At 37.5% G+C, this 82766-nt stretch carries 65 protein-coding genes, 1 pseudogene and 1 riboswitch (1 of these 67 only partly in view); of the genes and pseudogenes, 31 read left to right on the forward strand and 35 right to left on the reverse strand.

The window, feature by feature from the left end:
- The 3 genes and pseudogenes from EGI26_RS08030 to EGI26_RS08040 all read left to right on the forward strand — a co-directional run.
- Nucleotides 1-266, forward strand: the 3' end of a protein-coding gene (locus EGI26_RS08030; RefSeq protein WP_255048448.1) for a 50S ribosomal protein L25. The gene continues 304 nt to the left of window position 1, outside the view; the window shows 266 of its 570 coding nt (coding positions 305-570); its start codon lies off the left edge, out of view; the stop codon is at nt 264-266.
- A gap of 204 nt (nt 267-470) precedes the next feature.
- A complete protein-coding gene (locus tag EGI26_RS08035) occupies nt 471-686 on the forward strand; it encodes a hypothetical protein (protein ID WP_255077614.1) in 216 nt (71 codons plus the stop codon).
- A 52-nt stretch (nt 687-738) separates the two neighbouring features.
- Nucleotides 739-939 (forward strand): annotated as a pseudogene (locus tag EGI26_RS08040) (Txe/YoeB family addiction module toxin); the annotation flags it as partial.
- A 21-nt stretch (nt 940-960) separates the two neighbouring features.
- On the opposite strand, the gene EGI26_RS08045 reads toward EGI26_RS08040, so the two are convergent.
- Nucleotides 961-1656 (reverse strand): NAD-dependent deacylase, encoded by a 696-nt coding sequence (locus EGI26_RS08045; protein WP_255077615.1) that lies wholly within the window; start codon nt 1654-1656, stop codon nt 961-963.
- Between the two features lie 229 nt (nt 1657-1885).
- Nucleotides 1886-4357, reverse strand: a complete 2472-nt coding sequence (topA, locus tag EGI26_RS08050; RefSeq protein WP_255077616.1) for a type I DNA topoisomerase — start codon at nt 4355-4357, stop codon at nt 1886-1888.
- A 454-nt stretch (nt 4358-4811) separates the two neighbouring features.
- Between topA and EGI26_RS08055 the strand changes: the two genes are divergently transcribed.
- Together EGI26_RS08055 and EGI26_RS08060 are read left to right on the forward strand one after the other, a co-directional pair.
- Nucleotides 4812-7082, forward strand: coding sequence for an aconitate hydratase (locus tag EGI26_RS08055; RefSeq protein WP_255077617.1), 2271 nt, complete (start codon nt 4812-4814; stop codon nt 7080-7082).
- A 221-nt stretch (nt 7083-7303) separates the two neighbouring features.
- Nucleotides 7304-7591, forward strand: a complete 288-nt coding sequence (locus EGI26_RS08060) for a zinc ribbon domain-containing protein (protein ID WP_255077618.1) — start codon at nt 7304-7306, stop codon at nt 7589-7591.
- Nucleotides 7592-7846: 255 nt separating this feature from the next.
- Here the strand turns inward: EGI26_RS08060 and EGI26_RS08065 are convergent, their stop codons facing one another.
- Complete coding sequence (locus tag EGI26_RS08065; protein WP_255077619.1) at nt 7847-8047, reverse strand: hypothetical protein; 201 nt, start codon at nt 8045-8047, stop codon at nt 7847-7849.
- 126 nt (nt 8048-8173) lie between these two features.
- Between EGI26_RS08065 and EGI26_RS08070 the strand changes: the two genes are divergently transcribed.
- Nucleotides 8174-9274, forward strand: a complete 1101-nt coding sequence (locus tag EGI26_RS08070) for a VIT1/CCC1 transporter family protein (RefSeq protein WP_255077620.1) — start codon at nt 8174-8176, stop codon at nt 9272-9274.
- 233 nt (nt 9275-9507) lie between these two features.
- The gene (locus EGI26_RS08075; RefSeq protein WP_255077621.1) at nt 9508-9873 is read left to right on the forward strand and encodes a DUF2200 domain-containing protein; all 366 of its coding nucleotides are present in this window, start codon (nt 9508-9510) and stop codon (nt 9871-9873) included.
- Nucleotides 9874-9953: 80 nt separating this feature from the next.
- Here the strand turns inward: EGI26_RS08075 and EGI26_RS08080 are convergent, their stop codons facing one another.
- Nucleotides 9954-13070: a glycosyl hydrolase gene (locus EGI26_RS08080; RefSeq protein WP_255077622.1), complete on the reverse strand. Its 3117-nt coding sequence runs from the start codon at nt 13068-13070 to the stop codon at nt 9954-9956.
- A 296-nt stretch (nt 13071-13366) separates the two neighbouring features.
- On the opposite strand from EGI26_RS08080, the gene EGI26_RS08085 reads away from it, so the two are divergent.
- Genes EGI26_RS08085 through EGI26_RS08095 form a run of 3 tightly spaced genes read left to right on the forward strand, consistent with a single transcriptional unit; the run spans nt 13367 to nt 15340 of the window.
- Entirely contained in the window at nt 13367-13828 is a 462-nt protein-coding gene (locus tag EGI26_RS08085; protein ID WP_255077623.1) for a nuclear transport factor 2 family protein, read from the forward strand.
- A 59-nt stretch (nt 13829-13887) separates the two neighbouring features.
- Nucleotides 13888-14739 (forward strand): penicillin-binding transpeptidase domain-containing protein, encoded by an 852-nt coding sequence (locus EGI26_RS08090; protein ID WP_409035359.1) that lies wholly within the window; start codon nt 13888-13890, stop codon nt 14737-14739.
- 10 nt (nt 14740-14749) lie between these two features.
- Entirely contained in the window at nt 14750-15340 is a 591-nt protein-coding gene (locus tag EGI26_RS08095; RefSeq protein ID WP_255077625.1) for an HD family hydrolase, read from the forward strand.
- Nucleotides 15341-15426: 86 nt separating this feature from the next.
- On the opposite strand, the gene EGI26_RS08100 is transcribed toward EGI26_RS08095, so the two are convergent.
- Entirely contained in the window at nt 15427-15879 is a 453-nt protein-coding gene (locus EGI26_RS08100) for a Fur family transcriptional regulator (RefSeq protein ID WP_255077626.1), read from the reverse strand.
- Nucleotides 15876-16988: a PepSY domain-containing protein gene (locus EGI26_RS08105; RefSeq protein ID WP_255077627.1), complete on the reverse strand. Its 1113-nt coding sequence runs from the start codon at nt 16986-16988 to the stop codon at nt 15876-15878. Before EGI26_RS08105 ends, EGI26_RS08100 begins: the two co-directional genes overlap by 4 nt.
- A gap of 39 nt (nt 16989-17027) precedes the next feature.
- Here EGI26_RS08105 and EGI26_RS08110 point away from each other — a divergent pair, with 39 nt between their 5' ends.
- Together EGI26_RS08110 and EGI26_RS08115 are read left to right on the forward strand one after the other, a co-directional pair.
- On the forward strand, nt 17028-17261 hold the full coding sequence (locus EGI26_RS08110) for a hypothetical protein (RefSeq protein WP_255077628.1): 234 nt from the start codon (nt 17028-17030) through the stop codon (nt 17259-17261).
- Nucleotides 17255-17623: a type II toxin-antitoxin system VapC family toxin gene (locus tag EGI26_RS08115; RefSeq protein ID WP_255077629.1), complete on the forward strand. Its 369-nt coding sequence runs from the start codon at nt 17255-17257 to the stop codon at nt 17621-17623. The genes EGI26_RS08110 and EGI26_RS08115 overlap by 7 nt, the downstream gene beginning before the upstream one ends.
- Before the next feature lie 64 nt (nt 17624-17687).
- Here the strand turns inward: EGI26_RS08115 and EGI26_RS08120 are convergent, their stop codons facing one another.
- The 5 genes from EGI26_RS08120 to EGI26_RS08140 all read right to left on the reverse strand — a co-directional run bounded on the left by EGI26_RS08120 (nt 17688) and on the right by EGI26_RS08140 (nt 26235).
- Nucleotides 17688-20024 (reverse strand): TonB-dependent receptor, encoded by a 2337-nt coding sequence (locus tag EGI26_RS08120; protein ID WP_255077630.1) that lies wholly within the window; start codon nt 20022-20024, stop codon nt 17688-17690.
- Nucleotides 20025-20114: 90 nt separating this feature from the next.
- Entirely contained in the window at nt 20115-22553 is a 2439-nt protein-coding gene (locus EGI26_RS08125) for a TonB-dependent receptor domain-containing protein (RefSeq protein ID WP_255077631.1), read from the reverse strand.
- A complete protein-coding gene (locus EGI26_RS08130; RefSeq protein ID WP_255077632.1) occupies nt 22531-23877 on the reverse strand; it encodes an HTTM domain-containing protein in 1347 nt (448 codons plus the stop codon). The genes EGI26_RS08125 and EGI26_RS08130 overlap by 23 nt, the downstream gene beginning before the upstream one ends.
- The gene (locus EGI26_RS08135) at nt 23864-24991 is read right to left on the reverse strand and encodes an imelysin family protein (RefSeq protein ID WP_255077633.1); all 1128 of its coding nucleotides are present in this window, start codon (nt 24989-24991) and stop codon (nt 23864-23866) included. The genes EGI26_RS08130 and EGI26_RS08135 overlap by 14 nt, the downstream gene beginning before the upstream one ends.
- 71 nt (nt 24992-25062) lie before the next feature.
- A complete protein-coding gene (locus tag EGI26_RS08140) occupies nt 25063-26235 on the reverse strand; it encodes a DUF4856 domain-containing protein (RefSeq protein ID WP_255077634.1) in 1173 nt (390 codons plus the stop codon).
- Between the two features lie 348 nt (nt 26236-26583).
- Here EGI26_RS08140 and EGI26_RS08145 point away from each other — a divergent pair, with 348 nt between their 5' ends.
- The 5 genes from EGI26_RS08145 (at nt 26584) to EGI26_RS08165 (ending at nt 32299) form a co-directional block, all read left to right on the forward strand.
- Entirely contained in the window at nt 26584-26910 is a 327-nt protein-coding gene (locus tag EGI26_RS08145; RefSeq protein WP_255035100.1) for a single-stranded DNA-binding protein, read from the forward strand.
- 46 nt (nt 26911-26956) lie between these two features.
- Entirely contained in the window at nt 26957-27301 is a 345-nt protein-coding gene (locus EGI26_RS08150; RefSeq protein ID WP_255035099.1) for a single-stranded DNA-binding protein, read from the forward strand.
- Between the two features lie 121 nt (nt 27302-27422).
- Nucleotides 27423-29855 carry a TonB-dependent receptor gene (locus EGI26_RS08155; RefSeq protein WP_255077635.1) on the forward strand — a complete coding sequence of 811 codons (2433 nt, stop codon included), beginning with the start codon at nt 27423-27425 and terminating at the stop codon, nt 29853-29855.
- 5 nt (nt 29856-29860) lie between these two features.
- Nucleotides 29861-30898 carry a DUF4249 domain-containing protein gene (locus tag EGI26_RS08160; protein ID WP_255077636.1) on the forward strand — a complete coding sequence of 346 codons (1038 nt, stop codon included), beginning with the start codon at nt 29861-29863 and terminating at the stop codon, nt 30896-30898.
- A gap of 30 nt (nt 30899-30928) precedes the next feature.
- Entirely contained in the window at nt 30929-32299 is a 1371-nt protein-coding gene (locus EGI26_RS08165; protein WP_255077637.1) for an aminopeptidase P family protein, read from the forward strand.
- Nucleotides 32300-32490: 191 nt separating this feature from the next.
- On the opposite strand, the gene EGI26_RS08170 is transcribed toward EGI26_RS08165, so the two are convergent.
- The 15 genes from EGI26_RS08170 to rlmN all read right to left on the reverse strand — a co-directional run bounded on the left by EGI26_RS08170 (nt 32491) and on the right by rlmN (nt 50289).
- Nucleotides 32491-32922, reverse strand: a complete 432-nt coding sequence (locus tag EGI26_RS08170) for a hypothetical protein (protein ID WP_409035360.1) — start codon at nt 32920-32922, stop codon at nt 32491-32493.
- Between the two features lie 507 nt (nt 32923-33429).
- Nucleotides 33430-34302: an aldo/keto reductase family oxidoreductase gene (locus tag EGI26_RS08175; protein ID WP_255077639.1), complete on the reverse strand. Its 873-nt coding sequence runs from the start codon at nt 34300-34302 to the stop codon at nt 33430-33432.
- A 259-nt stretch (nt 34303-34561) separates the two neighbouring features.
- Nucleotides 34562-35077 (reverse strand): NADH-quinone oxidoreductase subunit B, encoded by a 516-nt coding sequence (locus EGI26_RS08180; protein ID WP_303626730.1) that lies wholly within the window; start codon nt 35075-35077, stop codon nt 34562-34564.
- Complete coding sequence (locus EGI26_RS08185; protein WP_255077640.1) at nt 35074-35538, reverse strand: NADH-quinone oxidoreductase subunit A; 465 nt, start codon at nt 35536-35538, stop codon at nt 35074-35076. Before EGI26_RS08185 ends, EGI26_RS08180 begins: the two co-directional genes overlap by 4 nt.
- Before the next feature lie 58 nt (nt 35539-35596).
- Nucleotides 35597-37075: a xylulokinase gene (locus EGI26_RS08190; RefSeq protein WP_255077641.1), complete on the reverse strand. Its 1479-nt coding sequence runs from the start codon at nt 37073-37075 to the stop codon at nt 35597-35599.
- A 188-nt stretch (nt 37076-37263) separates the two neighbouring features.
- Nucleotides 37264-38406 (reverse strand): amidohydrolase family protein, encoded by a 1143-nt coding sequence (locus tag EGI26_RS08195; protein ID WP_255077642.1) that lies wholly within the window; start codon nt 38404-38406, stop codon nt 37264-37266.
- A gap of 140 nt (nt 38407-38546) precedes the next feature.
- Nucleotides 38547-38990 (reverse strand): hypothetical protein, encoded by a 444-nt coding sequence (locus tag EGI26_RS08200; RefSeq protein ID WP_255077643.1) that lies wholly within the window; start codon nt 38988-38990, stop codon nt 38547-38549.
- 202 nt (nt 38991-39192) lie between these two features.
- The gene (locus EGI26_RS08205; protein ID WP_255077644.1) at nt 39193-40044 is read right to left on the reverse strand and encodes a hypothetical protein; all 852 of its coding nucleotides are present in this window, start codon (nt 40042-40044) and stop codon (nt 39193-39195) included.
- 242 nt (nt 40045-40286) lie between these two features.
- Entirely contained in the window at nt 40287-41288 is a 1002-nt protein-coding gene (locus EGI26_RS08210) for a hypothetical protein (RefSeq protein ID WP_255077645.1), read from the reverse strand.
- 264 nt (nt 41289-41552) lie between these two features.
- A complete protein-coding gene (locus EGI26_RS08215) occupies nt 41553-42605 on the reverse strand; it encodes a 2-oxoacid:ferredoxin oxidoreductase subunit beta (RefSeq protein WP_255077646.1) in 1053 nt (350 codons plus the stop codon).
- Nucleotides 42606-42610: 5 nt separating this feature from the next.
- Nucleotides 42611-44413 (reverse strand): 2-oxoacid:acceptor oxidoreductase subunit alpha, encoded by a 1803-nt coding sequence (locus tag EGI26_RS08220; protein ID WP_255077647.1) that lies wholly within the window; start codon nt 44411-44413, stop codon nt 42611-42613.
- Between the two features lie 9 nt (nt 44414-44422).
- Nucleotides 44423-46201, reverse strand: coding sequence for an FAD-dependent oxidoreductase (locus EGI26_RS08225; protein WP_255077648.1), 1779 nt, complete (start codon nt 46199-46201; stop codon nt 44423-44425).
- A gap of 279 nt (nt 46202-46480) precedes the next feature.
- Nucleotides 46481-47563: an arginyl-tRNA--protein arginylyltransferase gene (locus EGI26_RS08230; protein WP_255077649.1), complete on the reverse strand. Its 1083-nt coding sequence runs from the start codon at nt 47561-47563 to the stop codon at nt 46481-46483.
- Nucleotides 47564-47729: 166 nt separating this feature from the next.
- Entirely contained in the window at nt 47730-49148 is a 1419-nt protein-coding gene (locus EGI26_RS08235) for an inorganic phosphate transporter (RefSeq protein WP_255077650.1), read from the reverse strand.
- 106 nt (nt 49149-49254) lie between these two features.
- Nucleotides 49255-50289, reverse strand: coding sequence for a 23S rRNA (adenine(2503)-C(2))-methyltransferase RlmN (gene rlmN, locus EGI26_RS08240; RefSeq protein WP_255077651.1), 1035 nt, complete (start codon nt 50287-50289; stop codon nt 49255-49257).
- Nucleotides 50290-50508: 219 nt separating this feature from the next.
- Here rlmN and EGI26_RS08245 point away from each other — a divergent pair, with 219 nt between their 5' ends.
- Nucleotides 50509-51786 carry an aspartyl protease family protein gene (locus EGI26_RS08245; RefSeq protein ID WP_255077652.1) on the forward strand — a complete coding sequence of 426 codons (1278 nt, stop codon included), beginning with the start codon at nt 50509-50511 and terminating at the stop codon, nt 51784-51786.
- A gap of 1 nt (nt 51787) precedes the next feature.
- Here the strand turns inward: EGI26_RS08245 and EGI26_RS08250 are convergent, their stop codons facing one another.
- Together EGI26_RS08250 and EGI26_RS08255 are read right to left on the reverse strand one after the other, a co-directional pair.
- The gene (locus EGI26_RS08250; RefSeq protein ID WP_255077653.1) at nt 51788-52555 is read right to left on the reverse strand and encodes a DUF3575 domain-containing protein; all 768 of its coding nucleotides are present in this window, start codon (nt 52553-52555) and stop codon (nt 51788-51790) included.
- Nucleotides 52555-53580: a low specificity L-threonine aldolase gene (locus EGI26_RS08255; RefSeq protein ID WP_255077654.1), complete on the reverse strand. Its 1026-nt coding sequence runs from the start codon at nt 53578-53580 to the stop codon at nt 52555-52557. The genes EGI26_RS08250 and EGI26_RS08255 overlap by 1 nt, the downstream gene beginning before the upstream one ends.
- A gap of 205 nt (nt 53581-53785) precedes the next feature.
- On the opposite strand from EGI26_RS08255, the gene EGI26_RS08260 reads away from it, so the two are divergent.
- The 4 genes from EGI26_RS08260 (at nt 53786) to EGI26_RS08275 (ending at nt 58486) form a co-directional block, all read left to right on the forward strand.
- Complete coding sequence (locus EGI26_RS08260) at nt 53786-54247, forward strand: (2Fe-2S)-binding protein (protein ID WP_255077655.1); 462 nt, start codon at nt 53786-53788, stop codon at nt 54245-54247.
- Between the two features lie 2 nt (nt 54248-54249).
- Nucleotides 54250-56394 carry a molybdopterin cofactor-binding domain-containing protein gene (locus EGI26_RS08265; protein ID WP_255077656.1) on the forward strand — a complete coding sequence of 715 codons (2145 nt, stop codon included), beginning with the start codon at nt 54250-54252 and terminating at the stop codon, nt 56392-56394.
- Nucleotides 56395-56484: 90 nt separating this feature from the next.
- Nucleotides 56485-57384 carry a DUF4145 domain-containing protein gene (locus tag EGI26_RS08270; protein WP_255077657.1) on the forward strand — a complete coding sequence of 300 codons (900 nt, stop codon included), beginning with the start codon at nt 56485-56487 and terminating at the stop codon, nt 57382-57384.
- A gap of 622 nt (nt 57385-58006) precedes the next feature.
- A complete protein-coding gene (locus EGI26_RS08275; RefSeq protein ID WP_255077658.1) occupies nt 58007-58486 on the forward strand; it encodes a hypothetical protein in 480 nt (159 codons plus the stop codon).
- Between the two features lie 3 nt (nt 58487-58489).
- Here EGI26_RS08275 and EGI26_RS08280 read toward each other — a convergent pair whose 3' ends face one another.
- Nucleotides 58490-59224, reverse strand: coding sequence for a DUF1080 domain-containing protein (locus EGI26_RS08280; RefSeq protein ID WP_255077659.1), 735 nt, complete (start codon nt 59222-59224; stop codon nt 58490-58492).
- Nucleotides 59225-59322: 98 nt separating this feature from the next.
- Nucleotides 59323-60657 carry a hypothetical protein gene (locus tag EGI26_RS08285; RefSeq protein ID WP_255077660.1) on the reverse strand — a complete coding sequence of 445 codons (1335 nt, stop codon included), beginning with the start codon at nt 60655-60657 and terminating at the stop codon, nt 59323-59325.
- A gap of 451 nt (nt 60658-61108) precedes the next feature.
- Here EGI26_RS08285 and EGI26_RS08290 point away from each other — a divergent pair, with 451 nt between their 5' ends.
- From EGI26_RS08290 to nth, 7 genes are all read left to right on the forward strand, one after another.
- Nucleotides 61109-62320 (forward strand): saccharopine dehydrogenase family protein, encoded by a 1212-nt coding sequence (locus tag EGI26_RS08290; RefSeq protein WP_255077661.1) that lies wholly within the window; start codon nt 61109-61111, stop codon nt 62318-62320.
- Nucleotides 62321-62384: 64 nt separating this feature from the next.
- Nucleotides 62385-62588, forward strand: a riboswitch (cobalamin riboswitch).
- Nucleotides 62589-62652: 64 nt separating this feature from the next.
- Nucleotides 62653-64614, forward strand: coding sequence for a TonB-dependent siderophore receptor (locus EGI26_RS08295; RefSeq protein ID WP_255077662.1), 1962 nt, complete (start codon nt 62653-62655; stop codon nt 64612-64614).
- Nucleotides 64615-64705: 91 nt separating this feature from the next.
- Nucleotides 64706-65842, forward strand: coding sequence for a carboxynorspermidine decarboxylase (gene nspC / locus EGI26_RS08300; protein ID WP_255077663.1), 1137 nt, complete (start codon nt 64706-64708; stop codon nt 65840-65842).
- A gap of 99 nt (nt 65843-65941) precedes the next feature.
- Nucleotides 65942-66514 (forward strand): zeta toxin family protein, encoded by a 573-nt coding sequence (locus tag EGI26_RS08305; RefSeq protein WP_255077664.1) that lies wholly within the window; start codon nt 65942-65944, stop codon nt 66512-66514.
- Nucleotides 66507-66683 (forward strand): hypothetical protein, encoded by a 177-nt coding sequence (locus EGI26_RS08310; RefSeq protein WP_255077665.1) that lies wholly within the window; start codon nt 66507-66509, stop codon nt 66681-66683. Before EGI26_RS08305 ends, EGI26_RS08310 begins: the two co-directional genes overlap by 8 nt.
- On the forward strand, nt 66683-67786 hold the full coding sequence (locus tag EGI26_RS08315; RefSeq protein WP_255077666.1) for a VWA domain-containing protein: 1104 nt from the start codon (nt 66683-66685) through the stop codon (nt 67784-67786). Before EGI26_RS08310 ends, EGI26_RS08315 begins: the two co-directional genes overlap by 1 nt.
- 92 nt (nt 67787-67878) lie before the next feature.
- The gene (gene nth / locus EGI26_RS08320; protein WP_255077667.1) at nt 67879-68565 is read left to right on the forward strand and encodes an endonuclease III; all 687 of its coding nucleotides are present in this window, start codon (nt 67879-67881) and stop codon (nt 68563-68565) included.
- A gap of 395 nt (nt 68566-68960) precedes the next feature.
- Here the strand turns inward: nth and EGI26_RS08325 are convergent, their stop codons facing one another.
- A complete protein-coding gene (locus EGI26_RS08325; protein WP_255077668.1) occupies nt 68961-70154 on the reverse strand; it encodes a M20 family metallopeptidase in 1194 nt (397 codons plus the stop codon).
- Between the two features lie 147 nt (nt 70155-70301).
- On the opposite strand from EGI26_RS08325, the gene gndA reads away from it, so the two are divergent.
- Entirely contained in the window at nt 70302-72185 is a 1884-nt protein-coding gene (gene gndA, locus EGI26_RS08330) for an NADP-dependent phosphogluconate dehydrogenase (RefSeq protein WP_255077669.1), read from the forward strand.
- 42 nt (nt 72186-72227) lie between these two features.
- Complete coding sequence (locus tag EGI26_RS08335) at nt 72228-72758, forward strand: DUF255 domain-containing protein (RefSeq protein WP_255077670.1); 531 nt, start codon at nt 72228-72230, stop codon at nt 72756-72758.
- 615 nt (nt 72759-73373) lie between these two features.
- Here EGI26_RS08335 and hslU read toward each other — a convergent pair.
- From hslU to EGI26_RS08355, 4 genes are all read right to left on the reverse strand, one after another.
- Nucleotides 73374-74750, reverse strand: coding sequence for an ATP-dependent protease ATPase subunit HslU (hslU, locus tag EGI26_RS08340; RefSeq protein WP_303626731.1), 1377 nt, complete (start codon nt 74748-74750; stop codon nt 73374-73376).
- Nucleotides 74751-74996: 246 nt separating this feature from the next.
- The gene (locus tag EGI26_RS08345) at nt 74997-76982 is read right to left on the reverse strand and encodes a T9SS type A sorting domain-containing protein (protein WP_255077671.1); all 1986 of its coding nucleotides are present in this window, start codon (nt 76980-76982) and stop codon (nt 74997-74999) included.
- Nucleotides 76983-77145: 163 nt separating this feature from the next.
- The gene (locus EGI26_RS08350; protein WP_255077672.1) at nt 77146-80079 is read right to left on the reverse strand and encodes a DUF11 domain-containing protein; all 2934 of its coding nucleotides are present in this window, start codon (nt 80077-80079) and stop codon (nt 77146-77148) included.
- A 29-nt stretch (nt 80080-80108) separates the two neighbouring features.
- A partial coding sequence (locus tag EGI26_RS08355) for a hypothetical protein (protein ID WP_255077673.1) occupies nt 80109-82766 on the reverse strand: 2658 nt, incomplete at its 5' end.

Genomic DNA, 82766 nt, shown 5'->3' on the forward strand with positions numbered 1-82766 from the left:
ACATTCCGATCAAATTGACTGGAACTGCAATTGGTGCTAAGCAAGGAGGTAAATTGGTTCAAACATTGAGAAAACTCCGTGTTAAAGGACCAGCTAAAGCTATTCCAAATTTTGTAAACTTAGACGTTACAGACCTTGGACTAGGAAAAGCTATCAAAGTTAAATCTATTAATCTTCCAGAATTAACTATTCTTGATTCTGAAGCTAACCCAGTAGCAAGTGTGACTATTCCACGTGCATTGAGAGGTACTTTGCAAGCATCTTAAGTAATTTATTGCTTAGAAATATAGAAAGAGCTCCATTTTGGGGCTCTTTTTTTGTGTAAACGAAAGTCGAAATACCATTTTTATTAAGTATTTTTGACGAGGTTATTTAAAACTTGTAAAAAACATAAACTAAACGCAAGTACCTTAAAGTTAAGTTTTGTTCTATTTTTTTTCAAAAAAAAACACTTTTTTAAAAAAAAACTTATGAGATACCTCTTAGATATAGATATTGCAGAAAATAAACAGTCTTTTGCAGAGGAATTTTTCAAAACGATTTCATTTGTAAAAAATGTCAGAAAAGTGGCAAGGAACGAAATTACGAATCCTACCATTTTGCAAAGTATTGAAGACTATGAAAATGGGAAAAATATACCAACCCCGTTAAGTCTTGCCGAATTAAAAGAAATGATAAATGCGTGATCTTTTATTTATGCCCAAAGCTTGGCAAGATTTAGGATGATGGCTTAAAAACGACATAAAAAATGTTAAAAAAATCTACACCCTTTTAGAGAATTGTTGTAAAAATCCTTTCGAAGGACTTGGACAACCTGAACCTTTAAACGCGAATTATTCGGGATATTGGTCTCGGAGAATTAATCTCGAACATCGAAAATTCTATAAAGTCGAAGATAAACAAATTGTTGTTCACTCTCTTTATGGACATTATCAATAAATACTATTTTTTTGAAAATTTTTATCCCATTCCTAACAACCTCTCTTTCAATTCCTCCAAGCCATCAACAGCAGTTTTCTGAATAAATTCTACATTTTTTGTGCTGAAAGAATAGTTGGGTAAAGATGGATCTACCACGTACTTATGAACTTGGTCACCGACATATCCTACTAAACCGGCGGCTGGATAAACTTGTAAACTTGTACCAACAACGATAAATATTTCAGCATTGAGGCAAATATCAGCAGCGTTTTCTATCATCGGCACCATTTCACCAAACCAAACAATATGTGGTCTCAGTTGAGCTCCATCTTGGGCAGTTTCACCCAATGCTATTGGCTTATCTCCTATTTCATAAACCAAGTCTTCATTTTTTACGCTTCTGACTTTTGAAAGCTCGCCGTGCAAATGCAAAACATTAGTTGAACCCGCTTTTTCGTGTAAACCATCTACATTTTGTGTAATAATTTGAACATCAAAGTATTGTTCCAGTTTTGCCAAAATTTCATGTCCTCTGTTGGGTTTCGCTTCGGCCGCCTGTTTCCTCCTTTCGTTATAAAAATCAAGAACAATTTGTGGATTTCTTGCCCAACCTTCAGGTGTTGCCACATCTTCAATTCGGTAATTCTCCCATAATCCGTTTGTGTCTCTGAAGGTTTTCAAGCCACTTTCGGCACTCATACCCGCTCCAGTAAGGACTACTAATTTCTTTCTCATAATTGTTTTGAGTTGTATATTTTTACACCGAGTTGCACGGAGTTTTCTTCTTTTATTCACTTTGTATTTTTGAGTTTCACAAGGTTTTTCGCTCCGCTCATTATGGATACAGAAATTAACTATTCTTGAAATTTAACACCATAAAATTAGAAATTTGATTCAAAATATTTATAAAAAAGGCATAAAAAAAGCACTGAATTTCAGTGCTTTATTTTTTTCTACTTGTCTCTTAGGCTTCGGCCAGTTTCAAGCAATCTTCGAGTGTAAGTTCCTCAGGAACAGTACCTTTTGGTATTTTTACATTTCGTTTTCCTACTTGAATATATGGACCGTATCTGCCATTCAATACTTTTACTTTATCGTTTTCAGGATATTCTCTGATGATTTTTTTGGCTGCAGCTTCTTTTTGTTCGGCAATGATTTCAGCCACACGTTTATCGTCTATCGTTAACGGATCTTCAGTTTTACCAATGTTATAATAAACCGCACCGTGTTTAATATATGGGCCAAAACGACCTTTATTTATAACCACAGCCTGCCCTTCATATTCTGCCATATCACGAGGCAGAGAGTTGTCTGAACCGCTCAATCGAGCCTCAATTATTTCGATTGCACGCTCTTTTGTTACCGACAATGGATCTTCACTTTTTTCAAGATTTATATATTTACCGTTGTACAAAACATACGGACCATAGCGGCCTTCGTTCACCACAATCGCATTTCCTTCATACAAACCAAGCTCCAAAGGCAATTTAGGACCTTGTAAGATAGCCAAGGCTTCTTCAAAAGTCATACTTGATATCATTGTACCTTTTTTGATAGAGACGAAAGCAGGCTTGTCTTCGTCCGTAGCCTCACCAACTTGAAGATATGGCCCAAATTTACCGATTTTCGCAAATACTTTTTTCCCTGAATCCGGATCCACTCCAAGTTCGTAAGAACCTGCAGCTTTGGCACCGTTTTCACCTGTGGCTTCTTCTATTTTGGTATGAAAATCATTATAGAAATTTGCAATCATTTTTTGCCAAGGCACTTTTCCTTCGGCCACTTCGTCAAACTCGTTCTCTACTTTGGCAGTGAATTTATAATTTAATACATCCTCGAAATTCTCTACTAAATAGTCGTTAACAATTATTCCTAAGTTAGTTGGAAACAATTTCGATTTCTCTGTGCCATAATTTTCAGAACCAACAGTACTATTTATTTCTCCATCCTTCAACAAAAACTCTTTGAAATCTCTCTGAAAACCGGGTCTATCTTCCTTCACTACATATTCTCTACGAATAACGGTAGAAATAGTTGGTGCATAAGTAGAAGGACGACCGATGCCCAATTCCTCTAACTTCTTCACCAAACTCGCCTCTGTATATCTGGCTGGTGGTCTTGTAAATCGCTCTGTGGCTTTCATGTGTATTAAACCAAGACTTTGACCTACCGAAAGCGGCGGTAACATATCTTTATTCTCTTCGTCCTCGTCATCAGAAGATTCTAAATATACTTTTAAGAATCCCTCAAATTTTATAACTTCACCCGAAGCAGTTAATTCTTCAGGTCTAGTAGAAATCGAAATCTTCGCAATGGTTCTTTCTATAATCGCCTCAGACATTTGTGAAGCAATCGCTCTTTTCCAAATCAGATCATAAAGCCTTTTCTCGTTTCTCTCAGCTCCCGCCTCGGCCACTCCAAAGTCAGTAGGTCTTATGGCCTCGTGAGCTTCCTGAGCAGATTTATCTTTGGTTTTAAATACTCTCGGCTTCGAAAATTTCTCTCCATAGGCATTGATTATCTGATTCTTGGCATTTTCCATGGCTTCTCCAGAAAGACTTGTGGAGTCTGTTCTCATGTAGGAAATCTTACCCGATTCATATAATTTTTGAGCCAAAGTCATGGTTTGCAAAACCGAAAAACCTAATTTTCTTGATGCTTCCTGCTGTAATGTTGAAGTCGTAAAAGGAGCCGCCGGACTTTTAGTGGTTGGCTTAACCTCTAATCCTGCAATAGCATAAACGGCTGGTAAACAATCTTGTAAAAACTTCTCTGCATCCGCTTCTTTCTCAAAATTCTTGCTCAATTCAGCCGAAAGAAATTTGTTTTTTTCTACTAAAAAATGAGCAACGACTTTGAAAGATGATTTCGAATCAAAAGTCTCAATTTCTCGCTCTCTTTCTACAACTATTCTTACTGTTACTGATTGTACACGACCCGCTGACAAGTTCTTTCTATCTCCTGCCCTTATTTTTTTCCAAAGCACAGGTGAAAGCTGAAATCCTACCAATCTATCTAATATACGTCGGGCTTGCTGAGCATTTACCAAATCAATATCTATAATTCTTGGTATTTCTATTGCCTTATTTATGGCATTTTTAGTAATTTCTCTAAAAACAATCCTTTTGGTGTTGTCGTCGAGACCCAAGGCTTCCTTTAAATGCCATGAAATGGCCTCTCCTTCGCGGTCATCATCGGTCGCTAGCCACACTTCTTTGCCAGCGGCCAGTTTTTTGAGTTCGTTTACTACTTTTATTTTGTCAGCCGAGATCTGATAAGTTGGCTCAAATTCTTTGTCAACGTCTACACCGAGTTCTTTTTCGGGCAAGTCTCTGATATGACCAAAACTCGATTTTACAATAAAATCACTACCCAAATAACCTTCAATGGTTTTGGCTTTAGCTGGGGACTCAACAATTACGAGGTTTTTAGACATATATAGAATTTGTAATGAAATTCGGACTTTGGATAGCAAAATAAGTACAATTAAGCCATTAAAAGAAAAGTTTTTTCTAAAATCAAATTACTCATCAGACATTTTACCCTTCAAAACATTCAAAAAAAGCATATTTCTACCAAAAAAGGTTAGGAAAAAATCAGTATCCTGAAAATCGTTATATTCTTGAAATATTACCATTTGTTGAATATTCCAAAAAAATGAATTAGAAAAAAAACCATAGCAACTCTTAACTTTTCCTATTTTTGAAAAATAAATTTATCCAAATATCCACATGAAAATAGACACAATCATCTAACTACAAAATACTTATGAAAAATAACACAAATCAGAATTCCTCCAAATCAAAAAAAATAAAAAAAATCCTATTTCGATTTAGAAATCAATTTGTATTTTTGACAAATTAAAATTCAATTTTAACATTTATATTCTGATGAAAGTATTTGATTTGGACATGATAAAAGCGGCATACGCTCGCATGCCTGAAAGAGTAGAAGCTGCCAAAAAGTTATTGGGTAGACCATTGACTTTAGCCGAGAAAATTTTGTATTCACACTTGTGGGACAAACTTGGTAACAAACCTTTTGTAAGAGGTACTGATTATGTAGACTTCGCTCCAGACCGTGTGGCTATGCAAGATGCAACAGCTCAAATGGCTCTTTTGCAATTTATGCAGGCTCAAAGAGATAAAGTAGCTGTGCCTTCTACTGTACACTGCGACCACTTGATTCAAGCCAAAGTAGGTGCTTCGGAAGATTTGAAAATAGCCAACGAATCAAATAAAGAGGTTTATGACTTCCTTTCATCTGTTTCAAACAAATACGGTTTAGGATTCTGGAAACCAGGTGCGGGTATTATTCACCAAGTGGTTTTGGAAAACTACGCATTTCCTGGTGGAATGATGATCGGAACCGACTCACACACACCAAATGCAGGTGGATTGGGAATGATTGCCATCGGAGTAGGTGGAGCTGATGCTTGCGACGTAATGGCGGGCTTGGCTTGGGAACTTAAAATGCCAAAATTAATCGGTGTTAAATTGACAGGTTCGTTGAAAGGATGGGCTTCTGCAAAAGATGTAATTCTTGAAGTAGCTGGTAGATTAACCGTAAAAGGTGGAACTGGTGCTATCGTAGAATACTTTGGAACTGGTGCGGACAAACTTTCAGCTACTGGAAAAGGAACCATCTGTAACATGGGTGCTGAGATTGGTGCCACCACTTCAGTATTTGGATTTGACAAAAAAATAGCAAAATATCTTACGGCAACTGGCCGTAGAAACGTAGCCATAGCTGCGGGAAGAATCAAAGAATATTTAAGACCTGACCAAGAGTGTATCGACAATCCTGAGGCTTACTACGACCAAGTGATAGAAATCAACTTGTCGAAATTAGAGCCAAGAATCAATGGTCCTTTCACGCCAGATTTGGCTTGGCCACTTTCTAAATTTGCTGCTGCTGTGAAGAAAAACAACTGGCCAGCAAAATTGGACGTAGGTTTGATAGGTTCATGTACAAACTCTTCTTACGAAGATATGACAAGAGCGGCATCCATAGCCAACCAAGCTTCTGAAAAACATATCAAAGCGAAAGCAGAATATACCATTACTCCAGGTTCTGAATTGGTAAGATTCACTGCCGAAAGAGATGGTTTATTGGCCACTTTTGGTAAAATTGGTGGCGTGGTATTGGCCAACGCTTGCGGACCTTGTATTGGTCAGTGGGCACGTCATGGTGCTGAGAAAGGTGAAAGAAACTCTATCATCACTTCGTTCAACCGTAACTTTGCAAAAAGAGCTGATGGTAACCCAAATACACACGCATTTGTGGCTTCGCCAGAAATCGTGACTGCCTTGGCAATTGCGGGTGACTTGACTTTCAATCCTCAGAAAGATACCTTAACAAACGAAAAAGGCGAGCAAGTAAGATTGGATCCACCTTTGGGCATCGAGTTGCCGCCATTGGGCTTTGATGTTTTGGATGCAGGATATCAAAAACCAGCAAGAAGCGGTAAAAACGTTAAAGTAAAAGTTAGCCCGAAATCTGACAGACTTCAATTGTTGGCTCCGTTTGCCAAATGGGAAGGAACAGACATCAAAGGCTTGAAACTTTTGATAAAAGCAAAAGGAAAATGTACTACTGACCATATCTCTATGGCGGGTCCTTGGTTGAAGTTCCGTGGACACTTAGACAATATCTCTAACAACTTGTTGATAGGTGCTGTAAACTTTGCTAACGAAGCTACCAATAAAGTTAAGAATCAATTGACAGGTGAATATGGAGAGGTTCCTGCAGTACAAAGGGCCTACAAAGCCGCTGGTGTTGGCTCAATAGTAGTGGGTGACGAAAACTATGGTGAGGGTTCTTCAAGAGAGCATGCGGCCATGGAGCCACGTCATTTGGGTGTAAGAGCCATTCTTGTGAAGTCATTTGCACGTATTCACGAGACCAACCTTAAGAAGCAAGGTATGTTGGGCTTGACTTTTGCCAATCCTTCGGATTATGACAAAATAAAAGAAGACGACAGTTTAGATATCTTAGGATTGACGACATTTGCTCCTGGAAAACCATTGACAGTGGTAGCTAACCACGCTGATGGTTCAAAAGACGAAATTGTTGTTAATCATACTTATAACGATGCTCAAATCGGCTGGTTCAAAGCTGGTGCGGCATTAAACATCATTGCAGAGCAAGCTGGAAAGTAATATTTCTTGGTTTGTTTTTATAGAGAATCCCTGGCTGTGAGGCTGGGGATTTTTTTGTGCATTTTATAATTAAAATTCATTATAAATAAATTTTAAATTGTATTTTAGACCTTTAAGATTAACTTGCAATCATTAAATTATAGATTCGATTTATAAGTAGGTTTATCCTATAAAAACTAACCAACCCAAATTTTGAAAGTCATAAAAAAATAGAGCTTATTATGTTTATAATTATTTGGATTTGCTTAGGAATTGTAGGGGCTATGATTTCCAGTGGAAAGGGTAATAGTGGTTGTTTTGGCTTTATTTTAGGCATTGTTTTGGGTCCAATTGGCTTACTTATTGCCTTCTTTTCATCTGATAATCAAAATGCTAAAAATATTAGAAATGGTGACACAAAGAAATGCCCCTATTGTGCCGAGTTTGTTAAACCAGCTGCTCTTATTTGTAAGCATTGCGGTAGAGATTTGAATAAATCTAATTTTAACATTGATGATTTCAGGAAGTAAATAAGAAAATATTTTACTATATCGAATTTTCCTTTTCCTGTGCGAATTTTCACTTCGAAATAACCTTTATGTTAATTCCTGGTTAATTTGACAATAAAAATAATTAGTCGACCCTCTAATAAAATTCATTCTTTTGAACAAAACTTGATTTAGGGCGTACTTAAATCAACATTTTTCAGGCTTTCAGTCGCCTCTTTGAGCTTTGCAGCGGCAAATTCCTCAACATTTTTATATTTTATAATTTCTTCATTTTTATCAAAATGTTAATTTAACTTTTCTAATAAAATCGTTAGCTTTTTGATGTTTTTCTTCCAAAGCATTAACTGATGCAGTATTTTGTTTGGGAAACTTTTCAGCTTTGGGCTTTATTGGTTTTTGGTTGGCATTTTTCATCTCCATTTTATTGTAAAATTGTAATATACTCCATTGAATCTGTATTGATTTATCTCCTTTCAAAGTACATTATAAATTTGATAAACTTGTTTTAATTAAACAAAAAATGAAGTCAATTTCATTTCACTTTTTTGTCGTTTGATTAGCAAATAAGAGTTAAATTTAACCTAAATATCAACAATCAAGAATATGCCCACCCTAAAAAACATCCAAATAGAAGTAGATGCCAGTTATTTATATGATGTCTTGGCTCAGCATGAAGAAGACCCGAATGTAGCGAAGGTTTTTAAGGAAATGAGCAAGATAGAGCACTCTCATGCAGTGGCTTTTATGGAGAAAAACGGCATGGATACTTCTGTTTTTCCGAAACCGTCAGGAAGAGCTAAATTCTTGAATTTTATAGGAAAAGTCTTTGGGTACGATTACATTCTAGGAGTTTTGTTAGATACTGAAAAATCGATTGCCAATTCAGTAAAGAATGCCCGTAAACAATACAATTCTGCCGAGTCAATATCGGATACTGCTCATGTTTCTATTTTGAAAAATGTTCTTCAGGGTAACAAAGATATTTCTGGACCAAGTTTGGCGAGGTTTGAAAAACAACACCGTTCCGTTGGAGGAAATGCATTGCGTGCGGCTGTTTTGGGTGGAAACGACGGCTTGGTTTCTAATTTTAGCTTGGTGATGGGTATTGCAGGTGCCACCAACGGCCAAAAGGAAGTATTGCTAACTGGATTGGCGGGACTTTTGGCAGGGGCGTTGTCTATGGCTCTTGGAGAATGGATTTCGGTGAAAAGTTCACAAGAATTGTACGAAAACCAAATGGATTTGGAGATGGATGAACTCGAGACCAATCCTGCTGGAGAGGAACGTGAATTGGCTTTGATTTTTCAAACCAAGGGTGTTTCAGAAGAACAAGCCAAACAAATGGCTAAGGAAACCATGCTTGACAAAGAAAAAGCCCATGCCATATTGATAAAAGAAGAACTGGGTATAAATGGTGATGATTTACAAGGCTCAGCCATGGAAGCCGCCATATCTTCGTTTGTGATGTTTGCAATCGGGGCTATTTTACCAGTTAGTCCATTTTTCTTTTTGGGTGGAATGCAAGCAGTACTTTTGAGTGCAGCTTTTAGTGCAATTGGCTTATTTTTTATTGGCGGTGTAATTACCTTATTTACAGGCAAAAGTGTTTGGTATTCTGGATTTCGACAAGTGATATTTGGACTTTTAGCAGCCGCTATTACTTTTGGTATTGGGAAGTTGATTGGAGTTTCTATTGCTGGATGAGATTGATTTAGTGAAAATTCTACAGGATACCGCTTTTATCGGGAAAGATAGACCTTGGCGTGTGTTTAAAGTTTCTCTAGAACGTAAATATATTTACATTAAACCAATAAAATCTAAGCAAAATAACCCATCAAAAATATTTCTAATAAACTCTGTTTGTCTAGGTAACGTTTTTGTTTTAAATTTATCATAAGCTTATTGTTTAATTCAAAATAAAACCTAAAATAAAATATATGAACGTCTCCGACACGCACAATAAACGAATGGCCAGCATGACGTTTGGCTCTGTTTATCCACATTATGTGACAAAAGTCGTCAGAAAAGGTAAAACAGTGGAAGAATTGCACCAAGTTATCACTTGGTTGACAGGATTTGATGATGCTAAAATCCAAGAATTAATTGAGGCAAAAGTTACTTTTGAAACTTTCTTTGCTGAGGCCAATTTACACCCAAATGCAAGCTTGATAACTGGTCTAATTTGCGGCTATCGCATTGAGGAAATTGAAAATCCACTGATGCAAAAAGTGAGATATTTAGATAAATTGGTGGATGAATTGGCAAATGGCCGCAAAATGGAAAAGATATTGAGGAATCCGTGAAATCTGATATTACCTTTACTTTAGCAAAAAAATACTAAAGTAAAGGATTTACAGCAGTTCTCCAGAAAAGAAATGAACCTTTATTTCCCCCAAACTACCACCTTACTATAAGGCTGAAAAATAACAGGCCCAACTAAGCCATATTCTTGTATAATTCCTCGGTCGGCAACTGGTTTGCTAAGTGTAAACAGTCTGTTGTTCAATGTAGTAGAAACCCTTACCTCAATTTTATTTTCGCCTGCTTTCAAAGTGCTTCCCAAATCAGCTTTGGCACTTATTTGGTCTATTGGCACCATTTGGTCATTTATTTTTAGCGTAAAAGCATCCACAACTTGTCCGAGGCAGAGAGTCGCTCCATTGCTTGCACTATTCCAATTGCTTGGTAGGTTTAGTATATAGGTGTAAGTACCCACGCCCGAAACATTTTTCAATTCTTCGATGTCTGGCCAAGCTTTTAATGCATTCAAATTAAGATTGATAACCGCCTTTGAAGTTTCTGCTCCTGCTGCTCCCGTTGTGCCGTATTTGTTTTGTGGTTGCCAATCTTCAACTTTCAAATTCCACGCCGCTTGGGTGAGGTCTATTTTTTCTGATGGAGTTGCAATGGTGGTTTTTATAGTTTGTCCGTTGCTTAATTTCGTGGTGAAATTACCTGCTTTTGAAGTAATGATATTTAATGCTCCATTGGCTGATTTACTCACGCCTTCGGCATCGGTTGTTGTTACAAAAACGTCGGTTGAACCAAAACCCAATTGAGCAGGATTTTTAGTAATTCCTACTAAGATTGATTCATCAACCGCCAAATTGATAGCAATTGTAACATGCTTTCCGTCAGTTGTATATTGAGCTATTGGCGTTATTTCACCCGATGAGGCATTCAATAAAAATGGTTGACCTGAGCCTTCTAACGTGACTTTTGTATTTAGTGGTGAGCCTATTTTTGTACCATAATTCAAGCCTTTTACTCTGATAGTTTTTGGTTCTTCAAAAACATTGCCTGGGGTAGTGGTTAGTCCTTTGTATCTTTCCTCGGGAGCATTTGGCATTGCTGGTATTTGGTCGTCACCCTGATTATAGAGAAAATAATAATCCGTTTGGGTCTTTTTATCATGACGTCGCATGGTCATCAAATTCGATGGCTTTTCAGGATTTGATGCTGGCAAAATACCCAAAGATTTCAATAATTTTGGCACTTCGGCCTCTGTATTTGCTTTATGAACAGTTTTTTGAAGCAATAAATCTGCTAAAATTGCTTGCAATTTTGCATCTTCCGAAGGCGTATTGCCAGGGGTATTTGCAGGTAATTGCCCAACGATAATTACAGGAAGTCCTTTTTTTGCAAAATCTAAAATCTTTTGAGCAGTTGCTACGGGCAAAGTATTTTTTGCAGGATTAAAATTGGCAGCCGATTGTATAAATCCATTCAGTATAAATGCCTTATATGCAGGGCCATCTTCATAAAGACGATTGTTTGAGACCGAAACTTGAGGTAAATTCAAAAGTGTTGGGTTGAGGTAGTCCCAAGTGAAGCCTTCTTCTTGAAGTGTGAGGTCGTTCCAAAATCTAATATTGCCTTTTCCTGCCACAAAAGGAGCAGGGAACGAATAATTTTGCATATAAACGGCTATATCTATTTTGGCCGTACCTTGTTTCAAAACTTGTTCGTTTCTGGCCATCCAAGTATTGATATTTTTGGCTTCCGTAAACCAAATCGGGTTTCTTGGCCCCCACGAATTGGCAAAGTTTCCTTCGGCAAAAGTATTGTACCCTGGCCAAACCGATTTTGGATTTGATGAATAGGGATAAACGTGATACACGCCTTTGGTTTGTCCGCTGGCAAAGTTTTTATTCATTCTGACAATAATATCTTGAAAAGTCTGAACGTAGTTGAGTGAACGTGCCGCCGCCAATTCATTTGAATACCAAGTATTTCCACTGATATGGTTGGCTGATGCCATTGGGCGATAAACATCTATTTGGTCGCCAGAAGCCAAAGTTTCGTGTTCTGGGCGGTCGAGGTGATAAGTTACGTCCAACTGGTCGGGCGTATTTACGGTTGGTACATCTTCGGGTTGAAGTCGCAATGCCAAATTGTATTTATTTGCCCAAGTCGTAAACGGTTTGATGCGGTATTCCACAAACATATCGGTTCTGACTTTGTTATAGTCGGCACGAACTCTGGTGTCAGTTTTGCTGCTATATGTGTAATAATGCTCAATATCCAAACCTGCACCTTGGCGACCCCAAACTCGGTCGATGCCTGCATCAATCAAAGCTGGCAAATGCTCAATCAAATCATAGCCTGTTTTTGACTTAAATTCTTGGGTCATATTGCTACTCCAAACATCGCTTGGAGCTCCAAAGCCATCAATTGAGTGAGAATCCACAAAAATATCACCTCCGCCATTCTGTTTCAGAAGATTTTTGATGCTTTCCGTCCAATAAGATTCGTAGCCCGCAATCAGCAAGTCTGTTCCTTCCAAACTAAAAACTTCGGGTTGAGGGTCAACGGTTTGCATTCTAAACGTAATCAAAACCCAAGTGTCATTTCCTGCTGGGGCTGCCCAATTTAAGTGACCCTTAGTTGAACCACCGAAAAATCCAGCAGTATTTGTTTGGGAAATTTTATCAGTCAAAACTATGGCCGACGAATGGTCAATCGTCATTAGCTTTGAGCCTTTTTCGGGCGATTTCGTCACTTTATATGCCTGTACCGAAAGAATCGTGCCTTTTCCTTGCAGGGTATCGTTGAAAACTTTTCCACCCACAAGAAGCGTATCGGTAGCCGAAAGCGTTTTTCTTACATAATCATGTTTTGCCGAAAAGTTGCCAGGAATTGGAGCTCCCGTTTTATATTTCAGACTCACTTTCATGCCTATTTCGTTAGCTTTTTTCAAAACCGCCTCAATCTGGTTGAGTGTTGGCTCGCCACCTTGACCGATTTCTACGCCAGCTATTCCTGCCGCTTTTAGTTCTGTTAATTCTTTTTCCAATTCGGTTATTTCGGCCGTTTCTGGCGGAAAATTCCATCTTACCCAAGGAAAATCTGCCGAAGAAGGATTGGCAAATGAGCCAACAGAAAGTGGCGTAACTGGATTGAAGCGTTCGTGGTTCTTCTGTTCAGTAATTTTTTTACTACAACCGAAAATCAAGATTTGAACAAGAATCAGGGAATAGGGAAGTAATTTTTTAGCCATGACATTTTGTATTATTTCTATAAAAATTATTCAATAATATAGACTGTCGAATGGATAATAACAAATATTAGACGAATGGCTCAAAAAATTAGACAGAAACATATATTGTTGTCATTTTAATGAAAATATAGCCTACTAAATCAATGTTTTATTAAAAAAATTGGCATATAAATCAATGCTTTTGTAAATTGAAAGACACTTTTCTTAAAAAAACCATCTACAATCTAATTATTTAAAACAAATTAAGCGATTTTCTTACTAAACCTTTCTGAAACATAACCAAGATAAAAAGCAATATGAAAACGTTTTGGATATTATTATGCGTAACAATTACTTTATTAGGTTGCAACAAGCAAAAATCGACGGATTTGAAATCCTCTAATAATCAAAAAATAATAGATCAATATTTTGAACATTTCAACAAACATGAATGGTCGAAAATGGCAAACATGTATTCTAATACTGCTGAATTTAAAGACCCATCTTTAGATCAAAGTATCGCAAGGCAAACCAGACAGCAGATTGTTACTAAATACTCTAAACTCCATCAAGTGTTTGTAGATATTCATGATGAGATAATACAAAGCTATTCAACTGATGACGGACGTTTCATCGTGGAGTTCCTTTCAACTGGCACTGTTCCTGATGGCTCTAAATTTGGATTACCAATCTGTACCATTTTTACAACCGATAATAGACTCATTACCAATGGTTTTATTTATTATGATAATTTTAAGGAAGCAGTTAATGAAAAATAAACAAAAGGACTTTTCTAAAAGTAAATTTATTCTTGAACTTATTTATTGCTAACCTCCAGATGAGCTTAAAATATTTAAATATATTGTTTTTTTCGATAGTTTTTTTAATATCTTGTATTTTTCATAAAAAGATGGGAAATCACAAGACAGGCTCTGAGGCCAGAAATTTTGTACTGAAACCAGAATTTCAAAAATACTTTGAAGCTTGCAGAGTGGGTGGCTCTATTGTAGTCTACGATAACCTTAAAAACCAATTTATTGTATCTGACACTATTGAAATTCAGAAAGAGACCTTACCAGCTTCTACTTTTAAAATCATAAATTTACTTGTGGCTTTAGAAACTAAGGTGATTTCTAGCGAGAATGACATAATAGAATGGCAAGGAAGCACTGACACTGTAAAATATGGCTATAGGCCTGAAATTTATCACGATATGACTGTGAAAGAAGCTTTTGAAGTTTCGGCTGGATGGGTATTTGTAGAATTGGCAAAAAAGATAGGTAAGGATCAATACAAAAAGTTTTTAGATGAGTGTAATTATGGAAATGGTAATCTTTCACAGGGCGACGCCGATTTTTGGAACTTTGGACATTTTGGAATTTCCCCTATGAATCAAGTTGAATTCCTGAAAAAACTTTATGATGGAAATTTACCTTTCTCAAATACAAACATGGATATTGCAAAAAGGGTGATGATAACCAATGAATATGATATAAGGGCAAAAACTGGTTGGACTAGAGACGGTGGAATAAATACTGGTTGGTGGGTGGGATATGTAGAAAATTCAAAAGGAGTCTATTTTTTCGCGACCCGTCTATTACAAGACAGAAAAAACAATACGCCTACTTTTGGAAGTTGTAGAAAAGAAATCACAAAATCTATCTTTAAAGATTTAGAGATAATAAAATAGGTATAACTTGATGGACAAATTATTAAGACAAATAAGCTTCATAAAAGAAATAGATAAGCTGAAATACATTCAACGCAAAACCAAATTATTCAACAGTGACAGGCATGAAAATGATGCGGAGCACAGTTGGCATTTGGCGATGATGGCCATAGTTTTGGCCGAACATTCGGACAAACCTATAGATATCCTAAAGGTTGTAAAGATGGTTTTAATTCATGATATCGTTGAAATTGATGCTGGGGACACATTTATTTACGATACGACCAAGAGTCATTCAAACACCGAAGAAGAACTTTTGGCTGCCAAACGAATATTTGGGCTTTTGCCAGCGGAACAAGCAGAGGAGTTCATAGCCATCTGGGAAGAATTTGAGGAAGGAAATACCGATGAAGCCAAATTTGCCAAATCGATGGATAGATTAGAGCCTTTGTTGCAGAATACTTCAAATAATGGCGGCACCTGGGCGGAGTTCAATGTCAGTTATGAAAAAGTTTATGAAAAGAAAAAGGCCATAAAAAATGGCTCGATGTCCATTTGGAATTATGCAGAAAACCTCCTAAATGAAAGTGTGGAGAAAGGAATTCTCGCCAAAGAAAGTTAAAGCATGAATCTCTCAAGATATTGAAAGACAGGCTGATACAGAAGTCTCATTTAACTGCAAAAAATAACAAATCCGAGATTCAGAATCTACTTTTGACATTCATTTCTGTGGCACTTGGCATAGAATGTCAGGGAGTGTTCTTTGATTTCCAAACCACTGAATTCTTCTTGTGTATTTTGAATGTTTTGTAGACGTGGGTCACAAAACTCAAAGACTTTGTTGCAATCAATACAAATCAAATGGCTGTGCTGTTTTCGGCCAAAAGCTTTTTCATATCTTGCTGCGTGTTTGAGACCAAATTGATGTTTGGTCACTAAGCCAATTTCGACAAGCAACTCGAGCGTATTATACACTGTGGCTTTACTGATGTTAAATTTATGAATTATGATATCATTGTAGAGTTCCTCAATTTCTACATGGTCTTCACGCTGATAAATTTCCGCCAAAATCTTGTAGCGTTCTTGGGTTTTTCTTAATCCTTTTTCCTCAATTTTTTTATCGAGAATCCTTTGGGCTTTTATAAGAACTTCGTCATTCATAATTTATTCTTTTTTTGTTTACCCCACCAAATCATAAAACCCGTAACCGGCAAACTCGCCGCTACCAATGAAAGCAGAAACGCCAATATCTTTCCTGCAAATCCTAATATTCCACCTGTGTGAATATCGTAAGTCATTCTGATGAGTTTGTCGGCGGTGTCCGCATCTTTAAGCCTTCCATAAATAGTAGCCGCAGGAATTTCTTTCAAAGTATACTGGTCGAAATATCTGTAATCGGTACTCCAAAAAACGCCTTCTTTTGTATTTACATTTGCTCCAATGGCCGACGAATCAGACTCTATGGTATGTACTTCTAGTGAAACTGCATCAGGGTGTTCTTTTTTCATTTTTTCCCAAACCAAATCTGTGGCTGGCTTTTTAAAATTTGTCGCAATCGCTCTCTGTGAAACTGGTTCAGTGAACAAAAGCTTTTTTTCTCCGCCAGCGGCTTTGTAAATTAGGTATGTAAACCATTGAATTCCGAAGAATATGCCTGTTATTGCAATAATGAGCAACAAAAACGAACTATAAAATCCTAAAATATTGTGAAGATCGTAGTTTTTGCGTTTCCATTTGGTGATATCTTTCCATCGAAACCAAAAGCGTTGGCGAGCGGCAGATTTGTTTTTTGGCCACCACAACACTATACCCGAAATGAGCATAAAAACAAACAGTAAAGTGGCATAAGAGGTAACTGGCTGGCCTATTTCTGGCGGCAACCATAGATAAAAGTGACCATCCAATATCCAATGGAAAAAGCCATTTTCCATATTCACTATCTCCAAAACCTTGGCTGTGTAGGGGTTCATGTAGATGATATAATAGTGTTCGGGCTCAAAACTGTAAAATATCGCTTCTACACTCCGGCCTTGTGCGGGATAATTGATGGCATGAAGGTGTGCCTCGGGTAAAACGCTCCGTGCCTGTTTCTCAAAAACAGAAGGAGGCAAAATGGGTTTGTTTTCAATCTCAGAAAACCTAAATGGCTGAGTGGCGTCCTGAATTTCTTGCTGAAATGCGTAAATGCAGCCTGTTATGCTAATTATAAACACCACCAGCCCAGTGGATAAACCGAGCCAGAGGTGAATTTTTTGGATAATTTTCTTCATTATTTTTTTTATATTTGTAAAAAATAAAATGCTGATAGAATGAGTGTTTATAAAGAAATATTTTTTCCAACAGAAGAAAACCATACTATTGATTTACCCAAAAATATGTTTGGTAAAGAAGTAGAGGTGATTTTTACTGTGAGAGACTCAATAACCAGCTTACCAAAGTCCAAAAAACAGAATCTAGAGAAACTTTTTGAACAATTTGGCAAAGGCAAAGATTTTCCTTCTCTAAATGAGATTCGAGAAAAAAATTGGTCTCGAAAATGGTGATTTTTGATACCAACATTCTGATTGAAATTTATAGAGGAAATGAATCTATCAAAAAAGATATTTATATCCATAATTTCGAGAATATTTACATCAGCGATATTACAGCCGCTGAATTTTTGATTGGAGCTAGAGACAAGAAAGAGCTTGCTTTAATAAAAAAGGTCTTAAACTTTTACACTTCTATTCCGATTAATACTTCTATTTCTAACTTATCTGTTGAGCTTTGTGAAAAATTTACCCTTAGCCATAAACCTTCTATCCCAGATTTACTAATTGCCTCCACTTCGATTCATTACAATATTCCTTTATATACATTAAATAAGAAAGACTTCGTTTATTTGCCGAATCTGACCTTGATATAAACACCTCCAGCCCAACCAAGCCAGAGGTGAATTTTTTGGATAATTTTCTTGAAAGTCTCTGAAATCAAAATTTATAGTTGATGCTCAAACGATAGTTTCTTTGGGCTTCGGTCTGGTAATAATAGAACTTGCTCCACGAATAATAAGCTCCCGAAAAGACATCCGCATTGAATAAGTTGTTGACATTTAAAGCCACGCCAAATTTTCCAAACTGATAAGATGTAGCGGCATCAAATCTTGTGTAGGATGGCATACTTGGGTCTATGGATTTGTCATATTCGGCGTACCAAGCCGAGCGTCCACCTGCATGCGAAGCACCCAAAGAAAAGCCCAAGCCTTCAACTTTTCCTGTAGGTACTCTGTAGCTCAACCAGGCATTGGCTATACTTTTGTCCGTTCCGGGTATTTGTGTATTTACTTGTTTTCCGTCAGTATCCTTTGTTACTTTCCCATCGGTATAGGCATAGTTTAGTGTAACATCTAGCCCACTAAACAATTGTCCTTTTACGTCAAATTCTATCCCTGAAGTTTGCGTTTGCCCCAACTGAATAGAGAAAAACTGATGGTTTGGGTCGCCCGTTAGAACATTATTTTTGGTGATTTGATATACGGAAGCCGAAGCCGTCCAACGGCCATTGAGCCATTCCCTTTTTACCCCAAGTTCTTTGTTTGTTCCAGTAATTGGGTCAAATTCTTTGCCTTCAAAAGTAGCACCAGCCTGTGGTATAAAAGAGTCATCCACAACAGCATAAACACTCGTGTTTTTATTCACAGAGTAACTAAGCCCTACTCTTGGTGTAAATTTGCCAGCATCTACCGAGCCTGACCACGGATCTTCGTCCCCCGTAGTGGTATATCTTCCTGCCAATGTTAGTCTTAATTTGTCATTCATAAGCCTGATTTCGTCTTGAGCATATAAAGCTGTATAAACATTATTGTAATGAACACCTCTCTGTTTTACGTCCAAAGTTCTGTTATAAACTGGATAAGCTGCAGCAGGAACCTGACCATAAATTGGACTTGTAACAATAAAAGGAGATGCTCCAACAATGGCCCCTGCCTGATTCCAATCGTGATAAAAGTCTTTGTCGCCCATATCCACACCAGCCAATAGCCTGTGTTTGATTTTTCCTGTAGTCGCATCGCCATTCACAAAAAACTGTCCCACTCGTATTTGCCCCAAAATATCCCAAACAGACTCAGCTCTTTTTAAAGTGTCTCCACTAATTGCACTGGGCCAAAGACTGCTGCCCAACTGATTAAACTGTAAATAGGCCAACTGACCCGTAAATTTCCAGTTGTCGTTGATGCTGTGAGAAAGCGTGGCAATAAACGAGTGATCATTGATTTTGGTTGGGGTCATGTTCGACTCCAAAGTAGAAAAGCCTTTTGATAATGTGCCCAAGCCATCTGAGGTATATGCATAAGCCGAACCCAACGGCGACATGTTTACATATTGATAAGTGTATTCAGTGGTTAATGAAGTTCTTGGGTTAATCTGGAATTTCAGGACTGGAGCGACAGAAATGCGATTATTAAACTCGAATTTGCGGTGCGTTCCTTTCGTTTGTCCCATCAGGTTTAATCTATATTGGATTTTTCCATCTTTGCTCAACAATCCATCAAAATCTAAAGTATTCCTGTAGGTGCCGAAACTACCGATAGTCATTCCAACTTCCGACTTTGTGATACCCGTTGGTTTTTTGGTCACAACGTTATAAAAACCGCTAGGTTCGCCACTGGCCAACATAAAACCAGCTGGTCCTTTTACGAATTCTATACGCTCCACCATGCTCATGTCTTCGTTTAATGGCCCCCAAGTTTCGGTCACGTTCATGCCGTTTCTGAAAGCCGCAATTCTTGAGCCACGCATTACTATTCTGGCGTAGTTTTCCCAATGCTCTGAGCGAGTAGCACCGCTCACATTGCGAATTACGCCCTCTTGCATATCAAAAATCTGCTGATCTTGTAAAATTTGACGGGTAATTACTTGGATATTTTGTGGTATTTCAAGAAGTGGCGTTTTCAACCGCAATGAAATAGAAGGATAATCTGTCACATATTTGCTCGGATTGGCTATAACCAATACTTCTTGTAACTGATTGGCGTCTTCTTGTAAAGTAAAATTCAAAGTGGCGGTTTCACTATCTTTCAATTCTACTTTTTGAGTTTGCGATTTTAGACCAACAAAACTTACAAAAACTGTATAAGAACCCGACTTGAGGTTAGTTAAAGAGAAATTGCCCTCAGCATCGGCAATAGTTCCTTTGGTAGTTCCTTTCAATATGACATTTACAAACTCGGCGGGTTTACCATCTGATGTGGATACCTTGCCTTTAATGAGAGACGTTTGGGCCAATACCGAGTGCCCTAGAAATAGGAATAGTACTATTTTTTTCATTATATTTATTTAGACTAATTTTAAATAATACGCAAAAGTATATTTCGAATTAATCAAAACCAAATATTATTTAGAATCTTTTTAAATAAGCTATATCTTAACTGAAAGCGTCAAGAAGAATCCTCGACCATCGGATGGCAAAATACCTGGGCCTGGGTAGCCCGTGGCACGTCGAGTAAAGTAGATGTTGTTCGTGAGGTTGTTTATATTCCCTTCTATTTTGTATTTTTTTATTTCGTAAGAAATACTGTAATCCATCACATGATAAGCTGGTATTAAGCCAACTACAGCCGATACACCGCCATCAATAGCATTGGTGGCCTCTGTAAACTGGTTAGAGAGATAGGAGTATTGGAAGGAGGTTTTTAGGTTTTTATAGCTTAGTCTGGCACCGCTTTTAAGGTTAATAGCTGGCACAAATTCCACTTGGTTTCCTGCTATTCCGGCTATTTGACTTGCTTTGTAGTTGGAGTGTATCAATGCCAAATTAACAAATAACACTCCGCTCAGGTTTTTACTCTCTGGATTCGCCAATTTTAGAAAATCTGCCTCAGCGTAAGATTCTAAGCCCATTATCACTGCTTGACCAATGTTACTTCTTCGACGCAAAACCCGGTTGCTGGCGTCATAAAACTGTACTTCGCCAATACGATTGTTATAGTTGAGATAAAAAGCACTGATATCAAAATTATACAAACTGGTTTCATAGGTTCGAAGTCCCAAATCAACAGAATAACCACGCTCATCTTTCATGTTGGGGTCTATCACCGACGATGGATTTGCAATCCGCATATCACTAAAGGTAATAGATCGGTAGTTTTGTGAAATGTTACCATAAGCTTCCAAATGTGGTGTCGGTTTGAAACTCAAACCAACACCTACCAAAACAAAGTCTCGGGTATTGGTGCGTTTTTCGTTAGTTCGGCTCGATGAAATAATATTTCCGGCCAAATCAAACAAAATATTGCCATAAAAACCATCGGCATTGGTGTGAATGTACTCGTATCTAATTCCTGGCGTTATTGAAAATTTGTCGCTTAAATAAAAAATATTTTCTACAAAAAGAGAGACGTTATTGTTCGGGAATTTATAATCATTAGCTATTCCTTCTTGCATATTAACAAACTCAAAATCAGCACTTTTACCTTTGCTTCCTAAACCCTGAACACTGTGATTGAAACCATTATAATAGCGTGAACCGGCTAAAAATACCGAAAGTTTTTCTTTTATAAAATAGCGTTTGAGATAACGGGCCTCCGCTCCCCAGTTCAGAAAATCACCTTTTATAAGATCTCGTTCCGAATTGTCATCTATGCTGGCCACGCGGTTGGGTCTAAATCCCAAAGAGTATCGATAAGCCGAAAGTCCAAAAAGCCTTAAATTAAATTCGTTTGCGGCATTAAATTTATGGTCGAAATGCACCGCCCAAAGATTCCAGTTTACTTTAAACCAGTTGCGTTCGCGGTTGGTTTGCCTAGGGTCAGTGGCAAACATTTGGTCTGTTAATCCACCAGGCTGTTGTGCCAAATAGTTGCTGTGGGTGAAATCAAGGCCAATACTTGTATTTTCGGAGAAATTATAATCCACATCAGCATAGTAATTATAGCTATTCAAACCTGAATTTGCTCTCCAACCATCGGCTCTTTTATATTGAAAAAAAGTATAGTAACTGAATTGGACGGCATTCCGCTTTTTTATGGTACCACTCGCACTTGTAAACCCATTATAAAATCCATAAGAACCCACACTTTGGCGTGCTAAAAGTTCTATTTTCTTATCTAAAACTGGTTTTTTCAAGACAAAATTTATCAAACCACCAAACTGTGTGCCGTATTGCAAAGACGCCGCACCTCGCACTATCTGTATTTTGCCAACGGCCTCAATAGGTGGTGTATAATAGCTCTCGGGATAGCCCAATGCATCGGCACTGATGTCATAGCCATTTTGCCTCACATTGAAATTTGAGGTGCGGTTGGGGTCCAATCCCCTACCTCCAATACTGAGCTGCAAACCAGCCCCATCATTCTCCCAAATGTTAAGCCCGGCTACACGAGAAAAGACTTGACGGGCATTGTTGGTGGCTAGATTTGCCACCAGTTGCTCTGGCAATATCACTTCAGACTTTTTTCCTTCATATATGCCCATGCTCTCCACTGCACGCATGCGTGTAAAACCAAAATCGGTCTTTTTCTGCACTACTACTACCTCCTCTAGAGTTTTACTTAGACTATCCAACACGATTTCAATCTCTACGTTGGCATCGATAATTGTAATGTCGGTTTTAAAACTGGCTAAACCGGCAGACAACGTCTGCAGTGAATAGTTGCCTTTGGAAAGCTCTTTAAACTCAAAAAAACCTTCTTTATTCGTGGTTGTGCTTGGTTTACCGTCGTTAAGAATAATCCTACAATCAGCAATGGGCATACTGCTGTTTCCCAATTTTACAATTCCACTTAGCCGAAATTGACCAAAAGCCTGGCAGGTAAAAATACAAAGTAATACAATCTTAAAAACCTTTGATGTTGTCATTGAATGGTGTTATCCATTGTTTGTAAAAAAACGATTCTTTTTGTTTGGCCAAATCAACAGTTGGACTGACCAAAGGCTTGCCCAATCTTCCATTGAGAGATACATACGAATCAACATATACCTGTGGCTCATTAAAACCATTTTTTGCATAATATTTTTCTAAAATATGGGCGTATTGCAAAATCATGTCAGCTTGGGTACTCATCATTTTTTCCTGTAAAGTGGTCAGGAAATGGTTGTTGTTTACCACCATTTGTTTTCCATCGCTGTCTTTTATAGTAAACTGCGTATAGCCCGTTTTTTCCATCAACATCACCCTCCATGAAAACCGATAGCCTTCTTCTGTCCAAAACAATTCACAGGGATACAATAGATAACGAAATGGAACGAGCAATTGAAATGCAAAAAACACCATAAAAATCCATTTACGGTATCTAGGAATAGAATAAATATCTTTTGAGGTCAATAAATCAGGTGAAAAATGCAAAAATTTGGAGATGGTTTGAAGGACTTTTTGATGGAATTCGGCAGAGAAAAATATCAAAGCCGCTACAATCATGATGTGTGGAAACATACCGATCGGAAACAAAATGGCTGTAAGAATATGAAACACAATGACAGCAAAATATGCAAAAGGTCTGGTTTTGTTTTGCCAAAGAAAAAATGGAATACTCAAATCATACAGACAACCAAACCAACTAAACACAAACGGAATCCAGTCGTAATTGAACAAAAAGCCGATAAAAGGCATATCATTGTGTGCTGGAAGCCATATTTTCAAGGGTTGGGCGTGTATCAACCAATCGCTATTTATTTTGGCCAAGCCTGCAAAAATATAGACTATGGCCATCATTAGTTTCAACACGTCCACATTCCACTGCGGTACAAATCCTTTTTTTAAGGTACCCTTTCTGAAAGCATCCACTGAAAAACAAACCTGGGCAGGAAGAAAAATTAGCAAAAAACAAACCAAGCTAATAAAATAGTAATGGTTGAGGTAAGTGGTTTTGTCTATGAGTTCGATATATGTAAAACTCAAAAACAAACAAACCGCAGCAAAGCGATAAAACAAGCCAATAGCCACCAATAAGGCGGCCAATCCACAAATAATAAATAAAATATAGGTGTAAGAGCCCAATGGTTTTATAAACTCAAAACCATAATAGTTAAAAAAATATTTCGGAGTTACGTACAAGTCCGTGATCCATCCTTTTTGCCAAAACCGCACAATACTTGCCAAAAGCATAAAACCAAATCCTATCCTGAATACAGCCAATGGAGCTGCTGGACTAAGTTTGTTAAAGTACTTTTCAGTCGCCGTCATTGTCGGTGTAGGTAATCGTGATGCTCATGGCTGAGGTCATGTCTACTTTAAGCATCCTGACAGCCTTTTGCATTTCATTGTAAACGGCCATCATGGCTTGGTTGTTGGTTTTTACCTCTTCAAATAAGTTAGGTTTCAAAATGTCAATTTGGGCAGAAGCCAAACCAAACTGTGTATTCAGCAATTCCGACAAAGATTTTCCGGTGGCACTATCCATGGCTTTGAGGGCATTTAAGTAGGTTTTCAAAGACGGCCCTTCTGTTCCAGTTTTGGTAGATTTTCCATTAAAAAAATCTATGTAGGCTTGGTGTGCGGTGGTAGCCAGCGTTTTTGAAATATCTTTTTTGTAAAAAGCCTCCACTTTATCGGGTGAAACCACGCCATTTAGCATTGCTCCCGATGGTATTCCGAATTTTCCTGAGCGAATAAATCGCTCATAATGCAACACAAATCCATTGACCATCAGCGAGGTAGAAGAGCCAATGTCAAGCCCGGTTTTGGATATAAAAGTTTCTCTATAAGTGGTGTTCCATTCATCGCTTACTTTGGTGAGCAAGCTGTTCATTCTGACAACCAAACGCTTAATATAAGCCAGTCTTTTGTTTCCTTCTGAGACGTTTTGATAATAGGTCAGTATTTCTGTATCACTGTTCCCAACACCATTCAGTAGGAAGTCTAAAGCAGGAAATCCTTGCATAGCATAGCTCGATGGCGTTTCTAAGTTCGAACTAACATCTAATATGTTGTCAGAAATGCCTTTGGTATTGGCAGGGTAAATATTATAAAAATTACGTATGGTTTGTTTCTCAGCTGGACCAAAATCGAACAGTTCTACTTTTTGCCATTCAACGTAAGCATTTACCCAAGCAGCCCTAAAATTACTAAGCGAGGTTGCAGATGGTTGGTTAACAAATGATTCTGAGGCAGATTGCATAAGGTCAAACTTAACCTTAAAGTTAGCGTATGCTGGTATAATGATTTCGTCTGCCAAATGAGTCAACACCAATTTTCTGTCTTTCCCTGTATCTATTGGATCAATTTCATCGGTGGGTTCAGAACCACTTCCGCAGGACAAAAAACAAAATGTAAAAATTAAGAATAAAAACCTATTCATCTTTATTTGTTAAAAAAAATCGATGAATGGACAAGAATCCATTCATCAAACTATATTAATCGAACACAAAATTAAAGTTTAAATTTGGCAGTGATGGCTTCAGCTGCAGGATTAATTTTGTCATTGGTTAAATCCCAAAAGCCGTTACTTGAAGCCACCAAGCTGTTCAAAATATCATCTGAAAACTTCGCATCTACACTGTGGATGTTGGCATATCTAAGCGAATAAATAAATCCAAGTCCTTCACCAATTGCATGGGCTCTAGCTGCATCGGTAGTTCCGGTTTTCCATTTTCCTAAATAACCTACCGCAGCAGCAGCCAATGCTCTTTCGATTTCTGTTCTGATAAAAGTGGCTTGCGTTTTAAGTTCTGCCATATCGTTATTCACGATGGCCACTCTGCCTTTCAAAAAAGCCGTATGAAATTTGGCATAGCTAGCTTTGTTGTATTCCCAGATATACGAGCCAAGGAAAGTTTCAGATGTTCCTCTAACTGCATCCGTCGAACCAGCCAAATAGACTGGATTTAATGTCAACAATCCGTAGGCTTCGTCCCAGTTGTGCTCTAAAGCTGAGTATTTTTTGCCCGCTACCAAGCTTTTGTTGTCTGCCGAAAGTCCTTTATCTAACAATACGTTACAGATATAATCCATTTGCAAAGCCCCAATCAAAGATTTTTGGATGATTTGTGCCGTTTCTATTCCTTTGGCATCTACTACATAGGTTCCAAGTTTTCCTGCAACTCCTTTAGTAGCTGTTACACCTACTGACTTGCTCACTGTGGCCATTTCGCCAAACAAAGCTTCCACTCTTACACGAGCAATTTCGGCTTCAGCAGTTGCTTTCGACGAAGCCGTAAGATTACGTAGCTGCACACCAGAAGAATTCAAATCTGAACCAACAATTTTAGGCGAAGTAATATCGGTGAATGGATTCCCAGTGTTTGAATACATGTTTTTCATCAAAGTGGCATCCAAAGTCTTATTTTCTCTTACTGCAGCACCCAAATAATAATTGAGAGCTTGGTACATTTTGTAACGATCGTTACCCGATTTAAGATCAACTGTTGTGTCGCCAGCAGCATCAACAAATAGTTTTTTGTATGGAGTGGTAGCTGTAATGCTTGCGTAATCAATTTTGGCTCTCAAATCTGGCACGGTCTCCTCTATTTTTTCACATGAAGTAAATCCAAGAACAGCTACAAGAGCGAAAACAAACTGGAATTTTGAAATGTTTTTACACATGATAGAACAAGAATTAGTTTTAATTTTATTTAGACTTCTTATAAATAACGTTACAAAAGTATACTTAGATTAGAATCATTCCAAATAAAAATCAGATTTATTTAGATTAATTTTAAATAGTATTGTTTTTACTGAAAATTAAGAATATATATCAAAATACAAATCTAAATAAAATAAAAACACAACTACCTTATTTAAAATGCAATAACCAACAACAAACGTTTATATCCGAATACAAACGACTAAGAACCGAATCATTTTCTGCGGCTGCCCCAACTTTGCAACATCAAATCGAAACAAACACAAATGAGGTTTCGAGTAATGTTAAACTTTTAAACAAAACAAAAAATGAACTCAGTAAAATTAATCGGAAATGTAGGTGCAGAAGTGAACGTAATGAAATTTGAAACAGGCAAAAAAGCGAGCTTCAGCCTGGCGACCACAGACAGTTACAAAGACAAAAACAATCAAGAAGTAAAAAGTACGGCGTGGCACAATGTAATAGCTTGGGGGAAAATCGCCGATGTATGCGAAGCTTTGATTTCGAAAGGAAAATCAGTAAGTGTGGAAGGGAAATTAGTTTACAGAAACTATACCAACAGCCAAAACCAAAAGGTGTATGTTACAGAAATTCAGGCATTCAAGGTAGAAGAGTACGTTTACGAAAAAAAGTAATTTCAACGACCAAATTATCACATTATCAAATTAAAACACTAGTAAAATGAACACAGTAAAATTAATCGGAAACGTAGGTAACAATCCCAATATCAGAACATTTGAAAGGAGCAAATTGGCGAGTTTTAGTTTAGCTACCAAAGAAACTTTTGAAAACCAAAACCAAGAAGAAATCACCAATACCCAATGGCACAACATAGTGGCTTGGGGCAAAGTTGCTGAGCAATGCGAGGAATTAATAGCCAAAGGAAAATTCATCAGTATCGAAGGCAAACTACAAACCCGCAATTATTTAAATAAAGAAAACCGTAAAGTGTACATCACTGAGGTACTCGCTACCAAAGTGGAAGAAGTGGCGACTAAATCCAAAACAAAGACATTCTTTCTATAATCCAACGCTTCAGCAAATTTGGGAGTCTACTTGGTAGATTTCCAAATTTCTATTTTATGACCAAGCCAATATTTGGGTGAAATCTATCGTTTTTAGAAGAACTATAAACTGTAATTTCTGAATGCTCAAATCTATACAAATTTGTGCTTTTCTTACACTTTCATTTTTTGGAGTCCAAGCTCAGCAAATGGTCACGATAAGTGGTTTTGTAAAAGAAAAAAGTACCAAAGAACTGCTAATTGGCGTAAATGTTTATATTCCAAACACCAATATTGGCGTTTCAACCAACACTTACGGCTATTATTCTTTGTCTGTTCTGGCAAAAGACTCTCTTACTTTAGTCTATTCTATGGTAGGTTTTCAAAAGAAAATTTTGCGATTGCCTTTTACAAAAAATCAAAAACTTGACATAGAACTTGAAGATGAGAATTTTCTAGAAGAAGTAGTTATCAGCTCAAAAACAGAGCAAAATAAACAAAGCAATTCGCCGAACATGTCTAAAATTGATTTGCCAGTGGATCAAATCAAAAATCTCCCGACTTTGATGGGCGAAAAAGACGTTCTGAAAATTATTCAGTTGCTACCAGGAGTTCAAAAAGCTTCAGAGGGACAATCTGGAATATATGTCAGAGGTGGTGGCCCAGATCAAAACTTGATAATCCTTGACGACGCAGTGGTTTACAATGCTAGTCATTTATTTGGTTTTTTCTCAACTTTCAATGGTGACGCCCTCAAAAGCGTTGAACTAACTAAAGGTGGTTTTCCAGCACGATACGGCGGAAGACTATCGTCAGTTATAGATTTGACTATGAAAGATGGGAACAAAGAAAAGTTTTCGGGCGAAGGTGGTATTGGTCTAATTTCATCACGGCTTTTGCTTGAAGGCCCTTTGAAATTCAATAAAAATAAACCCACGAAAGGTTCTTTCCTGGTTTCTGGAAGAAGAACTTATGTGGATTTTGTGATGCGTCCTTTCATAAAAGCTCAAAATGAAGAGTCGGAAGGCAAGCAAACCTCTGGATATTATTTTTATGATTTAAACGTAAAACTCAACTACGAAATCAATTCTAAAAACAAGATATTTTTGAGCTCGTATCAAGGCGACGACGTTTTTTATAACAAATATTCTTCCCCAACAGACAATTCTGACGCAGGCTTAAACTGGGGAAACATAACCACCACACTACGCTGGAATCATGTTTTTGGACAAAAAACCTTTGGAAATGCTTCTTTAATTTACAGCAACTACGGATTTAACATTTTCACAAAAGAAACAAGAGTTAATTCATTAGAAGCCAACAACTTCACACTAAACTATAACTCTGGGATTGAAGACTACAGTTTAAAATACGACATCGATTACTTTCAAAAACCCAACCTCAGTTTTAGATTTGGAGTGATGGCCACCCATCATACTTTTACACCTGAGGCCTTAATTTTACAAAATGCCTCCAGCGAGGTAAATTTAAGTAACGATAAATCCTACAAAGTTTGGGAAAATGCCATTTACACCGAAAGTGTTTGGTCGCCTATACCAAAAATAAAAGTAAACGCCGGTTTGAGGCTAAGTCAATATTTGATAACAAACGCTCCACAACACAGATTAGAGCCTAGAATTTCGGCGGCGTACAAAGTAAAAGATGATTTGGCCATAAAAGCCTCTTATGCCAACATGAACCAATATTTGCATTTACTCACCAACACCGGGCTAGGCTTACCAACTGATTTGTGGGTACCGGCTACCGAAAAAGTTGCTCCGCAAAGTTCATCTCAAATTGCTGCCGGAGCCGTAAAAGATATCGATCAAAACAAAGGAATCTCAATAAGTCTGGAAGGATATTATAAGAAAATGAGCAATATCATCAGCTATAAAGAGGGTGCGAGTTTTCTATCAATAAACTCCAATACCAGTGTAGAAGACAATGGCTGGGAAAACAAAGTGACCTCTGGTCAAGGTGAATCTTATGGTTTGGAGTTTTTGTTACAGAAAAAAGTCGGGAAGTTCTCAGGTTGGGTGGGTTACACTTGGTCTAAAACACTTTGGACATTTGAAGAACTGAACTTCGGAAAGTCATTTTATCCGAAATACGACCGAAGACACGATCTTTCTTTGGTGGGAATTTATAAACTGAAGCCAAAAATCACACTTTCTGGTATTTGGGTTTATGGAACTGGAAACGCCCTCACCATCCCGATAGCTGAATACCGAGCGTATTCGAGCAACTATGTAAGAGGAGATAATCTGGATAATCCGATTGGCTGGAGGAATTTCACCGTTCAAGAATATGGCGAAAGAAATAGTTTTAGAGCTGAGCCTTATCACAGATTGGATTTGGGCATACAGTTTCACAAAAAGAAAAAACGTTTTGAACGAACGTGGGATGTGAGCATTTACAACGCTTACAATAGGAAAAATCCGTTTTTCTATACTGCCTCGAACGACCAAACATTTTTTGGAGGTGCTACAGGTAGCAATACAAACAATACTTTGACCTTAAAAAGATATTCCTTATTTCCAATTTTACCGTCTGTAACCTACAACTTTAAATTCTAAAAATTATGAAAAAGAAATTCAATATATTTATAATCAGCTTATTATCAGTATTTTTCTTTTCTTGCGAAACGATTATTGATGATATTCCATTAAGTAGATTTCCTGATTTACAAGAAAAACTTGTCATGACGAGTTTTCTTTGTCCACAAGACACCATGATATACGTGAGTTTGGGGAAATCAATTCCACTTTTCGGCTCTGGGAAAATAGACACCACAAAAGTTTTGATTTACACTGGCGATTCGGCGAATTTTGTGAGGGTAAATAATTATGTTTCAGATGCCATTGTTTCCATCAGTGACGGATTAAAAGGCAGTATTTTGAAATTTAATCCAAAGCATAAATTTTATGAAATATCCAGAAGAGATTTTAGGTTAGAATCGGGTAAAACTTATACCATAAAGGCTAAAAGCGGTAGACTAGAAGTAGAGGCTTCTACAAAAATACCCACCGAGAGGGTTAGAATTAATAATTTACAAATTCGACCATTTATGCAAATAACCAGTTCGTTTTTTGAGAAAGACACCAACATCGGATATCAACTTCAATTTGACTGGCTTGATATAGCTGGAGAAACCAATTATTACAAGGTTTTTGGTGAAATGACCTACAGACAATTAGAACCTTTAATAAGAAATGTGGGAAATAAAGAGGAAGTCACGATTGTAGAAAAAACAAAATACGCCTATTTTCGCTGGCCAAATGAACAAAGTTCGGCTGTCAGATCATATTACACAGACCAAAATGGAGATGGTAATCAGTTTAAAATTGTAGCCGTCAATTTTTTCGAAAATCAGAGTATATTTAGAACAAAGTCAGGCACTTACAAATCAGAAACTGTTCCAGATTCTGACAAAATAATCAGAGTTCAACTTTCCAACATCAGCAAGGAGTTTTATGATTATCAAAAATCTCTATCTGAGCATAACCGCACAGATGACAACCCTTTTGCCGAACCGATTCAAGTGTACACGAACGTAAAAAATGGATTTGGATGTGTGGCAGGATACAATAGAACTGAGACAGTGGTAGGGACAAAATAAATTTACTATTTTTGAAGAAAAAATCATCAAATGAAACTCTTCTCAGCAGAAACCTATAAAAACCGTAGAAACAATCTAAAAAAAAACATTGTCAAAGGCAAAATTTTGTTTCTTGGAAACAACGAAGCCCCAATGAACTATACCGACAACACCTTTAGATTTCGTCAGGATAGTTCTTTCCTGTATTATTTCGGAATAAATCTGCCTGGACTTTCTGCTCTAATAGACATCGATAATGACCAAGAAATCATTTTCGGGCATGAGTTTTCTATGGATGATATTATTTGGATTGGCCCTCATGAAAGTTTAGCGAGTTTAGCTCAAAAAGTTGGCGTAGAAAAAACGATTTCACCCGCTGAAATCGACAAATATATTAATAAAAACGCACTTCATTTTTTACCACAATATAGATTTGATAATCAGATATTTATTGCTGAATTATTAAATCAAAAGACAAATGAACTAAAGCCATCTTTAGAACTTATAAAGGCAGTTGTTTCTCAGCGATCTATCAAAACCCATGAAGAAATTGTTGAGATGACCAAATCAGTGAACGTTACGAGAGAGATGCATGTAACTGCTATGAAAGCCACTGCAGCCGGAAAAATGGAATATGAAGTAGTTGGCAAAATCTTAGAAACCATGCATGCTCACAATGCTGAGTTGTCTTATCCAGTCATATTTTCAGTAAATGGGCAAACTTTGCATAATCATTATCACGGAAACAAAATGCAAGCTGGGCAGTTGGCCATCAACGATTCGGGATGCGAAACCGAAATGGGTTATGCTGGAGATATAACCAGAACAATACCCGTTTCAGGTAAATTCTCACAAAAACAAAAGGACATTTATGAAACTGTGCTTGAAATGGAAGTTTCATCCATAGAAAGTCTAAAACCTGGCCTGATGTACAAAGATGTTCATCTTTCAGCCAATAAAATTCTGCTTACCAACTTAAAAACACTTGGACTGGTAACTGGAAATATAGAGGATATGTTGGAAGAAGGCGTTGGTGGACTATTTATGCCACATGGATTAGGCCACATGATAGGGCTCGACGTGCATGACATGGAAGCTTTGGGTGAAAATTATGTTGGTTACAGAAATGGCCTCGACCGAAGCACGCAATTAGGATTAAAATCTCTACGAATGGCCAAAGAATTAGAAGCTGGACATGTAATTACGGTAGAGCCAGGTTGTTATTTTATACCTGAGCTTATTAGTAGATACAAAACAGAAGGAAAATTCAAAGAGTTTGTAAACTATTCAAAAGTAGAGGAATACCTTGATTTCGGTGGAATCAGAATTGAAGATAATGTATTTATTACCGAAACTGGACATCAAATATTGGGAGAAGCAATTCCTAAGACAAGAGAAGAAGTAGAGGAAATAATGAGGTAGCGGTCAGACGATAATTGGCTCCATACCCGACCAGCGGTCAGACGGTAGTCGGACCTGTTAATACATTTCGGTGAGATAAATGTCCATATCGCACCAAATCAATAAAAAACCGTACTTGGGCTATAAGTCTTAAACGCTTAGATGAAGTGTACTTCAGGTCCGACTTTCGTCTGACCGTACTCCGACAATTGCTATTCCTTCAAGCACAAAATATCATCATACCCATTCCCAATATCTTTCAAATCCTCCAAAGTCAGTTGAAAAACGTCTTTACATAAGCCAAAATCGCAGAGTTTACCATTTCTTTTTCCGACCAAATCCAGAAAAGAACTATATTCCCAATCATCCAAGTTCGAAACCAGTTTCGCCTCCAAGGGATTAGACAAAACATACTTTATGACATTCTTTGGATAATTCGGATCACCATTATTAACCAAGCTAAACTTGGTTTTCTGTCTAAAAAGTGAACCACTCCTATTATATTTAATATTAACTTCTTTAGCAAATTCACTTAATAAAAGCCTGAAGCTATTGGTTATTTTTATCAAATCTATATTTCCAACTTTAATATTCTCAAGGCTTCGGTCGGTAGTTTGTATCAAAATATGAAAATGATTCGGCATCAGGCAATACGTCAATAGATCACAATTTGGTTTTACCAAAACATTGATTTTTTGTAAAAATCGAAGATAGTCGTTTCTTTCAAAAAATATTCTCTGACGATTATTTCCCTGATTATAAACATGATAAATGGATTTATTGTAAAAGTGCATGTTGGTTATTTATTGTAACCAAAAATAATAAATATCTATTAAAATACAAGAGTGAAAGGGTTGAATTTGTGGAAGTTTCAAATTTATAGTTCGAAAAGCGGTCAGACGATAATCAGACCTGCAAATTGAATCTAATTGAAATATTAAAAAGGCAGAGGCCAGTAAAATATTAACACTAAATGTAAATCTATTTCAAAACCTTGGTACTCCGGTTTGTCTTTCGTATTACCGTAGACCTTAAATTACCAATATTAAGTATTATCAGGTCCGACTAGCGTCTGACCGCTAACATTAGGTCCGACTGGTGTCTGACCACAACTGGCACGACTAAATTTACAGCCAATAATTACTCAAAAATCATGGCACTGGAGTTCCAGCACTTTCTGACCAAAGTGCGAACCAATCTTGCAATTCCATTTCGACCTGACAAGCTTTGGTTAAATTGGCAATTCTAGAAGGATCTGCTGTGCCACATACAGGTAAAATGCCAGCAGGATGTTTCAGTATCCATGCCAAAAGAATGATATCAACAGAAACTTCGTATTTCAATGCTAGTGATTCTGCCATCTTTTTCACTCGCGAAGACTGCTCATTATCTTTTTTAAAAACACTTCCCAAAGGCGACCAACACATAGGTTGAATACCACGGGTTTGCATATGATTTAAACTTCCATCTAACATGGCCTCGAAATGAGTAATAGAAAACTCAATCTGATTATAAGCAATTTTAGTTTTTGTCTCGATTAAATCAGACTGAAGCGGCGTAAAATTGGAAACACCGAAATCAATAATTTTACCATCTTGTTTTAGTTTGTCAATTGCCTTGGCTATCTCACCGGCATTCATCAATGGACTTGGGCGATGCAACAATAGAAGATCTAGATACTCAGTTTGTAGATTTTTCAACGATTGTTCTACCGACCAAATAATGTAGGATGCCGAATATTCATAGTGCTTAACTGTGTTTTTCCTAGTTTCAGAAAGCATTTGAATACCACACTTAGAAATCAACTGAATCTTATCTCTATCAATTTTACTTTCAGCAAAGGCTTTTCCAAAACCAGCTTCAGTGGTGTAGTCTCCATAAATATCGGCATGGTCAAAAGTTGTGATGTCGTTTTCTAAACAAGATTGCATCAATTCAATCATTTGTTTGGTATCACAATTTTTTCCCCAAACACCCCAGGTCATGGTACCTGCTATAATTTTAGAAAATGATTTTGTTTTCATTTAATTTCTAATATTTTGATAATTAGGCTTTTGCTTACTTTATTACAAAAAAAATGGCAAGAATAGAAGAATTTTGAATATTTGGAAACTCCGTTTCTTCTTACTTTTTTGATTTTTTAAGGTTTGGTTTATAGAAATACTAGAGTTAAAATAAACTTCTTTTCAGGTCCGACTATCGTCTGACCACAGTCTGGTAGAAATACAAAAGCTGTTGTAATCTCCTCTTCAGGTCCGACTATCGTCTGACCGCCTTGCCGCTCTATGAGTCCGAACTGACATCAGAAAACTTTTGACCTTTGATTTTTTCTTGCAGCTTTATCAATCCTCCCAAAAGGGCTTCTGGCCTTGGTGGGCAGCCCGGAACATAAACATCCACTGGAATTATTCTATCAACACCTTTGACTACATGATAACCGTGTTCCCAATAAGGGCCTCCACAATTGGAGCAGCTACCCATTGAAATCACATATTTAGGGTCGGGCATTTGTTCGTAAAGGCGTTTGATTCTATCCGCCATTTTGAAGGTTACTGTACCGGAAATGATAATCAAATCTGACTGTCTAGGAGAGTTTCTTGGAAAAATACCGAAACGTTCGAGGTCGTAATTAGAAGCGTACGTGGCCATCATTTCAATAGCACAACAGGCCAAACCAAAGCCCAAAGGCCAAAGAGAATTAGCTCTTGCCCAATTGGTTAATTCATCTACTGAGGTTAAAATAACTTCTCCCTCTCCTGATTTTAATCTATCCGCAGCCTCCAATGAATCAAAATTCATGAGTATTTCTCGTTAATATTTTTATAAAGATTTCCGGGTACTGGCGATTTGAATTCATTGTCTTTTTGAGCAGGTTTTATCCAGTCCAAGTGTCCTTTTTTCCAAGCGTACAATAAGCCTAGAGCCAAAATGAACACGAAAATAAACATCTCACCCCCTGCATAAATAGCCCAGACCCCGTTGGTTTCTGCAAAGAGCTGACGATCACCAAAAACAGTTGCCCAAGGAAAAAGTAGCACCAATTCAACATCGAAAAGAATGAAAATCAAGGCCACAATATAAAACCTGAGGTTGAAGGAAACATGTGCCGTACCCTCGGTTTCTTCTCCAGACTCATATACGGCATTTTTCTCAGGGTTTGGCCTTGATGGTCTAAGAAGTCTTGCAATTCCCAAAACCAATAACACCAACAAAATACCTGAGACAAAAAACAAGAGTACAAATCCGAATTGACTAACCATTTTTATTTATCCAAATTAAGCTTGTGATTCTCTAACACTTCAAATGACTTATTAGTTTTTACACCTTCAATTTGCTGAACCAATTGCCGTAAGCATTTGAATACTCTTCTTTTTGAGCCACATTAGGCTCAATTACCTTCAAAAGTGTAAGCCCAGCCATGGCTTCGGCAATGTTGGCAAAAACTCCTGCTCCTACTCCACTTCCTAATGCAGCTCCTTTTGCACCGTGTGTGTCGTACATTTCCACAGGAACTTGGGTCACGTTCACCATAGTTTCTGTAAAGACCTCACTCAAAAACATATTGGCATGTCCGGCTCTAATTACACTTGGAACAACACCCAAGTCTTTCATCAAATCAAAGCCATATTTCATAGAGAAAACAATACCCTCCTGCCCAGCCCTGAACAAATGAGCTTGAGAATGAATATTAAAATCTAAGCCCAACACTTCGCCACCGTAAAGTTGGTTTTGAAGCATTCGCTCCGAACCATTTCCAAAAGGCATCATCACCAATCCATCTGAACCAATCGCAATTTTCGAAGCTTTGTTGTTCATTTCTTGGTATCCGATTCCGCCTCCAATATTATCTTTCATCCAGCGATTCAGAATACCCGTACCGTTGATGCACAACAATATACCGATTCTGTTTTGAGCATCCATACCGTGGTTCACGTGAGCAAAAGAGTTTATTCTTGATTTTGGATCAAAGGCTACTTGGTCACTCACGGCATAAACCACACCTGAGGTTCCAGCTGTTGCCGCTATTTCCCCAGGGTTTACTACATTCAACGAAAGTGCATTATTAGGCTGATCTCCAGCTTTATAGGCAATCGGTATTCCAGTCTTTATTCCTAAACTTTGGGCTATTTCTGAAGAAACCTCACCATGATTTGAAAAAACAGGTTTGATAGTCGGAATTATAGACGAAGAAAAACCGAAAGCTTTCAAAACATCCTCAGAAACTTTATTTTCTTGAAAATCCCAGAAAATACCTTCTGACAAACCTGAATTTGTAGCAGTTATTTCTCCTGTCATTTTCATGGCAATGAAATCGCCAGGAAGCATAATTTTATCACATTTTTCGTAAACTTCTGGTTCGTTTTCTTTAACCCAAGCCAATTTAGCGGCCGTAAAATTACCAGGTGAGTTTAACAAATGACTTAGTGCTTTGGCTTGACCTATGGTCTTGAAGGCACTATCTCCTTGACCCACCGCCCGACTATCACACCAAATTATCGACGGACGCAAAACCTTTTGGTCTTTATCGACCATTACCAAGCCATGCATTTGGTAAGAAATACCGATAGAAACTATCTCTTGAGCATCAAACAAACCCGATGCCACCACTCTTTTGATGGCTTCTTGGGTATTTTCCCACCACATTTCGGGGTCTTGCTCTGCCCAACCTTTTTGTGGTGACGATATTTCAGCTTCCACATCAGGATATTGTGCCGAAGCTATTTCCTTTTTTGAATTAGCGTCTACAATTGACGCTTTTATTGAAGATGTACCTAAGTCTATTCCGAGTAAAAACATTTTATTGATTTGCGATTGATTCGATTTTAGATTAAATCGATTATATGATTTACGATTTACTTTATATATATTTTTATGTCTAAACTTTTCCCATTCCCTTAGCGAGATGTGACTAAGCGGAGCAGAAGTAAGCTGCATTCACTGAGCGGCGGTCACTGAGCGAAGTCGAAGTGAGCCGAAGCGAAGTGCTACTCCGGAAACCCACTTTTATCTAACCTTGGAATGATTTTCAAGGCATTTTTGTAATACACTTTTTTCAAAACATCATCAGACAAGCCTATGCCGTACATTGGCCAGAATGCATGATATTTTTTGTGATATTGAAAATACTCATCTTCGGTTTCCAGAACTCTGAAGTATGTTGCATACTCTGAAGGTACCCAAGAGTCTTTTCCGAACAAAATTCTATCCTGCCATTTTGTAAAAAACTTATTCGAAGTTCTCGGCTGTCGGCCAAGCTCGGCAATTACCGCACCGATTTCCACATACATATTTGGCATGGCAGTCAAAAGGCTATCCAGTTTTCCTAAATTATTGGGAAACCAGCCCATGTGAGCACTGATAAACTTTGTGCCTTTGTGTTTTCTGATAATGTTATGTTGCTGAGCTATAATTTCCTCAAAACCAAAATCCCCCTTGGTTACATCTTTCTTACGTCCAGGGTGCGTTTTAAGCTCCAACCAACGTTCGTTAAACTGGTTCAAAGGCTCCCAAAAAGAAGCAGGATCTGCAGAGTGAATGATAACAGGAATTCCTAATTCGCCTGCTTTTGCCCAAACCGCATCAATTCTTGGGTCGTCTACTCTCACCAAAGAACCATCCGTGTTTTTTACGCTAAAACCCAAATTCTTGTAGACTTTCAAACCTACTGCACCTCTAAGTTTAACATCTTCCTCCAATATTTTCGCTGCTTTTTCTGACCAACCTGTCTCGTTGATTGAATCAAAATCGACATTCGTAAAAACTGCAAACCTTCCAGGGTACAGTTTGCTATTGGTCACATTGTCACTTAAAGTTTTGGTAGCCTTATCAGCATCTTTTGTCCAGCCTCTTCCACTCAAATTGACCAAAATACGCATATTCAATTTGTCCATTTCGGGTATCAACTTGTCCACATTATCACGTGTTTCGCCCATGGCATATTGGTGATTGTGCACGTCTATGAAAGGATATTTCGACCTCGTTTTTGGATTTTTATCGACCACAAGAGTACTTTTAGGATCGTACTCTTCGAAAGTTACGGCTCCTTTGTTGTCTCCTATAGTTATTTGCTGCGAAAACGAACTTAAAGAAATGATAAGACCGATAAATAGCAAGGCTGCTTTCTTCATATTTAGGCTTGAATTTTCGGTAAAGATAAGGATAAAATACTAAACTGATAGACTGATAAAAGCAGAATTTGGTAATTCTGACACATTTTAAATTCTAAACCGAGATGGAAGCTCAAGTGCCGCGTTTCGAAATTATTGAATTAAGAAAACCCGTTACTAAATAGATAAACCACATAAATGATAAGGCCTATCCAAGCCACCAAAATCAAAATACCCAAAGACCCCAAAATTATACCCAAACGAGCCCATTTTTTGTTTTTTACTCTACGGACGCTCAACACACCCATTATCAATGCTGCGAAAGAAATTGCAGCACCAATTAACACTGCAAACGTACCAAGACTCGCTATACCCAAAACCAGCATAGTTCCTAAACCCACAATACCCAATATCCCTGAAGTTTTCGCTATCTTTTGGTGATTTGGAAGCTTTTCTTTGATTACCGAATCTTTTTTAACCACCTGATTATGAACATGAATTTGCAGAGAATCAAAGATAAATTCGCTTGATTTGGTTGTTTCTGTGTTGGCGAAAGTGACTAATGGAAATAATAAGATGTAGAGAAGAAAAAATGTGGATTTCATTTTTGGACTTTGTTTGGTTGTAAAGATTTGAAGATAAAATTTATGAGAAAATAGAGGTATCAGTAATTAAAATTCAAAGTTTTTGAAATCAGTGGTCAATTATGGTAGAACCAAGGTAGAGCAAGTTATATATAAATTCTAGGGAAATCCAGTAAAAATTTTGTTCAGTCATTACGTACCAAATATGAGGAATATCTTGATATTAAAGTGGTGGTAAAATTTTATAAATAATATAAAATTTGTCATCAAAAGTAGAATATTTGTGCCACGTTTTGTTTGAAATTAAATGGCATTCAATCTGGTAACCTATAGAAACGAAAGATTCATCAATCCGTAGAACCATTTTTTTATTTTGACAGGACATATTAGGCCCATACCAACTGACACTATATTCAGATTCATCGAATGTCGGGTCAACCTCAATTTCTATTGTTAATGTGTCACCTGGATACAAATAAAACTCCGGCTTTTCATGAAGAAAAATTCCATTATCTTGTGAAGTATTAAAATGAAAGACGTTTCCAAACGAATCAATCGCCTTGATAATTTTTGGCACATTAAACTCTTGTTCTTTTTGTATCATTCGATAATATGATTTTAGTGAATCTATAACATCATTTGTATAACAAACTACTTGTTCACTCATTCTTACACTAATAGGATTCGCATGATACAAACAGTTTCTAGGATATACCAGACGTTCTAGAAAGGTTTTAGTTACTTCTCTACCATTTGGAAATGCTAACTTAAATGGTTCTTTAAAAAAACTATTATAAAGGTCCGGATTACAAATAATATCAATTTGATGCTCCAATAAACTGGCGTCAATTAAACGAGGAAATCTTTCTGGTTCCTTATTCTTCCTTTCCTGTATTTTACCTCTGATGTTATTATTAATGATATTTCTGCCATTTAAAGTCGCACTTAAATAATCATCTCCAAAGTCTGTTGAAAGAGTATCATGGATTAATCTTCTCAGCCAAAACTCTAACGATTCTAGTGCTTGTTTACATATTATCCTTCTTTCGTCCTCCGTCAAAATATAGTGATTCATTATTTATGATAAGATTTTCGCTATAGAGTATATTTTTGGTCTAGACTTGCTCAAAATGTAGTGGTTCAATATTGACCCTGAACTAACTTGCATTTCAATCAAATTCTAATCTCTGATAAAAAAGTTCAGTTGAATTCGAACTAAATTTCAGGAAAATCGAAAATTTCTTGAACACTAAATATACTATCGTGTTAACCTTTTAGATCAAGAGAATAAACTATTTTTTACAAGGCAATAGTTTCCTATTTTCTAAAACTTAGTTTTTCCAGAATTTTTGTAAGCTTGTTAACGAAATTTTCAAATCCCAAATTTTCTAATTTTGCCCTTTCGATTTCAACGGTAGTATCTTCTTTCTTTAATATATTATTTCTCTCAGTTTTAAGAAGCTCGAGTACAATACCTTGCATAAATGTCTTTTCTCCCACCTCTTCATCGTCTGCCGCAATCCCTAAGGCAAAAAGTTTAATATCAAGGTTAGTTTTTTCATTATTCCAAAACTTTATCTCATCCTGATTTCTTCGATATAAATTCAAAAAATAAAAAGAAAAAACTTCGATTAATAGAGTAATTGAAACTCTTGGCAGCAATTCTGTAAGGTTTGATAGTGACTTTGGTAAACTTAAAATTAAAAAAAGAATAGCAACAAAAGTTGTAATTAATCCCACAAATAAATTAAGCCAAGAAAGACTTTTTTGGCGATTTATTTCATTGTCAATTCTGTTAGCAGTACTTTCATAAAATGAGGCTACCGTATTTATATCAGTCCCTTTTAAAACACCTGATTGCTTTCCAGTAAATATCTCAATTATATTTTTAAACGATTCGAATTTTTCTCTAATGAGAACTTCAGCTTCATCAAACTTTTGTTTTTGAAGTATTTTTTCCAGTTCATTATCGATTGATAGGGTAATATTTTTTAGAATTGAATCATAATAATCTTTTTTTATTTTAGAAATTAACTTAGTTTCATTCTCTGAATTATTGTCAGGCAAAAAATAGCCAATGAAAGTCATAACGATGACAATACAAAAAACACTTAATATCCAATATTTTACGTTTGGAATATATTTCGCAATTAATGGATCTACTTTTTCTTCCCCAATATCAAAATAGATTTCCACAAGATGAATAACCACAAAAACCAAGAATGCGTAAAAACCGACAGTAATAAGATACTTCAAAAAAATCAACACAACTTTCTCAATTATTTTCGAAACTTCTTTCGGTATTAAATTACTAGACATAATTTGGATTAATTGAAATTAAACTTTATAAACATATTGAAAGCTTGTGCCTTAAGAACAAATAAAATGATTTTTAACTTAAAAACACATAAAAATACAAGGTAAAGCTTTGTTCCCGAAATTTTCAAAAATATAACATTGATAGTCGATAGCAAGCTAATTTCAAAGATACTCAATTTAAAAATACCAAATAAATAAAAAAAAGACCCCAACAAACCAAAAATCTGTCAGAGTCTTCCGAAAATTATTAATCCAGAAAAAACCTTACCTCAATCCCGCATTTATCTTTTCCAGAACCTCACTACCAGGGCACAATTCCTTTTCTGTAAGAGAATTAAGCGGTTTGTTTACTGTTCCTATCAGGTCGTTTAGTTCTACGCTTTCGGTGTCAAGATACAGCAATCCTGTAAGTATTTCGTCTTTTTGGCGGGCTACTTGAAGGGCGTTGATGATAGACAGCTTGTCTTGTGGGTCGAAGCCTTGGTGTAGTTTATTGAGTTTGATAAACGTACCATCATGCATTTCTACCATTTTTACACTAATCTCGTCATACTCAGTCGTGATTTCTTCCTTTACTGGCACAAAATCCAAAGATGAAAGGGCCTCATTGTGCTCACGCACGTAATCATACGACTTCGTAGAGCCAGGATTGTTGTTGAAAGTCACGCAAGGCGAAACAACATTAATCAGCGAAAAACCCGAATGTGAAAGAGCCGCTTTTATCAATGGTATCAACTGATTTTTATCCCCACTGAAACTCTGAGCCACAAAGGTTGCACCCAATTCTATGGCTATGGCACACATATCTATCCCTTCAAAATTGTTGACACTACCCGCTTTTGATACCGAACCGTGGTCAGCAGTGGCCGAGTCCTGTCCTTTGGTGAGGCCATAACAGCCATTGTTCATCACAATATAGGTCATGTTCAAGTTTCTCCGAATCACGTGTGCAAACTGACCAAAGCCTATTGAAGCACTGTCGCCGTCGCCAGAAACGCCCAGATAAACCAAGTCTCTGTTGGCCAAATTGGCCCCTGTAGCCACAGAAGGCATACGTCCATGCACAGAGTTGAATCCATGCGAATTGTTCAGAAAGTAAGCAGGCGTTTTGGAAGAACAACCAATGCCAGACAGCTTGGCCACACGGTGCGGCTCTATAGAAAGCTCAAAACAAGCGTCTACTATGGCAGCCGATATAGAATCATGTCCACAGCCTGCACAAAGTGTAGAAAGTGAACCCTCGTATTCTTTTCTTGAATATCCCAAAGCGTTTTTTGGAGCTCTTGGGTGTTCGAATTTTGGTTTTATATATGACATAAAAATTAAATACTTTGTAGGTTTAATGCACTGATGGGCTGAATAATCAAATCGGCGGTGATAGGCGTTCCGTCAAAATTCAAAACTCTGATCAACTTCTTAGGATTCACCTCCAACTCATTGATGAGCAAGGTTCTCATTTGAGCATCGCGGTTTTGCTCAACCACAAAAACCTGCTTGTGGGCATCGATAAAGTCTTCTACCTCTTTGCAAAAAGGAAAAGCTTTCAAACGCATGGCGTCAATTTTCAACCCGTCAGCTCTCATAATATCCAAAGCCTCCTCAGCTGCATATCTCGAAGTTCCAAAGAATATCACCCCGATTTCTGACTCATTGTTTTCTTGATAAAATTCTGGTCCAGGAACCAAAGTTTTGGCAGTTTCGAGTTTCTTCTTCAACCTATTCATGATACGCACGTAGGTGTCAGAATCCTCTGAGTAAGCTGCTTTTTCGTCGTGCGACGAGCCTCTGGTGAAATACGCCCCTTTGGTAGGGTGTGTACCCGGTAAAGTTCTATATGGAATTCCATCGCCGTCCACATCTTTGTATCTTCCCCAATCTTGAGCCGCTTCCAATTCTTCGGCGTTCAATACTTTTCCTCGGTTATACTTACGGCTGTCGTCCCATTTGAATGGCGGACACATGTGTTCGTTCATTCCCAAGTCCAAATCTGTCATAAACAAGACTGGAGTTTGTAATTGCTCTGCCAAATCAAAGGCATCGGCCATCATTTCGAAACACTCCGTAGGTGTTGAAGGAATCAACAAAACGTGTTTGGTATCTCCATGAGAAGCATAAGCCGCCATCAACAAATCAGACTGTTGCGTACGTGTAGGCATACCCGTAGAAGGACCTGAACGCTGAACATCAGCCAACACCACCGGAATTTCAGAATAATACGCCAAACCCAAAAATTCATTCATCAAGGATAAACCGGGACCCGAAGTTGCCGTAAATGCTCTTGCACCGTTCCAGTTGGCACCAATGGCCATTCCTATTGCTGAAAGTTCGTCTTCAGATTGTACCACCGAGAAGTTGTTCTTACCTGTCTCTGGGTCTTTACGCAGCTTGTTGGCGTATTTCTCAAATGAACTCACCAAAGAAGTAGAAGGCGTAATAGGATACCAAGAAACCACGGATGCACCGCCATAAACGGCACCCAATCCGGCAGCGGCATTGCCATCTATCAAAATCCAATCTTTCACCAAATCTCTTCTTTCTACTCTGAAATCAAGCGGATATTCAAAGTTTTCTGCAATATAATCGCCACCGAGATTCAAGGCCTTTACGTTTGGAATGACCAATTTTTCTTTGCCTTTAAATTGCTCAGAAAGCAGTTTTTCTATTTCATCAAAACTGATATCCAATAGTTTAGCCAAAGCTCCCACATAAACAATGTTCTTAAACAATTGTTTCTGACGAGGATCTGAGAATTCTTTATTACAAATATCCATCAGCGGAATTCCGATGAAGTTGATATCGTCTCTTAAAAATTCTTCATAAAGCTTTTTGGTGCTATCGTACACAAAATATCCACCCGGTCTTACGGAAGCAATGTCTTTCTTCAAGCTCTGCGGATTGACACTTACCATAAGGTCAATGCCATTTTTTCTTCCTAAATATCCTTTTTCGCTAACTCTAACTTCATACCATGTAGGTAAACCTTGAATATTCGACGGAAATATATTTTTAGCCGACACAGGCACGCCCATTCTGAAAATAGACTTGGCAAAAAGCGAGTTGGCACTTGCCGAACCAGTACCGTTTACGTTGGCAAATCTTACTACAAAATCATTTATACTACTCATATTCCTATATTAACAACCTGCTTTAGCAGTTTTATACATAAATTTTTGCATGTCCCAAGCCGAAGTTGGGCAACGCTCAGCACACAAGCCGCAGTGAAGACAAACGTCCTCGTCTTTTACCATTACTTTGCCTGTCTTGAGGCTGTCTGACACCAAAATATCCTGCTCCTGATTAAGTGCTGGAATGAGCAATTTGGCCCTCAAATCTCCTTCGTTTTCTTCGTTGAAAGTAAAGTTGATACACTGTGTTGGGCAAACATCCATACAGGCATCGCACTCAATACATTTGTCTTCCATGAAAACGGTTTGCACGTCGCAGTTGAGACAACGCTCAGCTTCTTTAAAAGCCGAAGTCAAATCAAAGCCCAGCTCCACCTCTTTCTTTCTATCGGCCAAAGTTATCTTTTTGTCCTCCTGAGGCACCACAAATCTTAAATCGGCCGAAACACCATTGTCATAACTCCATTCGTGAATACCCATTTTGGTACTGATTAGCGTTACATCTGGAGCTGGTCTGTCGTTGATATCTTGTCCTTGACAGTATTTATCTATAGAAATAGCTGCCTGATGGCCTTGTGCGACTGCAGTTATAACGTTTTTAGGTCCAAGAGCTGCGTCTCCTCCAAAGAAAACACCCGCACGGGTAGAAGCAAAAGTAGTTTCGTCTACCACTGGCATTTCCCACTCGTTAAACTCTACGCCAAGATCTTTCTCTATCCATTCAAAACGGTTTTCTTGACCTATGGCTATAATTACATCGTCAGCTTCAATAAATACATCAGGCTCGCCAGTTGGCACCAATTTACGCTTTCCTTTGTCGTCGTATTGAGCCTCCACTTTCTCAAAAAACATTCCTTTCAATTTGCCATTTTCTGAAACAAAGCTTTTAGGAACATGATTTTCTAAAATCGGAATATCTTCATGAATGGCATCTTCTTTTTCCCATGGAGAAGCCTTCATTTCTTTGAAAGGGCTTCTAACCAACACTTTTACCTCTTCACCACCCAATCTGCGAGAAGTACGGCAGCAATCCATGGCGGTATTTCCTCCACCCAAAACGATAACTTTTTTACCAATCTTGTTCGTATGCTCAAATGCCACATTTGCCAACCACTGAATACCGATGTGGATATTCTCCTTGGCATCCCATCTTCCTGGAAGGTTTGGCAAATCCTTACCTTTTGGAGCTCCAGTAGCTACAAAAACTGCGTCATAGCCGCCATTAATAATATCCTTAAGGCTGGTCACGTATTGATTAAAATGCTTGACGATGTCCATGTCGAGAATGACATTCACTTCCTGATCCAATACAGAATTCGGCAAACGGAAAGAAGGGATTTGGCTTCTCATCATGCCACCACCTTTGGTTTGATCGTCATACATGTGTATTTCGTAACCCAGTGGAGCCAAATCTCTGGCAACAGTCAAACCTGCTGGCCCAGCACCAATGATGGCAATTTTTTTACCATTCTTTACCTTGGGTATTTCTGGTAAATACTGCGAGATGTCGTCTTTAAAATCAGCCGCAACTCTTTTCAATCTGCAAATGGCCACTGGCTCCTCTTCTACTCTTCCTCTTCTACAAGCGGGTTCGCATGGTCGGTCGCAGGTTCTGCCCAAAACTCCCGGAAATACATTAGACTCCCAATTGACCATGTAGGCCTCCGTGTATTTGCCAGCAGCAATAAGTCTGATGTAATGAGGAACTGGTGTGTGAGCAGGGCAAGCGTACTGACAATCAACTACTTTGTGAAAATACTCCGAATCTTTGATATTTGTGGGCTTCATATGCCTCTTGTATATAATATTATTTCTATAATTTATTTGAAAATTCAAATATTGCCAAATATAAATTGTTAGTATTTCTTAGAAAAGAAAAAGACTTCATAATAATTGGGTAAAAAGCAAAAAAACAGTTATTTAGATTGGTTATAAATAGAAAATGCCGTTTTTAATACTAAATTTTGGATAAATAGTATTTTTTTGAATCGTAGCAAAAAGACGAAAAATCAATATTAAAAAGAAGGAAAAATGATTTGTCAATCTGCCGAAAGAAACCAAGGAAACTCAAAGACCAACCAATTGAAGGAATTTTTGGGCAAAAATTTGTGCGTCTGTTTCTTGAATAATGATGGAGTCAAGTTTTAGCAAAAACTTGGCATAATGCCCTGGTTCTTCGACAATATTCGACTGAAATGGTTTATTGCAAACCACGAACTGGTAACAACCGTTGAAAATATTGTAAATTATAACGGCCTCCTGCTGTCTTGAATTGGGAAAACAGTACAAAAACATAGGTACATCGAGTAAGTCGTACTCGGTATAACCGTTCACCAAACAAATATCGAAGAAATTATAAATCAGAAGATCTGTTTTGAGATGGACGCTACTTAATAGTTCTTGCATTTGTATGAGCTTAGATTTTATTAAAATCAAAGGCTGATTATGATTGGCAAAACTCTGAATACTGAGCCATTGTTTTTTGCCGAAATCAAGAAAACTTGTCGAAGATTTGGCCATTTCGAGCTTGTAGTCGAATAGTTTGTAGCCCGGCACAAAATAACCAGGATAAAAATACTCCAACCCTAAATTCTTCAGAAACAAGATTTTATGCAAAAAAATATATTTACCTAGGCTGTATTTTTTATAATTAGGATCAAAAACACTCACAATTCCCTGAGCAGAATTTTCTCCCAAATCAAACACCCCGCAACCTATAAGTGTACTATCGTCATAAATTTCGAGATGTCTAGAATCGAAAATATCAAAGAGCGAGTTGCCCGTAAGAAGATTTTGAAGCGATGGAGCAATAGAAAAAGACAAACTTTGGCGATATCGATAAAAAAGGTCTTCTTTTTCATAGGTGATTTGGCCAGATGAAACCTGCACTGTAAACCTTTCGTTCTGCTTTAAAAGCCTTTTTTGTGAAGCACTGGGCTCAAAGTCTTTCAGATTTACCCTCAACCAAAGTGCGTTATACTGGTCACTACCAAAAACCAGAAAATTGGTAGTAAACATACTCTGGCTCATTCTAAACCAGCCCGCTTCTAAGAAATGATCGAGTTGTTTTGGAGAAATGTATTCTAAATTACGGATATCGGCCATTTTCCAATTTCCGACAGGCACATCATTGTTTTCCTGGTATTTCAATGCTTACAAACTCAAATTTTGTGAAAAGATGCTAAGCTGTTTTCAATTTACAAAGACAATTGCCTCAAAAATATTTAAAAAGTATAAATCTTTTGTCAAAACGCAAATATTGGACATAAAAAAAGTGGCTCAGAGGAACCACTTTCAATATGAATATAAAATATCGTTATGAAACAAAGAATCTAAACAATAGAAATAAACCAGCCGACAACATCATAGAAACTGGCAAAGTAAGTACCCAAGCAATTGCGATGTTTTTGATAGTTCCGGCTTGTAAGTTTTTGATACCTTTAGAGGCCACCATAGAGCCCGCGATACCTGATGATAAGGTGTGTGTAGTACTCACAGGCAATTTAAATCCTGAGGCCAAACCAATCGTTACCGCGGCAACAAGTTCAGCAGAAGCACCTTGAGCATAGGTCAAATGTGATTTACCAATTTTTTCTCCTACAGTAACTACTATTCTTTTCCAGCCTATCATGGTTCCTAAGCCCAAAGACAACGAAATAAGCATGATAACCCAAAACGGTGCAAAATCAGTAGCTCTACGTATACCTTTTTCTTCCTTGGTGGCAAGTTTTGTAAGAGATTCTCTATCTTCAGTGCTCATACTTACACTTTCGTCGCTCAAAAGCTTCTTAGCATTACTCGCTACTTTAAGAATGGCACCACGTAAATGAAGTTTTGAAGACGTATCCGCAGAAGTCTGATTTACAACTGGATTCAAAAAAGTAATATTTGATTTGATATCATTTATGTGTTTCATTTCAGAAACTCCCAAACCTACTGTATCTATTTTGTTAACTATGGCCTCGATTTTTACTAAATCCGGCTGGATGTCTTTCAATTTTTTGGCACTGGTTATAGCAAAATATGAAGGTAAAACACCAATCAATATCAACATCATCAAACCTATTCCTTTCTGACCGTCATTTTTTCCATGAAAAAAACTAACCAAACCGCAAGTAGTAATCAACGTGCCTCTGATCCAATTTGGTGGTGCTTGATTTTTCTTAGGTTCTGAAAATATTTGATCTCTTACGTTTTTACTCACTGTTCTCCTAAGAATAAACATCAGAAAAATAGCCATGGCAAAACCAAAAAGTGGTGCCATTAATAAGCCTGTAAAAATATCTTTTACCTTGTCCCAATTGATAGCTGCAGCACCGGTCTGATTTTCGGGAAGTAAGGCATAACCTAAACCCACGCCCATGATAGCTCCTATAAGTGTATGAGAACTAGATGAAGGCAGACCGAAATACCACGTTCCAAAATTCCAGATAATTGCACTGAAAAGCATGGCCATTACCATTGCAAGTGAATGGTAGACATCTTGGTCAATTAGTAATTCTACTGGAAGTAAATTTACAATACTCATACCAACACCTACTCCACCGGTTATAACCCCGATAAAATTCAAGATTCCTGAGTAAACAACTGCCTGAGTTGGTTTGAGCGAGTTGGTGTAAATTACGGTTGCTACTGCGTTGGCCGTATCATGAAAACCGTTGATAAATTCGAATACACAAGCTGCAAATAGGGCAAAAAATAGAAGAAAAAAAACGTCATTTTCTAGACCAAACATAATAATTAGATTTTAGTTTTAGATTCTGATTCACATTGGTGGCACAAATGTCAGAATTAATTTTGACCTAACATAAAAGTTATCCACATCCTATGTTACCAAATTGTTAATTTTCTTTGATAGCCAACTGACCACAAGCCGCATCGATGTCTTTTCCTCTACTTCTACGGATGTTTACGGTTACGCCATTGTTTTCTAAATATTTGGCAAATTTCTCTATGGCATCGGCCTCTGCATTTCTAAAATCCGCCTCGTTAATTGGATTATATTCTATGATATTTACCTTAGAAGGCACCCTTTTACAGAATTTTAGCAAATCTTTGGCATCATCTAACGTATCATTAAAACCATTGAAAACTATATATTCAAAGGTAATCTTGTTTCCTGTTTTTTTATAAAAATAAGTCAAAGCCTCTGTTAAATTCTTTATGCTATTCGACTCATTGATAGGCATGATAGTATTGCGTTTTTCATCATTCGCGGCATGGAGCGACAGAGCAAGGTTGAATTTCACACCATCGTCTCCTAGTTTTTTAATCATTTTGGCTATACCAGCGGTAGAAACAGTGATACGCTTCGGCGACCAATTTAAACCTTCAGGCGAAGTTATTTTTTCTACCGACTCCAAAACTGCTTGGTAGTTTAGCAGCGGCTCACCCATACCCATATACACAATATTGGTCAAAGGTTGATTAAATCTTTCTTCTGCTTGGTTTTTTATTAAAATGACCTGGTCATAAATCTCAGCTGCATCGAGATTTCGCTCTCGTTTCATGTACCCGGTAGCACAAAATTTACAAGTCAGAGAGCAACCTACCTGTGAAGAAATACAAGCCGTCATGCGGGTATCGGTCGGAATCAAAACTCCTTCTACAAGATGTTTGTCAAAAAGTCTGAAACCAGACTTTATGGTACCATCGTCAGAATACTGTGATTTATAAACAGTTACAGGGTTTATTTCAAATTCGTTTGATAAGGCTTCACGAAGAGTTTTCGAAAGATTACTCATAGCCTGAATCTCAGTGACAGATTTTTGCCAGATCCATTCCATTATTTGTTTAGCTCTAAATGCCGGCTCACCTTTTTCTTTGAGCCAATCTTTGAGTTGTTCCAAACCGAGCTTTCTTAAATCTTGTTTCATATTCTTTTTAATTTACCGCTAGGTCGCAAGGACGCTAAATTTATATTGTCTGGTTGCGTGATTAAAGCCAAAGCTTTAAGTTTTACTTTATTTTTTTACAAAAATCCACATTTATCGGCCTTTTCTCAACAATATTCCGATAAGATTTGGATAATGATAAACTTTTAGCTTAATCCTTTTGTTTTTCTAATATTATATGGTATTTTTCAAATAAAAAAAATGAAAAATAGAATCCCAGTTCTGTTACTTTTTTTTCTTTTCTTTTCTGGGATTTTCAATCAAGTTGAGGCTCAGAAAAAAAAAGAATTAGAGAAATTTGGATTTTATTTTAAAGGTAAGAGGCAAAAAACTGCAAAAATAAAGTTTGAACTCTATTCCAATCTCATTGTTGTAAAAGTCAAAATCAACAAATCGGACACCCTAAATTTCATCCTTGATACTGGCGTGAGTTCGCTTATAATAACGGACCCAAGCATGGCTAAAAAACTCAATTTGGACTTCAGCAGACAAGTACGCATCAATGGTGCCGGTGAAAAAGATTTCATAAACGCCAATGTCTCAATCGGTCACACAATTGACCTTGGATTTGTAAAAGCTGAACGGCAAAACTTGGTGGTTCTGGAAGAGGATATTTTGAAGCTTTCAGAATACATGGGCATACCTATTCATGGTATTTTTGGACATGACTTGTTTGATAGATTTGTGGTAACCATTGACTTTGGGTCGAGGGAATTATATCTTAGAAATCACGATAAATTTAAACCCAAAAAGTCCATGGGCGAGCAATATCCATTGGTAGTGACGCAATCAAAACCTTATATAGAAGCCATAGAAATGGCTCAAAATGATGACAACGATTTCACAAAACTTCGCTTGGTAATTGATACCGGAGCAGGCCATGCATTGTTATTGAACACCCAAGACAATTCACCTATTCACTTGCCTGATAAAGTCATTAGGGCCAATTTGGGTAGAGGCCTCAACGGAAATATTGATGGTCATATCGGTAGAATCGAGAAATTCAGAATTGGCAAATACGAATTCAATGATGTTCTGGCTTCATTTCCTGATAGCCTTTCGTTTAGTCTTAAATTTAATGAAAATTTTGATGGTAGACAAGGCAGTATTGGTGGAGAATTTTTGAGAAGATTTGTGATAACTTTTAATTATAGAGATGGCTACCTCATACTAAAACCGCTAAGATCCAAATATAGAGAAACCTTTGAACACGACATGAGCGGCATGGAAGTGAGAGCTAAAGGAAATTTATTTAGCGATTTCACCGTAACGTTTGTAACACCTGGTTCACAAGCGGACTTGGCTGGAATCAAAGAAAATGATCAAATCATTTTTATGAACAACAAACACTTTAAAGAACTGAACATAAATGACATATACAAAAATCTTAGTAAAAAAGAAGGAACTGATGTTGAATTATTCGTAAGAAGAAATGGAGAATTGAAATTCTTTTATTTTAAATTGAAGCGGGTGATTTGACTCAAAAACTATAGCTTAAATTTACACCTAATCCTCTAATTCCCAAATACGGAACAGGCTTTACAGACTTAATTTCGGCTTTTTCTCCTGCAATATCCAAAGCAAAATATTCTCCCGAAAGACCAAAACGTTCAGTTATTTTATCCTTTAGATATACTTTTTCGTCTTCTGAAAGTTTTGAAAGCAATTCTGTTTGTGCCACAGCATAAAACGCTTTGGCCTTTCCAAAATGTGGCCCAATAACAACCAAATCGACTCCCATCCTGTTCCATTTCCATTGTTTTCCTACCAATAAACCACCCGAAATAGTATTAAAAGTAAAATTCACCGGTGTTTTAACATCCACAATAATACCTTTGTAAAGAACGGCTAAAGATGCTGGCACGGCCATATCAAAGTCTTCATATTGTCCAAATAGTGCCACAAAAGGCCTATTTTTCTTTTTTCCAATATAATACCTGAGTTCAGGAGCGTAGCCTCTAACTCCTACGCGAGCTTCGTTCATAAAAATATACTTAAACTTAATACCCGTAATTCCCACACCATACCTTTTGGCCAGGGTATCTACTTGGGTACCTAACGGAATGAGCGATTTTTGGCGGTAAAAAAAAGTGTTATTGAAAGACAGTTTTTTGGACAACATTCTTTCGTATTGCAAAGAGTAAGTTTGGGTTAGTGGACCGGCAACATTGAATTTTATAGCGTTTTTTTGCTGTGAAAATCCAGAAAACGAAATGCTAGAAAGTATAAAAAAAACAAAAAAACGCATTATTTACTGATTTGGGTTAATATTTTTTCGAGCAAATTCAAATCTTCGGTTTTGAAATCTAAATGGGTAACAAACCTTACCAATTGCGGACCGAAAGCCACTGCACCTACTCCTTTCTGTTTCAAAACCTCCAAAAACTCTGTATTTGTCCAATTTTCAACTAACTCAAAAATCACGATATTAGTATCTATTGGCATTATTTCTTTGACAAAAGAACATTTTTGAAGTATTTGACCAATCGCCTTTGCATTTGCATGGTCTTCTTTGAGCCTTTCTACATTATTATCCAAAGCGTAAATACCAGCTGCCGCCAAATATCCAGCCTGACGCCAGCCTCCACCAAATGACTTACGAATTCTCCTCGATTTTTTTATAAAATCTGCATTTCCCAAAAGCAGTGAACCCACGGGTGTACCCAATCCTTTTGACAAACAAATGGAAATGGAATCAAAAGCACCTCCAAAGTCTTTCGGAGTCTCCGAAGTTTCTACCAAAGCATTGAAAAGTCTGGCTCCATCCAAATGAAACTTAAGGTCTTTTTCTTGACAAACTTCCTTAATCTTTATTATTTCAGCGAAATCATAAATAGATCCGCCGCCCTTGTTCATAGTATTTTCTAACGAAACCAACGTACTCAAAGGCAAATGAATATCCTCTGGGTTGTTAAACGCACCTCTCACCTGCTCAGCGGTTATTCTGCCTTTATCTCCATCTATCAATTTTACAGAAGCATGGGCATTGGAAGCAATTCCTCCGCCTTCATACAAATAAATATGTGAATATTTATCACAAATCACCTCCGAACCGGGGAACAAATGGGCTTTCAAGGCAATCTGGTTGGTCATTGTACCAGAAGTGCAAAAAAGTGCGGCTTCCATCCCAAACATCTCTGCAGCTTTGTTTTCTAATGACTTTACGGTTGGATCATCTCCAAAAACATCGTCACCAACTTCAGCCGAAAACATGGCCTCCAACATTTCTTTGCTCGGTTTGGTAACTGTATCGCTTCTTAAATCTATTGTCATGTACTAAAATTAATTCGAGAAATACAAAGTTAGAGGGTTAATTGGATAATTCGTTAATTAGTTAATGTCTGATCGGAGAGAAATATTCTTGAATTCTGAGTAATTTCACCAATTCTGAGTAAAATTAGCTCATTGCCAAATTAGCAAATCAACAAATTATATTCTTTACCAAGTTTTCCTTATTTTTACTAAAAAATCAATCTTTATGCCGGTATTCAACCTCAATATCAACAACAAAGTCTATAAAATCACCGCTGAGGCCGATATGCCTTTGGTGTGGGCTATCAGAGATTTGGCCAATTTGAAAGGCACAAAATTTGGCTGTGGCATGGCCCAATGTGGTGCCTGCACCGTCCATCTTGATGGCCAGCCAATACGTTCTTGCCAAATGCCGCTTTCGGCCATTTCGAAAAAAGCAAAAATTACCACGATAGAGGGCATAGCCGAACCAACTCTTCATGCCGTTCAAAAAGCCTGGATAGAAGAGCAAGTGCCTCAGTGTGGCTATTGCCAATCAGGTCAAATCATGTCAGCTGTTGCGTTGTTGAAAACCAACAAAAACCCCAATGATGAGGAAATATTAGCCGCCATGGAAGGCAATTTGTGCCGTTGTGGAACCTACCAAAGAATTAACCAAGCCATCAAAAACGCCTCAAAAATGCTTTAATCATGAAAAATAACAGAAGAGAATTCATCAAAAACCTCGGATTGACTGGTATTGGATTGAGCATCGGCATAGATGGTTTTTCCAAAAATGTCGCCCTCAAAAAACTTACGCCAGCCACGCTGGCTTTGGAAATAAATCCGTTTATAATTATTGAAAATACGGGTAAAATAACGCTTGTAAACAGCCGTCCAGATATGGGACAAGGCTCTACGCAGGCTGTTCCATCGCTTTTGGCTGAGGAACTGGAAGTAAGCCTTGATCAAGTGAGTATCATTCAGTCAGACGGTAGAAGCAAATACGGAAGCCAACAATCTGGCGGAAGTAGCTCGGTAAGAGGACTTTGGATGCCACTGAGACAAGCTGGAGCAGCAGCCAAAGAAATGCTAATCAAAGCCGCAGCCGAAAAATGGGGTGTAAATGCCGCTGATTGTTATGCCGAAGCTGGAAAAATATTCTTGAAAGGCTCACAAAAAAGCGTGACTTATGGTGAAGTGGCAGATTTGGCTTCGACTTATCAAGTGCCGAAAAATCCAAAACTAAAAGACCCGAAAGATTTCAAGATTATTGGCAAATACAACAAACGTCTGGATGTTCCTGATAGAGTTTCAGGCAAAGCTATTTATGGAATAGACGCTGAAATACCGGGAATGGTGTTTGCTAAAGTAGTTCATTCGCCAAGAATTCACGATACCATAGCTTCCATTGACGATGCAGCTGCTCGAAAAGTTGTGGGAGTTCTAGATGTGATAAAAATTGAAAGGGCCATGCCGCACACCAAAGTGGATGCAGTGGCAGTAATCGCTCAAAACCAATGGGCCGCTTTGAAAGGTGCCAAAGCCTTGAATGTCAATTGGAAATCTGAAAATGGAAAGTATCTCAACCAAAATACCTCAGAATATTTTGAAGCTGCCTACGCAGCGGCCAAAAAGCCAGGTATTAGAGCAGAAGAAAAAGGAGATTTCGATGCTCATTTTGAGTCAGCAAGTACCAAATTGGAAGCTGTTTATGAAACACCATTTCTTGCCCATGCGGCCATTGAGTCTGAAAATGCCACTGTGCATGTTAAAGATGATGGTACAGTGGAAGTTTGGGCACCTATACAAGGGCCAGATGGAGCATTGAGCCAAGTAGCTCAATATCTGGGAGTTCCTGAGGAAAAAGTAAAAATTAATGTAACTCTTTTAGGTGGCTCCTTTGGTAGAAAAGCCTACATGGATTTCTTAAACGAGGCTTGTGATATTTCTCGCAAAATTAAGAAGCCAGTGAAAGTGCTTTGGACCAAAGAAGACGACATCTCACAAGGACCTTACCGACCAGCAATGCTTAGTCGCATGCAGGGCGTGTTGGAAAACGGCCAAGCCAAAGCATTCCACCACCAAGCCATTGGAGAATCTATTGCAGGTCAGGTGTTTAATGGTTTAAGGCCAAACACCGCCGACGATTGGTTAAGTGGTGAATTGAGCCAAGAAAACCACCAATATAATTTCGAAGTCAACAAAGTTTCTTATTCTAGGGTAAAAACCAGTATTCCAGTTGTTTGGTGGAGAAGCGTGTATGCCTCTAACTTTGGTTGGGGACAGGAATGTTTTATCGACGAAATGGCCCACGAGGCAAAAAAAGACCCTTTAGAATTTAGGTTAGAATTACTAAAAAATGCTTCAAGATTCACGAAAGTTCTAAATCTTTTAGCAGAAAAGTCGGATTACAAAACCCCGCTTCCAGCTGGAAAAGCGAAAGGAATCGCTGTTTTTCGTTCGTTTGATTCTATTTCAGCTGCTTGTGTGTTTGTTTCAAAAACCGACAGCGGCATAAAAATAGACAAAGTGGTTTCTGTAATAGACTGCGGTATGTTTGTAAACCCCGACAACGTAAAAGCCCAAACCGAAGGAAACATTATCATGGGTATACAAGCTGCCACCAAAGGCGGAATAACCTTTGAAAACAACCAATGTGTGCAGTCAAACTACCATGATTATCAAGTACTTAGAAACTCCGAAACGCCAAAAATGGAAATTCATATCGTAGAAAACTACGAACGCCCGGGCGGTGTAGGCGAACCAGGCCTACCTCCTATCGCTCCAGCCCTCGGCAATGCCATTTTTAATTTGACGGGGAAAAGAGAGAGAAAGTTGCCGTTGGGGGTGTGAGGAAAATGTTTAAAATTTTAATGATATAAATATTCCTTATAATATTGAAAAAAAATACAAGAATTTCCATTTAAGACTTGTAACCATAATATGTCAGAAAAGTATTTTTGTAGAAAATGTGAAAACAAAACAAACCATAAAATAATTTTCACGAAAGAAACAGGCTCGAATGAACCTTACGAAGAGGATTATAGTAAGTTTTTAGAAAATTATCATGTAATTGAATGTCTTGGATGTGAATCTATATCATTTTTAAAAGTTTATGGAGACCCATTTATGATTCGTCCGGGAAAAAATTCTTATTCAACAGAGCATTATTTTGAGGAGGAAATATTTCCACTGACTCTACAAAATTCCAAAGTATTAGAAGAATTATGGTTCGTTCCAGTAACAATTAAAGAAATTTATCTAGAAATGATTTTGGCGTTTAAAAGCCAAGCATTAAGGTTAACTGCCGCTGGTCAAAGAGCAACTATTGAAGCAATTTGCAATCATTTAAATATAAAAAAAGAATCGCTTGCTGCGAGAATAGATTTACTGCACACCAACGGCTATTTAAGCTTGAAAGAATCTCAAAGAATTCACTCGATTAGATTTCTTGGTAACGATGCAGTTCATGAGATTGAGAAACCCAGTGAAACTCAATTACACATTTTATTAAATATTTTAAATCATTTGATTTCCAACTTATTTATCCATGATCAATTATTAGAAGGCAACTTAGAAACTATGATTTCTGAAGTTGATGAAATGATAGGTGTAATTAACAATAATATCCGTAAGAATATGGTAGGCGGAAAATATAGTACAAAAAGTTTACTGGGAAAATCTATTAGAAGAATTAAAGCTATTCATTTTCCGAAATTAGAAGGAGAGTTCTTGGAGAAAGTTAAAAATAAAAAAATTGAACACTTAAAATTAACTGAGGATAATATGTTGTTAATTATTGAGCTACCTTTTTTTTCTAGAGGGAAAAATATTATGTTTTAAGAAAGTAAAAAATAGCCCAAAAAGATATTTTTCTATGAATTAAATTTTGAACAATTCTAAATGAAAGCTTCATTTTATTCAAACTTAATACTCCTTTCATTTTCTTGCATAACCAAAAAAACTGATACAACAATTTTCAAAAATAATCACAAACTCAGTCACCTCAGCAGAAAAGACCGAAAATGATTAAGAAGCCGGAATAAGCAAACATGGTAAAAATGGCAGTTTGAACATTGAGGTTAAATACTTTCAAGTCCAATTTTTAAAGGAATAAAAAGACAAAAAACTTCTTTACTTTAAGAAAATTTAAGCTCTCTAATGTAATAGAATGGACGAAATCGACAAATCTTCGACCTCAGAGAGGTCACATTATGTTAAAAGCCAGTAAACAGAGATAAATCAACGACCTCAGAGAGGTCGGACTATCGTAATACTTTAATTATTGAACGAATTTAAATACCATTTCGAATTAAGATAAGGCCAAAACAATCAAAAAAACACAATACACTGACTGTAAATACTTTCAAATGCGTTCTTGTGAACAAATAATGAAAGGAATTTGCAACATTTGGCTCGAACATTTATCTTTATCATGTATTAACAACCTCAAAACTTGCTAATTATGAAAAGCTTACTTCTAGTCCTTCTATTTCCATTTTTGAATTTTTCGAATAGCGAAAAGGCGGTCTTCGGCGGTCATAAACTGACTACGCAAGAAGCCGAACGGATTTTAGGTGAAACATGCCATCTCAAAGAAAGTGGAAACGAAGAGAAAATTGGAGGCCATAGATATAAAAGTACGCATATAGGCAACTCAAGTTCGAATCATGCCCTATACTTTATTTTTGAAAGTTATGAAGACGAGCTTTCAGCCAAGAAAATCTTTGAAGATTTCAAAAATTCGAACCATTCATTAGAAGGTTTTGAAATGATAAATAATCTTGGCGATGAGGCCTTTTTTCACACAGATAAGGCAAATTTCGGCCTGGTAATTGCTCGAAAAGGCAATGAAATGGTCCGACTGAAAGTGAATAAGCTCAACGCTAATATTTCTATTTCGGAGCTCAAAAAAGTGGCTGCTGATATAATTGCACGTACCTAACTTTCAGTTTTCCATAATTTTAATATTCCGAAACGAAACGCCCTTTGACCAATCTTGAAGAGCCAGATGGCCTTTGGTGTTTTTACCAAACAATGGAAAAAATTTAAAACCGCTATTGGCCACCATACCTTTCCAGGCTTCAGAAGTCAAATCTTGTTCGGCGGTCAAAATACCGTTCAAATAAAACTGAATTTTGCCAGAATTCTGAACAATCTTAGATTCGTTCCACTCACCTGCTGGTTTTGGTTTTGAGACATTTTTTTGTGGCATAAAACCATACAAACATGCGGCCCATTTGGTAGAATCTTTGAGATAATCTTTACCAATACCTTCGTGATCAAGCAATTGATATTCAGGCCCAGAGGCCCATGCTCTAGGAATCGTATCATTTTCAACGACATTTATAAAAACCCCACTGTTGCCCGCTGTCGTAATTTTCCAATCAAATTTAAGTTCGAAATTTGAATATTCCTTATCCGAAACTAAGTCGCCGTGTTCTACTTCGAAAGTGTCAGGATTACAAAACAACTCGCCGTCTTTTACAATCCAAGCCGAGGGAGCATTGGCTTTGTTATACAAATGCCAACCTTGGGTAGTTTTTCCATCAAAAAGCAACCGCCAACCCGCTTCTATTTCAGATTCTGAAAGCTCGTTGTTACCTACTTTTTTTTCGGAACAACCAAAATCTAAACAACCCAAAGCGACAATTGACAATAAGCAAACTAGTCTTAACTTCATGATAAAAATACTTTTAAAATGGTTTTGTAGGGCATTCTCTCTTTACAAATAAGAGACAAATGAAATGTTCTCGCTAAAATACAAAAAATAATTGAATGTCAGAGAAGAGCTCCATACAATGCTGGATTTAAAGCGGCTGGGCATTTGGAGCCCGGAGTTTTAAATTCGGTTTTTCGTTCATACAAGTCTCTAGAAGCACTGTAAGATACCCCGAAAAAACTCAAGTCGACTCCAACCACTCCTTTTAGCCCTAAAATTGTTTGGTTGCATGGACCAGGCACGAATGGAAGACCGCTTTCGAAATAAGACTGAACGCTGGTGTTATTTAGTATATAGGGTACCACTACCGAGTGAAATATGCCTATTTGAAATCTTGGAAACTCTAGGCCAACACCCACTCCTACTATTCCCTCAGAAGCCGAACCAGTATCTCCTATTCTTGTAACGTCAAATCCGGCCAAAGTACCAGCCGTTTCAATATTTCGATTGTTGTAATTAAAGCCCTGGGTGCCATTGTAGGTTAATTTCAAGTGAGCTTGGCATGTGCTATTCGCAGCTACCTCTGGATATACCTTCAGATTACATTTTAGTGTAAAAGTTACCGGAATTACACCATTTACGAGAATAGTCCTTGAAATTTCGAGCGGAATGCTGATTTGGGCTATCTGGCTAAGGCTCAAAAAAGCATATTTTACTTCCAACTCACCATTCAAATCATTGTGTTGATGATTATAGGCATCTAAATTGCCATTATTTAGATCTATATCGCTGGTGGCAGAAAAATCCGAAATAAAACCTTTGGCTTCAATTCCGGCCAAATTTCCACGCTTTGCAGTAAGTTCAACGTTCAGTTTCCTTCCACTTCCGCCCTCCGGATTTAGTTTAAGTGATAGATTCCAACCGCTGAGCTCCCCACTGAATTCAACACCGTCGTCATTGGTACCCGTCACTGACTTTATTCTTCCTCCGGCTACTTTTATTCGGGCATTTTTGATATTGTTAGAAGTCCAATACATCTGTTTCTCGAAATTGACCTTGGCAGACTTGTAATATTCATTAAACTTGGCATTTGTTGTTGCGACGGTGGTTTTTCCACCCGACTCGGTGATTGAAACCACTTTTCTTAAGGAATTTCCTTCAAAAAGCACCACCTGACCGTTTTTCAGAGCCTTTACAGCTGCCGGATTTCCATCGAAAATCAATTTTGAATTATCAAAACTCGCCAAAGATTTCATATCAGAAAGGCTTATTTCTGTGGTATTATTTTGTTTGACGACATTGGTAATGGAGCCTTTATCGGCAAACTCCATTTTTTCGCCACCTATTGTTACTATTTCATTTTCTGGAGCTACGCCGCCATCGTCTTTTTTACAATTAAATACCAAAAGCGTGACAACAACAAGAAATGTAAATTTTGTAAGCTTGTTTTTCATTTTCAATAAATTTTGAATGTAATTTATTGATTTCAAGAGGCTTCAACAATCAAAAGAGAAGAATTAGGTGAGGTTTTTTATTTTGTGGCATTTTATGAATAAAATGATGCCGTTTTACAGCCTAAATAGGCTTGAAATCATCTGCTCATCAAGCGATGTAATAATCTTGTGGTGAATATTCTATTCTCTAGTTTTTTTTGAAAGTCTATTTTTCAAGTAGAATACAAAAATAAACTATTTCATTTCAATAGAGATGTTCTTCAACAAACTATCATGTAAAGGGCTACGAGAAATATGATTACATATTTCTATGTTTTGAATGTATTTTCTAATCCAAAAAAAGGGTTTACAAACACAAAAACCGCTTTAATATTTCATTAACCAAAATTTAGTATTGCAAATACTACGCATTTAGTATTTTTGCACCAGAATCAAAACTATCTACAAATAAATGTCAAAAGTTCTTATAGTTGGTGCCGGTGGAGTTGGAACAGTTGTAGCTCACAAATGTGCCTTAAACTCAAATGTTTTTACCGAAATCATGTTGGCCAGCCGTACAGTTAGCAAATGTGAAAGAATTGCCTCAGAAATAAAAGAAATGCATGGTGTAAGCATTAAAACTGCAGCAGTTGATGCCGACAATGTGCCTGAATTGGTTGCATTGATCAAATCTTTCGGGCCTAAAATGGTTATAAATGTTGCATTACCCTATCAAGATTTGACCATCATGGACGCTTGTTTGGAAACTGGCGTGCATTATTTGGATACGGCCAATTACGAACCAAAAGACGTGGCGAAATTTGAATATAGCTGGCAGTGGGCTTATCAAGAACGTTTTAAGTCTGCAGGACTGATGGCACTTTTGGGTTGTGGTTTTGATCCGGGCGTTACGCAAGTTTATACTGCGTATGCCAACAAGCACTATTTCGACGAAATGCATTACCTAGACATTATCGACTGTAACGCCGGCGATCATGGAAAAGCTTTTGCGACGAATTTTAATCCTGAAATCAATATTAGAGAAATTACTCAACCTGGACGATATTGGGAAAATGGCGAATGGGTTGAAATACCTGCCATGTCTATTCACAAACCGATAGACTATCCGAATATTGGACCTAAAGAATCGTATGTTTTGTACCATGAAGAACTTGAATCATTGGTAAAAAACTTCCCGACTTTGAAAAGAGCTAGATTCTGGATGACTTTTGGTCAAGCTTACATTACACATTTACGAGTTTTGGAAAATGTAGGAATGACGAGCATTGCTCCTATCAAGTTTCAAGGCATGGACATTGTGCCACTTGAATTCTTAAAAGCTGTACTTCCAGCACCAGAGTCATTAGGAGAAAATTATACTGGTCAAACCTCGATTGGTTGCCAAATAAAAGGAATAAAAGACGGTAAAGACCGCACTTATTATGTGTGGAACAACTGCCACCACGCCGAAGCTTACAAAGAAGTAAGATCACAGGCGGTGTCTTATACCACAGGTGTCCCAGCTATGATTGGTGCAATGTTGATGCTCACCAATGAAGAATGGATGAAAGCGGGCGTCTATAATGTAGAAGAACTCAATCCAGATCCATTTATGGACTTGTTGAACATTCACGGACTACCATGGAATGAGCAAGTAGATGGGGTTTTGCCGCATGAGTACTGAGCGAAAGCGAACATATTTTATTTAAAAAGCAGCATTCGCTGCTTTTTTTTATTTGTCTTAATTACCTTTGTCCTAGTTTTAGGGTTCAAAGGTGCATTTCTTGCATCGAATGAATAATAGGGAATCACGTTGAAGTCGTGAGCTGTCCCCGCAACTGTGCGGTTTATTTGCTTCATTTTACCTATAAGCCACTGATAAGCAAATACTTATTGGGAAGGCAAAAATGAAAAACCAAGCCAGGAGACCTGCCCCAGAATTATCCTTTTTGCTTTCGTACGGTGGATGTGTAGCAACGAGCGGTCGCCCATTTTTTATTTTTTTACAAAAAACAAATGTTTCAAACATTCAAAAAAGTCCTTTTTGTGGGAATAATCCTACAAGCAAATCTCTCGTTTTCACAGTCTCAAAATCAACTCCAGGAAGTTGTCGTTACTGCTAACAAGTATCCTCAAAAATTGGATCAAACGGGAAAAGTCCTTACAGTAATTGGAGATTCGGTTATTAAGGCCAATGTCGGTCTCAGTCTTGGTCAACTGCTTAGTCAGCAAGTAGGTGTAATGGTAATTGGTAGCGGACAAACCGTCGGAAGCACACAAAATGTATCTTTGAGAGGTGTAAATTTCGGCCATACTTTGATACTCGTAGATGGAGTTCCAGTAAACGAAGCTTCGGGTATTGGAAGCACTTTCGACATAAATCTTCTTTCGCTGCAACAAATTGAGCGAATTGAAATCATGAAAAACGGACAATCTACGCTTTATGGTTCTGACGCTATCGGTGGTGTAGTAAACATCATTACCAACAGAAAAAGCAAAGAAAAGCAAAGCATTTCGGCCAGTTTAGCTGCTGGAACACAGAAAACTTTACAAGCTAACTTTGGTATTTTTGGCACATTAAACAAAACGAACTACAATTTCTCTCAGTCTTTGGCTACCACTGGAGGTTTTTCTACTGCAGCTCCAAAAACTGACTCAGAAAAGTTTGAAAACGACGGATTTAAAACTTCAAATTCTCAACTTTCTATTACCCATGAATTAACCAAAAAACTAAGCATCAACGGATTATATAGATTCAACGCCTACAAAACTGACCTTGACGAAGGTGCATTTGTCGACGATAAAGATTATACTTATTTGAGCAAAAACAATCAAGTTGGTGGTGGATTGTCGTTGCAATTACCAAAAGGAAAATTGACCTTCAATTACCTTTATAACCAAACTTACCGCAATTTCAAGAACGATAGCAGTGATGTGGCCGCAAGTGCTTTTTCGAGTTTTTCAAATACAGATTATACTTCCAAAGCCTCTTATGCAGAGATTTTCACAAATTTCAAATTGCACAAAACCACAGAGTGGCTAATCGGAGCTGATTATAGGACTCAAAATATGGCCTATGATTATTTTTCAGTAAGTGCTTTTGGGCCATATACAGATACCCCAATCCTGGCGGATTTGGCCAAAATAAATAACCAAAGTATCTATAGTTCGTTAAATGTAAATCTCGAAAGCGGCCTTGGATTGGAATTGGGCGGTAGATTTAACAATCACTCTGTCTATGGAAACAATTTTACGTATTCCGTTAATCCATTTTATGTGGTAAATGACTATATAAAGTTTTTTGCCACAGCTTCAAGCAGTTTCAAGAATCCTGCTTTGTATCAATTATATTCTCCTTATGGGAATCTTGAACTCAAACCTGAAAATGCCAGAACGATAGATTTGGGTTGGCAGTTTTTCGGAAAATCCAAGTCTAATTTCTTAAGAATGGTATATTTCAATAGACAATATACTGACCTCATTTCTTTCCTTTCAACCAGTAAACCGCCTTATGGTCAATATATTAATCTTGCCGAGCAAAACAATGAAGGTTTAGAAGTTGATGGAAGCTTGAACTGTAAAAAATTCTCATTATCAGCTAATTATACATTTCTGGACGGAAAAGTTTCTGACGATTTGAAACTAAATTCAAAAGAAATCAATGCGTTTTTGAGAAGACCAAATCACAATTTGAACTTGACGGCTGGATATAATTTCAGTTCAAAACTCAAAGGTTCAGTGACTGCTCAGCATTTAAGCAAAAGAAACGATTTGTTTTATAACAGTGATACTTTTGGAAACGAGGCAGTTATTCTTGATGGTTTTACTCAAATACATACCAATTGGAATTATAAAATAAATGAGTCAGTAGGCGTATTTTTGAATATTCAAAATCTTACAAATAAATCATTTACAGAGATTTACGGTTATTCTTCCAGGCCATTTACAGCTTTAATTGGTCTAAGTTTCGCAAAATAATTTCGCAGAAACCGATATTATTACCGCCAAAGATTCAATTTCTTTGGCGGTATTTTTTTGATTGAGTATTTTCGCATAAAAAACCAAACAAATGGCAATCGACTTCTCACAAATACCTTCTCCATGCTACGTTTTAGAAGAAAAACTTCTCCGCAAAAACCTTGAATTGATCAACCGAGTTCAGACTGAATCTGGTGCTGAAATCATCTTGGCCTTAAAAGGTTTTTCGATGTACAAGATGTTTCCGATGGTCAAAAAATACCTTTCGGGTGCAACTGCGAGTTCGCTGAATGAAGCCAGATTGATTGTGGAAGAGATGGGTTGCCTTGCTCATACATACTGCCCAGCTTACAAACCAGAAGAATTTGAACAGATATTGAGCTACAGTAGCCATATTTCTTTCAACTCGATGAACCAGTACAAACAGTTCAAATCTCAGGTAGAAAAATCAGAGAAAAAAGTCTCTATGGGCTTGAGAATCAACCCACAATATGCCGAAGTAAGTACAGATGTGTACAATCCGTGTGTAGTAGGTTCACGATTGGGCATTACGAGAGAAGCTCTTGGAGACACTTTACCTGAAGGAATTGAAGGCCTACATTCGCACACCATGTGCGAGAATGATTCTTATGTTTTGGAACGGACCTTGGTTCATATCGAAGAAAAATTCGGCGATTTGTTGCACCAAATCAAATGGTTGAATCTGGGAGGTGGGCATTTGATGACCCGTGAAGGCTACGACCATACACATTTGATTTCTATCATAAAACGCTTAAAATCAACTTACAATATAGACATCATATTGGAACCAGGCTCTGCCATTGCTTGGCAAACTGGATATCTGAGAAGTAGAGTGTTGGATATTGTGGATGCCCAAGGAATAGATGTGGCTATATTGGACATTTCGTTTGCGGCCCACATGCCCGATACTTTAGAAATGCCCTATAAACCCAAAGTTTGGGGTGCCACAGATGCTGCTCAAGGAAAACCAACTTACCGATTAGGCGGAATGACTTGTCTGGCAGGCGATTATATGTCGGAGTATTCGTTTGAAAAGCCTTTAGAAATTGGAGATACCGTCATTTTTGATGACATGATTCATTATACTATGGTAAAAACCACTACTTTTAATGGTGTTGGCTTGCCCTCAATAGGCATTTGGCACGAAGATGACACTTTTGAATTGGTTAAAAGCTTCGGTTTTGAGAGTTTCAAGGAGAAGATATAATTTGAACGCTGATGACACTGATTTAGCAGATTTTCACAGATTTTTTTGTCTAATTACGTGAAATAACAAGGAGATAGTAATTTCAAGTTTTATCAATTTATGAAACGAATCTATGTAATAGCCGGGCCAAACGGAGCAGGAAAAACCACTGCTTCGCAATCGCTATTGCCAGAATTGTTAGATTGTCAAGAATTTGTAAATGCTGATGAGATAGCAAAGGCACTTTCTCCATTCAAACCTGAAAGCGTGTCTCTCGAAGCTGGCAGAATAATGCTTTCCAGAATTAACCATCTGTTGGAAGCTGGAGAAACTTTCGCTTTTGAAACCACCTTGGCAACAAAAAGCTATAAAAACTTGTTGTTAAAAGCAAAAGCAGATGGATATCAAATTCGGTTGATTTTCTTTAGTTTGAAAAATCCTGAACTGGCAATTTCAAGAGTAAAATCGAGAGTTTTAGAAGGTGGACACAATATTGAACCACATGTTATAAAGAGGAGATTCGAAAGAGGACTTTTTAACTTCTTTAATATTTATTCGAAAATAATTGAGGACTGGAATTTATTCGACAATTCTCAAAATCCAATTACAGAGGTTGCGGAAAGTGAAGAAAATCGAATTTCTATTTATAATTTAGAGTTTTGGAATTATTTAAAATCTGGAAATTATGAGTAATGAAAATGCCAAAATATTGAAAGGACTTGAGGATTCATACAAAAAAATGGTGGAATTCAAAAAGTACAAGAAAAGTAAAATCGTGGAAATGCGGGACGGCAAAATCGTACACCTAGACCCATTTTTGGCTGAACCAGAGGTAAAATATCAAAAAACAGAAAAAGAATAATGCTAGGATTTCAGTTTTCAGACTTCAAACCAGACGAAAAGAAAAATACGGGTTTCGAGAAACTCTTGGATATTTTTCAGCAACTGCTTTTGATATTTTCAGGCAATGTATCTGAGGCTTTGGCTTACATGAACGACCTAGACAGGCAATATAAACTCACGGACGATAAATATGGTATTGCTGATTTCATAGACGAGCTCAAAGAAAAAGGTTACTTGACCGAAGCGGAAGGTGATGGCGAGATGATCATGACACCGAAATCTGAGCAAAGTATCCGAAAACGCAGTTTGGAGGAGATTTTCGGCAAATTGAAAAGGGCCAAATCTACTGGAAACCACAGAACGGCCTATACAGGTAGCTCTGATGAAAACAGCAGTGATATTCGATCATTTCAATTCGGTGACAGCCTTGACCAAATAGCCATGACGGAGTCCATCCGCAATGCCCAAATCAACAACGGCATGAGCGACGATTTGGTCATTTATGAGAAAGATTTGGAAGTAACCGACAGAGAATCAAACATTCAGACCTCCACGGTTTTGATGATTGACATCAGCCATTCCATGATTTTGTATGGCGAAGACCGCATAACTCCTGCCAAAAAAGTAGCCTTGGCCATGGCTGAAATCATAAGGACTCGCTACCCTAAAGACACTTTGGATATCATAGTTTTCGGAAATGACGCTTGGCAAATTTCGCTCAAAGATATTCCTTATCTAGAAGTTGGCCCGTATCACACCAATACCGTTGCGGGTTTAGAACTCGCCATGGATTTGTTGCGAAGAAGAAAAACCAAAAACAAGCAGATTTTTATGATAACCGACGGTAAACCTACTTGCCTTAAAGAAGGCATCAGATATTATAAGAATAGTTTTGGTTTGGATAGAAAAATTGTGAATAAAACCTTCAATATAGCCGCTCAAGCCAGAAGATTAAATATACCAATAACAACATTTATGATAGCACAAGATGCTTATCTAAAGCAATTTGTACACGAATTTACCGAAATTAACAAAGGCAGAGCCTACTACAGTAATCTTGATGGACTAGGTGGTTTTGTGCTTGAGGATTTTGAGAGAAATAGACGGAGGAAGGTTAAATGAGTGGCGAGTTGTGAGTGGTGAGTGTTGAGTAAAATAAGTTTTATTAGAATATATAAAAGCTAATGGCCAATTACTAAAAGCTATTAACGAAAATGACCCTAAAAGAACGCTATAAAAGTCTAGTTGAATATTTTGAGGCACATATGCCCAATCCTGAAACGGAGTTAAACTATTCGAATCCTTATGAATTGTTGGTAGCGGTGATTCTATCAGCACAATGTACCGACAAACGGGTAAACATTGTTACACCTGAGCTTTTCAAGCGTTTTCCCAATGCCACAAGTCTCTCAAGATCTGATTCGGACGAGGTTTTTGTGTATATCAAAAGCATTTCGTATCCCAACAATAAAGCCAAACACTTGGTGGGCATGGCCAAAATTCTGGTAGAAGAATTCAACAATGTAGTACCTGACACTATTGACGACCTCACCAAAATGCCAGGTGTAGGTAGAAAAACTGCTAATGTAATAGCATCGGTAATTCACAATCAGCCTACTATGGCGGTGGACACACATGTTTTTAGAGTTTCGCACCGATTAGGCCTGGTGAGTTTAAAGGCTAAAAATCCACTTTTAGTAGAAAAGGAATTGGTCAAACTTTTTGATGAAAAAATAATACCAAAAGCACACCATTGGTTGATATTACATGGGCGATACACCTGCTTGGCTAGAAGTCCAAAATGCTCGGACTGCGGAATTACTAATTTGTGCAAGTCTTACGAAAAAATACAGAAATTTGGCATAGCTGAAGTTGACAAAAAACTGCCATCAATCAGTTGACTATAAGCTTTTTATTTTTTTTAAAACATAAAAACCCACAAAAAAAATAATTATAGGTACAACAGAAAAAAATATTGCACTAAAAAAAGAATCTTCTTCAAAAAAATCCCAGGCAATTTTATACGCCAATGCCAAAATTGCAGGATAAGCTATAAAACCCAAAGGCAAAAAAAACAGGTACATTGGATTGGCGTTCTTGTGTTTATTTAGCAGATAAAAAAACTCACTATTGAAAAAAAACCAATAGTAAAGGCAAATAGACCCTAAAACCTGAAAACTTATAATTACGAATTGCATAAAAGGTGTTTCTTTGTGCTAAAGTATTGAAAAAACTATGCCAAGACTTTATACGCGAAACACTATTCGATATGTGGTAAGATTATGGAAATATCTGGTTAACTATTTTCCAGATTTCTCATTGCCATGTATGCCATTAGTCCTGGTCCTATTTCAAGAGAATTTTCGTCTATATTGAAAGTTGGGGTGTGTACTCCAGAGGTTATGCCTTGTTCTTCATTTCTTGTGCCCAGTCTGTAAAAACAAGCATCAACTTTTTGGCTATAAAAAGCAAAATCTTCTCCACCCATCCATAAGTCAAGATTTACGATATTTTCGGCTCCTACATATTCAGAGGCATAAGCCTTCATTTGTTTAGTCAAATTCGGATCATTTTGTAAAAAAGGATAGCCTTTAACTATCCAAAACTCACATTTCGCACCCATAGCTTCCGCCATTCCTTCAGCCATTTTTTGTATTTTTTCTAATCCTTCCGCTCTCCAATTCTCATCCATACACCTAAATGTACCCTCTATATAAACCTCATTTGGAATAATGTTGGTGGCTCCTTCGGCTATAAACTTACCAAATGTCAATACCGAAGGAAATGCTGGATTTCTGTTCCTCGATATTATTTGTTGCAGGGCCACAATTATGTGAGATGCTACCAATATTGGATCTATAGACTGATGAGGAGCAGCACCATGGCCTCCTTTTCCTATTATTTTTATGTAGACTTCATCCGTACTGGCCATATACATGCCCTCTCTAAAGCCTATTTTACCAACAGGAATATTTGGAGCTACATGCTGACCTATTATGGCATTCACATTAGGGTTTTCTAAAACACCCTCGGCTATCATTACTGAAGCACCGCCTGGGGCTTTCTCTTCTGCTGGCTGAAAAATAAGTTTTATCGTACCTTCAAACTCATCTTTCAAAGCATATAAAATTCTGGCGACACCTAACAACGAAGCCGTGTGTACATCATGCCCGCATGCATGCATAACACCCTCATTTTTAGACTTATACGAAACATCATTTTGTTCAACTATAGGTAAAGCGTCAATATCTGCTCTAAGAGCAACGACTCTTTTCTCAGGATTTTTGCCCTTTATTAGAGCCACTAAACCAGTTCCAGCCACTCCCTCTTGCGGTTCTATGCCAATCGCCCTAAGTTCGGCAGCTATATATTGGGCGGTTTCAAACTCACAAAATGACAACTCAGGATTTTCGTGTAGATGCCTTCGCAACTTTACCGTATTTGCTGAATTTTCTTTTGCTAAGTTTTTTATTTTCTCTAAAATTGACATAGAATTCTTGTTTTCAACCCAAAATTAAAGGGTTGATTTGAAACAATTGGCCTTATGCCAAATTAAATTCCCTATTTTTAGATTTTTCCGAAACAAAAATGGAATATTAGATAAAAAGACCATAATTTTGAATAAAATTTTACTTTTTTGAATAAAAAAATATTTATAATAATGGGAGTCTCGGGAAGCGGTAAAACCACCCTTGGCTTACTATTGGCAGAAAAACTTGGCCTGGGTTTTTATGATGGAGATGACTTTCACCCAGAGAAAAACATCACAAAAATGTCGGCGGGAAATCCACTGACAGATGAAGATAGATATGAGTGGTTGAACAGAATCAACAAATCGGCAATAAATTTAATAAAAGAGAATAAATCGGCGGTTTTTGCTTGCTCGGCACTCAAAGAAAAATACCGTGAACTTCTTTCCGAAAACATTCAAAACGAGATTGTCTTTGTTTATTTAAAAGGCACTAAAGAGATTATTCAGGCTAGAATTAATGCCCGAAAAGGACATTTCATGCCAAGTCAATTACTTGATTCTCAATTTAATATACTGGAAGAGCCTCAAAATGCTATAGACATAGATTTAAGCAAATCACCCGAAGAAATGATACAAGAAACCTTAAACAAAATTAACAAGAGCGAATTTGGTTTGGTAGGTTTGGGAGTTATGGGGAAAAGTCTGGCTCGCAACCTAGCCAACAACGGCACAAAACTTTCACTTTTTAATCGGTTTGTGACTGGCAAAGAAGAGAAAGTAGCAGAAAAATTCATTTCAGATTTTGAGGAACTCAACCAAGCTCAGGGATTTGAAGATCTTGAATCATTTTGTAAGTCTTTGCAAACGCCAAGAAAGATTTTTTTGATGATAAAAGCCGGTGTTGAAACTGATGAGTTTATTGATAAAATCAAACCCTATTTAGAAAAAGAAGATGTTTTGATAGATGGAGGAAACTCGCATTTTAAAGATACCAAAAGAAGGATTGATTATTTGTCCAAAGATGGAATTCATTTTATTGGCACGGGCGTATCTGGAGGAGAGGAGGGTGCCTTGAAAGGACCGTCCATAATGCCTTCTGGAAACTTGGATGCCTATAAATATATAGAACCTTTTCTTGACAAAATAGCCGCCAAAGACTCAAATGGACAAAGTTGCTGCACTTATATTGGCCCTGATGGCTCTGGACATTTTATAAAAATGGTTCATAATGGTGTAGAATATGCAGAAATGCAGCTGATAGCAGAGGTTTACGCACTTCTAAGATATAAAAATGGTTTAGAGCCCAATGTTATAGCAGAAATTTTTGAAGAATGGAATAAAGGCGATCTTCAGAGTTATCTTTTGGAAATTACAGCCAAAATCCTTACCAAAAAAGAAGATGAGAAATGGCTTATTGATATCATTTTGGATCAAGCTGGAAACAAAGGAACTGGAAACTGGACAACGGTGACCGCTACAGAAATGGGCTTACCAGCTACCTTGATTACCTCGGCTTTGTTTGCTAGATATACTTCTACTGTTAGAGAAAAATACGCTGATTTTGCTTTTGAAAAACCCATTTCACAAAGTCCGATTGTTCTAGAAAAAGTAGAAAATGCATATAAACTTGCCAGAATCATTAATCACCAGCAAGGTTTTGGATTGATAAAAACTGCTTCTGATGAATTTGAATGGAAGCTAAATTTATCAGAAATTGCCAGAATATGGACAAATGGTTGTATTATCAGAAGTACACTGATGGAAAAAATAAAAGAGTATTTTAAAATTGAGGGTGACCTGTTTAATATCCGAGAAATTTCAGAAGAAATAATAAATTCTAAAAACGATTTGAAAAGTTTCTGTTTGGCAAGTATCGAATCAGAACTTGCGATTCCTTGCATGTTGTCTGCCAACGATTTTGTAAACTCTTTAAATAGTGACCTCAAAACAGCCAATATTATCCAAGCTCAAAGAGACTATTTTGGAGCACATACGTACCAGAGAATTGATACTGAACGTGGAAAGTTTTTCCATACCATTTGGAATTGAAATTTTTGGAACACCATTTGCGTTAGATTAAAAAAAATACAAATGAGAATTAAATTGACTTTTTTAATATTGCTTCTTTCAGTAGTTTTTGCAAATGCCCAAACTAAAATAAACTGGCTGAGCATAGAAGACGCCTACGCCAAACAGAAAATTACGCCCAAGAAAGTATTGATAGATGTGTATACAGGCTGGTGTGGATGGTGTAAAGTGATGGACAGAGAGACTTTTACAAATGCCGAGGTCATTAATTATGTTAACCAAAACTATTATGCTGTAAAACTTGACGCAGAGTCTAAAAAAACCATAAAACTTGGAACCTCTGTATATAAGTTTGACGAAGCAAATCGCTCAAATGAGGCCGCAATTGCACTTTTACAAGGAAAAATGAGCTACCCTAGTATAGTTTATTTAGATGAAGCATTTAATATGATACAGCCTGTACCTGGCTATATGAATGCCAAAGATTTTCATCAAATTATCACCTATTTTGGAGGAAATTTTCACAAAAAAGAACAATTTGAAAATTATAAAGGGATAACCTACAGTAAATTGTTTTCGAAAAAGGCGATGTAGGTAATTTGATTTGACACCAAAGTTTGACCTCGCTGAGGTCATTTTTTTTGAAATATAGTTTGACCTTGCTGAGGTCATCTTTTTGTTATATCTCTAAAATTAATATAGTTTGACCTCTCTGAGGTCAATTCTTCTTGTTTTGTTACCAATACTAATATAGTTTGACCTCGCTGAGGTCAATTCTTCTTGTTTTGTTACAAATACTAATATAGTTTGACCTCGCTGAGGTCAATTCTTCTTGTTTTGTTACCAATACTAATATAGTTTGACCTCGCTGAGGTCAATTCTTCTTGTTTTGTTACCAATACTAATATAGTTTGACCTCGCTGAGGTCAATTCTTCTTGTTTTGTTACCAATACTAATATAGTCTGACCTCGCTGAGGTCAATTCTTCTTGTTTTGTTACCAATACTAATATAGTTTGACCTCGCTGAGGTCATCTTTTTGTTATATCTCTAAAATTAATATAGTTTGACCTCTCTGTGGTCATTTACTTGCTCCAATTTAGCATAATCTGACCTCGCTGAGGTCATTTCGTGATGATTTATTCATAAAAAATGACCTCGCTGAGGCCATTTTTATGAGAGTTTGAGAAAATGATTAACCAATGATCATTTACAAGATATACTGACTCAAATCTTTGTTTTTGATTAAACTCGAAAGTTTTTCTGAAACCATTTCTTTTGATATTTCTATGTTTGTGCCTGGGGTGATTTTTTCTGGCACATCAAAAAGTATATCATTGAGCAAATGTGACATCACCGTCTGCAGTCTTCTTGCTCCGATATTTTCTACCTCCAAGTTTGCTTGAAACGCCAAAGAAGCCAACTCTCGTAATGAATCATCACTAAAGGTTAAACCTACACCTTCTGACTCGAGCATGGCCACGTACTGTTTGGTTAAGGCATTTTTTGGAGTCTTAAGAATATGGTAGAAATTATCTTCGGTTAAAGATTCCAATTCAACACGGATTGGAAAACGACCCTGCAGCTCCGGAATCAAGTCGGAGGGCTTAGAAACATGAAATGCACCAGCTGCAATGAACAAAATATGGTCTGTTTTGATGGCACCGTGTTTGGTGTTAACAGTGGACCCTTCCACGATTGGTAACAAATCTCGTTGCACTCCTTCCCTACTTACATCTGGTCCAGACTTCCCTCCTGAGGACGCTATTTTATCTATTTCATCTATAAAAATCATTCCCAAGTTTTCAGCTTTCCAAATGGCCTCCTCTTTCACTTCGTCCATATCTATCAGCTTGGCAGACTCCTCTTCCATCAATATTTTGCGAGCTTCGGCTATAGTTACTTTTCGTTTTTTGTTGTTTTTGGGCATAAAACCACCAATCATTTCTTGAATATTCATCATAGAAACATCATCAATAGGGCCACCCATAACGCCTATTGGTGACATATTAGAACCCGCCACATCGATTTCTATTTTTCTATTATCTAAATCTCCATTTTTTAATTTATTTCTAAATGCCTCTCTGGTTTCTTGGTTGAGTTCGGAGTCTTCTTGAGCATCCAAATCTATCTCTTCTTTTTTAGCGTTTGATTTTTTTACAGGTGGAATAAGTATATTAAGTATCTTATCTTCAACTGCTTCAGTAGCTTTTATTTTTACTTCTTCTTTCTTTTTTGTCTTAACTATATTGATACTTTGTTCCACCAGATCTCTCACCATACTTTCTACGTCGCGACCCACATACCCCACCTCTGTAAACTTTGAGGCTTCCACTTTTGTAAATGGAGCATCAGCAATTTTTGCTAACCTTCGAGCTATTTCAGTTTTACCTACACCAGTTGAGCCTATCATCAAGATATTGTTTGGAATAATTTCTTGTTGCATTTCAGGTGTGGCATTCATCCTTCTCCAGCGATTTCTAAGTGCAATGGCTACGTTCTTTTTCGCATCTTTTTGGCCAATTATATATTTGTCTAATTCGGCTACTATTTGACCTGGAGTAAGGTTATCTATTATTTTGTTCATTCAGAATTTTAAAATTGATTACAAAAAAACATAAAAATTGAGGGTTTTCAACATGAATTTTCAAAAAAAGACATTTCCCAATCCTTAAATATATCTAATCCTTTTTTTTACTCAGTATATATAAAAACAAAAACGCATCTATGGCAATCTTTGAAGAAAACCCGATGCGTTTTTTATGAATAATTGTTATAGAAATAATCAGAAATCAAAAAGAGAGAATCTCTTTAAATTAAAGAAAACAGAATATTATTGATGAGAAACGATTATTTTTTGACTAAAAGTACGAATTCCATCTACTATAAGGCTATAAAAATAAGTGCCATCTACCCAGCGATTAGTTTCTATTTTCACCGAATTGGTTGTTTTGGATAGTTCCAATAATTTCATTTGTTTCCCATTGACATTTGAAAAGTTCAAAGCTGCTTTTACTGCAGTTTTGGGAATTCTATAATCCACTGTCAACAAATCACTTACAGGGTTTGGATAAGCCTTTGCAGAGCTCAAATCACCCAGATCACCTTGTGGCACCATCAATGGATTGTCACAGTCACAAATGTCTTCACCGCCAAACTTCCCAGGTTTTTCTGGAGCCAATTCTTTCAGATAAGCCTTTACCGTTGGGCCTACACTTTTGGTTTTCTTGTCTCTATAAGCCACATAATATATCCCAGGCTTTTTTGCTCTAAATTTCTTTCCAGTATGTAATTGTTTTCTGGCAAGTTCATCTTCAAACCAAACGATTTCGGTACCAGCTTCTTTAGTGATAACCAAGAAAGCGGGAGGCATTTGATCTTCGTTGATAAACTGCGTTGTTTCATCAAGCACTGGCATGCCTAAAGGTTTGGTGCAGTTAGGAGCATTTACAATTCTAACATTTCGGCATTTACCAGTTAAATCACTGGAAACCAAAGTAACATTTGGCATAAATGCTGGAATATTTTCAATTCTGTAAGAGCTATTTCCTAGAGAGGTAACAAACCCTGAACTTGATGTTAAGGGGAGAGTGTTAATTCTACTCAAATAATTGGTAAGGACTGGAAAATTTAGGTTTGACATTGCAAAAAACACCTTCTCTATCAAACTATATTTATCATTTTCGAGATGAATAACAATATTGTAGCTATCCACAGTGGTATTGCAGTATACAGAATCGACAACAATTGGCGGGCCTGAGCATGATTCAACTATTACTGGACAGCAACTACTAATATTGCAATCTCCAACTTTTTTTGAAAACGAAAATTCTCCTCCCTGTTTGATAGTCAACGAACTGTCTGGGTTTATAACTGCCAATGCAGGATTTGTCTTATCGTTAATTTCAGAAAAATTACCTGAAGCATCTTTATAATACCATTTAATCCCTTTATACTCTTTCAAGACCATTTTATAAACTTCGTCGGTATTAATAGCAATGGGTACTGTGACACAGCTAGTTCCGCTGCGTTTTCCCCCTACAATTCCTGATGCCTGAGCATCCGCATATTCATATATCTTGACTCCTTCTTGAGAAATAAATGAAGACAAATAAGACAATCCAGTAGACTTAACCTTTAATCTCAGTACCAATTTTACTGATTTTCCGCCGGTGAGTTTACCAATTCTCCAAATATTACCTACTGATGTAAATTGACCTTGTTCAGTATAAAAGTTGATGGTCTCAAGGCTCAAACTTTGAATCAATCTTACTTCTACGTCTTCTGATGTTTTGGTGCCTTTGTTTTGAACAATCGCAGTAAAAGTTACTAAATCTCCGATTTTGGGAGTTGAATTGTCTATTCCTTGCACAAGCTCTATTGTGGCAAAATCTCTATCTGCAGCAAAGTTCATGTGTTCGAAAATAACTGTTTCATCGGTGTAGCAGTCTTCGCCTTCGTTGTATAACCTAATTCTATAAATTTTTTTGCCGGTTGGATTAGAAATGTTTTTAATTTCTATTTCAAATTGCTGAGGTGGCAAAGGAATAGATTGTGCAAAGTCGAAAGGTGTGTTAGAACCTTCAATAATTTCGTAATGCGTGGCGTAGTCTATAGTAGTTATAAGTAATCTTCCGTCGCTGGTTGTAGGAGAAGAAACGTCGTTATGTCTGGTCGTAAAGGTGGGACGTTTACATATAAAACTTAAGGAATCATTATTTTCAGCTTTGCTTTCTAAAGAAAAAAAGAAAAAAATCCCAAAAAGAATTAAATGTATTTTTATGGATGGATAACGGAAATTCAAATTGAATTTTTCCATTTTGGATTTTATAGTTTTATACTTTTACTTTTTGTTTTGTACCCAATTTTTGTATTTATTTTTTGGGTTTAAAAAGCAAATACCCGAAGGTTTAATTTCAGGTATTTGCATTTCGTTTTATCTGATTGAGTTCGCTTTTTGTTTGCGAATCAACACTTAAGAATTATTTTGTTTTTGTAACTGTAGCTGGCTCACAGTATCCACCAGGACAAGTACAATCTTTAGCTACCAAAGGCACTGTAACATCAATGAAACATTCGAACTGAGCTGGGTGACTTGCGTTACCAGGATGGAAGTTCTTTATTCTCACGGTGTAATCTTCCTGAGTACCAGTAGGATTTGGCAAATTAGAGGCGATTATACCTGTATTAGGAATAACCACGAATCCTGGAGTTGTACCTGTTCCTGCACCAAACGTTGAACCGATGTTCCAGTCTGCTTGGTCTGAATCTCTATATCTAGTGAGTATGAGCATACCGTCGTTTTGTGACAATGTACCAATACAAAGGGCACTTACCGGAATAACGCTAGCCACTGGCAGTGGATTGACCGTTATCTTGAGCGGCGACTGTGGCGATTCACAAGACAATGTATCATATACAACTGTTTGGGTTACATAAGCCCACGAAGCCCCAGGTAAAGTAGTAGGCGGAGTTGGTGCTGTACCTGATGTAGTACCATTCCAATACCAAGTAAGGGTATTTAGAGCTCCCGAAACTGTGTTTGTAACCACAGGTGTAGCCACTAAAGGTACCGCTGTTTCATTCAAACAATAGGTAGGTTCTATAACTGCCGGGCCATCTGGTGTATCTTTGATGAATACATCGAAATCTGCTGTGTCAGATTGACAACCTGAAACCGTATTGTATTGAGAAACCCAATATGTAAATATTCCTACAGAATCTGATGGTGGTGCTGCGTAAGTTGCACTTGTGTCACCCGGAATATTCGATTTATCTTCACCATACCATATCAATCCATAACTACCTGCTGATGCTGTTGCTGTAAGAGCAGTTGTTGGATAATCTTGGCAAAAAGCAATATCATTGACTGTGGGTTTGAGCGGTTTGGCGTCAATCGTGACGACCAGTGTGTCAGGATGAGATTGACATCCTAAACCATCTACTTGAGTAACATACCAAGTGTATTGACCAGCCGCTACTGTAGTGTTTGCATAAGGTCCAACGTTATAGCCAATTATAGTGGTAGTATCTGGTTTGTCTGTGAACTGATACAAGGTTGGACCTTCATACCATCTAAGGCTATCACCATTGTGGCTTGCTGGAGATGGTATTAGCAAAGCTGAGAGTCTTTTAGCGGCTATCTGCTGACAATACGTAGTGTCTATTGCATTTGGTTTGTCTGGCAAAGGATTGACAACAATTGGAATTGAAGTAGTATCTGCACATTCTAGCCCATTAGCGGTGTAGAAGGCTCTTACAAAATAACTACCAGCTTTTACAGCCTGAGCATTCATAACAGTATCTACAGCGGTATTGCTAGTCCAACTATTAGGTCCCCACCATTCAAAACTTGCTGCAGGGAATGGGTTGATAGCATTGTTTATTGCATCATTAGTGGCTGCTAACTCGATAGTATCTTCTTGACAAATTGGTGAGTTACTGGTTGCAGCAACAATCGGAATTTCATTAATAATGAATTCCACCTCAGTAGTATCAGTGCAAGAAGTATGACCAGCTTGGACTGAAATCAATCTGTAGTTATAAATACCAGCGGTAGTTGGCAAAGTTACCAATGTGAGTGTAGTATCGTCGGCTATTGCTGTAGTAGTATTGTTACTAGGGCCGTTGTTGTTGTACCATTGATATTTGAATACTCCTTGGTCAGCTAAGAATCCTGGAAGTGTCCCTAAATTATCAATTCTCACTGGAATATCATAAGTGGTATGAGCAGTTGGCGAATACCCTGTTTGGGTATTTGTTGATGCGATTATAGGAGATGCCTGACCCACACATATAACGCGGTCTGTAGGTTTAGTTAAAACAGGTGGTAATCCAGGAATTACTTTTATTGGGCAACACCCTTCAAAAGCACAAGCAGTTGCAGTTGCGTTCCTGTAGTATTTATAATCTCCAATACTCTTAATTATTAAAGCTCCTGAAGCTGCTATTTCATAATCAGCTGTTGTGCCTGAAATTGTTGTCCAAAGAACTCCATTATCGGTACTTCTTTGCCATACAACTCCTGTATAGTCTGCACTTGTTAATGCGAAAGTATATTCATCTCCATTACAATAATCTCTATGCGTAGTAATACATATTTGTGCCTCATCGTCTTCTACCTCTGGGTTTGGAGTCGGCGTAGAGTCTAAATCAACTTCATTTAATGCAGTGGCAACTGCTGTGACTTCTTTTATGCCCCTTGAGGTAACAGTATAGGTCAATTCAAGACTGACAGTTGCACCTGCCGCAAGGTTACCAATAGTCCATACACCTGTTCCTTCAACAAAAGTACCTGCTATAGTATTACTACCTGTAAGGGTTAAATCAATAGCACTAGCTATTTGATAAACAACTCCTGTAGCATCTAACGTACCATCATTTTTTACAGCTACTGTGAGAGTAACTGAAGCTCCTAATGGCACATCACCAGCAGGTGATTTCGTTATGGTTGCTTCTAAGTCTACATAGGTGGGTGCGTAGTTGTAGTTTACATAAGGCAAATAGAAAGTTGAGTCAGTAAAACAGCTACCTGTCTCATTAAATACCCTTACGGTGTATTGTGTACCAGGTGCAGCTGTTGGGGCGGCTAGGGCTTCTTCTACAAAACCATTTGTTAAGGTAGAATAAACACCCAATGCAGCAAAAGCTGGTCCTGAATATGAAGCCCCTGGGCTGATACCAACTTTATAGTTGCTATTGGTTATGCCTGAGATTCTGATTTTTGCATCACTAACTGTTTCTGCTGATGCATCATAGGTCGTTATGGTCATGGCCAAGTCTGGGTTACAGGGCTGGGCGTATGTCGACAAATGAGCAAACAACATAAGGAATCCTAAAATGAGGAGCTGCGTCCACATTTTCCTTTCCCTTTCAAAAACAGATGCAAATCTGGTTTTTAAATAATTGTTTTCCATGTTAAAAAAAGTATTAATTGTTTATGTTTCTATTTCGTTTTTTCTACTGTTGCTGGCGGGCAAACTGGGATTTCACAATCTTGACAAACATTTTGAATTGTCACATTTTGATCTATCGGACATCCTTCCGCACTTATTATTCTTACTGTATATGTTTGTGGGCTTCCTTTTACTGGACCGTTGAGCGACGATGTTATTCTCCCGTTTGATGGAATTGTAACAGCCGGTCCGGCCAAAGTTGGGTTAAATGTTGATCCTATGTTAAAAGAGTAGGCTTCTCCATTCTTAAATCCTGATAATATTAAACCTCCATTGTTGAGTACCGATTTCCCCATACATGTTGGGTCTATAGCCAATACTTCAGTCGTTGGAAACTCTTTTATCTCTGCCAAAACCACACTTCTGTATGGACTAGAACAATTATTGGTTGAAATGCACGAAGCGAAGAAATTCTGACTTTCACTTAATATACTTGTAGCAAAATTTGTGCCACTTAATAAGATATTTCCAGAAAATTGTTCATCGTACCAATTAATTGTTCCGTTACAATTTGAGGCATCCAACAATAGGCTTGAAGGCCCACAACTGCTATCCCCAGCCACTGTTGGAGGATTTGGCAATGGTAAAACATCTACCAAAACGGAGTCGTTGCTTGTACAAGCAAATGAGTTTGTGACAGTTAAATAATATTTTCCTTTGTGTAGAGTGCTGTCGGCATTAGATATAAGTGGATTTTGTTGGTTAGAGGTGTAACCATTCGGACCTGTCCATGCATAAGTTTGCCCGCCACCTGCGGTTAGGTTAATATTTGTATTTGTGCAAAAATCTCCACCAGATATCGAAATCACTGGATTGGGATTTACCTGAACAGACGCAGAAGAGGAAGTGGCACTTCCGCAACCAATACCGCTTGCAGTGGCAATAATTTGGTATACATTAACCCCTGGAGCTGCTGTTGAGACCACAAGGCTGTCGGCTGTTTCGCCCAAAATATTTTGGAAGGCTGCTCCTACCAATCGCCTCCATTGGAATGAAATGGTGCCCGTACCATTGATAGGATTTGCTTTAAGCACTAGGCTCGCATCTTCGCAAACTACCGAATTTGTAAGGTTTACATCAACACTCAGATTAGGCACCACAATAACTCTACTAACAGAAGAAGTATCAGAACCGCATCCCAAGCCACTTGCCGAGGCAATAATTCTATAAAATGTTGTGTCCGCCGTTGTTGTATTTGGGTTAAACGTTAAGCCGTTTGCACCAGCAATATTCGACCAATTTAAGCTGTTTGAGGAAGATTGCCATTGGTAAGTAAATGTTCCGGTGGCATTAGTCCTTGTTGCTGTAAGTGTTGCTGCGGCCCCTTCACAAACAGTTATACTGGGAAGATCTACTGTTACTGAAATATTTGGCACGACAGTAATTATGGCAACATCCGGATCAGAAGCTCCACAACCTACTCCACTCGCTGTGGCTATAATTTGATAGAAAGTAGCACCCAAATTTGCGGCGGAAGTTGGAACTATGAGGGTATCTGCTGTTGCTCCTGGGATTACACTCCAAGAAATTCCATTTGTTGACCTACTCCACTGGTAGGTGATTGTACCAGTACCGTTCGATGTGCTAGCTCTTAATACCAAATCGGCGTCTTCGCAAACTGTGGTATTTGGAATATTTACATCAACACTAAGATTTGGCAAAACAATTACCCTTGAACTATCAGAATCTCTGTAATTACAACCAATTCCTACTGCTTGAACACTCACTTTATAGTAGTTAGTATCTACTACAGTTCCATTTAAAGTTAAAGTTGGATTTGTAGCTCCTGATATTGGTGACCAGGTATTGCCATCAGATGATGATTGCCATTGATAACGTACAACACCATTTTGGTTTGTAACTTGGGCATTTAAAGTTATAATCCCTGTTTGGCATATAGTAATATCTGCCAAGTCAATATCTGCACCCAATTGTGGCAAAACAGTTATTGTGAATGATTGAGTATTTCCTGGACAACCATTAATCAGTGGAGTAACTGTAATAGTCGCTGTAACCGGAGTTGTTCCATTATTTATTGCTGTAAATGGTGAAATATTTCCAGCTCCACTTGCTGCTAAACCTATACTTGTATTATTATTTGTCCATGTGTAACCATTTGGTAAACTTCCAGTAAATATTTTAGCTGGTACTGTTCCATTGTTACAAACAGTATCATTTGCAACTGGATTCATCGTAATAACTGGGTTAACAACTATCGTAAATGTCTCTACATTTCCTGGACAACTATTAATCAATGGTGTTACAGAAATTGTTGCTGTTATTGGTGTTGCTCCTGTGTTGGTGGCTGTAAAGCTGGCTATGTTGCCTGTGCCACTTGCTGCTAAACCAATGCTAGTGTTGTTGTTGGTCCAAGTGTAACCTGTTGCTAATGTTCCTGTGAAGGTTATCGCTGGAACTGTTTCGTTGTGACAAACTTCTTCGTCTGCAACTGGGTTCATGGTGATAATTGGGTTTACAATTATCGTGAAGGTCTCCACATTTCCTGGACAGCCGTTGATCAATGGTGTTACAGAAATTGTTGCTGTTATTGGTGTTGCTCCTGTGTTGGTGGCTGTAAAGCTGGCTATGTTGCCTGTGCCACTTGCTGCTAAACCAATGCTAGTGTTGTTATTCGTCCAAGTGTAACC

The sequence above is a fragment of the Lacihabitans sp. CCS-44 genome, assembly GCF_024343735.1.
GTDB lineage: Bacteria > Bacteroidota > Bacteroidia > Cytophagales > Spirosomataceae > Leadbetterella.

Coding starts and splice junctions, on each gene's coding strand:
- EGI26_RS08085 (WP_255077623.1), top strand. CDS start 13,367: ATGAAAACGTTTTGGATATTATTATGCGTAACAATTACTTTATTAGGT.
- EGI26_RS08315 (WP_255077666.1), top strand. CDS start 66,683: ATGCTAGGATTTCAGTTTTCAGACTTCAAACCAGACGAAAAGAAAAAT.
- EGI26_RS08275 (WP_255077658.1), top strand. CDS start 58,007: ATGAAAAGCTTACTTCTAGTCCTTCTATTTCCATTTTTGAATTTTTCG.
- EGI26_RS08170 (WP_409035360.1), bottom strand. CDS start 32,922: ATGCCGAATCATTTTCATATTTTGATACAAACTACCGACCGAAGCCTT.
- EGI26_RS08185 (WP_255077640.1), bottom strand. CDS start 35,538: ATGGTTAGTCAATTCGGATTTGTACTCTTGTTTTTTGTCTCAGGTATT.
- nth (WP_255077667.1), top strand. CDS start 67,879: ATGACCCTAAAAGAACGCTATAAAAGTCTAGTTGAATATTTTGAGGCA.
- EGI26_RS08235 (WP_255077650.1), bottom strand. CDS start 49,148: ATGTTTGGTCTAGAAAATGACGTTTTTTTTCTTCTATTTTTTGCCCTA.
- EGI26_RS08200 (WP_255077643.1), bottom strand. CDS start 38,990: ATGAAATCCACATTTTTTCTTCTCTACATCTTATTATTTCCATTAGTC.
- EGI26_RS08335 (WP_255077670.1), top strand. CDS start 72,228: ATGAGAATTAAATTGACTTTTTTAATATTGCTTCTTTCAGTAGTTTTT.
- nspC (WP_255077663.1), top strand. CDS start 64,706: ATGGCAATCGACTTCTCACAAATACCTTCTCCATGCTACGTTTTAGAA.
- EGI26_RS08190 (WP_255077641.1), bottom strand. CDS start 37,075: ATGTTTTTACTCGGAATAGACTTAGGTACATCTTCAATAAAAGCGTCA.
- EGI26_RS08205 (WP_255077644.1), bottom strand. CDS start 40,044: ATGAATCACTATATTTTGACGGAGGACGAAAGAAGGATAATATGTAAA.
- EGI26_RS08060 (WP_255077618.1), top strand. CDS start 7,304: ATGTTTATAATTATTTGGATTTGCTTAGGAATTGTAGGGGCTATGATT.
- EGI26_RS08140 (WP_255077634.1), bottom strand. CDS start 26,235: ATGTGTAAAAACATTTCAAAATTCCAGTTTGTTTTCGCTCTTGTAGCT.
- EGI26_RS08155 (WP_255077635.1), top strand. CDS start 27,423: ATGCTCAAATCTATACAAATTTGTGCTTTTCTTACACTTTCATTTTTT.
- EGI26_RS08180 (WP_303626730.1), bottom strand. CDS start 35,077: ATGAATTTTGATTCATTGGAGGCTGCGGATAGATTAAAATCAGGAGAG.
- EGI26_RS08290 (WP_255077661.1), top strand. CDS start 61,109: ATGTCAAAAGTTCTTATAGTTGGTGCCGGTGGAGTTGGAACAGTTGTA.
- EGI26_RS08295 (WP_255077662.1), top strand. CDS start 62,653: ATGTTTCAAACATTCAAAAAAGTCCTTTTTGTGGGAATAATCCTACAA.
- EGI26_RS08220 (WP_255077647.1), bottom strand. CDS start 44,413: ATGAGTAGTATAAATGATTTTGTAGTAAGATTTGCCAACGTAAACGGT.
- EGI26_RS08265 (WP_255077656.1), top strand. CDS start 54,250: ATGAAAAATAACAGAAGAGAATTCATCAAAAACCTCGGATTGACTGGT.
- EGI26_RS08130 (WP_255077632.1), bottom strand. CDS start 23,877: ATGACGGCGACTGAAAAGTACTTTAACAAACTTAGTCCAGCAGCTCCA.
- EGI26_RS08150 (WP_255035099.1), top strand. CDS start 26,957: ATGAACACAGTAAAATTAATCGGAAACGTAGGTAACAATCCCAATATC.
- EGI26_RS08105 (WP_255077627.1), bottom strand. CDS start 16,988: ATGAAGAAAATTATCCAAAAAATTCACCTCTGGCTCGGTTTATCCACT.
- EGI26_RS08255 (WP_255077654.1), bottom strand. CDS start 53,580: ATGACAATAGATTTAAGAAGCGATACAGTTACCAAACCGAGCAAAGAA.
- EGI26_RS08120 (WP_255077630.1), bottom strand. CDS start 20,024: ATGAAAAAAATAGTACTATTCCTATTTCTAGGGCACTCGGTATTGGCC.
- EGI26_RS08075 (WP_255077621.1), top strand. CDS start 9,508: ATGAACGTCTCCGACACGCACAATAAACGAATGGCCAGCATGACGTTT.
- EGI26_RS08325 (WP_255077668.1), bottom strand. CDS start 70,154: ATGTCAATTTTAGAGAAAATAAAAAACTTAGCAAAAGAAAATTCAGCA.
- hslU (WP_303626731.1), bottom strand. CDS start 74,750: ATGAACAAAATAATAGATAACCTTACTCCAGGTCAAATAGTAGCCGAA.
- EGI26_RS08280 (WP_255077659.1), bottom strand. CDS start 59,224: ATGAAGTTAAGACTAGTTTGCTTATTGTCAATTGTCGCTTTGGGTTGT.
- EGI26_RS08055 (WP_255077617.1), top strand. CDS start 4,812: ATGAAAGTATTTGATTTGGACATGATAAAAGCGGCATACGCTCGCATG.
- EGI26_RS08225 (WP_255077648.1), bottom strand. CDS start 46,201: ATGAAGCCCACAAATATCAAAGATTCGGAGTATTTTCACAAAGTAGTT.
- EGI26_RS08210 (WP_255077645.1), bottom strand. CDS start 41,288: ATGTCTAGTAATTTAATACCGAAAGAAGTTTCGAAAATAATTGAGAAA.
- EGI26_RS08245 (WP_255077652.1), top strand. CDS start 50,509: ATGAAAAATAGAATCCCAGTTCTGTTACTTTTTTTTCTTTTCTTTTCT.
- EGI26_RS08270 (WP_255077657.1), top strand. CDS start 56,485: ATGTCAGAAAAGTATTTTTGTAGAAAATGTGAAAACAAAACAAACCAT.
- EGI26_RS08080 (WP_255077622.1), bottom strand. CDS start 13,070: ATGGCTAAAAAATTACTTCCCTATTCCCTGATTCTTGTTCAAATCTTG.
- EGI26_RS08260 (WP_255077655.1), top strand. CDS start 53,786: ATGCCGGTATTCAACCTCAATATCAACAACAAAGTCTATAAAATCACC.
- EGI26_RS08350 (WP_255077672.1), bottom strand. CDS start 80,079: ATGGAAAACAATTATTTAAAAACCAGATTTGCATCTGTTTTTGAAAGG.
- EGI26_RS08160 (WP_255077636.1), top strand. CDS start 29,861: ATGAAAAAGAAATTCAATATATTTATAATCAGCTTATTATCAGTATTT.
- EGI26_RS08035 (WP_255077614.1), top strand. CDS start 471: ATGAGATACCTCTTAGATATAGATATTGCAGAAAATAAACAGTCTTTT.
- EGI26_RS08145 (WP_255035100.1), top strand. CDS start 26,584: ATGAACTCAGTAAAATTAATCGGAAATGTAGGTGCAGAAGTGAACGTA.
- EGI26_RS08115 (WP_255077629.1), top strand. CDS start 17,255: ATGGTGATTTTTGATACCAACATTCTGATTGAAATTTATAGAGGAAAT.
- EGI26_RS08345 (WP_255077671.1), bottom strand. CDS start 76,982: ATGGAAAAATTCAATTTGAATTTCCGTTATCCATCCATAAAAATACAT.
- EGI26_RS08175 (WP_255077639.1), bottom strand. CDS start 34,302: ATGAAAACAAAATCATTTTCTAAAATTATAGCAGGTACCATGACCTGG.
- EGI26_RS08310 (WP_255077665.1), top strand. CDS start 66,507: ATGAGTAATGAAAATGCCAAAATATTGAAAGGACTTGAGGATTCATAC.
- EGI26_RS08285 (WP_255077660.1), bottom strand. CDS start 60,657: ATGAAAAACAAGCTTACAAAATTTACATTTCTTGTTGTTGTCACGCTT.
- topA (WP_255077616.1), bottom strand. CDS start 4,357: ATGTCTAAAAACCTCGTAATTGTTGAGTCCCCAGCTAAAGCCAAAACC.
- EGI26_RS08125 (WP_255077631.1), bottom strand. CDS start 22,553: ATGACAACATCAAAGGTTTTTAAGATTGTATTACTTTGTATTTTTACC.
- EGI26_RS08195 (WP_255077642.1), bottom strand. CDS start 38,406: ATGAAGAAAGCAGCCTTGCTATTTATCGGTCTTATCATTTCTTTAAGT.
- EGI26_RS08095 (WP_255077625.1), top strand. CDS start 14,750: ATGGACAAATTATTAAGACAAATAAGCTTCATAAAAGAAATAGATAAG.
- EGI26_RS08110 (WP_255077628.1), top strand. CDS start 17,028: ATGAGTGTTTATAAAGAAATATTTTTTCCAACAGAAGAAAACCATACT.
- EGI26_RS08135 (WP_255077633.1), bottom strand. CDS start 24,991: ATGAATAGGTTTTTATTCTTAATTTTTACATTTTGTTTTTTGTCCTGC.
- EGI26_RS08165 (WP_255077637.1), top strand. CDS start 30,929: ATGAAACTCTTCTCAGCAGAAACCTATAAAAACCGTAGAAACAATCTA.
- EGI26_RS08215 (WP_255077646.1), bottom strand. CDS start 42,605: ATGTCATATATAAAACCAAAATTCGAACACCCAAGAGCTCCAAAAAAC.
- rlmN (WP_255077651.1), bottom strand. CDS start 50,289: ATGAAACAAGATTTAAGAAAGCTCGGTTTGGAACAACTCAAAGATTGG.
- EGI26_RS08250 (WP_255077653.1), bottom strand. CDS start 52,555: ATGCGTTTTTTTGTTTTTTTTATACTTTCTAGCATTTCGTTTTCTGGA.
- EGI26_RS08045 (WP_255077615.1), bottom strand. CDS start 1,656: ATGAGAAAGAAATTAGTAGTCCTTACTGGAGCGGGTATGAGTGCCGAA.
- EGI26_RS08090 (WP_409035359.1), top strand. CDS start 13,888: ATGAGCTTAAAATATTTAAATATATTGTTTTTTTCGATAGTTTTTTTA.
- EGI26_RS08070 (WP_255077620.1), top strand. CDS start 8,174: ATGCCCACCCTAAAAAACATCCAAATAGAAGTAGATGCCAGTTATTTA.
- EGI26_RS08305 (WP_255077664.1), top strand. CDS start 65,942: ATGAAACGAATCTATGTAATAGCCGGGCCAAACGGAGCAGGAAAAACC.
- EGI26_RS08100 (WP_255077626.1), bottom strand. CDS start 15,879: ATGAATGACGAAGTTCTTATAAAAGCCCAAAGGATTCTCGATAAAAAA.